The organism is Paracidovorax konjaci, assembly GCF_900112675.1.
GTDB classification, from domain to species: domain Bacteria; phylum Pseudomonadota; class Gammaproteobacteria; order Burkholderiales; family Burkholderiaceae_C; genus Paracidovorax; species Paracidovorax konjaci.
This window is the reverse complement of the sequence record NZ_FOMQ01000012.1, coordinates 1-112,221: the sequence shown is the minus strand read 5'-3', so window position 1 is coordinate 112,221 and position 112,221 is coordinate 1. Positions and strand designations below refer to the sequence as shown.

102 protein-coding genes and 1 tRNA gene (1 of these 103 only partly in view) are annotated in these 112,221 nt (G+C 67.9%); 61 read left to right on the top strand and 42 right to left on the bottom strand.

Annotated elements, in window-relative coordinates:
- Window positions 1–493: the 5' portion of an amino acid ABC transporter substrate-binding protein gene (locus BM144_RS17170; protein WP_092954929.1), read on the bottom strand. Its footprint begins 395 nt before the window's first position; the window shows 493 of its 888 coding nt (coding positions 1–493); it begins with the start codon at window positions 491–493; its stop codon lies off the left edge, out of view.
- 352 nt (window positions 494–845) lie between these two features.
- Here BM144_RS17170 and BM144_RS17165 point away from each other — a divergent pair, with 352 nt between their 5' ends.
- Window positions 846–2,111 carry a D-amino acid dehydrogenase gene (locus BM144_RS17165; protein ID WP_175526055.1) on the top strand — a complete coding sequence of 422 codons (1,266 nt, stop codon included), beginning with the start codon at window positions 846–848 and terminating at the stop codon, window positions 2,109–2,111.
- A gap of 11 nt (window positions 2,112–2,122) precedes the next feature.
- On the opposite strand, the gene BM144_RS17160 is transcribed toward BM144_RS17165, so the two are convergent.
- On the bottom strand, window positions 2,123–3,043 hold the full coding sequence (locus BM144_RS17160) for a LysR substrate-binding domain-containing protein (protein WP_092954926.1): 921 nt from the start codon (window positions 3,041–3,043) through the stop codon (window positions 2,123–2,125).
- 635 nt (window positions 3,044–3,678) lie between these two features.
- Between BM144_RS17160 and BM144_RS17155 the strand changes: the two genes are divergently transcribed.
- Complete coding sequence (locus BM144_RS17155) at window positions 3,679–4,377, top strand: hypothetical protein (protein WP_092954923.1); 699 nt, start codon at window positions 3,679–3,681, stop codon at window positions 4,375–4,377.
- A 28-nt stretch (window positions 4,378–4,405) separates the two neighbouring features.
- Here the strand turns inward: BM144_RS17155 and BM144_RS17150 are convergent, their stop codons facing one another.
- Both BM144_RS17150 and polA read right to left on the bottom strand, forming a co-directional pair.
- A complete protein-coding gene (locus BM144_RS17150; RefSeq protein WP_139225750.1) occupies window positions 4,406–4,891 on the bottom strand; it encodes a hypothetical protein in 486 nt (161 codons plus the stop codon).
- Window positions 4,892–4,937: 46 nt separating this feature from the next.
- Window positions 4,938–7,724 (bottom strand): DNA polymerase I, encoded by a 2,787-nt coding sequence (gene polA, locus BM144_RS17145; protein ID WP_092954917.1) that lies wholly within the window; start codon window positions 7,722–7,724, stop codon window positions 4,938–4,940.
- Window positions 7,725–7,783: 59 nt separating this feature from the next.
- Here polA and BM144_RS17140 point away from each other — a divergent pair, with 59 nt between their 5' ends.
- From BM144_RS17140 to BM144_RS17080, 13 genes are all read left to right on the top strand, one after another.
- The gene (locus BM144_RS17140; protein WP_092954914.1) at window positions 7,784–8,140 is read left to right on the top strand and encodes a hypothetical protein; all 357 of its coding nucleotides are present in this window, start codon (window positions 7,784–7,786) and stop codon (window positions 8,138–8,140) included.
- 106 nt (window positions 8,141–8,246) lie between these two features.
- Complete coding sequence (locus BM144_RS17135; RefSeq protein WP_092954911.1) at window positions 8,247–9,221, top strand: homoserine kinase; 975 nt, start codon at window positions 8,247–8,249, stop codon at window positions 9,219–9,221.
- A gap of 226 nt (window positions 9,222–9,447) precedes the next feature.
- Window positions 9,448–10,263 carry a BPSS1780 family membrane protein gene (locus BM144_RS17130; protein ID WP_092954908.1) on the top strand — a complete coding sequence of 272 codons (816 nt, stop codon included), beginning with the start codon at window positions 9,448–9,450 and terminating at the stop codon, window positions 10,261–10,263.
- Between the two features lie 262 nt (window positions 10,264–10,525).
- Window positions 10,526–12,475 (top strand): PhoX family protein, encoded by a 1,950-nt coding sequence (locus BM144_RS17125; RefSeq protein WP_092954905.1) that lies wholly within the window; start codon window positions 10,526–10,528, stop codon window positions 12,473–12,475.
- Between the two features lie 491 nt (window positions 12,476–12,966).
- Window positions 12,967–14,190: an imelysin family protein gene (locus BM144_RS17120; protein ID WP_092954902.1), complete on the top strand. Its 1,224-nt coding sequence runs from the start codon at window positions 12,967–12,969 to the stop codon at window positions 14,188–14,190.
- A 14-nt stretch (window positions 14,191–14,204) separates the two neighbouring features.
- Complete coding sequence (locus tag BM144_RS17115; RefSeq protein ID WP_092955060.1) at window positions 14,205–15,695, top strand: di-heme oxidoreductase family protein; 1,491 nt, start codon at window positions 14,205–14,207, stop codon at window positions 15,693–15,695.
- Window positions 15,692–16,825, top strand: coding sequence for an imelysin family protein (locus BM144_RS17110; protein ID WP_092954899.1), 1,134 nt, complete (start codon window positions 15,692–15,694; stop codon window positions 16,823–16,825). The genes BM144_RS17115 and BM144_RS17110 overlap by 4 nt, the downstream gene beginning before the upstream one ends.
- A gap of 4 nt (window positions 16,826–16,829) precedes the next feature.
- A complete protein-coding gene (locus BM144_RS17105) occupies window positions 16,830–18,023 on the top strand; it encodes a DUF1513 domain-containing protein (protein ID WP_092954896.1) in 1,194 nt (397 codons plus the stop codon).
- A 176-nt stretch (window positions 18,024–18,199) separates the two neighbouring features.
- Window positions 18,200–19,105, top strand: a complete 906-nt coding sequence (locus BM144_RS17100; RefSeq protein ID WP_092954893.1) for a hypothetical protein — start codon at window positions 18,200–18,202, stop codon at window positions 19,103–19,105.
- A 34-nt stretch (window positions 19,106–19,139) separates the two neighbouring features.
- Window positions 19,140–19,985 carry an aspartyl/asparaginyl beta-hydroxylase domain-containing protein gene (locus BM144_RS17095; RefSeq protein WP_092954890.1) on the top strand — a complete coding sequence of 282 codons (846 nt, stop codon included), beginning with the start codon at window positions 19,140–19,142 and terminating at the stop codon, window positions 19,983–19,985.
- The gene (locus tag BM144_RS17090) at window positions 19,973–21,022 is read left to right on the top strand and encodes a sulfotransferase family protein (RefSeq protein WP_092954886.1); all 1,050 of its coding nucleotides are present in this window, start codon (window positions 19,973–19,975) and stop codon (window positions 21,020–21,022) included. Before BM144_RS17095 ends, BM144_RS17090 begins: the two co-directional genes overlap by 13 nt.
- A 7-nt stretch (window positions 21,023–21,029) precedes the next feature.
- On the top strand, window positions 21,030–22,283 hold the full coding sequence (locus BM144_RS23325) for an ABC transporter substrate-binding protein (RefSeq protein ID WP_092954883.1): 1,254 nt from the start codon (window positions 21,030–21,032) through the stop codon (window positions 22,281–22,283).
- Between the two features lie 13 nt (window positions 22,284–22,296).
- Entirely contained in the window at window positions 22,297–22,827 is a 531-nt protein-coding gene (locus tag BM144_RS17080; RefSeq protein WP_092954881.1) for a phage tail protein, read from the top strand.
- Between the two features lie 47 nt (window positions 22,828–22,874).
- Here BM144_RS17080 and BM144_RS17075 read toward each other — a convergent pair whose 3' ends face one another.
- Complete coding sequence (locus BM144_RS17075; protein ID WP_092954878.1) at window positions 22,875–25,355, bottom strand: UvrD-helicase domain-containing protein; 2,481 nt, start codon at window positions 25,353–25,355, stop codon at window positions 22,875–22,877.
- Window positions 25,356–25,422: 67 nt separating this feature from the next.
- Window positions 25,423–26,292 carry a MurR/RpiR family transcriptional regulator gene (locus BM144_RS17070; RefSeq protein WP_092954875.1) on the bottom strand — a complete coding sequence of 290 codons (870 nt, stop codon included), beginning with the start codon at window positions 26,290–26,292 and terminating at the stop codon, window positions 25,423–25,425.
- 187 nt (window positions 26,293–26,479) lie between these two features.
- On the opposite strand from BM144_RS17070, the gene BM144_RS17065 reads away from it, so the two are divergent.
- From BM144_RS17065 to BM144_RS17045, 5 genes are all read left to right on the top strand, one after another.
- Entirely contained in the window at window positions 26,480–27,658 is a 1,179-nt protein-coding gene (locus BM144_RS17065) for a M20 family metallopeptidase (protein WP_092954872.1), read from the top strand.
- 55 nt (window positions 27,659–27,713) lie between these two features.
- Complete coding sequence (locus BM144_RS17060) at window positions 27,714–28,733, top strand: Bug family tripartite tricarboxylate transporter substrate binding protein (protein WP_092954869.1); 1,020 nt, start codon at window positions 27,714–27,716, stop codon at window positions 28,731–28,733.
- An 81-nt stretch (window positions 28,734–28,814) separates the two neighbouring features.
- Window positions 28,815–29,582: a hypothetical protein gene (locus tag BM144_RS17055; protein ID WP_245783702.1), complete on the top strand. Its 768-nt coding sequence runs from the start codon at window positions 28,815–28,817 to the stop codon at window positions 29,580–29,582.
- Window positions 29,583–29,780: 198 nt separating this feature from the next.
- Complete coding sequence (locus BM144_RS17050; RefSeq protein WP_092954866.1) at window positions 29,781–30,758, top strand: GMP reductase; 978 nt, start codon at window positions 29,781–29,783, stop codon at window positions 30,756–30,758.
- Between the two features lie 95 nt (window positions 30,759–30,853).
- A tRNA-Lys gene (locus BM144_RS17045) sits at window positions 30,854–30,929 on the top strand.
- A 237-nt stretch (window positions 30,930–31,166) separates the two neighbouring features.
- Here BM144_RS17045 and BM144_RS17040 read toward each other — a convergent pair.
- From BM144_RS17040 to BM144_RS17030, 3 genes are all read right to left on the bottom strand, one after another.
- Window positions 31,167–31,445: a KGG domain-containing protein gene (locus BM144_RS17040; protein WP_092954863.1), complete on the bottom strand. Its 279-nt coding sequence runs from the start codon at window positions 31,443–31,445 to the stop codon at window positions 31,167–31,169.
- Window positions 31,446–31,660: 215 nt separating this feature from the next.
- The gene (locus BM144_RS17035) at window positions 31,661–33,079 is read right to left on the bottom strand and encodes a sigma-54-dependent transcriptional regulator (protein ID WP_092954860.1); all 1,419 of its coding nucleotides are present in this window, start codon (window positions 33,077–33,079) and stop codon (window positions 31,661–31,663) included.
- An 85-nt stretch (window positions 33,080–33,164) separates the two neighbouring features.
- Window positions 33,165–36,089: a hybrid sensor histidine kinase/response regulator gene (locus BM144_RS17030; protein ID WP_245783706.1), complete on the bottom strand. Its 2,925-nt coding sequence runs from the start codon at window positions 36,087–36,089 to the stop codon at window positions 33,165–33,167.
- A gap of 402 nt (window positions 36,090–36,491) precedes the next feature.
- On the opposite strand from BM144_RS17030, the gene rpoN reads away from it, so the two are divergent.
- The 3 genes from rpoN (at window position 36,492) to BM144_RS17015 (ending at window position 40,327) form a co-directional block, all read left to right on the top strand.
- Window positions 36,492–37,901 (top strand): RNA polymerase factor sigma-54, encoded by a 1,410-nt coding sequence (rpoN, locus tag BM144_RS17025; protein ID WP_092954854.1) that lies wholly within the window; start codon window positions 36,492–36,494, stop codon window positions 37,899–37,901.
- A 552-nt stretch (window positions 37,902–38,453) separates the two neighbouring features.
- Window positions 38,454–38,954: a copper chaperone PCu(A)C gene (locus BM144_RS17020; RefSeq protein WP_092954851.1), complete on the top strand. Its 501-nt coding sequence runs from the start codon at window positions 38,454–38,456 to the stop codon at window positions 38,952–38,954.
- 140 nt (window positions 38,955–39,094) lie between these two features.
- Window positions 39,095–40,327: a multidrug effflux MFS transporter gene (locus tag BM144_RS17015; RefSeq protein WP_092954848.1), complete on the top strand. Its 1,233-nt coding sequence runs from the start codon at window positions 39,095–39,097 to the stop codon at window positions 40,325–40,327.
- A 129-nt stretch (window positions 40,328–40,456) separates the two neighbouring features.
- On the opposite strand, the gene BM144_RS17010 is transcribed toward BM144_RS17015, so the two are convergent.
- Together BM144_RS17010 and orn are read right to left on the bottom strand one after the other, a co-directional pair.
- Window positions 40,457–42,271, bottom strand: a complete 1,815-nt coding sequence (locus tag BM144_RS17010; RefSeq protein ID WP_092954845.1) for a DEAD/DEAH box helicase — start codon at window positions 42,269–42,271, stop codon at window positions 40,457–40,459.
- Window positions 42,272–42,576: 305 nt separating this feature from the next.
- Window positions 42,577–43,161 carry an oligoribonuclease gene (orn, locus tag BM144_RS17005; protein WP_092955054.1) on the bottom strand — a complete coding sequence of 195 codons (585 nt, stop codon included), beginning with the start codon at window positions 43,159–43,161 and terminating at the stop codon, window positions 42,577–42,579.
- Window positions 43,162–43,243: 82 nt separating this feature from the next.
- Between orn and BM144_RS17000 the strand changes: the two genes are divergently transcribed.
- From BM144_RS17000 to rsgA, 3 genes are read left to right on the top strand one after another with little or no spacing between them, the layout of a single operon-like run.
- Window positions 43,244–44,575: a M48 family metallopeptidase gene (locus BM144_RS17000; RefSeq protein ID WP_092954841.1), complete on the top strand. Its 1,332-nt coding sequence runs from the start codon at window positions 43,244–43,246 to the stop codon at window positions 44,573–44,575.
- Complete coding sequence (locus BM144_RS16995; RefSeq protein ID WP_092954838.1) at window positions 44,572–44,919, top strand: 4a-hydroxytetrahydrobiopterin dehydratase; 348 nt, start codon at window positions 44,572–44,574, stop codon at window positions 44,917–44,919. The genes BM144_RS17000 and BM144_RS16995 overlap by 4 nt, the downstream gene beginning before the upstream one ends.
- Window positions 44,920–44,936: 17 nt before the next feature.
- A complete protein-coding gene (rsgA, locus tag BM144_RS16990) occupies window positions 44,937–45,914 on the top strand; it encodes a ribosome small subunit-dependent GTPase A (RefSeq protein WP_092954835.1) in 978 nt (325 codons plus the stop codon).
- A gap of 44 nt (window positions 45,915–45,958) precedes the next feature.
- Here the strand turns inward: rsgA and BM144_RS16985 are convergent, their stop codons facing one another.
- The 6 genes from BM144_RS16985 to rpsP all read right to left on the bottom strand — a co-directional run bounded on the left by BM144_RS16985 (window position 45,959) and on the right by rpsP (window position 50,139).
- Window positions 45,959–46,951 (bottom strand): CobD/CbiB family protein, encoded by a 993-nt coding sequence (locus tag BM144_RS16985; RefSeq protein WP_092954832.1) that lies wholly within the window; start codon window positions 46,949–46,951, stop codon window positions 45,959–45,961.
- Window positions 46,952–47,065: 114 nt separating this feature from the next.
- A complete protein-coding gene (locus BM144_RS16980) occupies window positions 47,066–47,818 on the bottom strand; it encodes a CoA pyrophosphatase (RefSeq protein ID WP_092955051.1) in 753 nt (250 codons plus the stop codon).
- 100 nt (window positions 47,819–47,918) lie between these two features.
- Complete coding sequence (gene rplS / locus BM144_RS16975) at window positions 47,919–48,302, bottom strand: 50S ribosomal protein L19 (protein ID WP_092954829.1); 384 nt, start codon at window positions 48,300–48,302, stop codon at window positions 47,919–47,921.
- A gap of 131 nt (window positions 48,303–48,433) precedes the next feature.
- Window positions 48,434–49,201: a tRNA (guanosine(37)-N1)-methyltransferase TrmD gene (gene trmD / locus BM144_RS16970; protein ID WP_092954826.1), complete on the bottom strand. Its 768-nt coding sequence runs from the start codon at window positions 49,199–49,201 to the stop codon at window positions 48,434–48,436.
- A 13-nt stretch (window positions 49,202–49,214) separates the two neighbouring features.
- Window positions 49,215–49,787 (bottom strand): ribosome maturation factor RimM, encoded by a 573-nt coding sequence (rimM, locus tag BM144_RS16965; RefSeq protein WP_092954823.1) that lies wholly within the window; start codon window positions 49,785–49,787, stop codon window positions 49,215–49,217.
- Between the two features lie 97 nt (window positions 49,788–49,884).
- Window positions 49,885–50,139: a 30S ribosomal protein S16 gene (rpsP, locus tag BM144_RS16960; RefSeq protein ID WP_092954820.1), complete on the bottom strand. Its 255-nt coding sequence runs from the start codon at window positions 50,137–50,139 to the stop codon at window positions 49,885–49,887.
- 123 nt (window positions 50,140–50,262) lie between these two features.
- Between rpsP and BM144_RS16955 the strand changes: the two genes are divergently transcribed.
- Window positions 50,263–50,784 carry a GNAT family N-acetyltransferase gene (locus tag BM144_RS16955; protein WP_092954817.1) on the top strand — a complete coding sequence of 174 codons (522 nt, stop codon included), beginning with the start codon at window positions 50,263–50,265 and terminating at the stop codon, window positions 50,782–50,784.
- Complete coding sequence (locus tag BM144_RS16950) at window positions 50,781–51,254, top strand: TM2 domain-containing protein (protein WP_092954814.1); 474 nt, start codon at window positions 50,781–50,783, stop codon at window positions 51,252–51,254. Before BM144_RS16955 ends, BM144_RS16950 begins: the two co-directional genes overlap by 4 nt.
- Window positions 51,255–51,350: 96 nt before the next feature.
- Here the strand turns inward: BM144_RS16950 and BM144_RS16945 are convergent, their stop codons facing one another.
- Window positions 51,351–52,361: an inorganic phosphate transporter gene (locus BM144_RS16945; RefSeq protein ID WP_092954810.1), complete on the bottom strand. Its 1,011-nt coding sequence runs from the start codon at window positions 52,359–52,361 to the stop codon at window positions 51,351–51,353.
- Window positions 52,362–52,390: 29 nt separating this feature from the next.
- The gene (locus BM144_RS16940; protein WP_092954807.1) at window positions 52,391–53,038 is read right to left on the bottom strand and encodes a DUF47 domain-containing protein; all 648 of its coding nucleotides are present in this window, start codon (window positions 53,036–53,038) and stop codon (window positions 52,391–52,393) included.
- 326 nt (window positions 53,039–53,364) lie between these two features.
- On the opposite strand from BM144_RS16940, the gene BM144_RS16935 reads away from it, so the two are divergent.
- Window positions 53,365–53,964: an outer membrane beta-barrel protein gene (locus BM144_RS16935; RefSeq protein WP_092954804.1), complete on the top strand. Its 600-nt coding sequence runs from the start codon at window positions 53,365–53,367 to the stop codon at window positions 53,962–53,964.
- Between the two features lie 114 nt (window positions 53,965–54,078).
- Here BM144_RS16935 and BM144_RS16930 read toward each other — a convergent pair whose 3' ends face one another.
- The 5 genes from BM144_RS16930 to BM144_RS16910 all read right to left on the bottom strand — a co-directional run bounded on the left by BM144_RS16930 (window position 54,079) and on the right by BM144_RS16910 (window position 59,248).
- Window positions 54,079–54,807: an ABC transporter ATP-binding protein gene (locus tag BM144_RS16930; protein ID WP_092954801.1), complete on the bottom strand. Its 729-nt coding sequence runs from the start codon at window positions 54,805–54,807 to the stop codon at window positions 54,079–54,081.
- 2 nt (window positions 54,808–54,809) lie between these two features.
- A complete protein-coding gene (locus tag BM144_RS16925; RefSeq protein WP_092955048.1) occupies window positions 54,810–55,592 on the bottom strand; it encodes an ABC transporter ATP-binding protein in 783 nt (260 codons plus the stop codon).
- A gap of 24 nt (window positions 55,593–55,616) precedes the next feature.
- Window positions 55,617–56,693, bottom strand: coding sequence for an ABC transporter permease subunit (locus BM144_RS16920; protein ID WP_092954798.1), 1,077 nt, complete (start codon window positions 56,691–56,693; stop codon window positions 55,617–55,619).
- Window positions 56,694–56,705: 12 nt separating this feature from the next.
- A complete protein-coding gene (locus BM144_RS16915; protein ID WP_092954795.1) occupies window positions 56,706–57,635 on the bottom strand; it encodes a branched-chain amino acid ABC transporter permease in 930 nt (309 codons plus the stop codon).
- Between the two features lie 281 nt (window positions 57,636–57,916).
- Window positions 57,917–59,248 carry a replication-associated recombination protein A gene (locus BM144_RS16910; RefSeq protein WP_092954792.1) on the bottom strand — a complete coding sequence of 444 codons (1,332 nt, stop codon included), beginning with the start codon at window positions 59,246–59,248 and terminating at the stop codon, window positions 57,917–57,919.
- Window positions 59,249–59,450: 202 nt separating this feature from the next.
- Between BM144_RS16910 and BM144_RS16905 the strand changes: the two genes are divergently transcribed.
- Both BM144_RS16905 and BM144_RS16900 read left to right on the top strand, forming a co-directional pair.
- Entirely contained in the window at window positions 59,451–60,044 is a 594-nt protein-coding gene (locus tag BM144_RS16905; RefSeq protein ID WP_092954789.1) for a uracil-DNA glycosylase family protein, read from the top strand.
- 187 nt (window positions 60,045–60,231) lie between these two features.
- Window positions 60,232–60,594, top strand: coding sequence for a DUF1304 domain-containing protein (locus BM144_RS16900; protein WP_092954784.1), 363 nt, complete (start codon window positions 60,232–60,234; stop codon window positions 60,592–60,594).
- Between the two features lie 22 nt (window positions 60,595–60,616).
- Here the strand turns inward: BM144_RS16900 and lolA are convergent, their stop codons facing one another.
- Window positions 60,617–61,249 (bottom strand): outer membrane lipoprotein periplasmic chaperone LolA, encoded by a 633-nt coding sequence (lolA, locus tag BM144_RS16895; RefSeq protein WP_434802679.1) that lies wholly within the window; start codon window positions 61,247–61,249, stop codon window positions 60,617–60,619.
- Between the two features lie 37 nt (window positions 61,250–61,286).
- On the bottom strand, window positions 61,287–63,626 hold the full coding sequence (locus tag BM144_RS16890) for a DNA translocase FtsK (RefSeq protein WP_092954781.1): 2,340 nt from the start codon (window positions 63,624–63,626) through the stop codon (window positions 61,287–61,289).
- A 223-nt stretch (window positions 63,627–63,849) separates the two neighbouring features.
- Between BM144_RS16890 and trxB the strand changes: the two genes are divergently transcribed.
- The 3 genes from trxB (at window position 63,850) to rpmG (ending at window position 65,453) form a co-directional block, all read left to right on the top strand.
- Window positions 63,850–64,809 (top strand): thioredoxin-disulfide reductase, encoded by a 960-nt coding sequence (gene trxB, locus BM144_RS16885; protein ID WP_092954778.1) that lies wholly within the window; start codon window positions 63,850–63,852, stop codon window positions 64,807–64,809.
- Between the two features lie 228 nt (window positions 64,810–65,037).
- Window positions 65,038–65,271: a 50S ribosomal protein L28 gene (rpmB, locus tag BM144_RS16880; RefSeq protein WP_005797187.1), complete on the top strand. Its 234-nt coding sequence runs from the start codon at window positions 65,038–65,040 to the stop codon at window positions 65,269–65,271.
- A gap of 11 nt (window positions 65,272–65,282) precedes the next feature.
- On the top strand, window positions 65,283–65,453 hold the full coding sequence (rpmG, locus tag BM144_RS16875; protein WP_092954775.1) for a 50S ribosomal protein L33: 171 nt from the start codon (window positions 65,283–65,285) through the stop codon (window positions 65,451–65,453).
- Between the two features lie 233 nt (window positions 65,454–65,686).
- Here the strand turns inward: rpmG and BM144_RS16870 are convergent, their stop codons facing one another.
- Window positions 65,687–67,234 (bottom strand): aminotransferase-like domain-containing protein, encoded by a 1,548-nt coding sequence (locus BM144_RS16870; protein WP_092954772.1) that lies wholly within the window; start codon window positions 67,232–67,234, stop codon window positions 65,687–65,689.
- A gap of 243 nt (window positions 67,235–67,477) precedes the next feature.
- Here BM144_RS16870 and BM144_RS16865 point away from each other — a divergent pair, with 243 nt between their 5' ends.
- Complete coding sequence (locus tag BM144_RS16865; RefSeq protein WP_092954768.1) at window positions 67,478–67,957, top strand: hypothetical protein; 480 nt, start codon at window positions 67,478–67,480, stop codon at window positions 67,955–67,957.
- 75 nt (window positions 67,958–68,032) lie between these two features.
- Here BM144_RS16865 and BM144_RS16860 read toward each other — a convergent pair whose 3' ends face one another.
- Both BM144_RS16860 and BM144_RS16855 read right to left on the bottom strand, forming a co-directional pair.
- Entirely contained in the window at window positions 68,033–69,247 is a 1,215-nt protein-coding gene (locus tag BM144_RS16860) for a DesA family fatty acid desaturase (RefSeq protein WP_092954765.1), read from the bottom strand.
- 153 nt (window positions 69,248–69,400) lie between these two features.
- On the bottom strand, window positions 69,401–70,675 hold the full coding sequence (locus tag BM144_RS16855; protein ID WP_092954762.1) for an RsmB/NOP family class I SAM-dependent RNA methyltransferase: 1,275 nt from the start codon (window positions 70,673–70,675) through the stop codon (window positions 69,401–69,403).
- Between the two features lie 53 nt (window positions 70,676–70,728).
- On the opposite strand from BM144_RS16855, the gene BM144_RS16850 reads away from it, so the two are divergent.
- Complete coding sequence (locus BM144_RS16850; RefSeq protein WP_092954759.1) at window positions 70,729–70,992, top strand: DUF1653 domain-containing protein; 264 nt, start codon at window positions 70,729–70,731, stop codon at window positions 70,990–70,992.
- 94 nt (window positions 70,993–71,086) lie between these two features.
- Here BM144_RS16850 and BM144_RS16845 read toward each other — a convergent pair whose 3' ends face one another.
- Together BM144_RS16845 and BM144_RS16840 are read right to left on the bottom strand one after the other, a co-directional pair.
- Window positions 71,087–72,301, bottom strand: coding sequence for an ATP-binding protein (locus BM144_RS16845; RefSeq protein ID WP_092954756.1), 1,215 nt, complete (start codon window positions 72,299–72,301; stop codon window positions 71,087–71,089).
- A 3-nt stretch (window positions 72,302–72,304) separates the two neighbouring features.
- On the bottom strand, window positions 72,305–73,039 hold the full coding sequence (locus BM144_RS16840; protein ID WP_092954753.1) for a response regulator: 735 nt from the start codon (window positions 73,037–73,039) through the stop codon (window positions 72,305–72,307).
- 286 nt (window positions 73,040–73,325) lie between these two features.
- Between BM144_RS16840 and xopAW the strand changes: the two genes are divergently transcribed.
- Window positions 73,326–74,462: an EF-hand domain-containing protein gene (gene xopAW, locus BM144_RS16835; protein WP_092954750.1), complete on the top strand. Its 1,137-nt coding sequence runs from the start codon at window positions 73,326–73,328 to the stop codon at window positions 74,460–74,462.
- Between the two features lie 341 nt (window positions 74,463–74,803).
- Window positions 74,804–75,361: a hypothetical protein gene (locus BM144_RS16830; protein WP_092954747.1), complete on the top strand. Its 558-nt coding sequence runs from the start codon at window positions 74,804–74,806 to the stop codon at window positions 75,359–75,361.
- 63 nt (window positions 75,362–75,424) lie between these two features.
- Here the strand turns inward: BM144_RS16830 and purN are convergent, their stop codons facing one another.
- The gene (purN, locus tag BM144_RS16825; protein WP_092954744.1) at window positions 75,425–76,009 is read right to left on the bottom strand and encodes a phosphoribosylglycinamide formyltransferase; all 585 of its coding nucleotides are present in this window, start codon (window positions 76,007–76,009) and stop codon (window positions 75,425–75,427) included.
- Window positions 76,010–76,070: 61 nt separating this feature from the next.
- Here purN and BM144_RS16820 point away from each other — a divergent pair, with 61 nt between their 5' ends.
- The 3 genes from BM144_RS16820 to BM144_RS16810 all read left to right on the top strand — a co-directional run bounded on the left by BM144_RS16820 (window position 76,071) and on the right by BM144_RS16810 (window position 79,312).
- Window positions 76,071–76,772, top strand: a complete 702-nt coding sequence (locus BM144_RS16820; protein ID WP_092954741.1) for a YceH family protein — start codon at window positions 76,071–76,073, stop codon at window positions 76,770–76,772.
- Between the two features lie 84 nt (window positions 76,773–76,856).
- Window positions 76,857–78,062 (top strand): acyl-CoA dehydrogenase family protein, encoded by a 1,206-nt coding sequence (locus BM144_RS16815; protein ID WP_092954738.1) that lies wholly within the window; start codon window positions 76,857–76,859, stop codon window positions 78,060–78,062.
- Between the two features lie 134 nt (window positions 78,063–78,196).
- On the top strand, window positions 78,197–79,312 hold the full coding sequence (locus BM144_RS16810; RefSeq protein ID WP_092954735.1) for an acyl-CoA dehydrogenase family protein: 1,116 nt from the start codon (window positions 78,197–78,199) through the stop codon (window positions 79,310–79,312).
- Between the two features lie 289 nt (window positions 79,313–79,601).
- On the opposite strand, the gene BM144_RS16805 is transcribed toward BM144_RS16810, so the two are convergent.
- Window positions 79,602–80,735 (bottom strand): esterase-like activity of phytase family protein, encoded by a 1,134-nt coding sequence (locus BM144_RS16805; RefSeq protein WP_092954732.1) that lies wholly within the window; start codon window positions 80,733–80,735, stop codon window positions 79,602–79,604.
- A 281-nt stretch (window positions 80,736–81,016) separates the two neighbouring features.
- Here BM144_RS16805 and BM144_RS16800 point away from each other — a divergent pair, with 281 nt between their 5' ends.
- From BM144_RS16800 to BM144_RS16785, 4 genes are all read left to right on the top strand, one after another.
- Complete coding sequence (locus BM144_RS16800; RefSeq protein ID WP_092954729.1) at window positions 81,017–82,360, top strand: glycoside hydrolase family 18 protein; 1,344 nt, start codon at window positions 81,017–81,019, stop codon at window positions 82,358–82,360.
- A gap of 94 nt (window positions 82,361–82,454) precedes the next feature.
- The gene (locus tag BM144_RS16795; RefSeq protein WP_092954726.1) at window positions 82,455–83,771 is read left to right on the top strand and encodes a tetratricopeptide repeat protein; all 1,317 of its coding nucleotides are present in this window, start codon (window positions 82,455–82,457) and stop codon (window positions 83,769–83,771) included.
- Window positions 83,772–84,054: 283 nt separating this feature from the next.
- The gene (locus BM144_RS16790) at window positions 84,055–84,435 is read left to right on the top strand and encodes an aggregation-promoting factor C-terminal-like domain-containing protein (RefSeq protein ID WP_245783701.1); all 381 of its coding nucleotides are present in this window, start codon (window positions 84,055–84,057) and stop codon (window positions 84,433–84,435) included.
- Window positions 84,436–84,437: 2 nt separating this feature from the next.
- Window positions 84,438–84,902 (top strand): hypothetical protein, encoded by a 465-nt coding sequence (locus BM144_RS16785; protein WP_092954723.1) that lies wholly within the window; start codon window positions 84,438–84,440, stop codon window positions 84,900–84,902.
- A gap of 117 nt (window positions 84,903–85,019) precedes the next feature.
- Here the strand turns inward: BM144_RS16785 and BM144_RS16780 are convergent, their stop codons facing one another.
- From BM144_RS16780 to BM144_RS16755, 5 genes are all read right to left on the bottom strand, one after another.
- The gene (locus BM144_RS16780) at window positions 85,020–86,303 is read right to left on the bottom strand and encodes a TRAP transporter large permease (RefSeq protein ID WP_092954720.1); all 1,284 of its coding nucleotides are present in this window, start codon (window positions 86,301–86,303) and stop codon (window positions 85,020–85,022) included.
- A gap of 24 nt (window positions 86,304–86,327) precedes the next feature.
- Window positions 86,328–86,843: a TRAP transporter small permease gene (locus tag BM144_RS16775; RefSeq protein ID WP_092954717.1), complete on the bottom strand. Its 516-nt coding sequence runs from the start codon at window positions 86,841–86,843 to the stop codon at window positions 86,328–86,330.
- Window positions 86,844–86,969: 126 nt separating this feature from the next.
- Window positions 86,970–88,031, bottom strand: coding sequence for a TRAP transporter substrate-binding protein (locus BM144_RS16770; protein ID WP_092954714.1), 1,062 nt, complete (start codon window positions 88,029–88,031; stop codon window positions 86,970–86,972).
- Window positions 88,032–88,213: 182 nt separating this feature from the next.
- Window positions 88,214–89,212 (bottom strand): Bug family tripartite tricarboxylate transporter substrate binding protein, encoded by a 999-nt coding sequence (locus BM144_RS16760; RefSeq protein WP_092955039.1) that lies wholly within the window; start codon window positions 89,210–89,212, stop codon window positions 88,214–88,216.
- A gap of 223 nt (window positions 89,213–89,435) precedes the next feature.
- Window positions 89,436–90,524: a tartrate dehydrogenase gene (locus tag BM144_RS16755; protein ID WP_092954709.1), complete on the bottom strand. Its 1,089-nt coding sequence runs from the start codon at window positions 90,522–90,524 to the stop codon at window positions 89,436–89,438.
- 116 nt (window positions 90,525–90,640) lie between these two features.
- On the opposite strand from BM144_RS16755, the gene BM144_RS16750 reads away from it, so the two are divergent.
- On the top strand, window positions 90,641–91,597 hold the full coding sequence (locus tag BM144_RS16750; protein WP_092954706.1) for a LysR family transcriptional regulator: 957 nt from the start codon (window positions 90,641–90,643) through the stop codon (window positions 91,595–91,597).
- 73 nt (window positions 91,598–91,670) lie between these two features.
- Here the strand turns inward: BM144_RS16750 and BM144_RS16745 are convergent, their stop codons facing one another.
- The gene (locus tag BM144_RS16745; protein WP_092954703.1) at window positions 91,671–92,228 is read right to left on the bottom strand and encodes an HNH endonuclease; all 558 of its coding nucleotides are present in this window, start codon (window positions 92,226–92,228) and stop codon (window positions 91,671–91,673) included.
- A 155-nt stretch (window positions 92,229–92,383) separates the two neighbouring features.
- Here BM144_RS16745 and BM144_RS16740 point away from each other — a divergent pair, with 155 nt between their 5' ends.
- The 3 genes from BM144_RS16740 (at window position 92,384) to lspA (ending at window position 96,936) form a co-directional block, all read left to right on the top strand.
- Entirely contained in the window at window positions 92,384–93,433 is a 1,050-nt protein-coding gene (locus tag BM144_RS16740) for a bifunctional riboflavin kinase/FAD synthetase (RefSeq protein ID WP_092954700.1), read from the top strand.
- Between the two features lie 138 nt (window positions 93,434–93,571).
- Window positions 93,572–96,430, top strand: a complete 2,859-nt coding sequence (gene ileS / locus BM144_RS16735; RefSeq protein WP_092954697.1) for an isoleucine--tRNA ligase — start codon at window positions 93,572–93,574, stop codon at window positions 96,428–96,430.
- A complete protein-coding gene (lspA, locus tag BM144_RS16730; protein WP_092955036.1) occupies window positions 96,430–96,936 on the top strand; it encodes a signal peptidase II in 507 nt (168 codons plus the stop codon). The genes ileS and lspA overlap by 1 nt, the downstream gene beginning before the upstream one ends.
- 12 nt (window positions 96,937–96,948) lie before the next feature.
- On the opposite strand, the gene BM144_RS16725 is transcribed toward lspA, so the two are convergent.
- Complete coding sequence (locus BM144_RS16725; RefSeq protein ID WP_092954695.1) at window positions 96,949–98,076, bottom strand: hypothetical protein; 1,128 nt, start codon at window positions 98,074–98,076, stop codon at window positions 96,949–96,951.
- Window positions 98,077–98,358: 282 nt separating this feature from the next.
- On the opposite strand from BM144_RS16725, the gene BM144_RS16720 reads away from it, so the two are divergent.
- The 6 genes from BM144_RS16720 to BM144_RS16695 all read left to right on the top strand — a co-directional run bounded on the left by BM144_RS16720 (window position 98,359) and on the right by BM144_RS16695 (window position 104,072).
- Window positions 98,359–99,351 carry a LacI family DNA-binding transcriptional regulator gene (locus tag BM144_RS16720; protein WP_092954692.1) on the top strand — a complete coding sequence of 331 codons (993 nt, stop codon included), beginning with the start codon at window positions 98,359–98,361 and terminating at the stop codon, window positions 99,349–99,351.
- A gap of 80 nt (window positions 99,352–99,431) precedes the next feature.
- Entirely contained in the window at window positions 99,432–100,445 is a 1,014-nt protein-coding gene (locus BM144_RS16715) for an ABC transporter substrate-binding protein (protein WP_092954689.1), read from the top strand.
- A 40-nt stretch (window positions 100,446–100,485) separates the two neighbouring features.
- Window positions 100,486–101,301, top strand: coding sequence for an ABC transporter permease (locus tag BM144_RS16710; RefSeq protein ID WP_092954686.1), 816 nt, complete (start codon window positions 100,486–100,488; stop codon window positions 101,299–101,301).
- Between the two features lie 68 nt (window positions 101,302–101,369).
- Window positions 101,370–102,167 (top strand): ABC transporter permease, encoded by a 798-nt coding sequence (locus BM144_RS16705; RefSeq protein ID WP_092955033.1) that lies wholly within the window; start codon window positions 101,370–101,372, stop codon window positions 102,165–102,167.
- Window positions 102,157–103,224, top strand: coding sequence for an ABC transporter ATP-binding protein (locus BM144_RS16700; protein ID WP_092954683.1), 1,068 nt, complete (start codon window positions 102,157–102,159; stop codon window positions 103,222–103,224). The genes BM144_RS16705 and BM144_RS16700 overlap by 11 nt, the downstream gene beginning before the upstream one ends.
- Window positions 103,221–104,072, top strand: a complete 852-nt coding sequence (locus BM144_RS16695; RefSeq protein ID WP_092954680.1) for a phosphodiesterase — start codon at window positions 103,221–103,223, stop codon at window positions 104,070–104,072. Before BM144_RS16700 ends, BM144_RS16695 begins: the two co-directional genes overlap by 4 nt.
- 59 nt (window positions 104,073–104,131) lie before the next feature.
- Here the strand turns inward: BM144_RS16695 and BM144_RS16690 are convergent, their stop codons facing one another.
- Window positions 104,132–105,427 (bottom strand): hypothetical protein, encoded by a 1,296-nt coding sequence (locus BM144_RS16690; protein WP_139225749.1) that lies wholly within the window; start codon window positions 105,425–105,427, stop codon window positions 104,132–104,134.
- Window positions 105,428–105,680: 253 nt separating this feature from the next.
- Here BM144_RS16690 and BM144_RS16685 point away from each other — a divergent pair, with 253 nt between their 5' ends.
- Both BM144_RS16685 and BM144_RS16680 read left to right on the top strand, forming a co-directional pair.
- Complete coding sequence (locus BM144_RS16685) at window positions 105,681–107,351, top strand: Na/Pi cotransporter family protein (protein WP_092954674.1); 1,671 nt, start codon at window positions 105,681–105,683, stop codon at window positions 107,349–107,351.
- Between the two features lie 138 nt (window positions 107,352–107,489).
- The gene (locus BM144_RS16680) at window positions 107,490–107,675 is read left to right on the top strand and encodes a hypothetical protein (protein ID WP_092954671.1); all 186 of its coding nucleotides are present in this window, start codon (window positions 107,490–107,492) and stop codon (window positions 107,673–107,675) included.
- Between the two features lie 18 nt (window positions 107,676–107,693).
- Here BM144_RS16680 and BM144_RS16675 read toward each other — a convergent pair whose 3' ends face one another.
- On the bottom strand, window positions 107,694–108,578 hold the full coding sequence (locus BM144_RS16675) for a LysR family transcriptional regulator (protein ID WP_092954668.1): 885 nt from the start codon (window positions 108,576–108,578) through the stop codon (window positions 107,694–107,696).
- Between the two features lie 128 nt (window positions 108,579–108,706).
- Here BM144_RS16675 and BM144_RS16670 point away from each other — a divergent pair, with 128 nt between their 5' ends.
- The 4 genes from BM144_RS16670 to BM144_RS16655 all read left to right on the top strand — a co-directional run bounded on the left by BM144_RS16670 (window position 108,707) and on the right by BM144_RS16655 (window position 112,193).
- Window positions 108,707–109,105: a tautomerase family protein gene (locus BM144_RS16670; RefSeq protein WP_092954665.1), complete on the top strand. Its 399-nt coding sequence runs from the start codon at window positions 108,707–108,709 to the stop codon at window positions 109,103–109,105.
- A 124-nt stretch (window positions 109,106–109,229) separates the two neighbouring features.
- Entirely contained in the window at window positions 109,230–110,294 is a 1,065-nt protein-coding gene (locus tag BM144_RS16665) for an NAD(P)-dependent alcohol dehydrogenase (protein ID WP_092954662.1), read from the top strand.
- Window positions 110,295–110,497: 203 nt separating this feature from the next.
- Entirely contained in the window at window positions 110,498–110,854 is a 357-nt protein-coding gene (locus BM144_RS16660; protein ID WP_092954659.1) for a VOC family protein, read from the top strand.
- 478 nt (window positions 110,855–111,332) lie between these two features.
- Window positions 111,333–112,193 (top strand): hypothetical protein, encoded by an 861-nt coding sequence (locus BM144_RS16655; RefSeq protein WP_139225748.1) that lies wholly within the window; start codon window positions 111,333–111,335, stop codon window positions 112,191–112,193.
- Window positions 112,194–112,221 lie beyond the last annotated feature (28 nt).

The window sequence follows — 112,221 nt, the reverse complement described above, 5'->3', positions numbered from 1 at the left end:
TGTATTTGCGGATCACCTGGGCATTCGTGGTGCCCGTGGTGCTGGCCACGGTCTTCTTCGCGAGGTCCGCGTAGTTCTTGACGCCCGACGACTTCTTCACCAGCAGGCGGGTGCCCGTGTAGAAGTAGTTGATGGCGAACTGCACGTCCTTGGCGCGCGCGGTGTTGTTGGTGGTGGAGCCGCACTCCAGGTCCACGGTGCCGTTGGTGATGAGCGGGATGCGGTTCTGCGAGGTCACGGCCTGCAGTTCCACCTTGATGTCCGGCTTGTTCAGCTTCTTCTTCACCGCATCGACCACCGCGTTGGAGATGTCCACCGAGAAGCCGATCGGCGCGCCCGCGCCGGCGAGGTAGCTGAAGGGCACCGACGATTCGCGGTAGGCCAGCGTGATCTTGCCGCTGTCCGCGATCTTCTTGAGGGTGTCGGCCTGCGCGGCGGCGCCGGCCAGCATGCCGCAGGCCAGCAGCACGGCGGAGCAGAGGGTGGATTTCATGGGAATTCCTTCACGGTTGGGGGGATGGCGGAACCGGCACCGGCGCAGCGCGGCGGTGCAGGCACTGTAGGAAAACAGCCTCGGCTTGAACAATTCATTCCACGGACAATGCCATGCCGAAAAGTTATGCCATGGCCGGGTCTACCTTAAGCTTTAGCAAGAGATGCGCCAACCGTCGGCGCGCCAGTCCACGCTCCTGTGGTCCATCGCGGTGCATAACCTGGCGGCATGGGCGGGGAGGCGAACGGCATTGTTCAAGCGCCGAATGCGGTCCTACAGTGCCCGCTGGCCCGGCTCCACGGGCCGGCTCTCTTGGCTTTTTGCGGATGCCCGCACACGGATCGGAATCGATATGCATGCATGTGTCTTGGGTGCCGGCATCGTGGGCCTGGCCACGGCCTACGCGCTGCAGCGGCAGGGTTGGCGCGTCACGGTCATCGATCAAGGCCCGGTGGGCGGCGGCGCGAGCGGCGGCAACGGCGCGCAGCTGAGCTACAGCTACGTGCAGCCGCTGGCCGACGCATCGGTCTGGGCGCAGCTGCCCAAGCTGCTCTTCTCGCCGGATTCGCCGCTCAAGCTGCGGCCGCAGTGGAGCATTCACCAATGGCGCTGGGGCGCGGCTTTCCTGGCGGCCTGCAATGACGGCACCTCCCGGCGCACCACCGGCGCGCTGCTCGCGCTCGCGGCCCGCAGCCGGCTGGCGTTCGATGCGCTGCTGGAACGCGAGGGCCTGGCCTGCGACTTCACGCAGACCGGCAAGCTGGTGGTGTACCGGTCCCGCGCAGCCCTGGCCGCGGCGGAGCGCCAGATGGCGCTGCAGCGCGAATGGGGTTCCGAGCAGGAATCGGTGTCCGCCGCGCGCTGCGTGGAGCTGGAACCCGCGCTCGCGCACGATGCCTCCGGCATCGCGGGCGCCATCCACACGCCGAGCGAATGCGCGGCCGACTGCCGCAAGGTGTGCGAGGGCCTGCATGCCCTGCTGGCGGCGCGCGGCGTGCAGTTCGTCCTGGGTGCGCAAGTGAGCGGCTTCTCGCGCGATGCGCACGGCGCGATCTCCGCCGTGCGCGTGCGCCGCGGCGCGGGTACCGAAGCGCTGCCCGTGGAGGCCGACCACTTCGTGCTGGCTCTGGGCAGCGACAGCGCCGCGTGGGCCGCGCGTTTGGGCGTGCGGGTGCCCGTGTATCCGCTCAAGGGCTACAGCATCACGCTGGACGCCCCGGCCGGCGCCGCATGGGCACCGCACGTGAACGTGACCGATGCAGCGCGCAAGGTGGTGTTCGCGCGCATCGGCGACCGGCTGCGCGTGGCGGGCATGGCCGAACTCGTGGGCGACGACCGGAGCATTCCGCCGGACCGCATCGCGCGCCTTCGCGCCACGGTGGCCACCGTGTTCGGGCACGAACCGGGCGACGGCGCGGACCTGCGCCCCTGGACCGGCATGCGCCCGGCCACGCCCACGGGCCTGCCCATCGTCGGGCGGCAGCCCGGCGGGCCGGCCAATCTCTGGCTGCATACGGGCCATGGCGCGCTGGGCTTCACGCTCTCGTTCGGTACGGCGGAGCAGCTCGCCGATGCCCTGGCGCAGGAACTGCGTCCACACGGCGCGCTGGCGGGCTGAAGCGTCGCGGGTCAGCCTGCCGGCGCCCGGCCCTGCAGCGTCTGCAGAACCGCGTCGCGCATGCAGCGCGTCATCGCATCGGCCAGCAGCGAGGACGGTCGGTGCGGCATGCGCAGCGCCTTCACCGGCACCGCGATGCGCGGCATCAGCTCCAGTACGTCCACCTTGCCCGGGTCTGCGGAGGCGGCCGTGCAGGCATCCACGATCGCCACGGCCAGGCCATGGTGCGCCAGCGCCAGCGCGGCATGGTAGGTCTGCACCGTGAGCGTGGACTGCAGCCCCACCTCGGCTTCGCGGCACGCATGGTTCACCATGCTGCCGAGCGGATCGTTCACGCCCAGGCGCACCACGGGCACCTGCGCCAGATCGGCCAGATGCACCGCCCCCGAACGCACCAGCGCCGCATCGATCAGCCCGTGCGGTGCAACGCAGACCATGCGCCCCTCGGCCAGCGTCTCCTGCTCCAGCGAGGGGTGGGCCAGCGCGGTGAACACGAACCCCACGTCGGCCTCCTGCAGCACCAGGGCCGAGACGATCTGCGCCGAATGCAGCGCATCGATGGTGACCTGCACATCCGGATGCAGGGCGCGGAAGGCCCGCAGCGCACGCGGCAGCACCTCGTAGCTCAACGCCAGCACGCTCAGGATGTGCAACTCGCCCTCGCGCTGCTGTCCGCGCAGGCTGCTGGCCAGGCGCTGCACCTCGTCGAGCTGCGTGAACAGCCGCTCGATGTGCGGGTACAGCGTCTGGGCCTCGCGGGTGGGCACCAGCCGGCCCTTGTGGCGGTGGAACAAGGCAAAGCCCAGTTGCAGCTCCGCATGCGCGAGGATGCGGCTCACGGCAGGCTGCGTCACGTTGATGAGGCGCGCGGCGGCGCTCACGCTGCCCGTGAGCATCACGGCGTTGAAGACTTCGATATGGCGCAGGCGCATGGAAAAAGAGCGATATTCGGAAAAGGTGCTGTCACGCCCATGCTATTGCATCGAAACGTTTCCGAAGCCGCTCCATACCGGCAATTGGAAACAAACGCCACGGCGATGGCGCCTTGCACCGCTACAGTCCCCCAGCCGGGGCGCACCGGCCGTGTCGTGCCCTGTTGCTGGCCCGACTTCGACCTGCACGCCGGCCGCCGGCATGTCGAGCGCCCTTTTCTTCACACCAAAGGCTTACCGACGAAAGTTCATGCATGGCAGAGTTGAGCGGCAGCGCATGGGTGGCGAAATTCCCCACCAGCACCCAAACCAGCGACCTCACTTCAAGCTCAACGGCGAATCGCAAAGCGTCTTCAAGTGCGGTTCCTCCTCCTTCCCAGCCTTTTCGGGCAACGGCGGGCACACCGGCTCGCGCGGATCCACGGGGCCGGAAATGCCGAACAGGTGGCCGATCTGGAGAGTCTTCCGGGCCTGGCCCTGAGCATCCCCGTGGTGGCCTTGGCGACATCCCCGCCCACCTGTTGGCCCCACGAAAAAGCCGGAGATAACGTCCCATCGGCACACCCCCTGCCGATGAACGCAGAATTCCGGACCCCCAGCAACCCCAGGATCACAGCGACTTCATTCCCCCGACGATGGCCACAGAACAACGCAACCGCAACCGCAACCGCAACCGATCCCGCACCGCGACCTTCCTCCTGCTCGCAATGTGCCTGGTCCTCTCCGCAGGCGAGGCGCCCGCGAAACCCAAGACCACGAACAAACCAAAGGCGGCTGCAAAGGCCCGGAAAGCCACCAAGCCTGCGGCCCCCGTGGCAAAGCCTGCCAGCCCGGAAACGCTCCTGTCCACCCGCATCGGCGTGGTGGACGCCAGCGCTCCCGGCGCGGCCCTCGTCGCCATGGCGTCCGCGGGCCAGCCGGCGTCCGCGGAGGGATGGCACTACCTGCCGCTGTCCCCCGCCGCCAAGGCCCCGGATTGCTGCATCCGCCCCCAGGCCGCCGTGCCAGCCCGGGACATTGCCATCCTGCGATTCGACGGCGACGACGCGCAGCTCGCGGCCGAGCACTCCGCGCAGTTCACACGCGCGCCGGACGAGGCCTTCCTGGGGCTGGCACTGCAGGGCAAGGCCACGGTGACGCGGGCCACCGAGCAGCGGCTTTTCCTGCAATGGCCGGACCGCAAGGTCTCGGTGCGCGTGGACCACTGCTTCTCCGCCGAGGGGATGCACGTGCGCATCGCCGACAGCGCAGGCCCGGGCAAATGGCAGCCGGCGGCCTACTACTACCTGCCGCTGAAGGCCGAAGTGCAGCCCGACTGCCCGCTGGAGGAATGACAGGATCGCGCGCCGGGGCACGCCGCCCTCAGCGCGGATGCAGCACGGGCCGGGTGCGCGGCACCATCACGCCGGCATCGGTCTTCACCAGCACGGGCCACGCCGTGCCGGGCAGCCAGTACACCGTCGCGGCCACGGTGCCCGGGGCCGGAATCCAGCCCTGGGGCAGGAATTCCACGCGCCAGAGGCCCTCGGCGCACGGCACGAGCACATGGCAGGTGTCCTTGCCCGCGAGCCGGCCGGCCTCGATGCCGACCTCCACCACCTCGCGGCGCCCCGAGGCCTCCGCGCGCAGCGCTGCATCGAGGTGGCGCGCCGTCTGCCGCGCCACCACGGCCAGCAGCGCTGCGATGAACGCGCCCATGCCGTAGGCGCCCTGCCCCGTGCGCAGCGCCGCGACCACGAGCGCGACGGCCCCGACCGCCAGCACGACCTGCAGCCACATCGGCATGCGCCGCTGGGCCAGGGCGTGCAGCGCGCCGAGCTGCAGGTCTCCCGGTGTGATGTCGCTCATCGGGGCGTCCCCGTGCCGCTCCTCGCGGCCGGGCTCCATCCGGGGCTCAATGGGCCTTCTCCCAGTTCGGGCCCATGCCCACTTCGGCCAGCAGCGGCACCTTCAGGTCGGCCACGCCGGCCATGAGGCGCGGGATCTCGGTGCGCAGCCAGCCGGCTTCTTCCTCGGGCAGTTCGAACACCAGTTCGTCGTGCACCTGCATGACCATCAACACGCCGGGCTTCTCGGCATCCAGCACGGCCTGCACGGCCACCATCGCCTTCTTGATGAGGTCGGCGGCCGTTCCCTGCATGGGGGCGTTGATGGCCGCGCGCTCGGCTGCGCCGCGGCGCGGACCGTTAGGGGAGTTGATCTCGGGCAGGTAGAGCCTGCGGCCGAACACCGTCTCGACATAGCCGCGCGCCTTGGCGGAAGCCTTGGTCTCGTCCATGTATTCCTTCACGCCGGGGTAGCGCTGGAAGTAGCGGTCGATGTAGGCCGCCGCGGCCTTGTTGTCGATGCCCAGGTTGCGTGCGAGGCCGAAGCTGCTCATGCCGTAGATGAGGCCGAAGTTGATGACCTTGGCGTAGCGGCGCTGCTCGCTGCTCACCTGGTCCACCGACACGCCGAACACCTCCGCCGCGGTGGCGCGGTGCACGTCCAGCCCTTCGGTGAAGGCGCGCAGCAGCGCGTCGTCATCGCTCAGGTGGGCCATGATGCGCAGCTCGATCTGGCTGTAGTCGGCGCTGGCGATCAGGCGGCCCGGCGGCGCCACGAAGGCCTCGCGCACACGTCGGCCTTCGGCGGTGCGGATGGGGATGTTCTGCAGGTTGGGGTCGTTGCTGGACAGGCGCCCCGTCACCGCCACGGCCTGCGCGTAATGCGTGTGCACGCGGCCCGTGCGCGGATCGGCGAGCTGGCCGAGCTTGTCGGTGTAGGTGCCCTTGAGCTTCGAGAGGCTGCGGTGCTCCAGGATCTTGGCGGGCAGCGGATAGTCCTCGGCCAGTTTCTCCAGCACTTCTTCGTCGGTGCTGCGCGCGCCCGTGGCGGTTTTCTTCACGGCCGGCAGGCCGAGCTTGTCGAAGAAGATCTCCCCGAGCTGCTTGGGACTGCCGAGGTTGAACGGCTGCCCGGCGATGTCGTAGGCCTCCTGCTCCAGCTTGAGGATGCGCTGGCCCAGGTCGTGGCTCTGCTGCTGCAGCGTGGCCAGGTCGATCAGCACGCCATTGCGCTCGATGCGGAACAGCGCCTCGCTGCTGGCCATCTCCAGCGCGTAGATGCCGCTCAGTTTCTCGTCGGCCTCTATGAGCGGCCACAGCACGCGGTGCACGTCGAGCGTCTGGTCGGAGTCCTCGCACGAATAGGCCGCGGCCTGGTCGACGGGCACCTGGGCGAACGGAATCTGCTTGGCGCCCTTGCCGCACAGGTCTTCGTAGCTGATGCCGCTGCGGCCCGTGTGGCGCTCGGCCAGGCTCGCGAGGTTGTGCGGCTTGTGCACTTCGAGCACGTAGCTCTGCAGCATGGTGTCGTGCACGTAGCCGCGCACGTCGATGCCGTGGTTGGCGAACACATGGCGGTCGTATTTCACGTGCTGGCCGAGCTTCGGGGCCGAGGCGTCCTCCAGCCAGGGCTTCAGGCGCTCGAGCACGGCGTCCAGCGGCAGTTGCTCGGGCGCGTCGGGGCCCGCGTGGCGCAGCGGGACGTACGCGGCCGCGCCCGGCTCCACGCTGAAGCTCAGGCCCACGATCTCGGCGCGCAGTTCATCGAGCGAGGTGGTTTCGGTGTCGAGCGCCACCAGGTCGGCGGCCTGGATGCGGCCGAGCCAGCGGTCGAAATCCTCCCAGGCCAGCACGGTTTCGTAGGCCACGTCCCGGCCCTGCGCCGCCTCGGCCACGAAGGTCGGGCCGCTGTCGGCAAACAGGTCGCCGCTCGCCCCCGGGGGCAGCGCAGCGGGGGTCGGCGCAGGCGCGCCCTCCTGCAGGGCACGCGCCAGGCCCTTGAAGCCGAACTTGGTATAAAACTCGCGCAATGCCGCCGTATCCATTGGATTCATTGCTATTGAATCCATAGCAGGCAAGCCTTCCACGTGACCGGCCATGTCGCAGTCGGTGCGGATCGTGACCAGCTCGCGCCCCTTGGGCAGCCATTCGAGCGCGCCGCGCAGGTTCTCGCCGGCCACGCCCTTGATCTCGCCCGCGCGGGCGATCAACGCGTCGAGCGAGCCGTATTCGCCCAGCCACTTGGCGGCGGTCTTGGGGCCGACCTTGGGCACGCCGGGCACGTTGTCCACCGCATCTCCGACCAGCGTCTGGTAATCGACCATCAGCGCGGGCGGCACGCCGAACTCGGCCGTGACGCCGGCGATGTCGCGGCGCTTTCCGCTCATGGTGTCGATGATGGTGATGCGCTCGTCGACCAGCTGCGACAGGTCCTTGTCGCCGCTGGAGACGATCACCTCCACGCCCTGGCGCGACGCGCAGGCCGCGAGCGTGCCGATGACGTCGTCGGCCTCCACGCCGGGCACGCAGACCACGGGCCAGCCCAGCAGGCGCACCACCTCGTGGATGGGCTCGATCTGCGTGCGCAGGTCGTCGGGCATGGGCGCGCGGTGCGCCTTGTATTCCGGGTAGAGCGTGTCGCGGAAGGTGGGGCCGCTCGCATCGAACACGCAGGCGGCGTAGTCGGCGGGGTATTCCCTCTGCAGCGCCTGCAGCATGTTGATCATGCCGCGGATGGCTCCCGTGGCGGGGCTTTCCGGGTCGCCGGGAACGGCCCGCAGGTCGGGCATGGCGTGGAAGGCGCGGTAGAGGTAGCTGGAGCCGTCCACCAGCACCAGGGTCTTGGGTTTGCTCATGGCCCGGGATTGTGCCCGCCGCCGGGGGCCGGCGCCCGCCCGCGCCTACAATCCGCCCCATGCGCGCCGCCCACACCCTCCTCCTGCTGGCACTGGCTTCCAGCCCCACCTTCGCCCAGACTCCCGCCCCCGCTCCGCAGGCCGCGCCCGCCGCGGGCGAGCAGGCCCCTGCCGCGGATGCCCAACCGGGCCGCGGCAACCAGCGCGTCGAGCGCATCCGCATCGAGGACGAAGGCAGCCGGGTGGACGAATTGCGTGTCGGCGGGCAGACGCAGAGCATCACGGTGCAGCCCAAGACCGGCGAGATGCCCGAATACGAAGTGCAGCCCGCGGACGGCGTGCGCGCCCGCCCCGGCAGCCGCAACGGCGCGGAAACCATCACCGCCCCCCGCGTCTGGAACGTGATGAAGTTCTGAACCGGGTCCGGCCTCTCCCGGGTCGCACCGCACCGCCGGTACCCCGCCGGGATGATGCCGGCCCCGCCTCCTTTCCTCTCTCCCCGACCGTTTCCGTCGCCCAGCAATGGCCGTTTTCACTGAAGTCTCCAAGAAAGAGGCGCGCGATCTGCTGCGCCGTTTGCAGCTGGGTACGCTCGTGTCGCTGCGCGGCATCGAGGGCGGGATCGAGAACACCAACTATTTCCTCACCAGCGACCAGGGCGAATACGTGCTCACGCTGTTCGAGCGCCTCACCGCCGAGCAGTTGCCGTTCTACTTGCACCTGATGAAGCACCTGGCGCACGCGGGCATCCCCGTGCCCGACCCGCGCGGCGACCGCCATGGCGACATCCTGCACACGGTGGCCGGCAAGCCCGCTGCCGTGGTGAGCAAGCTGCAGGGCAGGAGCCAGCTCGCGCCCGAGGCGGTGCACTGCGCTGCCGTGGGCGACATGCTCGCGCGCATGCACCTGGCTGGCCGCGATTACGAGCGGCAGCAGCCCAACCTGCGCGGCCTGGCCTGGTGGAACGAGACCGTGCCGGTGGTTTTGCCCCACATCGGCGAAGCCCAGCGCACGCTGCTGCGCTCCGAGCTGGCCTACCAGAACCATGTGGCGGCGTCCGCCGGCTACGGCGCGCTGCCGCGCGGCCCGGTGCATGCCGACCTGTTCCGCGATAACGCGATGTTCGACGGCGAGACACTGACAGGCTTCTTCGACTTCTACTTCGCGGGCGTGGACACCTGGCTGTTCGACCTGTCGGTGTGCCTGAACGACTGGTGCATCGACTGGGCCACCGGCACCCACGCGCCGCTGCGCGCGGCCGCCATGCTGGACGCCTACCAGGCGGTGAGGCCCCTCACCGCCCAGGAGCGCGCGCTGCTGCCGGCCATGCTGCGTGCCGGTGCGCTGCGTTTCTGGATCTCGCGGCTCTGGGATTTCCACCTGCCGCGCGAGGCCAGCCTGCTCACGCCGCACGACCCCACCCATTTCGAGCGCGTGTTGCGCGGCCGCGTGGCCGAGCCGCTGCACGTGGGTGCGGCCGGCGGCTTCGCGCACTGAACCGGACCTGGCCGCCCGCCCGCCGCTGTGGCTGCGCCGCCACCATGAACCCCGCCTGCCCGCCGGAAATCGCGCGCCCGCACCGCCCTGGCCTGCCATCGGCGCGACAATGCCTGCGGCCTTGCGATCGGGGCATGCCGCTTGCCCGCTGCATGCCGACGCGATCGCTCCCTCTGCGAACCGCCCTGCTCCCGCCCCCCGGGCGAACCACGCACACTGCACCGCCATGAAACTGCACATCGTCCCCGCCCGCGCCGGCCTGGAATGGGTCCGCCTCGGCATCCGCGTGTTCTGGCGCCAGCCCATGGCGCTGGCTGCGCTCTTCTTCCTGACCATGGCGGCCATGTCCATCGCCACGCTGCTGCCCCTCGTCGGCCCGGCCGTGGCGCTGGCGCTGCTGCCGGCGGCCACGCTGGCCATGATGGTGGCCGCGGGCGATGCCACGCAGGGGCGCTTTCCCACGCCCGCGCTGCTGCTGGTCGCTTTCCGCACCGGCCGCCAGCGGCTCAATGCCATGCTGGTGCTGGGCGCGCTCTATGCGCTCGGTTTCCTGGCGGTGATGGGCATCTCGTCCCTCATGGACGGCGGGCAGTTCGCCCGGGTGTACCTGGGCGGCGAAGAGCTCACGCGCGAAGTGGCCGAGCTGCCGCAGTTCCAGGCGGCGATGTGGCTCTCGCTGGCGCTCTACCTGCCGCTGTCGCTGCTGTTCTGGCATGCGCCGGGCCTCGTGCACTGGCACGGCGTGCCGCCGCTGAAGGCGCTGTTCTTCAGCATCGTCGCCTGCCTGCGCAACTTCGGCGCCTTCGCCGTGTATGGCCTGGCCTGGACGGGCGTGTTCCTGGGCGCGGGCATCGCGGCCAGCGTGGCGGTGACGCTGCTGGCCTTCATGGGGCTGGGCGCCGCCTTCGCGGCGGGCATCATGGTGGGCACCGCCATGCTGCTGGCAGCCATGTTCTTCACCTCCGTGGTGTTCTCGTTCCGCGACTGCTTCGAGCCGCCCGAGCGCATGCCCACCCTGGAAGACAGCCACAGCGCGGCCTGAAGCGCCCCCGGCCGCCCGCGCTGCCCGGCCCCGCTGGCCGGCCCGCAGCGCAAGCGGCCGCCCCCGGTGCCGCTGCGCACCGTGCGGGCACCGTCACCGGACCGTCACGCAACGGTCAAATGCGTGTCATGGCGGATTCCTAGCATCCCGGACCGGAGGCAGGCCCGGGATTCCCGGCCGGCCCGATCGAAGAGGCCCGCGCCCGCCCGCATCCGCGGACCGGCAGCGGCCACACCGCAGACCGACCCATCCGGAATCCACGATGTCCCACACCCCGATGCCCTCCCGCCGCAAGGCCCTGCAATTCCTGGCCGGCGTGCCGCTGCTGCCCCTGGGCGCCAGCGCATCCGCCGCGTCCCTGCTGGCTGCCTGCGGCGGCGGCAGCGATGCGCCGAGCTTCGTCTCGGCCAGCTTCAGCCCGATGGCCGCGCCCTCGCTCGCCAACCCCGCGGCGATGGCCACCACCACCGTGGGCTCCACGCTGAACGTGAAGTTCAGCAACGACTCCGTGCAGAGCTACCAGCTCGCCTACCAGCCCTTCTTCATCACCGGCGACCGCGTGTCCAACGGCAACGGCGGCACCATCCTGGCCGGCGGCTACGTGGACATCAACAACCAGCCCATCACCGACACGACCGTGGCCGGCAAGGAGCGCCAGTTCTTCTCCGACTCGCCCGACGGCACGTCGCTGCTCACCGTGGCCAATGCCAAGGTGGACGGCGTCAAGGGCAACCCGGTGTTCGCCGTCGTGCAGTTCGAATACACCACCTGGGCCCAGGACGGCAAGACCGACATGTACGGCAAGCTGCCCTCGCCCATCGCCGTGCTCTCGCTCGACCAGGACCCCGCCACGGGCAAGCTGTCGCTCGTGAAGTACCACAACGTGGACACCTCCAAGGTGCACGGCCTGTGGATCACCTGCGGTGCGAGCCTCTCGCCCTGGGGCACCCACCTGTCCAGCGAAGAGTACGAGCCCGATGCCTTCACCGCCGCATCGAACGCACAGTTCAAGGCCTACAGCAAGAACCTCTACGGCAGCGAGACGGCGGCCAACCCCTACCACTACGGCCACATGCCCGAAGTGACGGTGAACCCCGACGGCACCGCCTCCATCAAGAAGCATTTCTGCATGGGCCGCATCTCGCACGAACTGGTGCAGGTGATGCCCGACCAGCGCACCGCGCTCATGGGCGACGACGCCACCAACAGCGGCTACTTCGTCTTCGTGGCCGACAAGGAGAAGGACCTGTCCTCCGGCACGCTGTACGCCGCCAAGGTGGGCTCGGGCTTCTCGATCGACCCGGCCGCCAACTCCGCCGCGGCGCTCACCTGGATCAAGCTCGGCTCGGCCACCAGCGCCGAGATCGAGAAGCTCGCCAACACGCTCAAGCCCACCGACATCATGACCGTGGCCAGCGCCGACCCCAAGGACGCGGCGTACACGAAGATCGTCGCCAACGGCAAGACCGAGTGGATCAAGATCAACGCCGGCATGGAAAAGGCCGCCGCATTCCTGGAGACGCACCGCTACGCCGCCTTCGTCGGCGCCAGCATGGGCTTCACCAAGATGGAAGGCACCACGGTCAACGCCCGCGACAAGATCGCCTACTCGGCGCTGCAGAACGTGCAGACCTCGATGGTGGCCGGCAATGCCGCCAACGTGCCGGGCAACGGCATCTCGGTGCCCAAGCAACTCGTCGCCGGCGTGGTGATGGCGCTCAACCTGCGCGGCGGCCTGAAGGACACCCAGGGCGGCACCATCAACAGCGACTGGATGCCCGTGGACACCAAGGCCCTGCTGGCCGGCGAGGACATCGCCTCGGACGCGCTGGGCAACACCGCCAACCCCAACAACATCGCCAACCCGGACAACCTGAAGTTCTCCGAGAAGCTGCGCACGCTGTTCATCGGCGAGGACAGCAGCCAGCACGTGAACAACTTCCTGTGGGCCTACAACGTCGACACCAAGCAGCTCTCGCGCGTGATGTCGGTGCCCGCCGGCGGCGAATCCACGGGCCTGCACGCGGTGGACGAGATCAACGGCTTCACCTACATCATGAGCAACTTCCAGCACGTGGGCGACTGGGGCAGCATCCACTCCAAGGTGAAGGACACGCTCGACCCGCTGGTGCGCGCCAACTACAAGGACAAGTTCGGCTCCGCCGTGGGCTATCTGACGGGCACGCCCCAGCAGATGAAGCTGCACGCCTGACACGGCAGGGCACGCCGCGCAGGGCCCCGCCAGGGGACTTTCGCGGCGGTGGCCGGATCATCCAGCGAGGCTTCATGCCTCGCTTTTTTATTGGGCCGGCGCAGCGGGCCCGCGGCAGGCCAGCAGGTATGGCAAAAATCCCTTCCATGCCGTTGTCCCTGCTGAATAATTTGCTATTTTTTCGATAGCAATAGAGCCAGAGCAGGCCCGTATTCCGAACGGGACCGGGGACGGCAGGCAGCCCCGGAACGGCCTGAGCGGAGATGATAATTAATCTCATTCTTATAATGCCTCGGCTCGTCGCGTCGCGCGGCGGTGCGGACCGGGAGGGGTCTGCTCCGCGCGGGACGCCGGGCGCGCCGGGGCACGCCATGCGCCCCGGACCTTCTGCACCGTCCGCCACGGCGCGCACCGCGCCGCCCCGGCCGCACGGATGGTGCGGGGAACCCGTTTCCCGCGCCGCTCTGTCCCCATTCATTTCAGGAGATGCCATGACCACCGCCTCGTTCAAGACCACCGTTCTCGCCGGATTGCTGGCCGCCGCCGCACTCGGCACCACGGGGGTGGTCCAGGCACAGGCTCCGCAGGGCGCGGGCGCATCCGCCGCCGCGCCCGCCTCCAGCGCCGCCGCGACGCCGGCCGCCGTGGCGGCGCAGTACGCCGTGCTGGCGCATGCGAACTACGAGGACACGCTGACCGCCGCGCGCACCATGCAGGCGGCCATCAAGGCCTTCACGGCCAAGCCGTCGGCCGAGGCGCTGGCCGAAGCCCGCAAGACCTGGCTGGCCGCGCGCGAGTTCTACGGCCAGACCGAGGCCTTCCGCTTCTACGGCGGCCCCATCGACGACGAGAAGGGCCCCGAAGGGCAGATCAACGCCTGGCCCATGGACGAGTCGTACGTCGACAGCGTGGAGGGCAAGCCCGATGCCGGCCTGGTCAACAACCGCAAGTTCGCCATCACCAAGAAGAACCTGGCTGCCCAGAACGAGCGTGGCGGCGAAGAGAACATCGCCACCGGCTGGCACGCCATCGAATTCTTCCTGTGGGGCCAGGACCTCTCCGAGACCGGCCCGGGCGACCGCAACTTCGAGGATTTCGTGGACGGCAAGGCGAAGAACGCCGACCGCCGCCGCCAGTACCTGAACGTGGTCACCGACCTGCTCATCGACGACCTGAGCTTCCTCGTGAAGGCCTGGGCGCCGAAATCGGCCAACAACTACCGCGCGAAGTTCGTGCGCGGCGGCACGGAATCGGTGCGCAAGATGCTGGTCGGCCTGGGCTCGCTTTCGCGCGGCGAACTCGCGGGCGAGCGGCTCGAGGTGGCGCTCAACAGCCAGGACCAGGAAGACGAGCACTCCTGCTTCTCCGACAACACCCACCGCGATGCGGTGACGAACGCGCAGGGCATCCAGAACGTCTGGCTCGGCGAGTACAAGCGCGCCGACGGCAGCACCGTCAAGGGGGCTTCGCTGCGCGACCTGGTCGCCGCCAAGGACGCCGCGCTGGCCGAGCGCACCACGCAGCAGATCGCCGCCTCCGTGAAGGCGGCCGAAGGCATCCAGGCGCCATTCGACCGCGAGATCATCGGCGGCAAGGATGCCCCGGGCCGCCAGCGCATCCAGAAGACCATCGACAGCCTCACGCAGCAGAGCAAGGATCTGGTGGAGGCCGCCAACGCCATCGGCATCACCAAGCTGACCCTCGTGCAACCGTGAAGGCCGCGCGCGACATGATCCGTTCGCAGACGACGCCGCGCCGGCGCGCGCTCTGGTCCGCCGCCGCGCTGGCCGGCACGGGCCTGGCCGCCGCCGGGGCGCTGCTCTCGGCCGGCGGCGCCACCGCCGCCGACCCGCCCGATCCGCAGGGCGAGAAGACCGGCGGCGCCACCACGGTGTACGCCACCGGCCGCAACGCCTTCTCGTTCCCGGCCGCCAACCTGGACGATGCCGAACGCACGCGCTTCGTGATCGGCAACTCGTTCTTCAAGCGCAACTGGGTGGAGGCCGGCGCGTCCACCAAGGCGCGCGACGGCCTGGGCCCGCATTTCATCGCGCGCTCGTGCGGCGGCTGCCACGTGCAGGACGGCCGCGGCGAGCCGCCGGAGATCTTCAACCGCCTCGGCGAAACGCGCGACCCGACCGTCGCGCTGCTCATCCGCCTGTCCATCCCCGGCGCCGACCCGCACGGCGGCCCGAACCCGGAGCCCATCTACGGCGACCAGCTCAACACCGCGGCCGTGCACGGCGTGAAGCCCGAGGGCACGGTCACGCTGCGCTACGACACGGTCAAGGGCCGCTTCGCCGACGGCACGCCCTACGCGCTGCTCAAGCCCCACTACGGCGTGCGCAACCTCGGCTACGGCCCGCTGCACGCCAAGACCATGCTGAGCCCGCGCATCGCGCCGCAGATCATCGGCGTGGGCCTGCTGGAGGCGATCGCCGAGGCCGACATCCTCGCCAACGCCGCCGACCAGGCCGCCACGCCCGGCCCGATCAAGGGCATTCCCAACCACGTGTGGGACGCGCCCTCGGGCCGCAAGATGCTCGGCCGTTTCGGCTGGAAGGCCAACGTGGCCACCATCTCGCACCAGACGGGCGGCGCCTTCATCGGCGACATGGGCATCACCTCGCGCGACTTCCCCAGCGAGAACTGCACCACCACGCAGGTGGACTGCGGCGAATCGCCCAGCGGCCGCAGCGCCGGCGCACGCGGGCAGGCGGGCGTGGAAATCGACGACAAGACCTTCGACGACGTGGTCTTCTACCAGGCCACGCTGGCCCCGCCCGCGCGCCGCGACGTGAACGACGCCGCCGTGCTGCGCGGCCAGGCGCTCTTCGCCCAGGCCCAGTGCGCGGCCTGCCACCGCCCGAGCTACGTGACCAAGGAAGGCCCCTTCCCGCACCTGACGAGCAAGGCGCTCTCGGGCCAGCGCATCTGGCCCTACACCGACATGCTGCTGCACGACATGGGCGAAGGCCTGGCCGACGGGCGCCCCGACTTCCTGGCCAGCGGCCGGCAGTGGAAGACGCCGCCGCTCTGGGGCATCGGCCTCATCAAGGACGTGAACGGCCATACGCGCCTGCTGCACGACGGCCGCGCGCGCGGCGTGCTCGAAGCCATCCTGTGGCACGGCGGCGAGGCGGAAGACGCCCGCCAGAACGTGCTCAAGATGGACAAGGCCGACCGGGAGGCCCTCGTGAAATTCGTGGAATCGCTATGACACACCGCACCCTCCTCGCGCGCCGCTCCGTGCTGGCCGCATCCCTGGTGCTCGCGCTCGCGGGCGGCACGGCCGCGCAGACACGCGCTGCCGCCCCCGCCACGCCGGCCTGGCAGCACGATGCCGTGCCGTTCTACGACACCACCCATGCGCTGCAGAGCCTGTACGCGCACTGGGCGCTGCCGCGTTCGCGCGAATTCGCCGCCGCGGCGCAGGCCCTGCCGGTCGCCCTGCGGTCGCTGTGCGAGGCGCCCGCCGCCGCCGGCGCGGGGGCGCCGCCCGCGCTGGAGCCCGCGCGCACCGCCTGGCGCACCGCGATGCTCGCGTGGGAGCGCCTGGGCGCCGTGGCCGTGGGCCCGGTGATCGCGCGGCGCACGCAGCGGCAGATCGATTTCGCCCCCACCCGGCCGCAGCTCATCGAGCGGGCCATCAAGGCACAACCGCAGGGCGCACAGGCCTTCGAGCGCATCGGCACGCCCGCCAAGGGCCTGCCCGCGCTCGAATGGCTGCTCTGGACCCAGCCCGCCGCACCGCGCAGCCCCGCCTGCGCCTATGCGGTCGAAGTGGCGCTGGACGTGGAGCGCGAGGCGGTGGCGCTGCAATCGGCCTTCGAGGGCGCCGCCGGCACCGACTGGGGCGCCGAGGAAGAACAGGAGCGATCCACCCAGGCCATGGGCGAATTCATCAACCAGTGGGTGGGTGGCATCGAACGCCTGCGCTGGGCCCACATGGAAAAGCCGCTGCGCGCCGCGCAGGGCACGCGTGCGCCCGACTACCCGCGCATGGCGAGCGGCCAGGCCGCCACCGCCTGGGCGGCCGAATGGGCGGCCCTGCGCGCGCTCACGGTACAGGCGACCGGCACGCCGCTGGCGGCCCCGGGCCAGGGCCTGGTGCCGCTGGAGACCTACCTGCGCGGCCGCGGGCTCAACCCCCTGGCCGACCAGTTGCGTGCCACCGCGCTGCGCATCGACGCCGCGATGGCGGCCGCCGAAAAGGCAGGCCCCGCCCAGGGCGGCCCGCAGGTGCTGCAGGCGGCCAGGGAACTGAGCGCGCTCAAGCGCCTGGCAGAAGCCGAGGTGGCGCCGGCGCTGCAGGTGAGCATCGGCTTCTCCGATGCCGACGGGGACTGACACCATGGCCGCAGAGCGCCTGGATGCAGGCACCCCGGCAGCGCGGCTGCGCCTCTCGCGCCGGCAGGTGCTGCGCCTCGGCGCAGGGTGGGGGCTGGCAGTGCCGCTGTCCGCCGCATGGGCCGGCGGACCGGCATCGCCTGCCGGCGCCCTGCGCCTGGCGGCCGCCTGGCAGCAGGAGGACGGCAGCTACCGCATCGGCGTGCTGGAGACCTCCGCGGGCCGCGACACGCCGCTGCGTGCGGTGCATGCGCTGGACATCCCCACGCGCGCGCACGGCCTCTGCCCCCTGCCCGACGGCAGCGTGGTCGCGGCCTCGCGCAGGCCCGGCGACTGGCTGGTGCGCTGGTGGCCGGGCACCGCACGCGCGCCCGTCTGGCAATGGTCGGACGGCAGCCGCTCCTTCAATGGCCACGTGATCGCCTCGCCCGACGGCAGCCGTCTCTACACCACCGAAACCGATGCCGACTCGGGCCGCAGCTTCGTGGTCCAGCGCGACCTGGAGCGCCTGAACACCGTGCGCGAGTGGTCCACGCAAGGCATCGACGCGCACGAGCTCATCTGGGACCGGCGCCACCCGGCCGATGGCATGCCCACGCTGCTGGTGGCCAACGGCGGCGTGCCCACCGCACCGGAAACCGGCCGGGTGAAGCGCGCGCTGGACACCATGGATTCGTCCATCGTGCGCCTGCATGGCCGCACCGGGGAAGTGATGGGCCAATGGCGCCTGGACGACCGCCGGCTCAGCCTGCGGCACCTGGCGTGGAACCCGCAGGGCACCGTGCTGGGCATCGCGCTGCAGGCGGAACACGCGGACCCGCAGGCGCGCGATGCCGCGCCCGTGCTGGCGCTGTTCGACGGCTCGGCGCTGCGGCCGGCTTCGCCCGCGCCCGACGCGCTGCCCGGCGGCCTGCGGGGGTACGGCGGCAGCATCGCCGCCACCCCGGCCGGCTGGGCCGTGAGCTGCCCACGCGCGCAGGGCCTCGCCACGTTCGGCGCGCAGGGCGAGTGGCGCGCCCTGGTGCCCCTGGCGGAGGTATGCGCGCTGGCCGTGAGAGAAAACGCACTCTGGGCCGCGGGGCTCGATCGCACGCTGGAAGATGCCCACGGCGCCGCGCCCCAGGCGCACCCGCACCGCGGAACGCTGGCCGGAGCGCGCATCGACAACCACTGGTACCCCGCGCCGCGCCGCGGCTAGCCGATGCCTCCGATGCGGGACCGCATGGAAACGCCAAGTCCCGACCGGCGTGCATTTCATAACGCACAGCCGGGTTACATCGAATCACAATCCAAAAAAAAGTAATACAAGACATTACAAGACGTGGGCTTTTGTGAGGCTTTTCCTTACACTCCGGCGATTCTTCCGGGGCCTCCATGTTTTTCCTTCCTCCGCAACGCAAACACCTGATCGCGGCCCTGTGCGCCGGCGCACTGCACTACCATGCCGTCCTTGCGGCGGACATCGTGCTGGCCCCGCCTCCCAACGGCGGCTTCTCGGTCACCAGCAGCGACAAGACGCAGATCCGGCTGCGCGTGGACGAAGCCTCGGGCGCGGTGACGGTCCCCGGCCTGGCATCGGCACCCCAGCAGGGCACGCCGGTGTGCCACGGCCCGGGCGGCGTGCTGGGCCACTGTGCGGCCGTGGTGGGTGCCACCGGCGCGACCGGTGCCACGGGGGCCACGGGTGCGACCGGTCCGGCCGGCGCCACGGGGGCCACCGGCAGCGCGGGTCCCACGGGAGCCACGGGCGTGGCCGGCCCGACAGGGGCCACGGGCCCGTCGGGCGCCACCGGGGCGACAGGCACCGCCGGCCCCACGGGTGCGACGGGCGTTGCGGGTCCCACGGGCGCCACCGGATCGACGGGCGTCCTCGGCCCCACGGGGGGAACCGGGGCCATGGGCCCCGCAGGCCCGACGGGCGCCACGGGGTCCACCGGCGCGACAGGCGCCACCGGCAGCACCGGCGCCACGGGCGCGACCGGCGCCGCGGGGTCCCTGAGCGCCGGCGTCACGGTCCGGGAAATCACGCAGTCGCCGGTGAACGCCCAGGTCTGTGCGGTCACTGCGTGCTGCAACGCGGGCGAGAAGGTGCTGGGCGGCGGCCACGCCGCGAGCACGGGCCAGGCCGACCCCGAAGATGCCGGCGTGTACCTGGGCGAAAGCCGTCCGGTGGCGAACTGCGGCGGCAACGCCGGCACATTCGGCTGGTCGGTGCGCGCCCTCAATTCGTATCGCTCGAACCTGCAGAGTTGCTCGGCCTACGCCATCTGCGCGCAGTGATGCCCGCCGCAGCCTGCCCACGGCTCCTCCTTCCATGACCGCCCCGCTCCCCACGGACACCGTGCCGCCCGTCGCGTTTCCGCACGCCCGGCGGCTGGCGCACGGCGTGGCCGGAACGGCGGCGGCGCTGCAGGAGGTGCTCGCGCTGCCGGACACCACCTGGGGCCCCCATTTCAATCTGGCGAAGCACAACGGCGGCTGGCACGTAGCGGCGCTGCGCAGCACGCCGCGTTCGCCGCTGCCCGCCGCACCGGGCGAGTTCGCGGCCGATCTGTTCCAGGACGAAGGCGCGATGGCGCAGTGCCCGGCCGTGCGGGCCCTGGTGGCCGGCATCGCGGGCGACGCGCCGCTCAAATCGGTGCGCGTGCTGCGCCTCGTGCCCGGCGGAGCCATCCGGGAACACACCGACGCGGGCGTGGGCCTGCGCGACGGCGAGGTCCGCCTGCACCTGCCGCTGCTGACGCACGGCGAAGTGTTCTTCCACGTGGATGGGCAGCGCGTGCCCATGCGCGCGGCCGAGTGGTGGTATGCGGATTTCTCCCTGCCGCACCGGGTGACCAACCAGGGCACCGCCGAGCGGCTGCACCTCGTGCTGGATTGCGAAGCCACGCCCCGGCTGCGCGCGGCCATCGCCGCGGGCGATGCGGGGCAGCCCTATCCGCACGCCCAGGACCCGCAATGGCGGTTCGCGCAGTTCCGCGAGCAGGTCTTCGGCGATCCGGCACTGCAGGACCAGCTGCTGGGCATCTACTCGCGCGAGGACTTCGCGCAGGCCTGCATCGCGCTCGGCGGCGCGCGGGGATGGGCCTTCACCGAGGCGGAGGTGGTCTCCGCCATGGCCTCCGGGCGCCAAGCGTGGATGCAGCAATGGGTGGTCTGAATTACGAGGGCTGGTCGCCCATCCGCGTCTATGCAGGGGCCGGCGGCGAACCGCTGGTGGACTGGATGCGCGCGCCCCCCGGAGTCACGCGCGCGCCGTTCTTCGCGGACGGCGTGCAGGACGCGCTGTTCCACCCGTTCCACCAGGCCTTCCGCCGCCAGACGCCGCTGTCCGACCTGCTGGACTGGGCCGAGGCCTCGCCGGGGCTCGCGCCATCGGGCATCGTCTTCCACGTCTCGCGCTGCGGCTCCACGCTGGTCGCCCAGGCCTTCGCGGCGATCGACGGCCACGTGGCGCTCTCGGAAGCACCGCTGCTGGACGACCTGCTGCGCGCGCAAGCGATGCTGCCCACGCTGGACGCGGCGCTGGCGATCCCCGCCGCGCGGGCGGTGGCCAGCGCCTGGGCGCAGCCGCCGCGGCCGGGGCAGCTCACCGGCGCCCGCCATCTGGTGGTCAAGTGCGACTGCTGGGCCACGGGGTATGCCGAACGCATCGCGCAGGCCTGGCCCGACGCACCCTGGCTTTTTCTCTACCGCGATCCGGTCGAGGTGCTGGTGTCGCAGCTCCAGCAGCGCGCGGCGTACCTCATCCCCGGCGGGCCGCTCGGCGTCGATCCGGCCGGCATCGCGTTCGACGACGCCCTGCGCATGGGACCCGAGGCCTACTGCGCACGCAGCCTGGGCGGCATCTACGAGGCCATGGTGCGGCAGTTCCGCCCGGAGCGGACGCTGCTGCTCGACTACCGGCAACTGCCCTCGGCCATCCTGTCCGCCGTCGCCCCGCATTTCGGCATGGTCCCCGGCCCGGAGGCCGCCCTGCAGATCGAATCCACGTTCGCGGTGCATGCCAAGCACCCGAACCACCCTTTCGCTCCCGACGCGCAGCGCAAGCGCCAGCAGGCATCGCCCCGCGTGCTGGAACTCGCGGCGCAATGGATCGCTCCCCATTACGACACGCTGGAAGCCCTGCGCGCAGCGACCGGCAACGCACCCGTGCACGCCACCGGTTCCCGTTCCGAGGCTTTTGAAGCCGGGTGACAACGCCATGACCTTTTCAACCTCCACCACCGTGCAACTCGGCCGGCGCGGCTTCCTGGGCACCTCGGTGTCCACGGCGGCCACCGTGGCCTGCACCGCCACGGTACCGGCGCTGGCAGCGCAGGTGCCGCAACGCAGCGCCGCGCGCACCGTCGGCGTCCTGCTGCCCGAATCGTCCCGCTACCCGGCCCTGGCGGCGGAATTCCTGGCCGGGCTGGACGCGGGCACCGAAGCCTCCGGCCTGCCTCCGCCGGCGTGGCTGCCGATGCCCTACGGGCGCAGCCCCCAGGCCGCGCTGCGGCAGGCGCGGGCCGCCGTGGAATCGGGCTCCGTGGGCGCGCTCGCCGGGTGGTTGCCGGTGCAGACCGCACGGGAACTGGTGCCGCTGCTGGAGTCGCGCCAGGTACCGTTCCTGGCGAGCGACACCGGTGCCGACCGGGTGCCGGAGCACCGCTTCACCCCGTCGCCCTGGCTCATCCCGCACACGCTAGAGCTGTGGCAGTCCTGTGCCGTGCTGGGGCGCGAAGCCCCGCGGCGCTGGGGCCACCGGGCCGTGCTGTGCATGGGTTTCCTGGAAAGTGGGTACGACTTTCCGCACGCATTCCGCCGCGCCTTCGAAGCGGCCGGCGGCACGGTGTCCGCCGTGCACGTATCGGGCCTGCCGGACGGCTCCGAAGAGTTCGCCGGCCTGCGCACGGCGTTGCATGGCGCGCGCGCGGACTTCGTGGTGGCCCTGTACTCGGGCCAGCAGGCCCTGCGCTTCCAGCGCCAGTGGAGCCGGTGGCAGCCGGCCGGCCGGCTTCCGCTGGCGGGATCGCTCTTCTCGCAGGGGCCTGCAGGCAGCGGCGCGCCACCGCCTCCCGGCTGGGCCAGCGTGGCCTCGTGGAATGCCGGCTCGGACGCATGCCGCTCGATCGCCGAGCGCTGCGCGCCGCGCGGCGCCGGCGCCGGCGCGGCACACGCGGACCTGAGCGGCCCCGCCCTGCTGGGCTTCGAGGCCGGCCAGCGCTTCGCGCGGTGGCACCACAGCGGCCCGGGCGCCGACCGGCTGGCCCTGCTGCACACCGACCCGGACAATGCCCCCCGCGGAGCACGGCACCGCGACCCGGCCAACGGCGAGCGCAACGGCACCCACTGGCTTCGCGGCAGCGCGCTACCGGCGGCCTCCAGCAACGGGCTGGCCCTGGCGCAGCCCGCCCCATCCTGCCTGCGGGGCACCTCCGGCTGCAGCGGCTGGAACACCCCTTATCTCGTGACTTAACTGGAAGACCCTCATGGCCGCAGATCCATTCATCGGTGAAATCTCCCTGTTCGCAGGCAACTACGCCCCCCGGAACTGGGCTTTCTGCTGGGGGCAGCAGCTCGCGATCTCCAGCAACACCGCGCTGTTTTCGATCCTGGGCACCACCTACGGCGGCAACGGTGTCTCCACCTTCGCCCTGCCCGATCTGCGCGGGCGCGTGCCGTTGGGAACGGGCCAGTTGCTGGGCGGAAGCTTCTACACCCAGGGGCAACTGGGCGGGCAGGAGAGCGTCACGCTCAACATCAGCAACATGCCGATGCACAACCACACCACGACAGTGCCGGTCAGCAGCACTGCCGGCAACTCCGGAACGCCCAACGGCAGGTACCTGGCCACATCCGACCGGCGCGACAACCAGTACACCAACCAGGCGCCCGACGGCAGCCTGGCCGGGGTCATGACGGGGCTGGCCGGGAGCAATGCTGCCCACGAGAACATGCAGCCCTACCTGAGCCTCAACTTCATCATCGCGCTGGTGGGAACCTTCCCGTCCCGCAACTGAGGCGTGCCGGAGCGGGCAGCGGCGCGGCGCCGCCACCCGCCCCCCTGTCAATCCACCACGGTGAGCTTGGCCACCGACAGTGCCAGCCATTTGGTGCCGTGCCGCGGGAAATTCACCTGGGCGCGCGCGTCGTCGCCCGCCCCTTCGAGCGCCAGCACCTTGCCCTCGCCGAACTTGGTGTGGAACACGGCCAGGCCCACGCGCAGGCCGTGCGCGGGCGGCGCCTTCTGCGGCGGCACGGGTGGGCTGGCAAAGCTCTCGGACTTGGAGCCAAAACCACCCCATGCCGCCGGATTCATTGAATTCTTTGCTCCTGAATTAGGAGCAAAACTACCAAATCCCTGGTTCCTGGGCGTGATCCACTTGAGCGCAGCCTCGGGCAGTTCCTCGAAGAACCGGCTCTTGATGTTGTAGCGGGTCTGGCCGTGCAGCAGGCGCGTCTGCGAATGGCTGAGGTACAGCCGCTTGCGGGCGCGCGTGATGGCCACGTACATCAGGCGCCGCTCTTCCTCCAGCCCCTCGCGGTCGCTCATGGCGTTCTCGTGCGGAAAGAGGCCCTCCTCCATGCCGCCGATGAACACGCCGTCGAACTCCAGCCCCTTGGACGCATGCACCGTCATGAGCTGGACGGCGTCCTGCCCGGCCTGGGCCTGGTTGTCGCCGGCCTCCAGCGCCGCGTGGGTGAGGAAGGCCACCAGCGGCGAGAGCGTCTCGCCCGTGTCGGCATCCACGTCGCCCGGCAGCGGGGCGAGGGGCTCGTCGATCACGGGGCTGCGGGTGTCGATACCCTGGCTCGCCGGGCTCTGGCGCAGGCTGGCCCCGTGCTCGTCCACGGGCAGCGCCACGGCATCGCGGCCGAAGCCCTCCTGCGTCACGAAGCTCTCGGCCGCGTTGACCAGCTCGTCCAGGTTCTCCAGCCGGTCGGCGCCCTCCTTCTCGGCACGGTAGTGCTCCACGAGGCCGCTGGCTTCGAGCATCTGCGAAATGATGCCGCGCAGCGTCTGGCCCTGCGTCTGCTCGCGCATCACGTCCACCAGGGCCACGAACGCGCCGAGGTTCGCACCCGCCTTGCCCGGCACGGCCGTCACGGCATCGTGCAGCGAACAGCCCGCGCTGCGGGCCGCATCCTGCAGCACCTCGACCGTGCGCGCCCCGATGCCGCGCGGCGGGAAATTCACCACGCGCAGGAAGCTCGTGTCGTCGTTCGGGTTCTCCAGCAGGCGCAAGTAGGCGAGCGCATGCTTGACCTCGGCCCGCTCGAAGAACCGCAGGCCGCCATACACGCGGTAGGGCACGGCGGCGTTGAACAGCGCCGACTCGATCACCCGGCTCTGCGCGTTGCTGCGGTAGAGCACGGCGATCTCGCGGCGCTCGAAGCCGTCGTTGCGCACCAGTTGGCGGATCTCGTCCACCATCCACTGGGCCTCGGCCAGGTCGGTGGGCGCCTCGTACACGCGCACCGGCTCGCCGGGGCCCTGCGTGGTGCGCAGGTTCTTGCCCAGCCGGCGGCTGTTGTGGCTGATGAGGGCGTTGGCCGAATCGAGGATGTTGCTGAAACTGCGGTAGTTCTGCTCCAGCTTGATCTGGTGGCGCACATCGAACTCGCGCACGAAATCCTGCATGTTGCCCACGCGCGCACCGCGGAAGGCGTAGATGCTCTGGTCGTCGTCGCCCACCGCCAGCACGCTGCCCTGCGTGACGAGGCGCCCGCCCTCCATGTCGCCCGCGAGCTGCTTGAGCCAGGCGTACTGCAGCTTGTTGGTGTCCTGGAACTCGTCCACCAGGATGTGCTGGAAGCGCCGCTGGTAGTGCGCCCGGATCGGATCGTTGTCGCGCAGGACCTCGTAGCTGCGCAGCATCAGCTCGCCGAAGTCCACCACGCCTTCGCGCTGGCACTGCTCTTCATAGAGCTGGTAGAGCTCGACCTTCTTGCGCCCGTCGGCATCGCGCGCGTCCACGTCGCCGGGGCGCAGCCCCTCTTCCTTGCAGCCGCTGATGAAGTAGGCCATCTGCTTGGGCGGGAAGCGCTCCTCGTCGATGTTGAACTGCTTGCACAGCCGCTTCACGGCCGAGAGCTGGTCCTGCGTGTCGAGGATCTGGAAGGTGGACGGCAGGCCCGCCAGCTTGTGGTGCGCGCGCAGCAGCCGGTTGCACAGGCCGTGGAACGTGCCGATCCACATGCCGCGCACATTCACCGGCAGCATGGCCGAGAGCCGCGCCGTCATCTCCTTGGCCGCCTTGTTGGTGAAGGTGACGGCCAGGATGCCGCCCGGCGTGGCATAGCCGTTCTGCAGCAGCCAGGCGATGCGGGTGGTGAGCACACGGGTCTTGCCGGAGCCGGCCCCCGCCAGGATCAGGGCATGGCCGGCCGGCAACGTGACCGCCGCCAGTTGCTCATGGTTGAGGTTCTGCAGCAGCGGGGACTGCGCGGCGTCGTGCGGAGTGCGTTGCGGTCCGGCATCGCCGGCACCGAAGGGGCCAGCACCGGCAGGCGCTGGCGCGCCGGAAAACAGGTCTTGGGGAAGCATGGCGCCATTGTAGGAAGCCCGCCTTTGCGCAGCCGGCGCCTCCGGTCTTTCAGGAGTGCGCGCGGGGTCAGAGACGCAGGCCGTCGAGCGCGTCGGACTCGAAGCGCTTCCACAGCGCATCGCGGCGTTCGAGCGCCTGCCCCACCTCGCTGCGGCGCAGTTGGGCCACCGCGGACACCAGCGCATTGTCCAGGAAGAACGCCGCGGTGTAGGAGTCGAAGGGCGAGGCATTCGCGGTGTGCACCACCAGGCTGTGGTGCGCATGCGGCACGATGGGAGCGACTGGGCTGTCGGTCACGGCCAGCACCGTCGCACCGCGTTCCCGGAAATGCCGCGCCGCCAGCAGCGCGCCGTTCGAATAGCGCCGGACCGTGAAGACCAGCAGCACGTCGGCGGGCTCGATCCACAGCATGCGGTCCACCGCGAAGGGCGCGCCGCTGCCCAGCTCGTGCACCTGCGGGCGGCACATGTTGAGGTGGATCGCGAGATAGCCGGACACCGGCATGCTGTTCTTCTCGGCCATGACGAAGACCCGCCCCGGGCTCTCCGCCAGCACCCGGGCCACGGCCTCGAAGGTGGGCATGTCGAGCCCCCGCCGCGTGGCGGCGAGGTTGTGCTGGTCGTGCAGCAAGGCGTCCTCCAGGCACTCCTCCAGGCTGCGCGTGCCGCCGAGGGTGGCCGGTGCGCGCTGCGCCGCCGTCTGCAAGCGCGAGGTGACGACCGACCGCGCCTCCCGGCGCACCTCCGCCAGGCTGCCGTACCCCAGCTTGGCGAACATCCGCACCACCGTGGAAGCGCTGGTGCCCGTGCGCGCGGCAATGGCACTTGCGGAGTCGAGCAACCCGTCGGGATAGTGGCGCAGCAGGTCATCGGCCAGGGCCCGCTCGCTGGCGGTGAGCGTGGAGGCCTGGGCGGCGAGCCGTTCGGTCAGGAGCATGGGGAATCCGTTGATTCAAGAAAAAGCGCGCGGTGGGTGGCCCGCAGGCGCAACGCCGGCCCGTTCCGCCGGGCCTGCAGCATAGACGGGTGTGGGCCATGGGCCGCCGCATCCCGGCGCAGCGCGTCGCCGGATTGCAATGTACGTTTCATAACCATATGATTATTGAAATTTTCATTTCATTCCCATGCACACCTCTCCTTCTTCCCTCGCGCCGGCGGACGGCACCCGCCCGATGCTGGACTGGCTGGCATCGCAACAGGACGCGATGGCCGATCTCCTGCGGCAGGTGGTGAACACCGACAGCGGCAGCGGGCACGCCGAGGGCGTGGTCCGCGTGGCCGCACTGCTGCGTGCACGCCTCGAATCGGCAGGCATCGCGGTGGAGACCCGGCCCGAGCCCGGCTGGGGTGAATGCCTGTTCGCGCGCATTCCCGGCCAGGGCACGGCGACCGGTGGGCATCTGCAGCTAATGGGCCACATGGACACCGTCTTCCCCCTGGGAACGGCGGCCGAGCGCCCGTGGCGCGTGGAAGGGGGCAAGGCCTACGGCCCCGGTGTGGCCGACATGAAATCCGGCCTGGTGATGAACGTGTTCGTGGCCGAGGCCCTGGCGCGTTTCGGCGGCAACGCCTCGCCCGTGCACCTGTTCTTCACCTGCGACGAAGAGGTGGGCTCACCCGCCTGCCGCACGGCGATCCGCGAGATCTCGCAGGGCGCGCGCGCCGTGCTCAACGCCGAGCCCGGCCGCATCAGCGGCAACGTGGTCACCGAACGCAAGGGTTCCTACCGCATCGACTTCGAGGTCCAGGGCGTGGCGGCGCATGCCGGAATCAACCCTGCACAGGGCGCCAGCGCCATCGAAGCCCTGGCGCACAAGGTGCTGGCGCTGCATGCGCTGAACGGCACCGAGCCCGGCGTCACGGTCAATGTCGGCTTCATCCAGGGCGGCATGGCATCGAACGTGGTGGCCCCGCTCGCCAAGGCCCACGTGGACCTGCGCTACACCGCACAGAACGACCTGCAGGCCCTGCTGGCCCGCATCCATGCCATCGTCGCGCAAGAGTCCGTGCCCCGCACCAGCGGCCGCGTCACGGCCCAGACCGGCACCCTGCCGATGGCGCCCACGCCACCGGACCTGCTCGCGGCCTACCAGCACAGCGCGGCCCAGGTGGGCTTCGCGGTCGAAGGCGAATTCACGGGCGGCGCTGCGGACAGCGGCATCACCTCGTCCATGGGCATCCCCACGCTGTGCGCGCTGGGCCCCGTGGGCGGCTATGCACACAGCGAGCGCGAATTCTGCGACCTCGCCACCTTCGTGCCCCGCGCGCAGGCGCTCGCCCTCACTCTGGTCGCGCTGGGCTGAACCGCCTCAGCCCGACCGTCCACGCGTCTCCATCCATCCTTTCCCGACTCCTGCCATGCAATCTTCCGACCCTTCCGCCCCCGCTTCCAGCCTGAACCGCCGCCAGCTCCTTGCCGCGGGCGCGGCCGCCGGCCTGGGCCTTGCGGGCCTGCCCGCCATGGCTGCCGCAGAAAAATACCCGTCCCGACCGATCACCCTCGTGGTGCCGTTCCCGCCCGGCGGCTCGGTGGACGTGATGGCGCGCCAGTATTCGGACGCGCTGGCACGCACGCTCGGCGCCACGCTGGTGATCGACAACAAGCCCGGCGCGGGCGGCTCCATCGGCGCACAGTTCGTGGCCCGCTCCAAGGCCGACGGCTACACCCTGGTGGCCTCATCGCAGAGCAGCCACCTCGCCAATCCGCTGGTGCAGCCCAACCTGGGCTACGACCCCGTGAAGGACTTCGACAACATCGCGATCCTCGGCCGCCAGCCGAACGTCCTGGTCACGCACCCCAGCGTGCCCGCGACCACCTTCGCGCAATTCGTGGACTATGTGAAAGCCCGGCCGGGCGAGCTCAACTTCTGCAGCGCGGGGTCGGGCAGCATGGGCCAGCTCAATGTCGAGATGATGCAGATGGTCGTGGGCACCAAGGCCGTCCACGTCCCCTACCGCGGCGGCTCCCCGCTCATCACGGCGGTGCTGGGCAACGAGGTGCAGTTCACGCTCGACAACCTGGTGATCTTCCTGCCCCACATCCAGGCCGGCAAGCTGCGGGCCCTGGCGGTCGCCTCCCCCACCCGCCTGCCGCAACTGCCCGACGTTCCGACCTTCGCGGAATTGGGCTACCCGCAGCTCAACCAGACCTCCTGGACGGGCATCGCCGCGCCGGCGGGCACGCCGCCGGCCGTCGTCGCCACGCTCCACCAGGCCATCCGCAAGGTGGCCACATCCCCCGCCATGGTGGAAAACCTGAAGGCGCGCGGCGTGATTCCCCCCGAGGACATGACACCTGCCGCCTTCGAGAAAATGATGGGCGAGCGCCTCGTCACCTATGCCGAGGTCGTGCGCCGCGCCAACATCAAGCCCGAGTAACGGGGTTTCCCCGCGCTCAGCACCTGCCCACGTCGCAGGAGATGTGGGAACATGGCCTGTCATCCGTACGGACCTCCCGCCATGTTCTTTGCCCGCCCGCGCCGCAGCGCCCTTCAGCCCCGATCCGCCCGGCACGCCGTCCCTGCGGCGTGCTGGATCGCCGGCATCCTCCTGGGCTCCGCCGCGGGTGCGGCCCTGGCGCAGAGCAGTTGCAGCAGCGACGGCACGCCCGTGCCCCCGGTGCTGTACGAACGCTTCCTGAACGCCGACTGCGAGGCCTGCTGGGCCGGTGCGCCACGCCATGCTCCGTCGCCCTCTGCACTCGTTCTGGACTGGATCACCCCAGGCAGCCGGGGTGATGAGGCGCCGCTGTCCGCGGCCGCCATTCCGGAAGCGCTGGAGCGCCTGCGGCAGCTCGGCCGCCCGGCTCCGCAAGGCTCCGACACGCATGTGGCCGAGCTGGCGCCGAACGCTGCCGGCAGCCGCGCGCGGGGCCTGCGCGTGGCCCATGGGCTGCCGCTGAACGACTACATCGGCGTATCGCTGTCGCTGCGCAAAAACCCTTCGCTGCCGGCCGGCCCCTACCGGTACACGCTGGTGCTCGCCGAGACCCTCCCCTCAGGCACCGAGCGGTCGCCCGTCGAGCGCTCGGTGGTCCGCGGCATGCTGCAGGGGACCTGGGAAGCCCCTGCCAACCGCTCGGCATCCGCCCAGCCTTTGCAGGAATTGCGGTCGATGCGCCTGCCCGAGGGCGCGCAAGCCGAACGGTTGTTCGTCGCCGCCTGGGTCGAAGATGCGTCGGGGCGCATCGCCCTGGCCGCGCGATCGCAGTGCGGATCCTTGCCGTGAAGAGGGATATTCCCACTGACCGGTAAAATCAGACACCGGGCCCAAGTTTTTTGTCGCCCGGTTTTTTGCGCCTGCGCACTGCAGGGTTCGGAGCCGCCCACGCGACGTGCGGCGTCTCCCGCAAGGCCGGCAGGGCAAGCCAAGCGCCCACCGCGTCGGAAATCCTTCCGTCGCGTCCCTCGATGGAGCTTGGAACTCATGGAAATCTTCGATTACGACAACGTCCTGCTGCTGCCGCGCAAATGCCGCGTGGAAAGCCGGTCCGAATGCGACACCAGCGTCACCCTCGGCGAGCGGAGCTTCCGCCTGCCCGCAGTGCCGGCCAACATGAAGACCGTGGTGGACGAGAAGATCTGCCGCTGGCTTGCCGGCAACGGATATTTCTACGTCATGCACCGCTTCGACCTGGACAACGTGCAGTTCGTCCGCGACATGCATGCCGCCGGCTGCTTCGCATCCATCTCCCTGGGCGTGAAGCGCAGCGACTACGACACCGTCGACCGGCTGGTGGCGGAAGGCCTTGCGCCCGAGTACATCACCATCGATATCGCCCATGGCCACGCAGACACCGTGAAGGCCATGATTGCCTACCTGAAGGAACATTTGCCGCAATCCTTCGTGATCGCAGGCAACGTCGGTACGCCCGAGGCGGTCATCGACCTCGAGAACTGGGGCGCGGACGCGACCAAGGTCGGCATCGGCCCCGGCAAGGTGTGCATCACCAAACTGAAAACGGGCTTCGGCACGGGCGGATGGCAACTCTCGGCGCTCAAGTGGTGTGCGCGCGTGGCCACCAAACCCATCATTGCGGACGGCGGCATCCGGGACCATGGCGACATCGCCAAGAGCGTCCGCTTCGGCGCCACCATGGTGATGATCGGCTCACTGTTTGCAGGCCATGAGGAATCGCCCGGCCAGACGGTGGAGGTGGACGGCCAATTGTTCAAGGAGTACTACGGTTCCGCGAGCGACTTCAACAAGGGCGAATACCGCCACGTGGAAGGCAAGCGGATCCTCGAACCGATCAAGGGCCGCCTTGCCGACACGCTGGTCGAGATGGAGCAGGACGTTCAAAGCTCCGTCAGCTACGCCGGCGGCAGGAAACTCATGGACATCCGCAAGGTGAACTACGTGATCCTGGGCGGAGACAACGCCGGCGAGCACCTGTTGATGTGATCGGCAGAGATTTTTCTCTGCCAGTCTTGCAGACAACAGAAAAGCTGGTGCATAATTCGAGGCTCTGCTGCAACGCAGACACAGTTTAAAGCTGTGGGTTCTTAGCTCAGTTGGTAGAGCAGCGGACTCTTAATCCGTAGGTCGAGTGTTCGAGTCACTCAGGACCCACCACCATTGAAAGCGCTACAGTCGATCGGCTGTAGCGCTTTTTCTTTTGTCCAGCCACCGTTGAACAAGGGCCGCGATCTTTTCAATGGGCTCTCAGGTCGCGAGCGATTTTTACCGCAAGAATTCCCAACGGTCAGTCGGTCAGTCCCGTGCACTCAGCGCCGAATACCTCCCAGCCCGGCCCACCCGTCACCCCATAAAAAAGGCCCGCCAAAGGCGGGCCTGGATTGCGACACCTCTTCAGGGATTCGCGCTGGCAGCGGCATTGTCTGCGGACGCGGCCGACTTGCGGTGGCTTTTTCGCCCCGCTTCCCTCGCCTCTTCAGACGTGAATTGGTGGGCGTTGCCGCTGGCATGTGCCGCCCTGCCGCCCAAGGATGCAATCTCGCGCTGACGCGCCGGATCCATGCCAGCGAATCCCCGCCGAGCAGGTCCAGTCCGGCGAGCCCCTGATTTCAATGCATCGTCTGCCCGTACATCCTTGCCCGTATCGCGTTCGTTCGTTGGGGTGTTGGCCATGTGCCGCTCCTCTCAAGAAATAGGAAATGGATGGAAAAATGCAGCCCGGCCTTTTGCCGGGGCCACGCTTGAGTTAGGGCAAACGGCGTGCCCGGCCTCCCGGCAAAAAAAACCCGCTGCGAAGCGGGTTTAAAAGGGGAATGCCTGGCGGGGCTGCCAGGCACCATCGACAGTGCAAACGGTATGCCGCGGGCACGCGGCAACCCCTGCCCGCATCAGCGAGGCGATGAATCGGTCGCGGCCGTACTCTCGTAAGCCTTGAGTTTGTTGTAGAGCGTCTTGAGGCTGACACCGAGCGCGGCTGCCGCCCGCTCCTTGTGGTTATCGAAATGGCGAAGCGTGCGCAGGATGAGCTGCTGCTCCACATCTGCGATCGACGTACCGACATCCACGCGCAGCTGAGATGGCGAGTCGGTGCCCCCCTCCTCCTGCGGCGAACGACCCGTGCGGGGATCCTGGGCAGAGGTAGCGTTTTCGACCCCATTGGTCGGCAGCCACTGCGCCGTGATAGTGTCGCCCTCGGCCATCACATAGGCCCGCTGGAGCACATTGCGCAATTCACGCACATTGCCGGGCCAGCGATACCGCTCCAATCGCTCGATCGCCTGAGGCTCCATGCGCTTTGCCCGCCCCTCCTTCTGGCCAATGGCAGCAAGAAAGTGGGCGCTGAGCAGAGAGATGTCTTCGGAACGCTCTCTCAACGGCGGAAGTTCGATCGGGAAAACATTCAGGCGGTAGAAAAGATCTTCACGCAAGGCCCCTCCTGCCACCGCAGACAGCGGGTCCCGGTTGGTCGCCGCGACGATCCGCACATCCGTCGCACGCTCCACCGTCGAGCCGACGCGCATGAAAGTACCGGTCTCCAGCACCCTCAGCAGCTTGACCTGCAGTTCCATCGGCATTTCGGTGACTTCATCGAGGAACAGCGTGCCTCCGTGGGCACGCTCGAAAAATCCCTGGTGCTGGCGCTCCGCGCCGGTGAAGCTGCCCTTTTCGTGGCCGAATATCTCGCTCTCCATGAGATGGGGCGAAATGGCACCGCAATTGATCGCTAGAAACGGTTGCGACCGTCTCCGGCTCAGATCGTGCACCGTACGGGCCACCAGTTCCTTGCCGGTCCCACTATCCCCCGTCACAAACACGGTCACGGACGTACCGGCCACTCGCGCAATCTGTTCATAAACCTGCCGCATGCCCGCGGAACGCCCCACCAGATGGCCGAACCGCCCGGTTTCATCCACCGTCTTGCGCCAGGACTCGATTTCCGCAGCGATGACCGAAGGCGGCATGACGCGGGACAGCACGCCGCGCAACTGCGACAGACTGACCGGCTTCACCAAATAGTCGGCCGCGCCCAGCCGCAGGGCCTGGATCGATGTTTCGAGGGTGGCGTGTCCTGTCACGAGAACCACCTGCGTGTTGGAACGCAGCGACTGCTCGCTCATGAACGACAAACCGTTTCCGTCAGGCAAATGCAGATCCAGCAGCACCACGTCGGGAGGTTGCAGGACCATCTTCTTGCGCGCTTCTTCCAGGGTGTGCGCCGTGGCTGCATGGTAGCCCTCGGCACTGCACAATGCCGCCAGCATGTCTGCTGCATCGGCATCGTCATCCACGATCAAAGCCAACCCCATGGGACCTCCGAAATGCACCGCCGCAACGTGGCTGTTGGATTAACCGACTCCGCCTTGCGGCGCGGGCACGAGTGAATAAACATTTTCAAGGTGTTCTGTCCATTGCAGCCTGCAATTGCTCCATCGTGATGGGTTTGACCAGGTAATCGTCAAATCCGGTCTTGTAGGCCTTGGCGATGTCCTCTGCCTGTCCATACCCCGACACGGCCACCATCCGCCCGGCATAGCCCGCGGTTCTTGCCCGCAAAGCGATTTCATACCCATCGACCCCTGGGAGGCCGATATCGACGATCGCGACATCGGGCCGCTCCGCAATGATCAGGACCAAGCCGTCGAGCCCGTTCTCGGCGGTGTGCACCGCATGGCCCTTGCCCGTGAGATAGGCCCCCACGGAGCGGAGCATGTCTGCATTGTCTTCCACGACGACGATGCGGCGCGAAGGGCCCCGCGGTCGCGCTTGTAGCTCGACCGCAGACGCAATGTCGACCGGCGCCACACGCGGCCAGCGTACGGTAAAGGCCGTTCCGGCGTCCGAGGTCGCCACATTGATCGTGCCTCCGTGCTGCTCCACGAGATGCTGGACCAATGTGAGTCCGACCCCCAGACCGCCATCCTGGCGATCGAGCATCCGCTCACCCTGCATGAACAGATCAAAGATATGCGGGAGCAACGCCGCATCGATGCCATCGCCGGCGTCCGCCACGCAAAGGATTGCCGCGTCGTCCGAGCAGGACACCGTCACGTCGATTTTTCGACCCTCCGGAGTGTATTTGATAGCGTTCTGCAGCAGGTTCACGACGATCTGCTCGATGCGTGTCGCATCCCCACTGATCCATGCCGGCTGCAAATCGAACGACCATGCATGCCTGCGCATCTCGCCACCCACGGAAAGCGATTCACGCACGCTGCGGACCCGCTCCGACAGATCGGTGGGCCTGCGCGAAAGCACCGCATTTCCCCGCAGCACCCGGCCTACATCCAGCAGGTCGCGCATCATGCTGGCCAGATGTTGCGTCTGGCGCTGGATGATGACGAGCGCTTGATCTGCCGTGTCGGGGCCGCCGGAGCCCGACGAGAGCACATCCGAGGCTGCGGCAATGGCCGCCAGAGGATTGCGCAGTTCATGACTCAACATCGTGAGGAACTCATCCTTGGCGCGGTTGGCAGCCTCGGCCTGCTGCCGGGCCGCCTGCTCCTGCTGAGATTGCAGCGCTCTGCGCTGCTCCGCATTTTTCTGCTCCGTGACGTCGACGGTGATTCCTACCAGCCGCTCGGGTTTGCCTCGCACCCCATAGCGCAGCAGGAGCCTGCTGGACAACCACCTGGGGGCATCCGAGGGTGCCGCTGCGACGCGATATTCCAGATGGACCCGGGGCTGCCGCGCACGAAGCGAGCGAGCGAGCACCTGGCGCAGCGCTGCCCGATCGTCCTCGTGTACCAGCGAAATCCAGGCGTTCAAGCCGCGCGGCGCTCGCACATCACCCGAGCCACTCACGAGATCGCGGCCAAACAACCCCTCCTGCCCGGCGGTCCAGACCATCTCGGAGGGGCTGAACCTGTACTCGAAGAAACCGACATATCCCTCCTGGCAAGCGAGATCGATGAGGCTCTGCTTTTCTTGGCGTTTCCGATCCGCGGCCAGCCACAGCGCCATCACTTGCAACAGTTCCGTGATGTCGGTCACGGCACTGATCGCACCGCGCGGTCTTCCACCTTCATCCAGCAGGGGGACCGCGCTGGCAACCACAGAGAGCGGCGGACGGCCCGGCACGCGGATCTCCAACTCCATCGGGCCGACGGCTTGCGCCAACCGGCAAGCGCGTTGCAGCGGTTGCTCTTCTGCGGACAGCAACTTTCCGCCACGAAAGATCTGCGCGGGAACGTCCCGGCAGTCCTCCTCATCGGCAACACCCAACAACCCACGCATCACAGGGTTGTAGACCACCTGTCCGCAATCGGCTCCATCAGCAAATGCGAGGCCGATGGGGGTGTTTTCGAACAAGGCCTCGAATTCCGCCGCCTTGGCATGCAGACGCTGGTGCGCCGTGGCATCGCGCCGCTGAGCCGCCCAGAGAGCATCCCGCAAAAGCGCGATCTCGCGCACGGGAATACGTTGGGAAGGCGGCAACCGCTGGGCCCGAGCCAACAACTGCAGAGGTTGCGCGATGCGGCCAGCCACCAGCAACGCCAATGTCACTCCCACGAGCAGGCAGGTACCCATCGTGGCAAGCGCAGACAACACCGCATGGCGCTCTGCCGCCTCGATAGGCGCCGCCGGCATGCCCGCACTAATGTGCCAGTCGGAGTTGGCGACCGGCCGCCATGCTGCGATGGCGGGCTCAGCCATGCTGGCGTCGCCCATGCGCGCGAGGGCACGCCCCGCACCGGTAGGAAGGAGTTGCCGACCCTGCGACAGACCACCAGAGGCTGCCAGAACATTCTGGCGTGCATCGATCAGAGCGATGAACCCTCCGTCAGGAGGCGACGCGGTCGTCAAAAGACGCTGCCACACACCCGCCTCCAACCTCGCACCCAGCACATACCCTTCCTTGCCGCCCACCTTGATGGGAACTGCGATGCCTGTCATGGCCTGCTCCCCCGCCAACCAGACGGCTTCGGACACCACGGCATGGCCGGCACCGAGCGCCTTTCGCGCCAATACGGCGGCATACTCATCCGGCTTTGCCTTGGCGTCGGGGTCCTGCGCCGTATCGAACACGAGGTGACCATCGATGCCCACAAGGAACACGCTGCGCCATTGAGGCCGAATGAGTGGCCGCTGATGCAGCCAGCGCTCGAGCCATGCGACCTGTCCGCTCCGAAGGGCGTCTGTGTTGGCCAGAGCGAACAACGAATCGACGGTGGAACCCATTTCAACGCCCACTGCCTGGGCTGAACTGGACGCGCTGTGAGCCAGCGCAGAATCAAGGCGATGGCGAGAAACCATCAGCTCTGCAGCAACTTTGTAAGTCAGCAACAGACCGATGGGCAACGTGGCCACCAGGATCATCACGACCAGATAAGTCCGCAGGGAAGCAGACGGCCACGCCCTTCCGAACCACTGACCGAATCGAGAGCTCCGCCCTTCGCGCACCCGTTCCATCGCTCCGCCACTTGGGTTGGAGGCGTGATCGGTGTGAGAAGCTGGGTCGCCCATGCAATAGTTTCCGCAATTAATTCAGGGTGCCGTCCCGTTTCCCGATCTGCTGGCAGTTCTGTATCCAGCTCGAACGTGGATCTGGCAATCCAGCCTCCCAGCGAAACGCGGCCACTGCAACGCCTTGGCACTACCGCGGGCGATCAATTGTTGCAAAAGTATCCACCCGTTCACTGTCGGACAAACACGGCACAGTGATTGCAACCTTGGAAGCCAGTCCACGCATTGTGGTCTCCACCAGGAGCACTCCAACCCATGTCATCACTCGCCCTTGGAGTCCGGCAGGTCCAGACCAACCACCTCTCTCCCCGCCTGCAGAAAGCCGTGCAATTACTGCAGATGCCTACCGCAGAGTTCATCCAGAACGTGATGAATGCGATGGATGAAAATCCCTTCCTTGAAGAGGACGAAGCCGCAATTCAGCCAGGCTCCATGGTTCCAGGCGACCTTCCGGCCTGGCCTGCGGGCCCTGGCACCAAGTCACTGCACGACGCCGCGGGTGATGGCATCTCCATGCTCGAGAAGGAGCCTGCCACGACAACACTGCATGCCCATCTGCATGCGCAATTGCGCATGCTGCGCTTGCCGGATCGTGTCTTTCTGCTGTGCAGCCTGATCGTTGAGGAATTGACTGAAGACGGCTATTTAGACTGTGCCATCGAGTCGATTTGCCAAGACTACGGCATCGAGCCCGAAGCCACACCGGAAGAGTTGCAGACAGCTTTGCTCCACGTTCAATCGCTGGAGCCCGCTGGGGTTGGGGCGAGAAACCTCCAGGAATGCTTACGCTTGCAATTGCCGGCTGTCGACTGCCCGCTGCAGCGCGCCTTGTGTGAGGCCGTTCTTGAAAAAGCAGCCCAAGGCGCTGCCCCTCAAGCCATGCGGCAACTATCGACTCGCCTGGACGTTCCTGCCCATGCGGTGCGCGAAGCCCTGGAACGATTGCGGCACCTCGACCCCCATCCCGGCTGGCGCTATGGCTCTCAGCCTGTGCAGTACATCGTCCCCGACGTTATCGTGCACAAGACACGCGGCGGTTGGACCACCTCTCTGAATGAGGCGATCATTCCTCGCGTTCGCGTCAATAGACAGTACCAGCAGCTCATGCAGCCGAAACAAGGCCCATCGACAGCTACGGAAAGTATTGCGGCTGATGAAGTTCCCGGAGAACCATCGCGCGCACTGGCAACGCAGCTGGCCGAGGCTCGGTGGACCGTTCGGAACGTACAGCAACGTTTTTCGACTGTTCTGGATGTCGCGCGTGCCATCCTGCGGCGCCAACCGCATTTCTTGGAGTACGGGCCGGTTGGAATGCGGCCTTTGGCTTTGAAGGACGTTGCCGAAGACGTTGGAGTGCATGTTTCGACGGTTTCGCGCGTGACGAACAACAAATACCTGCAGACGCCATTCGGTCTGTTCGAGCTGAAGTACTTTTTCTCGAGGGCAATGACCACCCCGGCAGGCCACGACAGCTCACCGACCGCAATCCGTGGATTGGTTCAGGAAATTCTGGCGGCAGACAACGGGTTGCAGCCGCTCTCCGATGTGGATATCGCAAGGCAGCTGGAACGGCAAGGAATCCGCATTGCGCGACGTACGGTGACCAAATACCGGCAGCAGTTGCGCATCCCACCCGCGGAGCAGCGGGCTGCATTGCGATCCTGACTGCGGCACGTCGCGTGCAACCGGAGGGTTTGATGGAACCAGCGAGGGTCTTTGGCGCCAGGGCCATAATCAAGGCCGCACACCATGCCGTTCCTGCGCCGCGCCACTGCACTTCACCGTCTCGTGCTCGCATGCTTCATGTGGGCGCTTGCTGCATCCGTGCTGGCGCCGGTTGCAGGTGCGGCACCTTCTTTCGAACAGGTCTGTACTGCAGAAGGCCGATCGCAATGGGTTCTGCGTGAGTCGCCAGAGCGTGGCACGGATTCAGATGGACACCACGCGCTGGACTGTCCGGCCTGCTTACCGGCGGGCCTGCTGCCTGACGACACCCGCCCCAGCCACTACACCCCTCCAGTCACCCGGCGAGCGCAGGCACTAGGGCGGGAAAATATCCTCCCCATCCCATCATTCGAGGCTCATCTTCCCGCGAGAGGTCCCCCGGCAGATCAGCTCTGACGAAGATCGCCCTGCATGCATGCATGCATGCGGGCGGCCGACTTTTCACTGACCCTCGATTTCGAGGGTTAGCGCTCATCTTTCGGATTGACCCTCATGAACAAACTGCTCACCACTTCCGCCTTTTTCCTTTCAAGTCTTATTTCCATCGCCGCACAGAGCCAGACCGCTTCGGCACAAGACGCTTGGATCCGTGCCACTGTTCCCCAACAGAAAGCGACAGGTGCATTCATGAAACTCACGGCAGATCAGCCCATGCGGCTCATTGGCGTCACTTCGCCCGTTGCCCCTGTAGCGGAAATCCACGAAATGCGGCTTCAGGACAATGTCATGAAAATGAGACGGGTCACCGGGATCGATCTGCCAGCCGGGCAGACTGTCGAATTGAAGCCCGGCGGCTACCATGTCATGCTCATGGACTTGCAGCAGCCGATGAAGGCTGGAGATTCCGTGCCCCTCCAGCTTGTGCTTGAAACAGCGGCAGGCCAACGCCGTACGCTGGACATCCAGGTACCTGTACGAAGCCTCAACACACCTGCAGGCCCATCCAATCCAGCCCCTGGACCACACATGGGACACGGCACCTCCCACCACTGAGCGCAGCCGGTTACACGCACCGGTCCTGGAAAAGACCGGTGCGGCACACCCATAGGCACACCCATAATGAGACGGTTCTCCCGCAGCCCATCTACGAGCGCCGGGCCTGGCAACAGGGCGCCTCATCCCATACTTCCTCCATGAATCCAGATGCCCACCACCTCTGGCGCGCACCGCGCTGGGCCCTCGCCGTCCTGTTGGCGGTTTTGGGCATGCTCGGACCGTTCTCCATAGATACCTACATACCTGCGTTTGCGGGCATCGCTTCCGCACTGGGCGCTACGCCCGTTCAGATGCAGCAGACGCTTTCAGCGTATCTGTTCGGGTTTGCTTTCATGACGCTTTTTCATGGCGCACTTTCCGACAGCATTGGCCGCAGGCCGGTTGTCCTGTGGGGCATTGCCGTGTTCACCGTCGCCTCTGCCGGATGCGCCCTTGCGCAAAGCATCGGGCAACTCGTTTTTTTCAGAGCACTTCAAGGCCTCTCCGCCGGGGCTGGGATCGTGGTTTCACGTGCAGTGATCCGCGACATGTTCCCTCCCGCACAGGCACAGCAGGTGATGAGCCAGGTCACCATCTATTTTGGCGTTGCACCGGCCGTCGCCCCGATTGTGGGCGGGTGGCTGTTCGTTCACGCCGGCTGGCACAGCGTGTTCTGGTTTCTTACGGCCGTCGGTGCCGTTCTGTGGATCGCGAACTACCGACTGCTGCCCGAGACGCTGCATGCGCAATATCGCCAGCCATTCAACGCACGCCATCTGCTGCAGGGATATTGGGAATTGGGATCCAGTCCGCGCTTCTTGCTGCTGGCGCTTGCAAGCGGAGTGCCATTCAACGGCATGTTCCTCTATGTTTTGTCCGCGCCCGCGTTCCTGGGTGACCATCTGCACTTGGCTCCCACGCAGTTTTTCTGGTTCTTCATCTTCACCATCTCCGGAATCATGGGGGGTGCATGGCTGAGTGGCCGGCTCGCAGGACGGATTGCTCCGAAGCGGCAGATACGACATGGCTTCGTGATCATGTTCCTCATGTCTGTGGTCAACGTCGTAGCCAACAGCCTATTTACTGCCCACGTCTCCTGGGCTCTGGCACCGATCGCCGTTTTTGCTTTCGGATGGGCTCTGATGGTGCCTGTCGTCACTTTGCTAGTACTCGACCTGCACCCGGAGCGCAGGGGCATGGCGTCCTCCCTCCAGGCTTTCGTTGGCTCCACGGCCAACGGCATCGTTGCGGGCATCGTTGCGCCGCTGGTCATGCACTCCACCGTGCTTCTTGCCTGCGCATCGCTGGCAATGATGTTGGTCGGCACGCTTTCCTGGATCTATCTGCACCACCGATGGCCAGACATTGGCCGCACGGTCAGCCTGGACTAACCACCGGGGCGCAGAAACGCCCAATGTCTTCATCAGGCCCCACGTACGGATCAGACCACACGTCTAAATTTTTTGCTTCAGCAAAAACAAAGGCCCGCATTGCGGGCCTTTGTCATCTATGTGTGCAGATTACCGTGGCGCACGCGCCGGACGCTTCCTTGGATCGTGGGGCGTGAATGGCTTCGGACCGAAACCACTGCCGCTCGGCTTCGAGAAAGAACCGCCACGGCGATCCCCTTGAACTCCGCGAGGGGCTCCACCGGCGCCGGCTCCACCACGGGGCCCACCCATCGACGGATCACGCCCTGCGTCACCAAAACCAGGCTTGCGGCCATAACCGTCCGAATCCCGTTGCCCACCGAAGGCATTGCCGCGATCGGCCCTCATGCCACCTGCATGGTGCGCCGCATCACGACCGCCGCCGAACCCGCCGCGTGCAGGACGGTCGCCGAAACCACCGCGGCCCCCTCCATTACCACCCTTGCGATCGCGCGAGAAGCCTTCGCTTCGGCCACCACGCCCGGGGCTGAAATCGGCACGTGCTTGCGGGAAGCGCTGCTGCGGCTCCAAACCCGGAATCACATCCGCTTTGAAGGGCTGCTTGCTGTAGCCTTCGATATCGAAGATCTTGCGGCGATCGCGGAATTCCGCAAACGTCACGGCCAATCCGTCACGCCCGGCGCGTCCGGTACGCCCGATCCGGTGCGTGTAATCCTCGGCCTTCATCGGCAGACCGAAGTTGAACACGTGGGTGATCGTGGGCACATCGATGCCTCGGGCCGCAACATCGGTCGCCACCAGAATCTGCACCTGCCCATTGCGCAACGCCATCAGCCGGCGGTTGCGCAGGCCCTGGCTCAAGGCACCATGCAAAGCCACCGCAGAGAAACCCTCCTGCTGCAGATCATTGGCCAAGCCATCGCATTCCACTTGCGTACTGGCAAACACAACTGCCTGGTTGATGGAGGTGTCGCGCAACCAGTGGTCCAGCATCTTCCGCTTGTGCTGCGCGTTGTCTGCCCAGAACAGCATCTGCTTGATGTTTGCGTGCTTTTCCTGGGGAGAATCGATCTGCACCTTCTTCACCGAAGCGCCACCATCGTGCATCACGCGCATGGCCAGTTGCTGAATGCGTGGAGCGAAGGTAGCGCTGAACATCATCGTCTGCTTGCGCTGACTCGTGAGTTCGTTGATTTCAGCCAGATCATCGGAGAACCCGAGATCCAGCATCCGATCGGCTTCGTCCACCACCAGAAATTGCACCTGGTCGAGCTTGATTTGCATGGAACGTTGCAGATCCAGAAGGCGGCCTGGCGTCGCCACGACCAAATTTGCATTCTGCAATTTGGCGATCTGAATCTGATAGGGCATGCCGCCCACCACGTTGGCAACACGCAGACCGCGGCAGTGGCGCACGAGTTCGATGGCGTCGTGCGCGACTTGCTGGGCCAATTCCCGCGTGGGGCACAGAATCAAGGCACCTGGCGTAGCGGCTTTGAAATGCCGGGGATTGGTAGGGTCCTTGCGCTTGGCGCGCTTTGGCAACGGCTCGCCGCGTGCAGCGGCTTCTGCAGCAGCAGCATCGTGCTCAGCGCGTGCAGCAGCTTCCTGCTCAGCCTGCTGCTGGATCAGCGTGTGCAGCACAGGCAGCAAGAAAGCAGCCGTTTTTCCGCTGCCCGTCTGGCTGGAAACCATCAGGTCAATGAACTTGCCAGCGCCATCACCTGCACCCATGGCCAGGGGAATGGCACGTTCCTGCACACCGGTAGGCTGGGTGTAGCCCAGGTCAGCCACGGCCTGGACGAGTTCCGGGGCCAGCCCCAGTTGCACGAACCCATTGGGCGTTGCAGTGGTGGAGATCGCAGCTTCGGCGATGTCGGTCACGGCCACGAAAGAAGAATCTGCAGGCGCGCAATCGCCCTGCACTTGCAAAGTGTCGGTCATGTCTATCTATGTTTCTCACACAAAGACGCACGCAGGCGGGAGCCTGCGAGGGCTTCGTGAATGGTTAAAAAACATCAACCATTCAGCGAAACCAGCGCCCGCGGTAGCGGGGCAGGTGGGCATTGGTGCGGAAAGTCCATGCTGCGCTCATCGCAGCAGTCCGCGGCCCGGTGTGAAGGGGAGATGTGCAACTGCGCGGACAAGCTGCCGAGGATCGGACAACAAAATTTTCCGCGCAAGCCGGCGATTGTCGCACGACTGGGGTTTTCCCGCAATGCCCGATGAAAACAGGGCACCAACCCGGCTCAGAGTGCCAGCAGATGCTTCCGGTAATGCGCCAGTTCGTCGATGGACTCATGCACATCCGCCATGGCGGTGTGTTTTTGCGCTTTCTTGAAGCTGGTATACACCTCTGGCTTCCACCGCTTGGACAATTCCTTCAGCGTGCTCACATCCACATTGCGGTAGTGGAAAAAAGCCTCCAGCCGCGGCATGTATCTGACCAGGAATCGACGGTCCTGCCCGATGCTGTTGCCGCACAAAGGCGCTACGCCCTTGCGCACATAACGCGCCAAGAACTCCAGAATGGCTTGTTCCGCCTCTGCCTCCGTCACGGTGGAGGTTCGCACTTTCTCGATGAGTCCGCTCCGTCCATGGGTGCCTTTGTTCCAGGCATCCATCCCGTTCAGCAATGCATCCGATTGGTGGATGGCGAAGACAGGGCCCTCGACGCGAGGCTCCAGGTCCGGGCCTGTCACCACCACGGCAATTTCAAGCAATCGATCCGTCTCGGGATTGAGCCCGGTCATTTCGCAGTCGAGCCAGACAAAATTCTGGTCGGATTTGGCCAGGACAGGGCCGGGAGAGGCAATAACGGAAATTTCAGACATGGAGGGATTGTCTCCGAAGGGCCAGCGCACGCGCAGGGCCCCAGACCACGTGCGCACACCCATTGCCCTAAACTCCCCGCACATGCTTCAGCCTCCTGCTCCCGCTTCTTATTTCGAAACGCCCCCCGGCTTTTTTACCGCCGCATTCGCTGCATTGCTGATCGGGGGATTGCTGGTCCGCTTTTGGCTGGCCTCCCGGCAAATCAAGTATGTGGCACGCCACCGGGATGCCGTGCCGGCGCCGTTCGCGACACGCATTTCGCTCTCTGCACATCAGAAAGCAGCGGACTACACCATCGCCAAGAGCCGGCTGGGTTTGCTTGAAACGGCACTGGCAGCCGCTGTGCTTCTGGGCTGGACACTTCTGGGCGGCTTGAACGCGCTCAACCAGGCATTGTTATCACTTCTGGGAGGAGGCATGGCCCAGCAATTGGCGTTGATCGGCGGATTCGCGCTGATCAGCGGGTTGATCGATCTGCCGATGGCTCTCTACCAGACATTCGTCCTTGAAGAGCGTTTCGGATTCAACAAGACGACGCTGCGCCTGTGGCTCGGTGACCTTGCCAGATCCACGGCCATGTCGACTGCCATCGGCTTGCCGCTGGTCGCTTTGATCCTCTGGTTGATGGGTGTTGCCGGGTCGCTCTGGTGGTTATGGGCCTGGGGCGCCTGGGTCGCATTCAGCCTCGTGCTGATGGTTGTCTATCCGCTGTTCATAGCCCCGCTCTACAACCGGTTCCAGCCTCTGGAAGATGAAACGCTCAAGGAACGGGTCACATCGCTCATACAGCGCTGCGGCTTTGCGTCCAAGGGATTGTTCGTCATGGATGGAAGCCGACGCAGCGCGCATGCGAATGCCTATTTCACCGGCTTCGGCTCAGCCAAGCGGGTGGTGTTCTACGACACCCTGCTGCGACAACTCAAGCCGAACGAAGTCGAGGCAGTACTGGCGCATGAGCTGGGGCATTTCAAGCACCGGCACATCGCAAAGCGCATGGTGGGCGTCTTTTCCCTGGCCTTGCTGGGGTTCGCCCTGCTGGGCTGGCTGTCGGGCGAGGCATGGTTCTACACGGGCCTGGGCGTGCAACCCAACCTTTCGCTTTCGGGCGTGCAAGGCAGCGCGCCCAATGATGCCCTGGCATTGCTGTTGTTTCTGATGACCGTGCCGCTGTTCACTTTTTTCGTTTCTCCCGTTTTTGCGCAACTGTCACGCCGCGATGAATTCGAGGCAGATGCGTATGCCATGGCACAAGCGGAAGGAAGTGCTCTGGCATCTGCGCTGCTCAAGCTCTACGAGGACAATGCGTCCACGCTGACCCCTGACCCGGTTTACGCCAGGTTCTACTACTCCCATCCGCCGGCCAGCGAACGGCTGGCCCGCATGCCCCTGCCAACGCCAACGCCCTCCACATGACCTCCTCCATGCTCACCAAGAAAGACTGGTCCACCGCCACCCGCCGCGCGCTCAATCCGACGGAGATCGTCACGCGCCTCGCAGAACTGCAGGGCTGGTCTATGAGCGGCGACGGATCCTCTGTCGCCATCAAGAAAACGTACCGGTTTGCGAACTACTACGAAACCATGTCGTTCGTGAATGCGGTGGCGTTCATCGCCAACGCGCAGGACCACCATCCCGATCTGTCGGTGCACTACGATCGCTGCGTGGTCAGCCTGAACACCCATGATGTACAGGGCATCTCCACGACGGACTTCGAATGCGCGTTGCGGTTCGATGCGCTGCTGACGGCTTCCGAGTGAAAGGCGACAGGCGCGGCATGGCTGAACGCATTGCACCCAGCGAAGGCCTGGTGGTTGCCAGCCATGGGCGGCATTGCCTGGTGGAAAGCCCCGATGGAAGCCGGCGCATCTGTCATCCCCGGGGCAAGAAAAGCCAGGCCGTTGTCGGTGACCGCGTCCTGTGGCAATCCCCTCCTGCGGGCCAGGGCGACGAAGGCACCATCGAGAAGGTGCAGCAGCGCCGCAATCTCTTCTACCGACAGGACGAGATTCGCACGAAGTCGTTTGCCGCGAACCTGGACCAGGTACTGATCCTCATTGCCGCGGAACCCGTGTTCTCCGAAAGCCAATTGGCCCGCGCCCTGATCGCAGCGGAAGCGGAGGGGATCACGCCACTCATAGCGCTCAACAAGAGCGATCTGGTCGAACCCTTCGAGCGGGCCTGGGAGAGGTTATGGCCTTACCGGCACATGTGCGGGGAAGGCGAAGAGCGACACCACTACCGGGTGCTGCCGTTGTCGCTTACCCATTCCGGGGAGGTGGACAAGTCGGAACTGTGGGAGCACTTGCGCGGCAAAACGACCTTGGTCCTCGGCCCCTCCGGATCAGGGAAAAGCACGCTCATCAACCTGCTGGTTCCCCATGCGTCTGCCGTGACGGGCGAAATATCCCAGGCGCTCAATTCAGGCAAGCACACGACAACCACGACCACGTGGTACTGGGTGGATCCTGCAGAGCGCACGACCGCACTCATCGACTCTCCGGGATTCCAGGAATTCGGGCTTCACCATATTGCCGCGACAGACTTGCCCAGACTCATGCCCGACATCGGGCAATACGCGGACCAATGCAAGTTCTACAACTGCACCCATCTGCATGAACCGGGCTGTGCGGTGATGGCGCATGTGCAGGAATCTCCTGCGCAAACCAGCGCATGCCGCGATGTAATCTACGCAAATCGCTATCAAATTTATAGCAATCTATTTGCCGAACTGAGCGAGCACCGCCACTGGTGAAAAACGGGTCCGGGCATGCTCCCGGATGGTTTGTGCGCGCCGGATCAGCCCAGCAGCCGTGCGAGGGTCAATAGCGCCAGCAGCAGCATCCATACGACCACCGACCGCCAGACCAGGCCCACCACGCTGCGCAGATGGGCGACGTCCGGCTCACGGCCTGGAGTGCTGTCCCCGCCAAGTTCCTGCACATCCGGATGCAGCGCGCCTTCGGCAAGGAGATCGGACCGCGTCTGCAGCACCTCACCACCCAGGCGCACGTTGATGGCTCCTGCGGTGGCAGCCAGGATCACCCCGTCGTTGTCGTTGGGGAAGTGCTGCGCGTGGAACCGCCAGCCGTCGATGGCTTCTTCGAAGCTGCCTACCACGGCGAAGCTGAGGGCCGTGAGGCGTGCGGGCAACCAATCCACCACGGTCCAGGCCTGTGCGGATGCCCGCTGCAACGGCAGGCTTCCAGGGTGGGCCACACTCGCGCCGCGCCCTCCCATCTTCCAATAACGCGACACGAATTCGGAAAGGCGGTAGAAGACGGCCCCTGCGGGACCGAGCCCCAACGCAGCCAGCACGGAAAACCAGGCCAGCACACCGAACACGTGCCGGTGCGCCGCGATCACCGAGTACTCGATCACATGCCGCACGATCTCGCTTCTGGGCAGCAATCCGACATCGACCTGCTGCCACGCGGCCAGCCGCGCCCGGGCCGCATCTTCGTCACGCTCTTCAAGCGCGTCGCGGATGTTGGTGAAATGGTGGCTGAATTGCCGGAAGCCCAGGGTGACATACAGCACCGCGATCCCCCACACCACGGCTGCCGGCCATCCGATGGTGACCATGAGCAGCCAGTGCACGCCCAGCACGGCCAGCGAAGGCACGCAGACGGCCAATATCCAGGCCACCCAGCCGTGGTGCGGCTTGCCCGCGTCGAAGTTGCGGCTCACGGAGAGGGCCCATGCGCGCACGCCGGCGTGGATCGGGTTGCTGCGCGCCAGCGGTCGGGCCTGCTCGATCAGCAACGCCATCAGGATGGCAAAGAAACTCATGCAGCAATCATACTGGGCTGTATTGCAGGGATGAAGGCACGGCGGCCGCTGCTTGCGCAGGCTTCACCACCCGCGACAAGGCCGTTGAATGCAGGTGCATGTGCACATGCCCCCTCACGCCAGCATGAATCGGTAGAGGTTTCTCAGCATGCCGGCCGTCGCGCCCCAGATGAAGTGCGACGCCCCCGTTTGGGGATCGACGTAGGGAATGGACAGCCATTCCCTACGCACCCCGCCCAGTTCGAATGCGTGGTGCCGATGGTTGGCGGGATCCAGCAGGAAGGCCAGGGGCACTTCGAACATCGCAGCCACCTCGTAGGGATTGGGCTTGAGCTCTCCTTGCGGGTCTATCAGCGCCACGACCGGCGTGACCATGAATGCCGTCCCTGTCGCATAGACGGGCAGAACGCCCAACACCTCCACACGCCGGCTTTCGAGCCCGACCTCTTCCCACGCTTCCCTCAATGCGGCGGCAACCGCATCGGCATCTTCCGGATCGATTCGCCCCCCTGGAAACGCCACCTGCCCCGAGTGCGTGGACAAGTGGGCCGTACGCTCCGTCAACAGCACGGTGGGCTCGCTGCGCAACATGATGGGCACCAGAACGGCCGCATCCCGCGGGGCTTTTTCGGTCAGTGATTTTTCACGCAGCACCTCGGGAGTCCATGGTGGAGGGGCGGCAAACCGCCGTCTCAGCGCTTCCGGGGTCTGGGCCTGCCGCGGCACCGGGGGCAGGTGGTCATCCACGGCCAGCACCGGTGCCTGCCGTGGGTTGAAGCCCGGCAGTGCCGTCAACGGTCCGCTGGTTGGAGCGCTCCCTTCCTGGGAAAGCGATGGTCCGGAGGCGGCAGATGAAGAGGATGGCATGGTCACAGTGACAATCTCGGCTTGGCGGCACCGCCGAAACCATGAAAAAAGCCGCTACAGGACTCTGTAGCGGCTTTGGAAGCCAGGGCGATGGAAAGCCTCAAGCTGCAGGCGTTGCCACCTTCACGCGCGAAGGCAGCTTTTCCTTGATACGTGCCGACTTGCCCGAACGGTCGCGCAGGTAGTACAGCTTGGCGCGGCGAACATCACCACGGCGCTTCACTTCGATGTTGGCGATCAGCGGGCTGTAGGTCTGGAAGGTACGCTCCACGCCTTCGCCGCTGGAGATCTTGCGCACCGTGAAGCCGCTGTTGAGGCCGCGGTTGCGCTTGGCGATCACCACGCCTTCGTAAGCCTGCACACGCTTGCGGGTGCCTTCGACGACGTTCACGCTGACGATGACCGTGTCGCCAGGAGCGAACTGGGGAATGGTCTTGTTCAAGCGGGCGATTTCTTCCTGCTCGAGGATCTGGATCAGATTCATTTGATGTATCCAACGATCATGACCGCGCCAGGATTGGCAGGCGTCGGGATTGACGCGTGGTGCTGGGGCAGCCCCCAGGAATGGAAGCCATGGCCCTGCAGCGGCCGGACAGAGGATCGAAAAGCCCGCGATTATAGCAAGCCTGGCGACTTGGCCAAAACAGCTTCGTCGGCACGATCCAGGCAGCCGGAAAGGCGCGCCGCATCGATCAGGTCAGGTCGGTGCCGCGCCGTCACCAGCAGGCGCTGGTCACGCCGCCAGCGCTCGATCTGCGCATGGTGTCCCGTCAGCAAAGGTGCGGGGACCGCCTGGCCCTTCCATTCCTCGGGCCGTGTGTAGTGCGGGCAATCCAGCAGCCCGTCCAGCGCCGCATTGAAGCTGTCGGCCTGGTGGCTTCCTTCGTCATTCAATACACCGGGTTGCAGCCGTGCCACCGCATCCAGCAGCGCCATGGCGGGGATCTCCCCTCCCGACAGGACGAAGTCGCCCAGGCTCAACTGGACATCGACATGCGCATCGATGAAACGCTGGTCCACGCCTTCGTAGCGACCACAAAGAAGAATGGCCCCCGTGCCTCCTGCCCATCCCACCACCTGGGCATGGTCGATCCTCCGCCCGATCGGGGAAAACATCACCAAGGGTGCCGCTGTGCCCGGCAACTCGCCGCGCTCCGCACGAATGGCCGCAAGGCAGCGTTCGAGCGGCTCGGCCATCATGACCATGCCGGGGCCGCCGCCGAAGGGCCGGTCGTCCACGCGCCGGTAATTCCCTTCTGCATGGTCCCGCAGATTCCAGAGACGCACATCCACCAGCCTGGAGGCGTAGGCCCGCCGGGTGACGCCACTGGTCAGGAAGGGAGCAAACAGCTCCGGAAACAGGGTGATGACGTCAAAGCGCATGGAAAGACCGCGCTCAGTAATCGGGCTGCCAGTCCACCACGATGCGGCGCGCTTCCATGTCCACCCGGTCCACGAAAGCCGACACGAACGGAATCATGCGTTCCTGCAGCTTGCCATCGCGCATCTCGGACAACACCAGCGTCGTCTGCGGGCCTGTCGCGAACAATTCACGCACTGTGCCGAGAGACAGCCCTTCGCGATTGACCACATCGAGACCGATCAGGTCCACCCAGTAGTACTCGTCTTCCGCCGCCGTGGGAAAGCTCGACCGGGGAACGAAAATGCGCGCGCCCTTCAAGGCTTCGGCGGCATCGCGATCGTCCACGCCCTGGGCCTGCGCCACGATGGAGTCCGAATGCTCCTTTGCCTGCCGGATCGGCAAGAGAACCGTGCCGGTGAAAAAGCTCTTGGCACCCTTTTCGCTGGGCTGCAGGTACCAGCGCTTGGAGGAGAAAAGCGCTTCGGGGTCGGCGCTGTACGGCAGCACCTTGAACCAGCCCTTCACACCCCAGGCATCCGCGATGCGCCCCACCTCCACCGCATCGGGAGGCAGTTCGGCAGGATCGAGCAGGGGCAGGCTGGGCATGGTCAAAAATTCTTCTTGCAATGAAAAACGGGCTCCGTACGCATTGCAACGGAGCCCGCCTTGTTCCGGGCGCGAAGTCCCGGGTCCATCCAGCGAATCAGGCAGCAGCCTTCTTGGCGGCTTGCTTGATCAGACGGTCAACGGTTTCGGACGTCTGGGCGCCAACGCCCTTCCAGTACGTCAGGCGATCCTGGGCGATGCGCAGGCCTTCTTCGCCTTCCTTGGCCGTGGGGTTGTAGAAACCCAGGCGCTCAATGAAACGACCATCGCGGCGAACGCGCTTGTCGGCCACGACGATGTTGAAGAACGGACGACCTTTGGAGCCGCCGCGGGAGAGTCGAATGACGACCATAATGAATCCTTCGGGTGGGACAGCAAAACGCTGCCGAGGTTTTGCGGCGTTTGAGACACGCGACTTGGCCACCCGGCCAGCGACACGCTGCAAAGCCCGCGATTATAGCCACATCCCCTACTTATGCCGACCATCCGCCCCAGCCGCGACGAAGACATTCCTGCCATCACTGCGATTTACGCCCACCACGTGCTGCACGGCACGGGCACTTTCGAGATCGATCCCCCCAGCGCCACGGACATGGCCAGCCGCCGCGCCGACGTCCTGGCGCGCAACCTCCCCTACCTCGTGGCCGAGGAGCAGGGCGAAGTGCTGGGGTTCGCCTACGCCAACTGGTTCAAGCCCCGGCCGGCCTACCGGTTCTCAGCCGAAGACTCGATCTACATGGCGGATGCCGCACGCGGCAAAGGGCTGGGCCGGCAGCTGCTGGATGCCTTGTGCGACGCCGCGCAAGCGTCAGGGGTGCGCAAGCTGCTGGCGGTCATCGGGGATTCGGCCAATGCAGGCTCCATCGGCGTGCACCGCGCTGCCGGCTTCACGGAAATCGGCGTGATGCGCTCGGTCGGGTGGAAATTCGGCGCATGGCGCGACATCGTGCTGATGGAAAAGCCGCTGGGTGCCGCAGACTCCACGGCCCCGGAATGACCCGCCCCACAGCCATGGCCCGCAGCAGGAACAAGACGGTGGCCGCCTGGCTCGCCTTTCTGGGCGGCCCCCTCGGACTGCACCGTTTCTACCTGCACGGGTTCGGGGACCTGCTCGGCTGGATGCTGCCGATTCCGACGGCGCTGGGCGTGCACGGCATCCTGCGCGTACAACAGTGGGGACAGGATGACCACCTCAGCTGGATCCTGATTCCACTGCTGGGCTTCACCATCGCAGGGTGCGCCTTGCGGGCCATCCTCTACGGCCTGATGACCCCGGAGCGCTGGAACGCCCGCTTCAATCCCGCAGCGGCACCCGACGCACCGGCAGGGCGCACCCATTGGTTCACCGTCTTCGCCATTGCACTGTCGCTCATGCTCGGGACGGCGGTGCTCATGGCCAGCCTGGCGTTCAGCTTCCAGCGGTACTTCGAATACCAGATCGAAGAAGCCAGGAAGATTTCTCAATAATGGTCAAAACACCTTCATGCCGCCGTATCCATTGGATTTATTGCTCCTAATGTAGGAGCAATAAATCCAAAAACAGGGCACCGCCATGCCAGCGCCTCAATACAGCTGCAGGCTGATCCAGTAGGCGATGGATGCCACGAACGCGCTGGCGGGAATGGTCAGGATCCAGGCCCACACGATGTTGCCCGCCACGCCCCAACGCACGGCGCTCGCGCGCTGGGTGGACCCGACCCCGACGATGGCGCCGGTGATCGTGTGCGTGGTGGACACCGGAATGCCCAGCGCCGTGGCCAGGAACAGCGTCATCGCGCCGCCCGTTTCCGCGCAGAAGCCGCCTACGGGCTTGAGCTTGGTGATCTTCTGCCCCATCGTCTTCACGATGCGCCAGCCGCCAAACATCGTGCCCAGGCCGATGGCGAGGTAACAGGCGACGATGGACCAGGTCGGAGGCGCCGTATCGGTGCTCGACGCGTAGCCGGTGGCGATGAGCAGCAGCCAGATGATGCCGATGGTCTTCTGCGCATCGTTGCCTCCGTGCCCGAGGCTGTACGCCCCTGCGGAAACCAGCTGCAGCCGGCGGAACCACTTGTCCACCTTGCTGGGCCGCGCGCGGCGGAAGATCCAGGCCACGGCCACCATCATCAGCGAGCCGAGCAGGAAACCCAGCAGCGGCGATATGAAGATGAACGCCACGGTCTTCAGGATGCCCGACGAAATGAGCGCGCCCGCGCCCGCCTTGGCGATCACCGCACCGACGATGCCGCCGATCAAGGCATGCGAGGAGCTGCTGGGGATGCCGTAGTACCAGGTGATGACGTTCCAGGTGATGGCGCCGACGAGAGCGCCGAAGATCACGTGGGTATCGACCACACCCGGCTGCACGATCCCCTTGCCGATCGTCGCGGCGACGCTCAGATGGAAGACGAAGATGGCCACGAAGTTGAAGAACGCGGCGAAGACGACGGCCTGCGTGGGCTTGAGCACCCCGGTGGAGACGACGGTCGCGATGGAATTGGCGGCGTCGTGGAACCCGTTCATGAAATCGAACAGGATGGCCAGCGCGACCAGGAGAACGACGACCCACAGGGCGGTTTGTACGGTTTCCATGCTTTTTCGAGCTTGCGTCCGCCGGCGGATCAGGAGTTCTCGAGGATGATGCCCTCGATGTGGTTGGCCACGTCTTCGCACTTGTCGGTGATGGTTTCCAACAGCTCGTAGATGGCCTTGAGCTTGAGCACCTCGCGCACATCCGGCTCTTCACGGAAGAGCTTGCTCATGGCGCTGCGCATCACGCGGTCGGCATCCCCTTCCAGCCGATCGATTTCCTCGCAGGTCTTGATGGCGGCCTCGGCCACGGCCGGGTCGGCGATCTTGTCGAGCATCTTGATGGCGTCGCGCACACGCTCGCAGCACTTGAGGCTGAGGTCCGTCAGGCGCGAGATCTCGTCCGTCATGTGGCGCACGTCGTAGAGCGCCATCGTTTCGGCCGAATCCTGGATGAGGTCCGCCACGTCATCCATGGTGTTGATCAGCGAATGGATCTGTTCGCGGTCGATCGGGGTGATGAATGTCTTGTGCAACGCGCGGTTCACGTCGTGGGTGACGCGGTCGGCAGCGCGCTCGGCGTTGTCGACGTCCTGGTTGTACTTGTCACGCAGATGGGGATCGTTGTAGTTGGCCACCAGCTGAGAGAAAGCGCGGGCCGCCTCCACGATGCGGTCCGCGTGCTGGTTGAACATCTCGAAAAAATTGCCCTCGCGGGGCAACAGCTTTCCAAACAACATGGGGGAGACTCCTGGTCTGCTGACAGGCATGCGCCACAAACGGCACTGCCGGGTTTGTGACGAAAAGATGACGGTTTCAAGAAAGGCGCGAGTTTAACCGCGCCGATGCAGGCAGCGCCCGATCCCTCGACATGCCTGCAGATCCCGCACATTGAAGGAGGCCGGCCCCACTCCTGTCGGAAAAATCCCACAGGCAACGGATGCGAGCCCCCACAAACCCCGGCAACCTCGCGGCTTCCAATGGAATGGCACGGCGCTGACGGGCCGACGCCCCACCCCAGTGACTTCTTCGACATCGCAAGGCCTGACATCCCAAAGGATCTTCCATGCACACATCTACACGCTCCCTCCGGCTTTTCTCCTGCGCCATCGCGCTGGCCTGCGGCTCCATGGCAGTGCAGGCCCAGACGGCCCGGCAGGGCAACTCGTTCATTCCCAGCACCCAGCAGGGGTACATCGGCTTGAGCGGCGGGCAATCCAAGTACGACCTGCGCAGCGGCACCGGCAACTTCAATTTCGATGACAACGACACCGCCTGGAAACTCTCCACGGGGGGTTATTTCAACCCCAATTTCGGCGTCGAATTCAGCTACCTCAACTTCGGCAATGCCAGCCGCATCGGGGGAGAAACCAAGGCCCAGGGCCTGAACCTCAGTTTGGTGGGGCGCGCTCCGCTGGGCGAGCAGTTCGACGTCTTCGGCAAGGTCGGTACGACCTATGGCCGCACGCGGACGTCGGGCAACCCCGGCTTCGGGGTGGCCACCGGCAAGGACAACGGTTTCGGCCTGTCCTACGGCGGCGGCGTGCGGTGGGCGTTCAATCCGCAGTGGGCCGCGGTGCTGGAGTGGGAGCGCCATCGCCTGCACTTCGCCGACGGCAAGTCGGATGCGGACATGACCACGGTGGGCCTGCAATACCGCTACTGAGCCCGGGCACGGCGCGCTCCCGACAGGCCGCGCCTCGAAAGCACAAAGGCCCCTCGAGAGGGGCCTTTGTCTTGGCGTTCGGTCAGCGGGCTTTCGAAAAGACCGCCCCGCCGGTCATTCGCCCAGGTAGGCGGCCCGCACACGCGGGTCGTTCAGCAGTTGCGATCCCGGCCCCGTCATGGTGATGAGGCCGGACTCCATCACATAGCCACGGTCTGCGAGCGCCAGGGCCCGGCTGGCGTTCTGCTCCACCAGGACGACGGTCACGCCCAGCGCATAGACATCGCGCACGACCTCGAAGATCTTGTCCACCATGATGGGCGACAGACCCATGGACGGCTCGTCCAGCAGCAGCACCTTGGGCTGGCTCATGAGCGCGCGGCCCATCGCGAGCATCTGCTGCTCCCCGCCGGACATGGTGCCCGCGAGCTGGTCCTTGCGTTCGCGCAGGCGCGGGAAAATGTTGAACATCTTCTCGACGTCGGCATCGATTCCCGCCTTGTCGTTGCGCGTATAGGCGCCCATCAGCAGGTTCTCGGTGATGGTCATGCGCGCGAACACGCCCCGGCCTTCGGGCACCATCACCAGCCCCTTCTTCACGAGGTCCCAGGCGCCCTTGCCCCGGATGCTCTCGCCCAGGTATTCGATGTCGCCGTCGTTCATCGCCAGCGTGCCGGTGATGGCCTTCATCGTCGTGGTCTTGCCGGCGCCGTTGGAGCCGATGAGCGAGACCAGCTCGCCCTCTCGCACTTCGAAGTCCACGCCCTTCACGGCCTGGATGCCGCCGTAGGCCACTTTCAGGCCCTTGACGGACAGCAGTACGTTGTTGGATTTCTCGGCCATGCTCAGTGTCCTCCGGTGCCCAGGTAGGCCTCAATCACTTTTTCATTTCTCTGCACATCGGCAGGCGTGCCTTCGGCGATCTGCTTGCCGTAGTCGAGCACGGTCACGCGGTCGCACAGGCCCATCACCAGCTTCACATCGTGCTCGATGAGCAGGATGGTGCGGTTGTCCTTGCGGATGCGGTCGATCAGTTCGCGCAGCTGCACTTTCTCGGTCGCGTTCATGCCGGCGGCCGGCTCGTCGAGCGCGATCAGCTGCGGATCGGTGGCCAGGGCACGGGCGATCTCCAGGCGGCGCTGGTCGCCGTAGGACAGCGTGCGCGCCTTGAAATCGGCATATTTGCCGATGCCGACGTAGTCCAGCAGTTCCTGGGCCCGCTTGGCGATCGCAGCCTCTTCCTCCTTGAAGCCCTTGGTGCGGAACACCGCGCCGACCAGGCCGGACTTGGTGCGGATGTGGCGCCCCACCATCACGTTCTCGATCGCCGTCATTTCGGCGAAGAGGCGGATGTTCTGGAAAGTGCGGGCGATCCCGGCCTTGGCGACCTCGTGCACCGCCGTGGGTTCATAAGGCCGGCCGGCCAGCTCGAAGGTCCCGCTGTCGGGGGTATAGAGCCCCGTGATGACGTTGAAGAAAGTGGTCTTGCCGGCGCCATTGGGCCCGATCAGGCCGTACACCTGGCCGCGGCCGATGGTGATGCCGACATCGGAGAGGGCTTGCAGCCCCCCGAAACGCTTGGAAATTCCGGCGACCTTCAGCACCACTTCGTTGGTTGTTTCTGCCATGTTCATTGCTCTCGAAGGGTGTTCTCAGGACTTCTGCACCAAGCTCTTGCCGTGTTCAGGCGAAGGCCAGAGGCCCCGCGGGCGCAGCAGCATGATGATGATCATGGCCAGCGCGATCAGCAGCTGGCGCAGGATGGCGGAGTCCAGGCGGCCATCCGTCATGGCCTGCAGCGGACCCGCCACGTAGCGCAGCACTTCCGGCAGGGCGGACAGCAGCACGGCACCCAGGATCACGCCAGGGATGTGGCCGATGCCGCCCAGCACCACCATCGCGACGATCATCACCGACTCCATCAGGCTGAACGATTCGGGCGACACGAAGCCCTGGAATGCGCCGAACATGGCACCGGACACGCCGCCGAAGGAAGCGCCCATGCCGAAGGCCAGCAGCTTCAGGTTGCGGGTGTTGATGCCCATGGCCTTGGCGGCGATTTCGTCTTCGCGGATGGCCATCCAGGCGCGGCCGATGCGAGAGTCCTGCAGGCGGTAGCAGATGATGACGCTCAGGATGACCAGCACCAGGAACAGGTAGTAGTAGAGCGTGACGGAGTTGATGTCGTAGCCGAACACCTCCAGGCGCCGGCCGAGGTCGAGGCCGAACACCTTGACCGAGTCGATCTGGCCGATGCCCTTGGGGCCGTTGGTCAGGTTGACGGGGTGGTCGAGGTTGTTCAGGAAGATGCGGATGATCTCGCCGAAGCCCAGCGTCACGATGGCGAGGTAGTCACCGCGCAGCTTCAGGGTGGGAGCCCCCAGCAACGCGCCGAAGATCGCGGCGACCAGCGCGGCCAGCGGTATCACGAGCCACAGCGAGGTATGCAGGCCGTTGGGGAACATGGCCGCGAAGCTCGCGAAGGTGTCGGACAGGTGGGGCGATGCCATGAGGCCGAACAGATAGGCGCCCACGGCGTAGAAGGCCACGTACCCCAGGTCCAGCAGGCCGGCATAGCCGACCACGATGTTCAGCCCGAGGGCCAGCATCACATAGAGCAGTGCGAGGTCGGCGATGCGCACCCAGGCGTTGCCGAAGAATTGCAGGATCAGCGGCAGCACCAGCAGCGCGATGGCGCCGACGATCCATTGGGCTTTGTTGTTCTTCATGATGTGCTCTCCTCAGGCACGGTCCGCCACACGCTCGCCCAGCAGGCCCGAGGGGCGCAGCGTCAGGACAATGATGAGCACGATGAAAGCGAAGATGTCGGTGTAGTGGCTGCCCAGCAGGCCCCCCGTGAGGGTGCCGATGTAGCCGGAGCCGATGGCTTCGATGAGGCCAAGCAGGATGCCGCCCACCACCGCGCCGGCCAGGTTGCCGATGCCGCCGAAGACGGCCGCCGTGAAAGCCTTGAGCCCCGGCAGGAAGCCCATGGTGTGCTGGGCGGTGCCGTAGTTGGACGCATACATGATGCCGGCGATGGCGGCCAGTACCGCGCCGATGATGAACGTGGCGGAAATCACCATGTCGGGCTTCACGCCCATCAGCGCGGCGACGCGCGGGTTTTCCGCGGTGGCGCGCATGGCGCGGCCCAGTTTCGTGTAGTTGACCAGGTAGACCAGCGAGGCCAGCGCGATGGCCGTGACGGCCAGGATCAGCACTTGCGTGGACGTGATCACCGCGCCGCCGAGTTGGAAGGGCGTGGTGGGCAGCAGCGTGGGATACGGCTTGTAGTTGGGCTTCCAGATGATCATCGCCAGCGTCTGCAGCAGGATGGACATGCCGATGGCGGTGATCAGGGGCGCCAGGCGAGGGCTGCTGCGCAGCGGCCGGTAGGCCACTTTCTCGATGACGAAGTTGAGCGCGGCGGCGACCACGCAGGCAATGACGGTGGCCAGCAAAAGGATCAACCAGCCCGGCGCCCCGGGCATGGCCTCTTGCATCAGGCCGATGCAGCTCCAACTGGTGAGAGCGCCGATCATCAGCACTTCCCCGTGGGCGAAATTGATCAGTTGAATGATGCCGTACACCATCGTATAGCCCAGGGCTATCAAGGCGTACATGCTGCCGAGGACCAGACCGTTGATGATCTGCTGCAGCAAAATGTCCATAAAAAAAGTCCTTCGTTTGTGACGTCCCACCCGTACCGGGCCGGGAATCGGTTCAGCCTTATGGGCCCGATTGCCATGTAGCAAAAAACCCGCCAGGACGGGTGCCACGCGGGTTTGGTGCGGGATTGTAGCCAGATGCATTGCGCCCGCCTTACCATGGCCCGACGGGGTTTTCCCGAGGATTTCGTTGCCATCAGCAGCGCATGGGCGCCATTAGGAAGACTGATCCGATGCGGCTGCGGCATGGCCATTGCAGCGGCCGGATGCCCGGGGAATGCCGGTCAGTCGTCAGCGGACAGCGGATCGCTGCCGTCACCGTGCGCCGCAGCGTCCAGCCGCCGAAGGTGGGCGAGCTTTTCGGCGATTTTGGCTTCGAGCCCGCGCGGCACGGGCGCATACCAGCCAGGTTCGGCCATCCCTTCGGGCAGGTAGGTTTCGCCCGCCGCGTAACCCTCTGGCTCGTCATGGGCGTAACGGTAGGCCTTCCCATGACCCAGTTCCTTCATGAGCCGGGTCGGTGCATTGCGCAGATGCACTGGCACTTCCCGGGATTTGTCTTTCTTGATATGGGCCTTGGCCTGGTTGTAGGCCATGTATCCGGCATTGCTCTTGGGTGCGGCGGCCAGGTAGATCACCGCCTGCGCCAGGGCGAGCTCTCCTTCCGGCGATCCCAGCCGCTCGTACGTGGAAGCCGCATCGTTGGCGATCTGCAAGGCGCGGGGGTCGGCCAGCCCGATGTCTTCCCAGGCCATGCGGACGATGCGGCGCGAAAGGTACTTGGCATCTGCACCGCCGTCGAGCATGCGGCAGAGCCAATAGAGTGCCGCATCGGGATGGGAGCCGCGCACGGATTTGTGCAGCGCAGAGATCTGGTCGTAGAAATGGTCGCCCCCCTTGTCGAACCGCCGTGCATTGAGCGTGAGCGCGCTTTGCAGGAATGCGGCGTCGACCTTCGCCACCCCGGCCGCCTGCGCTGCCGTGTCGGTCTGCTCCACCAGGTTGAGCAGCCGGCGCGCATCGCCGTCGGCATAGCCCACCAGGGTGCTCACGGCCGCGGCATCCAGCTCCAGGTGCGTGAGCACCTTGGTTTGCGCGCGCTCCACGAGCTGCCGCAGTTCGTCCTCGTCCAGCGCTTGCAGCACGTAGACCTGCGCACGGGAAAGCAACGCGGAATTGACCTCGAAGGACGGATTCTCCGTCGTGGCCCCGACAAAGGTCACGAGCCCGGACTCCACGAAGGGCAACAACCCATCCTGCTGGCTCTTGTTGAAACGGTGGATCTCGTCCACGAACAGAATGGTCTTTTTTCCGAGCGCCAGGTTGTGCTCGGCCTGTTCCATCGAAGCGCGGATTTCCTTCACGCCCGAGAAAACCGCCGACAGAGCGATGAACTCGTAGCCGAAAGCACGTGCGGTGAGCCGCGCCAGCGTGGTCTTGCCCACCCCCGGCGGCCCCCAGAGAATCATCGAATGCGGCTTGCCGGACTCGAAGGCGAGCCGCAGTGGCTTTCCGGGTCCGATGAGGTGCGACTGCCCGATCACCTCATCCAGGCTGGCCGGACGCAAGGCTTCGGCCAGAGGAGCAGCGGGGGATGCGGAGAACAGATCGGCCATGGGCAGCAGTGTGAGAAGGTGGGAGTGGAGGTGTACAGCAGTGAAACCCGGGCCGCGGACCCGGCCCGGCCAGACCACCGTGCAGGGAACAAGGCAGCTAGCTGTCCATTATTCCTGCCGCCGTTATCCTGCACCAAACCGGGGCATCCTCCACGCCCGGCCCTGCACGAAGCTTCCAGACTTTTCCGTTCTCGCCCCTCCGATGTCTGATCTGCCCATCCTGCTCGACCGCATCCGGCATTGCACGCTCTGCGCGCCCTCTCTGCCCCTCGGACCCCGTCCCGTGCTCCAGGCCGCGGCCGGCGCGCGGATCCTCGTGGCGGGGCAGGCACCGGGGCGGAAGGTGCACGCCAGCGGCATTCCTTTCGACGACGCCAGCGGCGAACGGCTGCGCGAATGGATGGGCGTGGACCGGGCCACGTTCTACGACGCCGAGCGCATCGCGATCGTGCCCATGGGCTTCTGCTACCCCGGCACGGGGCGCTCGGGCGATCTGCCACCCCGCCCCGAATGCGCGGTCACCTGGCGGGCCCCGCTGCTGGAGAATCTGCCGGGCATCGAACTCACCATCGTGCTGGGGGCCCATGCCGCAGCCTGGCACCGACCCGGGACGCCGGCACTCTCCCTGACGGATGGCGTACGGCACTGGCGCCGGAACGCCCCGCGGTTCTGGCTGCTGCCGCACCCCAGCCCGCGGAACAACGGGTGGCTGAAGCGCAATCCGTGGTTTGCCGAAGAAGTGCTTCCCGCGTTGCGCCAGCAGGTGGCCTCGACGCTGGCCCGGCGGGTGACCTGAGACAGCGCCGAAGCAGGCGATCCGCGCCGCGGTGCCTTTGCCCGGCAGACCAGCCCCCTTCCCCCCGGCCCCGGGCCTGTCCGCCATGTGTCGCGCCGCTGCGGTCGAGTCGCGCACAATGCGCGGCGGCCAGCGACCGGCCGCAACCCATCCAACAATCCATCGGTCTGCCTGGAGGAACCCGCCCATGTCTTTTGCCGCCCAAGCCGTCGTCGCTTTGATCGCCGTGCTGCACGTCTACATCCTCGTGCTGGAAATGTTCCTCTGGGAGAAGCCCGCCGGCCTGCGGGCCTTCCGGCAGACCCCGGAGCGGGCAGCAGCCACCAAGGTACTGGCCGCAAACCAGGGCCTCTACAACGGATTCCTGGCCGCAGGGCTTTTCTGGGGCCTGTGGCTCGGCGGCCCGCATGGCCGCGCGGTCATGACCTTCTTCCTGCTGTGCGTCCTGGTGGCCGGGCTCTATGGGGCCGCCACCGCAGCCCGCAAGATCCTGTTCATCCAGTCCGTGCCGGCGGTCGTCGGCCTGGCGCTGCTGTGGCTCGCCCGGTAAGGCGGGCACTTCACGGCACAGGCTACTGCCGCACCACGTCCGCGCCCGGTGGCGGCTTGAATTCGAAGGTGGAGGCCGGGAGCGAAGCGCTGGCCTGCAGGTTGTTGAACCGGATCACCGAGCGCTGGCCAAAGCTGTCGAGGATGTCCAGCGCTGCCAGTTGATCCCCCTGGAAGCCCACGCGCACGCTCTTGAGCTGGCCATCCTTGGCGCGGGGCGTGGCCTGCACCCACTGCAGCCCCTCCTGATCGGGGGCGGATTCGAGCGTGAAATCCTTGCGCAGCGCCTGCAGATCGGGCGAGGACGCCAGCAGGGCCGCTGGCGTGGTGCCCAAGGCCTGCGACTGCGCACGCTGCGTGACCTGGTTCAGGTCCGCATCGTAGAGCCACAGCGTCTTGCCGTCCGCCACGATCGTCTGCTCGAACGGCTTCACGTAGGCAAACCTGAAGCGCCCGGGCCGGTGGAATTCGAAGGTGCCGCTGGAGGTCTTGGTGCGTGCGGCCTGCCCCTCCTTGGGTGGCGAAGTCACCGTCTGGGTGAAATCCGCGCGCCCGGCCTGGGCGCCCTTCATGAAGGATTCCAGGCTCTTCATGCCGTCTGCCGCTGCATTCTGGACGCCCGCAGCTATCAAAACAATAGCAAACCAGTGTTTCATCATTCCATCCTTGTCGTCGGGGACCGGCGCACCGCGGTCATTCGCCGCGGTGCGGAACCAGCACTTCGCGCTGGCCGCTGGCCGTGAGCGCACTCACGAGGCCCGCCGTTTCCATGTCTTCCAGCAGGCGGGCGGACCGGTTGTAGCCGATGCGCAGCTTGCGCTGCACATACGAGATGCTGGCCTTGCGGTCCTTGAGCACCACTTCCACCGCCTGGTCGTACATGGGGTCCTTTTCGCCGCCTTCACCCCCCCCTCCCTCGCCGAGCGGCCCATCGTCGCCATCGACCGTCCCGCCTTCGAGCACGCCCTCGATGTAGTCGGGCTCGCCCTGGGACTTCAGATAGCTCACCACGCGGTGGACCTCTTCATCGGAGACGAAAGCACCATGCACGCGGATGGGCAGTCCGGTGCCGCTGGCCATGTAGAGCATGTCGCCCATGCCCAGCAGCGCCTCGGCGCCCATCTGGTCCAGGATGGTGCGGCTGTCGATCTTGGAGCCGACCGAAAAGGCGATCCGGGTCGGGATGTTGGCCTTGATCAGGCCGGTGATCACGTCCACGCTCGGCCGCTGCGTGGCCAGGATGAGGTGGATACCTGCGGCGCGCGCCTTCTGGGCCAGCCGGGCGATCAGCTCTTCGATCTTCTTGCCCACCACCATCATGAGGTCGGCCAGTTCGTCGATGATCACGACGATGTGCGGCAGCCGCTGCAGAGGCTCGGGCTCTTCCGGCGTCAGGCTGAACGGGTTGTAGATGAATTCCTCGCGCGCCTTGGCGTCGTCGATCTTTACGTTGTAGCCCGCGAGATTGCGCACGCCCAGCTTGGACATGAGCTTGTAGCGGCGCTCCATCTCGGCCACGCACCAGTTGAGGCCGTGCGCAGCCTGCTTCATATCGGTGACCACCGGCGCCAGCAGATGCGGGATACCTTCGTAGACCGACATTTCCAGCATCTTGGGGTCGATCATCAGCAGGCGCACGTCGCGCGCCTCGGCCTTGTAGAGCAGCGAGAGGATCATCGCGTTGATCCCCACCGACTTGCCCGAACCCGTGGTTCCCGCCACCAGCACATGGGGCATCTTGGCGAGGTCCGCCACCACCGGATTGCCCACGATGTCCTTGCCCAGGCCCATGGTGAGCATGCTCTTGGCATCGTGGTAGATCTGGGAGCCGAGGATCTCCGACAGCCGGATCGACTGGCGCTTGGCGTTGGGCAACTCCAGCGCCATGTAGTTCTTGCCCGGGATGGTCTCGATCACGCGGATGGAGACGAGCGAGAGCGAGCGCGCCAGGTCCTTGGCGAGATTGACCACCTGCGAGCCCTTCACCCCCGTGGCGGGTTCGATCTCGTAGCGGGTGATCACCGGCCCCGGCATGGCGGCGACGACACGCACTTCCACGCCGAAGTCCTTGAGCTTCTTCTCGATGAGCCGGCTGGTCATCTCGAGCGTCTCGGGAGCCACCGTCTCCTGCCGCGCCTGGGCACCGTCGAGCAGGTCGACCTGCGGCAGGCGGCTGTCGGGCATCTCCGTGAACAGCGGCTTCTGCCGCTCCTTCACCACGCGGGCGCTGGGCGGCGCATCGGCGGCCAGCACCGGCTCGATGATCTGCACGGGCTGCGGGTGGTGCTCCTGGATCTCATGGCGCTCTTCCTGCACCACTTCTTCACGCTCACGGGCCGCACGCTTGCCCGCAGCCAGATCACGCGCCTTCTCGCGCCGGGCGCGGCCGCCCTGCACCAGCGCGTCGATGCGGCCACCCAGCCGTTCGGCCAACTGGCCCCAGGAAAAGCGGAATACGAGTGCAGCCCCGGCCACGACAGCGATGATCGCCACCAGGCCGGAGCCGGTGAACCCCAGCCACTTCACGCCCGCAGGTCCCGTAAGGTAGCCGAGCACGCCGCCCGCATGGCCCGGCAGCAGCGGCTCCAGGCGGTAGAGGCGCGACCATTCCAGTGCGGTGCTGGCGCACAGCAGCAATGCCAGGCCGAACCAGAACATGAGGCGGCGCGCCAGCACGCTCTGCCCCGGCGTGGCGGCCTCGCCGCCGCGCATCCAGCGCGCGAGTGATGCGATCCAGGCGCGCACACCGGCCGCCACGCACCACCAGACGGAAAAGCCGAGTGCGAAATAACTGCTGTCGGCCAGCCAGGCGCCCAGGCGCCCCGCCCAGTTGGCCATCAGCCGCCCTTCGTGGGCACCCGAAGTGGACCAGGCGGCATCCTGCGCCGAGTAGCTTGCCAGGGCCAGCAGCCAGAAGATGAGCGCCAGCAGTCCGAGCACCAGGCCGATTTCATGGCCGAAGCGTGCCGCCATGCTGCGCGGCGCCGATTTGCCCCCGGCAGAAGCATTGAGGGTATTGAGGGAGTACGTCATAGGTCGAAGAGCGCGGCAAGCTTACCCCATGCACCACGCTGCGCATGGTGGACCCGCCCCCGCCCGGTGTCCCCGCAACCCGCCGGTTTCTGGTGGCTTCTTACAATCGGCGCGATTGAAAACCCCGCACCCGCGTGGCGCGGCCCCGGATGGATACTCGCCGGGCTGCCCGCATCTGCGGAGTGCGCCTGCCGCGCCGCGGCACAAACTCTTACCTTTCACCATGTCCACTACGCAACACGCCAAAGTCCTGATCCTGGGTTCCGGCCCCGCCGGTTATACGGCCGCCGTGTACGCCGCGCGCGCTAACCTGAATCCCGTCCTGATCACGGGCATTGCCCAGGGCGGCCAGTTGATGACGACGACCGAGGTGGACAACTGGCCCGCAGACGTGCACGGCGTGCAGGGCCCGGACCTGATGCAGCGCTTCCTGGAACATGCCGAACGCTTCAAGACGCAGGTGGTGTTCGACCACATCAACCAGGTGGACCTGTCCAAGCGCCCCTTCACGCTCACGGGCGACAGCGGCACCTACACCTGCGATGCACTCATCATCGCCACCGGCGCCTCGGCCAAGTACCTGGGCCTGCCCTCCGAGGAGGCCTTCATGGGCCGCGGAGTCTCGGGCTGCGCGACCTGCGACGGCTTCTTCTACCGCGAGCAGGACGTGTGCGTGGTGGGCGGCGGCAACACCGCCGTGGAAGAGGCGCTGTACCTGTCCAACATCGCCCGCAAGGTGACCCTCGTGCACCGGCGTGACAAGTTCAAGGCCGAGCCCATCCTCGTGGACAAGCTCAACGACAAGGTCGCTTCGGGCAAGATCGAACTCAAGGTGTTCCATACGCTCGACGAAGTGCTGGGCAACGACGGCGGCGTGACGGGCATCCGCATCAAGAGCACCCAGGACGGCAGCACCGAAGAGATCGCCCTGCAGGGGTGTTTCATCGCCATCGGCCATTCGCCCAACACCGGCATCTTCGAAGGGCAGCTCGCCACCGAGAACGGCTACATCGTGACGCAGGGCGGGCTCAAGGGCTTCGCCACGCAGACCAGCGTGCCTGGAGTGTTCGCCGCCGGCGACGTGCAGGACCATGTGTACCGCCAGGCCATCACCAGCGCAGGCACGGGCTGCATGGCCGCCCTGGACGCGCAGCGCTTCCTGGAGCAGGAAAGCGTGATCTGATCACGAAGGGGCTGGACGCATTCCCGGGCCGGGCTATAATGCGCGGCTTTGCTGCACCTTGCACCCCGGTTTTTTCCGGAGTGCGCCGCCCCCAAAGGGCTCACCAGGGCAGCAGATACCCCCGGGCTACCGCCACCCTATCTGGCGAGGTGAGGCCGCAGGGCAGGCTCCGCAATCACGCGGAGCGTGCATGTCCAGCGGCTGTAATTGAAAAATCGGAGTGTCCTCATGGCACGCGTCTGCGACGTAACGGGCAAGAAGCCCATGGTCGGGAACAACGTTTCCCACGCCAACAACAAAACCAAGCGCCGGTTCCTCCCGAACCTGCAATACCGCCGTTTCTGGGTCGAGAGCGAAAACCGCTGGGTGCGCCTGCGTGTTTCCAGCGCTGCCCTGCGTCTGATCGACAAGAACGGTATCGATTCCGTGCTCGCCGACCTGCGTGCACGCGGCCAAGCTTAAGGAGTAGCACCATGGCAACCAAAGGCGGACGCGACAAGATCAAGCTGGAATCCACCGCAGGAACCGGCCACTTCTACACCACGACCAAGAACAAGAAGACGATGCCTGAAAAGATGTTGATCATCAAGTTCGACCCCAAGGCTCGCAAGCACGTCGAGTACAAGGAAATGAAGCTGAAGTAAGGCCTGCGCCCCTTCCGCGAATTCCCCGAAGAAGCCGCCCCACCGAGGGCGGCTTTTTCATGCCCGCACGGCAGACGCTTCAGGTGCGCCGGCGCGGCAATTCCACGGCAGAAGCCAAAGAATCGGGCACGGCTGCCGGCACTCGCCCACCCGGGGTGACGGCATGCGCCCCAGGCCATAGGCCAATGCGCGGGTCTTCTTCCGGTGCAAAGGGCGCGTGGGCCGCCTGGACCTCAGGCCGCGGCGCGCAGGCACCCGGGCGCCGCACGCGCGCCATCGCGCTGGCGCGCGAGAAGCTCGCCGAGCATGCGGTAGCCCTCCTCCACGGCCGGCGTGAACGGCATGCCGCAGCTCAGCCGCAGGAAATGCTCGTAGCGCCCGGTGTTCGAGAACATGGGGCCGGGAGCGACACGGATTCCCTGCGCCAGCGCCTCGTCGTACAGGCGCGTGGACGACAGGCCCGCCGGCAGTTCGAGCCAGAGGCTGATGCCCCCGGGCGGCAGGCTCAGCCGCGTTCCCATGGGGAAATGCCTCGCCACCGCACGGGCCGATTGCTCGCGCTGCTCCTTCAGATGGCCGCGCATGCGGCGCAGGTGGCGCTCGTAGGCGGGAGAGCCGACGGTCCGGGCCGCCAGCAGTTGCGACCAGGTCTGCATGTTGCGCGTGCGGGCGAACTTGAGCATCTGCACGCGCGCATGCCAGCGGCCCGCGCTCATCCAGCCCTGGCGCAACCCGGGCGCGAAGCTCTTGCTGAGCGAGGCGCAGTAGATCACCTGCCCCGCGTCGCCGGGCCGATCCCAGGCCTTGGCGGGCCGCAGCGGCTGGGGCGACTCGACAAACTCCCGGTAGATGTCGTCCTCGATGAGGGCCAGGCCGTATTCCACGCAGAGGGCGACGAGCCGTTCCTTGTGTGCGTCGGGCATCACGCTGCCCTGGGGCATCTGCAGGTGGGGCACCACCACCACGGCCTTGAGCCGGGGCTCGTTGCGGGCGGCCAGTTCCAGTGCCTCGAGCGACAGGCCCGTGTGCGGGCTGCAGGGTATCTCCAGAGCGCGCAGGCCGCGCACTTCGATGGCCTGCAGTATGCCGAAGAAGGTGGGGGACTCCACGGCGATCACGTCGCCCGGTTCCGCCACCGCATCGAGGGCCAGGTTCACCGCCTCGGAATTGCCGTGCGTGGCACCGATGTCGTCCGGAGCCAGGCTGAGGCCGAAGCTCAGCGCATGGTGCGCCATGGCCCGCTGGAACTCGGGATGGGTGGAAGGCGCCGAAGGTCCGTACACCAGGATGTCGGGCTGCTCTCGCAGCAGCCGGATGGCGAGCCGGTTGAGCGCGTCGGCATCGAACAACGCAGGCGCCGGCATGGCACTGCCGAGATCCAGCACCAGGGGCCCGGCGCGGCGGGCCTTTTCCAGAAAGAGCGAGATGCGTTCGTTGATACCGGCGAACAGTTGGGGATCGGGCGAGAGCGGTTCGTGCAGTTCCGGCTCGCGTGCGGCCGGCAGCGAGGCGATGCGGCCCGGCACCGCGGCAAAGTACCCCACCCGTTCGCGGGCCTGTGCGAATCCCTGGGCTTCCAGGTGCCGCAATACCTGCAGCGCGGTGGTGAGGCTCACGCCGTGCCGCTGGCACAGCTCGCGCACGGAAGGCAGGCGCATGCCCGGCTGCAGGCTGCCCGCGGCGATGGCCTGCTCGTACAGGCCCGCCAGTTGGCGATAACGCGGCTGGCCCCCGGGGGGCGCGCCGGGCACGGCAGAGGGTTCGGCAACGGAATCGGACATGGCGGAACACCGGGATGCGGCGAAAACGAAGAAGGGCAGCGGCAACGCTCCGAGCGAGCGCGAACCATCATGCCCGAGGCAAAAACGCCCGGACAGATACAGGCAGCGCCGTGCTGGACCATAACAGAGGCATGGAAATCTGCACTGTTCCACTCACAGCACGGGGCCCCTGTGTCTGCCCTGTCATCAGGGTTCTCCCTAACCTTGGAGGCCTGTTCTGCTCCACTTGCCTGAGGAAACACCATGCCCTCCAACACCCACCTGCACGATGCCCGGACCGGGCACCCTGGCACGCCCACGGCGTCGCACCTGTCGCTGCGCCCTGGAGAGAAGGTTCTGTTCTGCCTGCCGCCCGGGGGCTCGCTGACGGTCGAGCGCGGCCGCCTCGCACTGCGCGGCGGCCCGACGGTGTGGGGCCAGGTGATGGTGTCCCAGGCCGAACTGGGTTCGCTGGGCGCAGGACAGTGCCGCGTCGGCCTCGAAGGCGCTCCGGCCGAATGGATCGAGCTGTGCAACCCTGGCACCGAAACGGCACATGCCGTGCTGCTGGAGCCCGTGCCGGTGCTGTCGCAGTTGGGCGTGCGCGTGGCCGAATTCCTGCACACCCTGGCGGACGCGGGACGGATCCTCTCGGGTGCAGCGCGTGTGCTGCTCCAGATGGCACGCCTGCGTGCGGCGGCCCGGCACTCGGTGCACGGCCCGGAGACCACGACGGCCCCCTGAGCAGCACCGGGCGGCGGCCGTCCCCGGTCGCGGCCGTGCGCGCGCCACGAGAGCGCGCGCAGCCCATCACGGATTTCAGGCCTGCGCGGCCCGCAGCCTGAGCGAGAACTCGCGCAGCGCCGCCACGCCGCTCTCCTCGGCCCGGCGGCACCAGGCCTGCAGGTCGGCGGTGAGCTGCTCGCGCGATTGGGAAGTGTTCATCCAGAGCTGGCGCAGTTCCTCGCGCATGGTGACCATCTTGTCGAGCACCGGATGGGCCTCGCGCGCGCGGGCCAGCTGCGCCTGGGCACGTGCGGGCACTTTCTCGGCATCGCGGTGCAGCCAGCGGCGGGCGGTGCGCAGCACGGACACATCGGCATTGCGGGCCTTGAGCGCGGCGATCTCGTCGCGGCAGGCGCGCCGCACGCCCCGCGCGTAGCCGGCCATGACCTCGTAGCGGTTGGCGATGAGCGCCTCCAGCGTGGCTTCGTCCGCCACCGGCCTGACGGCACCCAGGCGCAGCTTGGGCGGCATTTTCTTGACCGTGGCCCAGCCCAGCCGGCGCATCGCGCTGATGTAGAGCCAGCCCACGTCGAATTCATAGGGCTTGACGGAGAACTTGGCCGAGGTCGGGTAGGTGTGGTGGTTGTTGTGCAGTTCCTCGCCCCCGATCACCAGGCCCCAGGGCACGAGGTTGGTGCTGGCGTCCTGCGCCTCGAAGTTGCGGTAGCCCCAGAAGTGGCCGATGCCGTTGACCACGCCGGCCGCCCAGAACGGGATCCAGAGCATCTGCACGGCCCACACGGTGGCGCCCAGCGCACCGAAGAGCAGCACATTGAGGATGAGCATCAGCCCCACGCCCTGCCAGGCGAAGCGGCTGTAGACGTTGCGCTCGACCCAGTCGTCCGGCGTGCCGTGGCCGAACTTGGCGACCGTCTCGGCGTTGCCGGCCTCGCTGCGGTACAGCTCGGCGCCGCGCCACATCACGGTGTCCAGGCCGCGGGTCTGCGGGCTGTGCGGATCGTCGGGAGTTTCGCACTTCGCGTGGTGCTTGCGGTGCACCGCCACCCATTCCCTGGTGACCATGCCGGTGCCGATCCAGAGCCAGAAACGGAAGAAATGCGAGGGCACGGCGCCCAGGTCCACCGAGCGGTGGGCCTGCGAGCGGTGCAGGAAGATGGTCACGGCCGCGATGGTGATGTGCGTGGTCGCGAGCGTGTAGAGGACGATCTGCCACCAGGACAGGTCCAGCAGGCCGTTGGCCAGCCAGTCGAGGGCGGCATCGAGAACGGGCCAGTCGGGAAAGTACATGGGGAAGCCTTTGGCAGAAAGCGGAGGGAAACGAGGGGCCGCCCGCACCCCGGGCCGCTCCACGGATTCTAGGAGGCGCAACGCGCCGGAAGGGCCCCATAACCGCGCCCCGCGCGGTGTCTTGGCGGTGCGCGGCGCGGCGGGCCTGCGGAATCAGTCCTTGCGGGTCCAGACGGCCGCGAAGAAGCCGTCCGTACGGTGCAGATGGGGCCAGAGGCGCAGATAGCCAGTGCCGCTGGCGCCGCCGCTGCACAGATGCTGGGGGTTCTCCACCTTGAGCTGGGCCAGCAGGCCGCCCACGTCCTCGGCGATGAAGTCCGGGTGTGCGGCGCTGAAGGCCTCGGCGATGCCCTCGTTTTCCTCGGGCAGGATGCTGCAGGTGGCATACACCAGCCGGCCGCCCGGCTTGAGCAGGCGCGCCGCGCTCTCCAGGATGGCGGTCTGCTTGGCGACCAGCTCTTGCACGCCCTGGGGCGACTGGCGCCATTTCAGGTCGGGGTTGCGGCGCAGGGTGCCCAGGCCCGAGCACGGCGCATCGACCAGCACGCGGTCGATCTTGCCGGCCAGGCGCTTGATGCGCTCGTCGCGCTCGTGCGCGATGGCGGCGGGGTGCACGTTGGAGAGGCCGCTGCGCGCCAGGCGCGGCTTGAGCGCATCGAGGCGGTGGGCCGACACGTCGAACGCGTAGAGCCGCCCGGTGCTGCGCATGGCGGCCCCGATGGCCAGCGTCTTGCCGCCCGCGCCCGCGCAGAAATCCACCACCATCTCGCCGCGCCGGGCCTGCAGCAGCAGCGCGAGGAGCTGGGAGCCTTCGTCCTGCACCTCGATGGCGCCGCGCACGAAGGCGTCCAGCTTGGTGAGCGCCGGCTTCCCTTCCACGCGCAGGCCCCAGGGCGAGTACGGCGTGGGAACCGCAGGGATGCCGGCCTTGGCCAGTTCCTTCTGCACGTCGGCGCGCTTGGCGTTCAGGTCGTTCACGCGCAGGTCGAGCGGCGCGGCCTGCGACAGGCTGTCGGCCAGGGCCCAGAAGCCCTGCCCCACCTGCTGCTTGAGCGGCTGCACGAGCCATTCGGGCAGGTTGTGGCGGTGCGGCTCCAGGAGGTCGGCCGGGGCGACCGAATCGCACTGGTCGAGCCAGCTCTTCTCGGTGTCGTTGAGTGCGCTCTTGAGGAAATCGCGCGGGCCGTGGAAGCCGAGGATGGCGAGACGCCGCTCCCGGGGGCCGGAGCCCGAGCGTGCGAGCTGCTCGAAGAGCAGCTTCTTGCGCAGCACGGTGTAGGCCGTCTCGGCCAGCGTGGCCCGCTCGCGCGGGCCGAAGGAGCGGTGGTCGCGGAAAAAGCGCGAGACCACGCCATCGGCGGGATGTTCGAAGTTGAGTGTGAGCCTGACGAGTTCGGCGCAGGCGTCCAGAAGGGCTTTCGGGTGCATGGGCGGATTGTCCCATCCCCGCCGCCGCACCGGCCCGCCCGCACAATGCGCGCATGCACTCTCCCCAGCACCCCGATGGCGATCTGCCGCCCGTGCCCGAAACGCCGGCGGGCCTGTACCGGCACTACAAAGGCATGCTCTACGAGGTGGTCGGCACCGCGCGGCACAGCGAAACGCTGGAGCCGATGACCGTGTACCGGGCGCTCTACGGCGAGCACGGGCTGTGGGTGCGCCCCGCGGCCATGTTCGCCGAAACGGTGGCGATCGACGGGCGAGAGCGCCCGCGCTTCGAATTCATCGGCACCGACAGGGCTTGAGAAGAAAAGCGGCCCATGCCGTGATATCCATTCGATTTTCAGCTATCAATTAGATAGCAAACAAGGCACTACACCCAACGCCGGGGGCCGCCGCTCATGCGCCCCGGGCGCCTTCGTCCGGCGTGCGCGGCAGCACCAGCGTGGCCCGCAGGCCGCCGCCGGGCGCGTTGTCCAGCGCCAGGGTTCCGCCGTGCCGCTGGGCGATGTCGTTCGCGATGGACAGGCCCAGCCCCACGCCGCCGGAATGGCGGTTGCGCGATGCCTCCACGCGGTAGAAGGGTTCGACCACGCGGCCGAGTTCCGCCGCGGGCAGGCCGGGCCCGTGGTCGCGCACGTGGATGCGCACCGCGTCGGGCCCGTCCTCCAGCGTGATCTCCGCGCCGCCGCCGTAGCGCACGGCGTTGCCCACGAGGTTGTCCAGGCAGCGGCGCAGCGCGCCGGCTCGGGCCGGCAACGGGCGGCAGTCGCCGGTGCTCGCCACGTCGTGGCCGCAGGCCTGCTCGTCGTCCACCAGGCTGTCGATCAGGGCGCGCAGGTCCAGCGGCGCGAGCGGCTCGGCCCCGGCCACGCCGCGCAGGTGGTCCAGCGTGGCGGTGATCATGGCGTCCATCTCGGCGATGTCGCGCGCGAAGGCGGTGCGGTCGGCCTCGGCCTCCAGGCATTCCGCGCGCAGCCGCAGGCGCGTGAGCGGCGTGCGCAGATCGTGGGAGACGGCCGCCACGAAGCGGTCGCGCTCGGAGAGCTGGCGCCGGATGCGCGCCTGCATCTGGTTGAAGACGCGGCTGGCTTCGCGGCATTCCGCCGTGCCGTCCTCGGGCAGCGGCGGGCGCTGGATGTCCGCGCCGAGCTGGCGCGCGGCGGTGGCCAGGCGGCCCAGCGGCTGGGCCAGCCAGCGCGCGCCCCACCAGGCGGCCAGCATCAGCGCGGCCAGGCGCACGCCGATGTCCAGCAGCAGGCCCGGGTGCCACCAGCCGCCCCCGTGCGGCGGGCGTGGCGGCGGCGGGTTCCAGATGGCCGCGCTCTCAGGCCCCTGGAATGCCGGAGGGCCCATGCCCATGCCCGCGCCGGGGCCCGCTGCCATGGCCGGCCCCGGGCCGGGCGGCGGGCCCGGGCGCAGCTCGAACATCAGCGTGAGCGCCAGCACGTGGCTCGACAGCACCGCCACGAACAGCAGCAGCGCAAGGCGGCCGAAGAGGGAGTCGGGCAGGCAGCGCGCGAGGATGGCGCGCCAGCGCGGGCCCGCGGGCGGCGCAGGGGCCGCGCCCTCGGGGCCGCCCTCCGGCGGCAGCGGTACGGGCACGGCGCGCATGCCCTAGGCGCGGGCCCCGAGGCCCTGCACGGTCTGGATGTTGAAGAGGTAGCCCGAGCCGCGCACGGTCTTGATGAGCGACGGCGCGCGCGGATCGTCGGAGAGCTTGTGGCGCAGGCGCGAGACCAGCAGGTCGATGCTGCGCTCGAAGGATTCCATCGACCGGCCGCGCGCGTGCTCCATGAGCTGGTCGCGGCTGCACACGCGGCGCGGCATGCGCAGGAAGGTGCACAGCAGGCGGTATTCGGCGTTGGAGAGCGGCACGGTCACGCCGTCCGGCGTGACGAGGTGGCGCTCCACGCTGTGCAGCGACCAGCCGTCGAACCGCACCACGTCGGCCGCGCCGCCGGGCACGGGCGGCGCGGTGCGCACCGGCGCGGCGGCACGGCGCAGCACGCTGTGGATGCGCGCCACCAGCTCGCGCGGCTCGAAGGGCTTGGTCATGTAGTCGTCGGCGCCCAGTTCCAGGCCCAGCACGCGGTCGTAGGCGTCGGCGCGGGCGGTGAGCATGATGATGGGCACGGCGGAGCGGGTGCGCAGCTCGCGCGCCAGGGCCATGCCGTCGGTGCCGGGCAGCATGAGGTCCAGCACCACGAGGTCCATGGAGCGCTCCGCCATGCGGGCGCGCATCGCGGCACCGTCGCGCGCGGCGTGGGCAGCGTAGCCGAAACGGCCCAGGTACTGGGTCAGCAGGTCGGTGATGTCGTCGTCGTCGTCGACCACGAGGATGTTTTGCATGGCGCGGACGCAGGTGCGGGCTGGAGCGGAAGGGATGGCCGAGGGGCCGCTGCCGGAGTGTAGGCAGCGCCCGCCCCCCTGGTCCGGCCGAACAGGGCGGTTTTCGCCCGGCTGTTCCGCCCTTGGACCGGCCGCTTGTACCAGCGCCGGTACAAACGGGACAAAACGCCGTTACCCGCGCCCCCAAGAATGCACCGCAGGCCGCAGCACCCGGCCACCGCGCCCGCAGGGGCCCGGCGCGGGGTTGCCGGGGCCGCCAACCCAACAGGAATCGAAAGGAACGACGATGACGACCATCAGTAGTGTCGGCAGCAGCGCATGGTCCTCCGCGGCGGCCATGCAGCGCACGCAGCCCCAGCGCCGCGGCCCCTCCCCGGAGGAACTGCTGTCCAAGCTCGACAGCGACGGCAGCGGCGGCGTGAGCGGCACCGAATTGCAGGGCCTGCTCGACAAGGTGGCGAAGAAGGGCGGGGCCGACGGCACCGCCCAGAGCGCCACCGACCTCGTGACGCAGTACGACAGCGATGGCGACGGCAACCTGAACGCGCAGGAGCTGGGCAAGACGCTCGAATCGCTCATGCCGCAGCGCTCGACCATGGACTTCGCACAGGCCCGGGGCACGGGCTCCGCGAGCGGGGCCACCGGCCAGGCGGGCGACGACCTGTTCGGCAAGGTGGACGAGGACGGCGACGGCAGCGTGAGCCAGACCGAGCTGCAGTCGCTGCTGGAGAAGATGTCCGGCGGCGCGGCCAGCGCCACGGGCACGAGCAGCGACGAGCTGTTCGGCCAGCTCGACAGCGACGGCGACGGCAAGCTCTCGCAGGCCGAGTTCGATGCGGGCCGGCCTTCGGACGGCGCGCAGGGCGAGTCGGCCGGCGGGGCCGGCGGCATGCGCATGGCGGGCGGGATGCCGCCGCCACCGCCGGGTGGCCCCGGTGGGCCCGGCGGCGCGGGTGGCGCGCAGGGTGCGAACGCCTCGGCGTCTTCCGGCAACAGCACCAGCTACGACCCGCTGGACACCAACGAGGACGGCACGGTGTCGGCCGCCGAGCGCGCGGCCGGGGCCATCGCCGCAGCCAGCGGCGGCACCAGCGGCAGCAGCGAAACCGACGCCGTCACCGCCCTCTTCAATGCCATCGACTCCGATGGCGACAAGAAGGTGAGCGACAGCGAGGCGCAGAGCTTCATCGCGCAACTGACGAGCCAGTACGCCGCGGCGACCTCGGCCAGCGGCGCGTCGGCAGCGTCTGCGTCCTCGTCGTCTTCCTCGTCCGGCACCGAGGGCGGAACCGGCCGGCAGGGCAGCGGGCGGCTCGATCTCGCGCAGCTCGCCGGCTTCGCGCGCCGGCAGTACGAGTCCGCCGCCAGCGGCTGGGCGGACACCCGCAGCAGCCATAGCGGCGCCGTCAGCGCCCTCGCCTGACGCGCGGGCTGCCTCGCCCGGTCGCGCTGGCCGGGCGGGGCGCACCGGTTGCCAGACCTCCGCAGTGCTGCGAAGCCCGTCAGTGGACGAGCTGCGGAGGCCGGCGCCTTCGGGTCCCCTGCCTCGATTCCGGCGCTCCGCGCCTGCGGTTTCCTGCCCGCATGCAGGGCGCGTGCTTCGGCGCCCCGCGGCATGCGTCCTACAGCCCGCGAACGGCCCCGGACCTACCTTGTGGACATCCGCAGCGCCGGCGCAGCGGCCGCCGTTTCCCCGGCCGCCGCACCGCCCGGCGCCTGCGCCTTCGCCCCCTCCGGGGCCGAACCCGACACAAGGAGCTTGACGTGGACCATCTGATGCAGGGAATGTTCGGCGAGAGATCGCTCACCAAGGTGGCCGGCATCTACACGGAGCGGGACCAGGCCGAGGCCATGGTCGGCCGCGCGCTGCGGCTGCCCGGCATGCAGCGCACGCAGGTGCGGCTGCTCGGCCCGCAGGACGCGCGCGCCTCGCGGCGCGACCTGTTCGGCCGCCAGCTGGAGCCCGAGCAGGCGGGCATCTGGCGCACCATCGTCCGCTCGCACGTGGTGACCGGGCTGGCCGGCGCGGTCGCGGGGGTGCTGTTCCATGCCTGGCTGCTGCGCGGCGGCCAGCCGATGGTGGCCAGCAGCCCGCTGCTGGCGTTCATCGCCATCGTGGGCTTCGCGACCACCTTCGGGCTGCTGTTCGGCGGGCTGGTGTCGCTGCGGCCGGACCACATCCGGCTGATCTCGCACGTGCGCTCGGCGCTGCGGGCCGGGCACTGGGCCGTGGTGGTGCACCCGACCGATTCGCACCAGGCCCTGGTGTCGCAGGACCTGCTGGAAGGCAGCGGGGCCGCGCAGGTGGTCTCCACCCTGTGAATCCGCTGCCCGCGCATTCAGAGCCAAACCCCCTCCATGCCGCCGGATCCATTCGATAGTTTGCTATTTATTCGATAGCAACCACTGCTGCACCGCCGCAGGGTAGATGGCGTGCTCCTGTGCCAGCACGCGCGCGGAGAGGTCCGCCGCCGTGTCGCCCGGCAGCACGGGCACCACGCCCTGGGCGAGGATCGGGCCCGAGTCCAGTTCGGGGGTGACGAGGTGCACCGTGGCGCCCGCCACCTTGCAGCCCGCATCGATGGCGCGCTGGTGGGTGTGCAGCCCGGGGAAGGCCGGCAGCAGCGAAGGGTGGATGTTCACCAAGCGCCCCGCGTAGTGCGCCACGAAGCCGGGCGTGAGGATGCGCATGAAGCCCGCCAGCACCACCAGGGCGGGGGCGTGCGTGTCGATCTGCTGCGCCAGCGCCTCGTCGAACGCCTCGCGCGAGGGGTAGGCCTTGTGGTCGAGCGCGCCGGTGGCGATGCCCTGCTGCCGCGCCCAGGCCAGGCCCGCCGCGTCGGCCCTGTTGCTCAGCACGGCCGCCACCTGCGCGCCGTGGCGGCCGGCCCAGTCCTGCGCACGGGCCGCCCGGACGATGGCCGCCATGTTGGAGCCGCCGCCCGAGATCAAAATCACGATGTTCTTCATGGGGCGCGGATTATCGCCGCGTCCTCCCCGCCCTCCCGCCCGACAGCCCCCCGAGCCCGCCATGCCCTTCGATCCCCGACTGACCCCCCTCTCCCCCGCCGAAGCCCGCGTGCTCGGCACCCTGATGGAAAAGGCCCGCACCGTGCCCGACAGCTACCCGCTCACGCTCAATGCCGTGGTCACGGGCTGCAACCAGAAGTCGAGCCGCGACCCGGTGATGGCCCTCGTGGACGCACAGGCCCAGGAAGCGCTGGACAGCCTGCGCCACCGCGCCATGGTGGTGGAGATCGGCGGCCAGCGCGCCACGCGCTGGGAGCACAACTTCCCGCGCGCGGCCGGCGTGCCCGACCAATCCGCCGCCCTGCTGGGCCTGCTCATGCTGCGCGGCCCGCAGACGGCCGGCGAGCTGCGCATCAACGCCGAGCGCTGGCACCGCTTCGCCGACATCTCCTCGGTCGAGGCCTTCCTGGACGAGCTGCAATCGCGCAGCGACGAGAAAGGGGGCCCGCTCGTCGCGTTGCTGCCGCGCGCCCCGGGCGCCCGCGAATCCCGCTGGACGCACCTGCTCTGCGGCCCGCTCTCGGCCGACGAGCTGGCCGCGCAGGCGGCCCAGGCCGCGGCGCCCTCGCCCGCCGCGGCGCGCTCGGCCGACCCGGCCCTGGCCGAACGCGTGGCCGCGCTGGAGTCCGAAGTGGCCGCGCTGCGCCAGTCGCTGGCCTCGCTGTGCGCGCAGCTCGGGGTGTCGCTCCCCGGACAGGAATAAAAAGCACGACCGTGCTACAACCGGCGGACCGCATGGCGCGCCACCGGCCGGCCGCCCCGCACGCCCCTATTACGGAGACACCGCATGGACCTTGCATTCACCCCCGAAGAGCAGGCCTTCCGCGAAGAGATTCGCGCATGGGTCCGCAGCCACCTGCCCCCCGAGACCGCGCACAAGGTGCACAACGCGCTGCGCCTGTCCCGTGACGATCTGCAGGGCTGGGCGAAGATCCTGGGCAAGAAGGGCTGGCTGGGCTTCGGCTGGCCCCAGGAATTCGGCGGCCCGGGCTGGACCGCCGTGCAGAAGCACCTGTTCGAGGAGGAATGCGCCCTGGCCGGCGCACCGCGCATCGTGCCCTTCGGCCCGGTGATGGTGGCGCCCGTCATCATGGCCTTCGGCTCGCCCGAGCAGCACCGGCGCTTCCTGCCGGGCATCGCGAGCGGCGAGGTCTGGTGGAGCCAGGGCTACAGCGAACCGGGCTCGGGCTCGGACCTGGCCAGCCTCAAGACGCGCGCCGAGCGCCGGGGCGACAAATACATCGTCAACGGCCAGAAGACCTGGACCACCCTCGGCCAGTACGGCGACTGGATGTTCAACCTCGTGCGCACCAGCACCGAGGGCAAGCCCCAGACCGGCATCTCGTTCCTGCTGCTGGACATGAAGTCGCCCGGCGTCACCGTGCGGCCCATCAAGCTGCTGGACGGCGAATGCGAGGTCAACGAGGTCTTCTTCGACAACGTGGAAGTGCCCGCCGAGAACCTCATCGGCGAGGAGAACAAGGGCTGGACCTACGCCAAGCACCTGCTCTCCCACGAGCGCACCAACATCGCCGACGTGAACCGCAGCAAGCGCGAGCTGGAGCGCCTGAAGCGCATCGCCAAGGCCGAGGGCGTGTGGGACGACCTGCGCTTTCGCGACCAGATCGCGCTGCTGGAGGTGGACATCGTCGCGCTGGAGATGCTGGTGCTGCGCGTGCTCTCGGCCGAGAAGTCGGGCAAGAACTCGCTGGACATCGCGGGCCTGCTCAAGATCCGCGGCAGCGAGATCCAGCAGCGCTATGCCGAACTGATGATGCTCGCGGCCGGCCCCTACGCGCTGCCCTTCATCGAGGAGGCCATGGAGGCGGGCTGGCAGGGCGATGCGGCCCTGGGCGCGCTCGGCGGCTTCCCGGGCGGCACGGCGGCCAACGCGCCGCTGGCGTCCACGTACTTCAACCTGCGCAAGACCACGATCTACGGCGGCAGCAACGAAGTGCAGCGGAACATCGTCGCGCAGACCGTGCTGGGCTGACGCCCTGCACGGTCCGCGCGATGCGCGACAGGACTGCTCCCCCCGGCCCCCTCCGCGAGGGGGTTCCGGCATGAGCTTCGCTGATCTTTGAGGGGTGGCGCGAGCGCCCTGCCCATCGGCTTTTGGAGACGACCATGGATTTCGATTTTTCCGACGACCAGCAATCCCTGCGCGACGCGGTGCGGCGCTGGGTGGACAAGGGCTACACGTTCGAGCGGCGCCGCGGCATCGTGGCGGCGGGCGGGTTCGACCGCGCCGCGTACGGCGAGCTGGCGGAGCTGGGCCTCGCGGCGCTCACCGTGCCCGAGGCGCAGGGCGGCCTGGGCCAGGGCGCCGTCGATGCGATGGTGGCCATGGAGGAGCTGGGCCGCGGCATCGTGCTGGAGCCGCTCGCGCAGACCTTCATCGCCACCGGCGTGCTGTCGCAGTGCGCACCCGAGGCCGTGCAGGCCGAATGGCTGCCGCGCATCGCGAGCGGCGAGGCGCTGGTGGTGCTGGCCCACCAGGAGCGCAAGGCGCGCTACCGCCTGGATGTCTGCGAGGCAAAAGCATCCGATGCCGCCGGAAACATTACGATCTCTGCTATCAAAAGCATAGTACCCGCGGGCGACCGGGCCGATGCCTTCCTGGTGCCGGCGCAGTGGCAGGGCCGCATCGCGCTCTTCCTGGTCGAGCGCACCGCGCAGGGCGTGGCCACGCGCGGCTACCTCACGCAGGACGGCAGCCGCGCGGCGGAGGTGCAGCTCACCGATGCGCCTGCCACGCTGGTGGCCGAAGACGGCCTCGCCGCGCTGGAGCTGGCCGTGGACATCGGCATCGCCGCGGCCTGCGCCGAGGCCGTGGGCGTGATGGAGCAGACCGTCGCGCTAACCGTCGATTACATGAACCAGCGCAAGCAGTTCGGCGTGCCGATCGCGAGCTTCCAGGCGCTGCGCCACCGCGTGGCCGACATGAAGATGCAGCTGGAGCTGGCCCGCTCGATGAGCTACTACGCCAGCCTCAAGCTCGGTGCCCCGGCCGATGAGCGCCGCCGAGCCCTGGCTCGCGCCAAGGTGCAGCTCGGGCAGTCGATGCGCTTCGTGGGCCAGCAATCGGTGCAACTGCACGGCGGCATCGGCGTGACCGACGAATACATCGGCAGCCACTACTTCAAGAAGCTCACGCAGCTGGAGATGGCCTGGGGCGACACCCTGCACCACCTGGGCGAGGTGTCGGCGCACATGCAGGACACGGCGGGCGTGTTCGCCTGAACGGAAGCGACAACCCCCTGTGGCGCTTCGCGCCTTCCCCCTTCCCTCACAGCGCTGCGCGCTGTGGAAGGAGGACAACGCCGGTGGCCGGGCAAAGCCCGCTCCACGGCGTTTGCTGGCATGGCCTGCTCCGCGGCCTTCAGACGGGTGGCGCAGGGCCAGTGGCGGGTGCCACAGTCAAAGCGCGACACGGTGAGGAAGCGAGGAGGCGGCCCATGGATCGCGAGCGGTGCAGTGCCTCGATGAAATGGAGCAACGGAAGCGCCCCTGCCGCGCGGTGAACGGGCGCCTATTCCGACACCACCTCGAACGCCAGGAACTGGGTGACCTGGGTGTCGCTGAAGTTGTTGTCGGACACCAGCACGAGGCTGCGGCGGCCGTTGGCGAGGCGGGGGCCCCAGGCCATGCCTTCGATGTTGTCCACGGTGGGCAGGCCCAGGCGGTTGAGGTGGGCCACGAGGCGCTTGCGCACCGGCGTGAACGGGGCCGACGCGAGCGACGCGATGCCGGCCACGTCGCTCGCGCCGCGCGTGTCCACCTCATAGAGGCGGATGTCCATGCGGTAGCGGTCGTCGCTGCCCTGCACCCCCGAGCGCTCCAGCACGAGGAAGCGGTCACCGTCCACGGCCAGCATTTCCGAGAGGCCGTTGTCCCCGTTCTTGCCTGGCGCCGGCGTGCCCTGGATGGGGTCGAGCGGGTAGGCCAGTTGCCGCAGCACGGCCCCGGAGCGGCTGTACTGCAGCAGGCGCGCGGTGGCGCCGGCCGTGGGGGTGGGCAGCGGGCCGTCCTGGTAGAGCGGCGCCTCCATGCCGGCCCAGAGGGTTTCGCCGTCGGCCGACAGCGTGAGCCCCTCGAAAGCGGCGTTGTTGCGCGTGCCGGTCTGCGCGGTGGGCGACACCTTGAAAGCCGGCGGCAGGGGCAGCGCCGCGATGGCGCGGCCGCCCGCGTCCGCATGCATCACGAAGGGGTCCAGGCCCAGGTTGCGGTCGCCCTCGCTGGTCCACCACAGGCTGCCGTCGCGCGGATCGACGCGCACGGCTTCCGGGTCCGGCACCGTCTGGCCGGCGGCGGCGGTGGAACGGCCGGGGTAGGTGCCGCCATCGGCCTGCCGCAGCGCGGTGCCGCGCACGAACTCCACAGGCCCGAAGGACGACAGGTCGTATTGCAGGCGGGCGGTATAGAAGCGCGCCGGGTTCTTGTCGGAGCGGTCGTCGCTCAGCAACACCCAGGTGTTGGCGCGGGGATCGAAGTCGATGCCCGAGAGACCGCCCACCAGGGTGCCGTCCACCTGCAGGGTGTTGGCCACCCGCTGCTCCCCGATGAGGCGCACCTGGATGTCGCGGGTGCCGCCATCGCTGCCGCCGCAGGCGGGCAGCAGCAGGGCCAGGGCAAGTGCGCCGATGGCGCCGAGATGTCGGAACATGGTGGGTCTGGTGGATGGAGCGGGAGGCCGACCTTAAATCGGCCGTGTGACACTTCCGCTGCAGCCAACCCGCGGTGCCCTGCCCTGCAGCGTGCATTCCCCCGGGCCGCCATGCGCCCCTGCGCACATCCCCCGCACTGCCGCATCGCCTGCAAGCGGGACGGCGGCCGGGCGGCTCACCAAACCGCCACCCTCACCATTGCATGCATGGCGCTGCATTGACGCGGCGGTGCCCCCCGCCGAGAGTGCGATGCCCTACACACCGAAGAGGAGCACCGCACATGACGTCCCCCTGGACCCGCACACTGGGCATCGCCTGCCTGGCCTTCATGGCCACCCCTGCCTGGAGCGAGGCGGCCGCGCCGCACGCCCGGCAGCGCCCGGCCTCCGCGGCCGCAGCCCATGCCGCCGGCACGCTTCCCGCGCGCGAGGTGGTGGGGTACTTCACGTCCTGGGGCATCTACGCGCGCGGCTACACCGCCAAGAGCCTGGCCACCCAGGGCGCGCTGCCCTACCTCACCACGCTGAACTACGCCTTCGGCAACGTGCAGCCCGCGCAGGCGGACGGCACCGGCCCCATCGGCTGCCAGCTCGGCGATGCCTGGGCGGACGTGCAGCGCCCCTGGACCGCCGCGGAGAGCGTGGACGGCGCGGAGGTGGACGGCACGCAGGCGCTGCGCGGCAACTTCCAGCAATTGCGCGTGCTCAAGCGCCAGCACCCGCAGCTCAAGGTGCTGGTGTCGCTGGGCGGCTGGAACGGGTCGAAGTGGTTCTCCGACGCGGCCCTCACGGCCGCATCGCGCAGCGCGCTCGCGAAATCGTGCATCGATCTCTTCATCCGCGGCCGCATCGGCGGCGAGACGGAAGGCAACGGCGCGGGCGCCGGGGTGTTCGACGGCTTCGACATCGACTGGGAATACCCGGCCGCAGAAGGTGCGCCCGGCAACACCGTGCGGCCCGAGGACACCGCGAACTTCACGCTGCTGCTGCAGGAATTCCGCCGCCAGCTCGATGCGGTCAACCCCGCGCTGCGGCTGACCATCGCCGCGCCCGCGGGGCCGCAGAAGAGCGCGAAGCTCGACCTCGCCGCGGTGGCGAAGACGGTGGATTTCATCAACCTCATGGCCTACGACCTGCACGGATCCTGGGAGAGCCGCACCAACCACCAGGCCGCGCTCGCGCCCAGCCCGCGCGACCCCGACCGCGCGCAGGAACTCTCGGTGGCCGAGGCGGTGGCCCGCTACCTGCAGGCCGGCGTGCCGCCTCGCAAGATCGTGGTGGGCGCACCGCTCTACTCGCGCGGCTGGAGCGGCGTGGGCACGGCGGGCGACGGCCTCTACCAGGCGGCCACGGGCCTGCCCGCCGGCACGTTCGAAGCCGGCATCGAAGACTTCAAGACCGTGCGCGCCAAGCCCGGCTTCACGCGCCACTGGGACGCCTGGGCCCGCTCGGCCTGGCTCTTCGACGGCAGCACGTTCTGGACCTTCGACGACGAACCGGTGGTGCGCGAGAAGGCACGCGCCGTGCGGCTCACGGGGCTGCGCGGCCTGATGTTCTGGGAACTGTCGGGCGACGGGGGCGAGCTGGTGCGCGCGGCTGGCGACGAACTGTCACGTTCGCGCTGAGGCCGGCCCCGGGCGGCCGGGGCGAATCCGGGATAATCCCGCGATATCCCAGCCGCCGGGCCCCGTGCCCGGCGCTCCACTTTCTGCACGAGACATGAGCGCCACCGCCACCTCCACCGACCCCAATCGCCAACACCTCGAAACCGCGCGCGAGCAGATCTCGCGCGGTGACCTCCAGCAGGCCGCGCTCACCTTGAACAAGGCGCAGAAGGCCCTTCCGAACGACCCGCGCGTGTTCCTGCTGGCCGGCCTCATGGCCGAGAAGGCCTCCAACATTCCCAAGGCCTTCGAGGCGCTGAACCGCGCCGTGACCCTCGCCCCGGACTGGGGCCCGGCACAGCTCGAACTGGCCCTGCTGCACGCCCGCCAGAACCAGTTGCACGAGGCCGTGCAACTGGCCGAGAAAGTGGCCCTGCGCGAGCCGCGCAACCTCATCGTGCTGGCCGGCGTGGTCGACATCGCGCACCGCTCGGGCAACCTCGAGATGGCCGTGCGCCACCTGCGCCGCGGCCTGGAGATGGTGCCCGGCGACGTGCAGCTGCGCCGCCTGCTCGCACGCGACCTGAGCGACCAGGGCAACCACGCCGAGGCGCTGCAGACCTGGGGTGCGCTCATCGACGAGAACCCGCAGGACACCGAAGCCCGCCTGGGCCGCGTGAAGACCTACATCGCCGCCGGCACCCCGGCGCGCGCCGTGGCCGACACCACCGCCCTGCTGGAGATCGTGCCCGGCGACTCCGTGGTGGCCTACTACACGGCGATCGCCCACGGCGTGACGCCGCCGCACCAGCCGCCGGAGCTGCAGCGCGGCCTCTTCGACAGCCTGGCGAGCCTCTACGACCGCCACATGGTCGCGGGCCTCAAGTACAAGCTGCCGAAGATCGCGGGCGAGAAGATCCTGGCGCGCTTCCCCGACAAGCACCTCAACCTGCTCGACCTGGGCTGCGGCACCGGGCTGCTGGGCGTGTGCCTGGGCCGCATCGACGGCTTCCTCATCGGCGTGGACATCTCGCTGAAGATGATCGAGCAGGCCGCGCGCCACAACGTGTACGACCGCTTCCACCACGCGAACCTGCTCGATGCGCTGCGCGACACGCCCGCCAACACCTACGACGTGGTGGCCGCGCTCGACGTGTTCATCTACGCGGGCGACTTGGCCGACACCGTGCCCGATGCGCACCGCCTGCTGGTGGCGCACGGCGATTTCATGTTCTCGTGCGAGACCGCGCCCGAAGACGGCCCCGACCTGGTGCTGCAGGCCAGCGGTCGCTACGCGCACAAGCGCAGCCATGCCAAGGCCGTCTGCCAGGCCGCGGGTTTCAAGACCATCGAAATCGAAGACCTCGTGCTGCGCTACGAGAACAACGAGCCCGTGCAGGGCTTCCTGGTGACGGCACGCAAGAGCGCCTGAGACGCAGGCCAGTCATTGGTCGCCGCCAGTCTGCGCATGAGCGAACGGCGGGCTCAGAGGCACAGGGCAGCGCCCTCCTGGAGCGCCTGCCGGGAAGGCGCAGACCGCGGTCGGGCGCGGATGAAGAAGCGAAATGCACTGATTAACCATCACTGCATTCGCAGAAAGATGGGTGGGCCCTACGATGCAGCCGCTCGCCGCGTCCACAGGGCTTCATGGTGAAGGTTCTGGCAGTTTCGCTCCCTGTGGGCCGAAGCAATCACAACGTCCTGCTTCACGCCACATGACCACGAAACACAGCCGCAGGCCCACCCGGCATTCCCGGCACCGGCAGTCCGCCCACCCCACTGGCATCGTTCCCGCCAGCGTCCAGGAGGCCTTGAAAGAGGCGATGCGCGCAGAAAAAGTCCCCGAGGGGGACTTCGACGATCTGTTGTGGATCATGGCGCAGGAGTCCAGCGGCGTCGTCGGCACGCGCAATCCGAAATCCACAGCCCGCGGACTCTTCCAGCTCCTGCAAGCACAGTACGGCTTGAACCCGAACGGAGAGCGGTCCTTCGGCAACGCCGTCGAGGAATGCCAAGGAGGCATCCGCTATATCTACGGGCGCTACCACTCTGCCAAGCGCGCCCGGATCTTCTGGGAAAAGCACCACTGGTATTGACCATGAGAAAAGCATTTGCGCTGTTCGTCATCGCGATGGCCCCCGTCGCCATGCCCTGGGCCGCAGATACCAGCACGCCGGCGTTCGCGGATTGCCCCGTGGCCGTTTCCCCGCCTGCACGGCGCGCGCCGGTGGATCTGGCCAACGCCGAGAGCCGCGCCTATGCCACCCAGCTCAGACGTGCCGCCAAGGAGCCCGTGAACTTCGCAGGGCACTACGTACTGGCCTCCTGGGGCTGCGGCGCAGGCTGCGTCACGGGAGGCGTCATCGATGCCCGCACCGGCAGCGTCACCCTTCTGCCCTTCACGGTGTCCGACTGGCCCCTCGACGTGACCGAGCCCCTGGCCTTCCGCAAGAACAGTTGCATCCTGGTGGTTCAAGGCAGCAGGAACGAAACGGGCGGCGGCACGCATTTCTACGCCTTTCGCCAGGGCGAATTCCAATGGCTGAAATCCCTTCCGCGGTAATCGGAAACCCCGGGGCCGCCTGCCACGTGCGGCCGCCGGTGCGCCCCGTCCACCGGCTCGCCATGGCCCGCCGCCGCGGGCACTGCTGAGCCCCGCCCCACCCTTCGTCACCGGCGCTCAGAAACCCAGCGCGTGCGGCAGCCAGGTGGAGATCGCGGGCACGAAGGTGAGCAGTGCCAGCACGATCAGGTGCGCCGCCAGGAACGGCGGCAGTTCGCGCGTGAGCGCGGCCAGCGGCACCTTGGTGGCGACCGAGGTCACGAAGAGCAGGCCGCCCACGGGCGGGGTGATCATGCCCAGCGTGAGGTTGACGATCACCACCATCGCGAAGTGGATCGGGTCGATGCCGAGCGCACTCGCGATGGGCGCGAGAATGGGCACGAGGATCATCACGCCCGGCAGCGGTTCCATGAAGATGCCGAAGAGCAGCAGCAGGATGTTGACCGCGATGAGGAAGGTGACGGGCGAGAGGTCCCAGCCCACGATCGTCTGCGCGAGCTGCTGCGGAATGCCCTCGATGGTGAGCACCCAGGCAAAGGCGGCCGACGCCGCCACGACCAGCAGCACCGAGGCCGTGAGCAGGGCCGAGCGCGCCGCGATGTGCGGCAGCGCCTTCCACTCCAGCGTGCGGTAGATCCACTTGCCGCACACGAGCGCGTAGAAGACCGCCACCACCGAGGCCTCGGTGGGCGTGAAGATGCCGAAACGGATGCCCACGAGGATCAGCACCACCAGCATGAGCGCGGGAATGGCGCGCACGCTGTTGGAGAGCATCTCGCGGCCCGTGGGGCGGGGCTCGCGCGAGCGGTAATCGCGGCGCACGCAGACGCGCCAGTTGACCACCGCCATGGCCAGCGCGATGAGGATGCCGGGCGCGAAGCCCGCGATGAAGAGCGCGCCCACCGAGACCTGCTCGTCCTGCAGCGCGTAGATGATCATGATGATCGAGGGCGGGATGATCGGCCCCACGATGGCCGTGCTGGCCGTGAGCGCGGCCGCGTAGGCGCGCGAGTAGCCCGCCTTGTCCATCATCTTCACCATCATCGAGCCCGGGCCGGCCGCATCGGCCAGGGCCGATCCGGAGATGCCCGAGAACAGCGTGAGCGAGAGGATGTTGGCGTGCCCGAGGCCGCCGCGCAGGTGGCCCACGAACTGTGCCGCGAAACGCAGCAGCACCACGGTGAGCGCTCCGCCCGACATGATCTCGGCCGCGAGGATGAAGAACGGCACGGCCATGAGCGGAAAGCTGTCGATGCCCGTGAACATCTCCTTGAAGACGATCAGCTGCGGATAGCGCCCGCCCACGAAGACGGCGATGGATGCCGACATCGCCAGCGCGAAGGCGACGGGAAAGCCCAGCGCCATCAGCACGATGGCGGAAACGAAAAGGGTGATGGCCATGGTGTCAGGTCCTTGTGCCGGCCATCAGAGCGAGGCCGCCGATTCGGCGTCCATCTCGTCGGATTCCACGTAGCGTCCGTCCCGCACATAGCCGCGGGCCATGAACACCAAGTGCACGAAGAGCAGCAGGAAGCCCGCGGGCATGGCCGAGTAGATCCAGGCGAACGGAATATCGGTGGCCGGCGTGGTCTGGAAGCGCGTGGCCCAGACGTACTGCACCGAGAACCATGCCATGGCGAGGAAGAACACGCCCAGCGCCGCCACGATGAGGCCACGCAGCACGCGCGCACCGCGCTCGCCCAGCACGTGGTGCAGGTTGTCGATCGCCACATGCCCGCCGAAGCGCAGCACCAGCCCCGCGCCGAGGAAGGTGCCCCAGATCATCAGGTGCCGTGCCACCTCTTCGGCCCAGACGATGGAGTCTCCCGTGGTGTAGCGCAGCACCACGTTGGCGAAGACGATGCAGGCCATGGCCAGCAGCAGGAAGATCAGCAGCCAGCGGTTGCAGGCCACCAGTGCGCGCTCGAAGCGTCGGAACATGGATGTGTGGTGCGAAGGGAAAAGGTGCGGTGCATCGGGAAGCGGCGATGCCCGGGCGGGCCGGGCATCGATCGCATCGGCCCTGCGGCGCCGCACTGCGCGGCGGCCGCGGGGCCGTGGCCGGGCTTACTTGGCGCCGGTGATCTGGTCCAGCGTCTTCTGGCCGAACTTGGCGGCGTACTGCTTGTAGGCGGGCTCCAGCGCCTTCTGGAACGCGGCCTTGTCCACCGATTCCACCACCTGCATGCCGGCGGCGTTGACCTCGGCAAGGCCCTTCTGCTCGACGTCGTCCACGAACTTGCGCGACGCCTGCGCGCCGGCCTTGGCGCCCTGCGTGAAGGCGGCCTTCTGCGCGTCGTTCAGGCCCGACCAGAAGTTGGGCGAGACGATGAGCGCCATCGGCGCGTAGACGTGGCCGGTGAGCGAGAGGTACTTCTGCACCTGGGGCAGCTTGGCGGAGACGATCACCGACATCGGGTTCTCCTGGCCGTCGATCGTGCCCTGCTGCAGCGCACCGATCACCTCGGGCCACGACATCGGCGTGGGCGATGCGCCCAGCGTGCGGAAGGCGGTGATGTGCACGGGGTTTTCCGTCACGCGGATCTTGAGCCCCTTCAAGTCGGCCGGGGCCTTCACCGGGTGCTTGTTGTTCGTGAGGTGGCGAAAGCCCTGTTCACCCCAGGCCAGCGCGATCAGCCCGCGCGCCTTGAACTTGCCCAGCAGTTCCTGGCCGAAAGCGCCGTCGAGCACGCCGCGCGCATGGGCCGTGTCGCGGAACAGGAAGGGAATGTCCACCACGCCCACGTCGGGCACGAAGTTGCTCAGGGCGCCCGTGGAGACGATCACGGCCTCCACCGTGCCGAGCTGCAGGCCTTCGATGAGCTCGCGCTCGCCGCCCAGCGCGCTGGAGGGGAACTGCTTGAACTTGAAGGCACCGTTCGTGCCCTTCTCCACTGTGTCCGCCCAGGCCTGGGCTGCCGCGCCATAGTGCGAATTCACAGCCAGGGCATAGCCGAGCTTCACTTCCTTGGCCTGCTGTGCATGGGCTGCGCCCGCCGGCAAGCCTGCCAGGGCAGCGACCGCCGCAGCGGCCACCAGGCAGTGCCGGCGGCGGGTACCCGGGGCAACAGCCACCGGCAGGGAGCAAGACACGGAAGGGGCGAGAGCGGATTCGGCAGCGATGCGCATGGTGCAGTCCGGTGAAGAAAGGGTGAGGGCCCGGGGCGGGCGAGAAGGCATGGAGCGCCCGGAGGCGGCCGGCGATTATGGCCACCGCAGCACCTTCGCCGAAAGCGGGAATGCCCTGAATGCGCCCTTTCCGCACAGGCCGCACCGCATCGTGGGACGCAGCGAGGCCGGCCGCCGCCCCCTCAATCCATACTGACCTTCGCTTCTTTCACCAATGCGGCGAACCGCGCCGTTTCCGCACGGATCTTCTGTGCCAGTTGCTCGCTGCTGCCCGGCGTGGGCTCGGCGCCGACGTCCTCCATGCGCTTGCGGAAGTCGGCCGACTGGATGATCCGGACCATCTCGGTGTTGAGCCGCGCCACCACGTCGGCGGGCGTGCCGGCCGGTGCCAGCACGCCGAACCAGGTGCCGATGTCAAAGCCCTTCAGCCCCGCCTCGTCCAGCGTGGGCACATCCGGCAGCGCGGTGGAGCGCTGCGCCGTGGTGACCGCCAGCGCGCGCAGCTTGCCCGCGCGGATGTGCTGCAGCACGGGCGTGACGGTGTCGAATGACAGGGTGATCTGCCCGCTCAGCAGGTCCACCGCCATCGGGCCGCTGCCTTTGTAGGGCACGTGCGTCATCGACGTGCCGGTGAGGTGGGAGAACTGCGTGCCGATGAGGTGCTGGGCCGTGCCGTTGCCGTTCGAGCCGTAGGTGAGCTTGCCGGGCTGGGCCTTCATCAGCGCCACCAGCTCGGTCACGCTGGTGGCCGGCACCGCGGGATGGACCACCAGCACGTTGGGCACGGTGGCGATGGCGCCCACCGCCACCAGGTCGCGCTGGAAGTCGTAGGGCAGCTTGCGGTAGACGCTGCCCGCGATGGTGTGGTGCACGGCGCCGATCAGCAGCGTATGGCCATCGGGCCGGGCCTTGGCCACGTAGTCGGCGCCGAGCGTGGCCCCGGCGCCCGGTTTGTTCTCGACGATGACCGCCTGGCCCAGCACCTGCGACAGCCGGTCGCCGAGCGCGCGGGCCAGCACGTCCGTGGTGCCGCCGGCCGGGAACGGCACGATCAGGCTGACGGGGCGGGACGGCCAGGACTGCGCCGCGGCGGTGCCCGGCAGGGCCTGCGTGCAGGCCAGGGCTGCCAGGATTGCCAGGGCCGGGCGGCGCCGGAGCGGGAGTGCGGGAAGGTGGGCCATGCGTGTCTCCTTGGGGTCGTTGTCGTTGCTTCGTCTGCGGCCGCATGCCTGGCGGGCCGATTCCCATCGCTGCATCGCTGCATCGCCCGGCCGCTCAGGAGCGTGCAGCGGGGTGCGATGCGCAAGGCCGGCCCAGGCCCCGCCGCGGCATCGCGCAGCCAGCGCCTGGGCTGTCGCGCCCCGCGCGCCGCGGCTTGGCCTGGCATGGCCTGGGGGGAGGTGCTCAGGCCGCGCGGCGCAGCGCTCCGGCCCGCAGCCGTTCGCACACGGCGGCCGTCACCTGCGCGGTGGTGGCGCTGCCGCCCAGGTCGCGCGTGTGCAGGGAGGGGTCGGCCGTCACCTGCTCCACGGCGGCCATGAGCCGCGCGGCCGCTGCGGCTTCGCCCAGGTGCTCCAGCAGCATCACGCAGGACCAGAACGTGCCGACCGGGTTGGCCAGCCCCTGCCCCATGATGTCGAAGGCCGAGCCGTGGATGGGCTCGAACATCGAGGGGTAGCGCCGCTCCGGGTCGATGTTGCCCGTGGGCGCGATGCCCAGGCTGCCCGCCAGCGCCGCGGCCAAGTCGCTCAGGATGTCGGCGTGCAGGTTCGTGGCCACGATAGTGTCGAGCGTGCTCGGGCGGTTGACCATGCGGGCGGTGGCGGCATCCACGAGTTCCTTGTCCCACGACACCTCGGGGAACTCGCGCGAGACCTCCTGGGCGATCTCGTCCCACATCACCATGGCGTGGCGCTGTGCATTGCTCTTGGTGACCACGGTGAGCTGCCGGCGGGGCCGCGACCGGGCGAGCTGGAAGGCAAAGCGCATGATGCGCTCCACGCCCGCGCGGGTCATCATCGAGACATCGGTGGCCGCTTCGAGCGGATGGCCCTGGTGCACGCGCCCGCCCACGCCGGCGTACTCGCCCTCGGAATTCTCGCGAACGATCACCCAGTCCAGGTCGGCGGGCCCGCAGCGCTTGAGCGGCGCGTCGATGCCCGGCAGGATGCGCGTGGGCCGCACGTTGGCGTACTGGTCGAACCCCTGGCAGATCTTGAGGCGCAGCCCCCAGAGCGTGACGTGGTCGGGGATGTGCGGATCGCCCGCCGACCCGAAAAGGATCGCGTCCTGCCCCTTCAGCGCCGCGAGCCCGTCGGCGGGCATCATCTCGCCATGGGCGCGGTACCAGTCGCCGCCCCAGCCGAAATCCTCGAACGCGAAGCGGAACGCTTCGCCGGAAGCGGCCAGCGCCTCCAGCACCTGCCGGCCCGCGGGCACGACCTCCTTGCCGATGCCGTCTCCGGGAATGGTGGCGATTCTGTAGGTTTTCATGCGGGGCTCCGGCTCCAGTGCAATGCGAATGCGGTGTGCGATGGAGCGCACTCTATGGCGCCCGGCGCTCCGCCTTCCGGTGCGAAACTCAAGCCATTGTTGAATACAGGTTAACGATGAAAACCACTGGCGCCACCGGCATCCAGCCCGCAGAACTGGGCTTTTTCTCGACCCTCGCGGGCAGCGGATCGCTCAGCGCGGCGGCGCGTGAACTGGGCATCTCCACGGCCGCCGTGAGCAAGCGGCTGTCGCAGATGGAAGCCCGCACGGGCGTCGCGCTGGTCAGCCGCAGCACGCGGCGCATGGGCCTCACCCCCGAGGGCGAGGTGTTCCTGGAGCACGCGCGCCGCATCCTCGCGGACATCGACGGGCTCAACGAACTGCTGGGCCAGGCGCGCAGCAGCCCGCGCGGACTGCTGCGCGTGAACGCGACGCTGGGTTTCGGCCGCATGCACATCGCGCCGCTGATCTCCCGCTTCGCGCGCCGGCATCCCGGCGTGGAGATCCAGCTGCAGCTTTCGGTGCATCCGCCCGCGCTCACCGAGGATGCCTACGACGTCTGCATCCGCTTCGGCGAGCCGCCCGAGGCGCGCGTGATCGCACGCCGCCTGGCGGTCAACCGGCGCATCCTCTGCGCGGCGCCGGCCTACCTGCGGCAGCACGGCACGCCCCGCACCCCGCGCGATCTGGAACAGCACCAATGCATCGGCATCCGGCAGGGCGACGAAGCCTACGGCCTGTGGCGCCTGAGCACGGGCCGCGGCGCGCGCCTGCGCACCGAAGCCGTGAAGACCCACGGCCCGCTCGCCACCAACGACGGCGAGATCGCCGTGCGCTGGGCACTGGACGGGCACGGCATCCTGCTGCGCGCCGAGTGGGACGTGAACCGCTACCTGCACAGCGGCCGCCTCGTGCAGGTGCTGCCGCAGTACGACACCCCGGCGGCCGACATCTACGCGGTCTATCCGCAGCGCCACCGGCTCTCCAGCCGCGTGCGCACCTTCGTGGACCACCTGGCCGATGCCTTCGGGCAGGCAGGGGACGCACTGCGCGCCCCGGCGGGCGCCGGCTGAGGCGAGGGTGCCAGGCGCGTCCACGCCGCCCTGCCGCACCCTGCCTGCACGGCCGGGCCGGGCACGCCGCGGTTCAGCTCACCAGCCGCGACGACTTCGGCACGTGGGCGATGAGGAACTCCATCTGGTCGGCCAGGATGCGCCGGTTGCGCAGGATGAAGTCTTCCCAGAGGCTGGGCACGTAGGGCGTGTAGAGCAGCGGCATGTGCGCCTGCTCGGGGGTGCGCGGGCCCTTGCGGTGGTTGCAGGCGCGGCAGGCAGTGACCACGTTCATCCAGTGGTCCACGCCGTTGCGCGCGAACGGCACGATGTGCTCGCGCGTGAGGTCTTCTTCGTGAAAGTGCCCGCCGCAGTAGGCACAGACGTTGCGGTCGCGTGCGAAGAGCTTGCTGTTGGTGAGCGCGGGCTTCAGCTCGAAGGGGTTGATATTGGGAACGCCCTTGGTGCCGACGATGCTGTTGACCTCGATCACCGACTGCTCGCCCGTGAGCGCGTTGTGGCCGCCGCGGAATACGGCGATGGGCGCACCGGACTCCCAGCGCACCTCGCCCGCTGCATAGTGGGTGACCGCCTGTTCGAGCGAAATCCAGGATTGCGGCAGCCCTTGGGCCGACAGCTTCAAGACCTTCACAACATCCTCCTGCAACGCGACAAGATTCGGAACGCTGATGTCTCGCGGGCGGCTGGGGGCCTCCCGTGCCGCACAATATACTCCCATTTCATGACAGATTGGCGTCCAGCGCTTGATGCACCTGCGCTGCGCGCTATCAAAAAAATAGCAATCCGATGAAGATCTTCCGAGGCCTCCACCACCCCGGCATCGCTGCGGCCTGCGCGGTCACCATCGGCAACTTCGACGGGGTGCACCGCGGGCACCAGGCCATGCTGGCCCTGCTGCGCAGTGAAGCCGCGCACCGCGGCGTGGAGAGCTGCGTGCTCACCTTCGAGCCGCATCCGCGCGACTATTTCGCCGGCGCGCTGCGGCGCCCCGAACTCGCGCCCGCGCGCATCGGCACGCTGCGCGACAAGCTGGAAGAGCTGGCCCGCTGCGGTGTGCAGCAGACGGTGGTGCTGCCGTTCAACGAGCGGCTCGCGCGCCAGGCGCCGCAGGCCTTCATCGACGATGTGCTGGTGGGGGGCCTGAACGCCCGCTACGTGCTGGTGGGCGACGACTTCCGTTTCGGTGCGCAGCGCGCGGGCGACTACGCCATGCTCGATGCCGCGGGCCGCACGCGGGGCTTCGACGTCGCACGCATGAACAGCTATGAAGTCCATGGCCTGCGCGTTTCCAGCTCGGCCGTGCGCGAAGCCCTCGCCCGGGGCGACATGGGCGGCGCGGCCGCCCTGCTGGGCCGGCCCTACGCCATCAGCGGGCATGTGGTGCACGGGCGCAAGCTCGGCCGTGCGCTGGGCGCGAGCGCCGATGGCGCGGGCGACGGCTTCCGCACGCTCAATCTGCGCTTCGCGCACTGGAAACCCGCTGCCAGCGGCATCTTCGCCGTGCACGTGCACGGCCTGTCGCAGCAGCCCCTGCCGGGCGTGGCCAACCTGGGCGTGCGCCCCTCGCTCGACCCTTCCGACGTGAACGGCGGCCGTGTTCTGCTGGAGACGCACTGCCTGGAGTGGCCCGTCCACCTGGGGGCCGAAGGGGCCTACGGTAAAATCGTCCGCGTGGAACTCCTGCACAAACTGCACGACGAGCTGAAATACGACAGCCTCGACGCCCTCACCGCCGGCATCGCCAGGGATTGCGACGACGCGCGGGCATTCTTCGCGTCCACCCCGGCCGCCAGCTACACGGAAACCCGTCGCCAGACCACGCGCGACCGAATTTGACGCGGCGCGGGCCCGGCGCCCGCACTGGCCGCCGTCCCTCCCCACCGCTCCGCGCGCCGCCCGGCGCAGCCCCGTTCCCACCCATCCCGTCCTGGCGGCCCCGGCCCCTCGCCGGCAGCCCTGTACCCTAGCCCAGCCATGTCCGACACCACGAATTCCGCCACCGAATCCAGCCCAGGCACCGACTACCGCGCCACGCTCAACCTGCCCGACACCCCCTTCCCCATGCGCGGCGACCTGCCCAAGCGCGAGCCGGGCTGGGTGAAGGAATGGGAAGACAAGGGCCTGTACAAGCGCCTGCGCGACGCACGCTGCGGCGCGCCGAAGTTCATCCTGCACGACGGCCCGCCCTACGCCAACGGCCAGATCCACATGGGCCATGCGGTGAACAAGATCCTGAAGGACATGATCACCAAGGCACGGCAGCTCGAAGGCTTCGACGCGCTCTACGTGCCGGGCTGGGACTGCCACGGCCTGCCGATCGAGAACGCCATCGAGAAGAAGCACGGCCGCAGCCTCTCGCGCGACGACATGCAGGCCAGGAGCCGCGCCTACGCCACGGAGCAGATCGCGCAGCAGATGGGCGACTTCCAGCGCCTGGGCGTGCTCGGCGAATGGGACAACCCCTACAAGACGATGAACTTCGCCAACGAGGCGGGCGAGATCCGCGCGTTCAAGCAGGTGATCGAGCGCGGCTTCGTGTACCGCGGCCTCAAGCCCGTGTACTGGTGCTTCGACTGCGGCTCGTCGCTGGCCGAGTTCGAGATCGAGTACCAGGACAAGAAGAGCACCACGCTGGACGTGGCCTTCAAGGCCCACGACCCGGCGGCGCTGGCCGCCGCCTTCGGCCTGCCGGCGCTGGCGCGCGATGCCTTCGTGGTGATCTGGACCACCACGGCCTGGACCATCCCCGCCAACCAGGCGCTGAACCTGAACCCCGCAATCCGCTTCGCGCTGGTGGAGACCGAGCGTGGCCTGCTGGTGCTGGCCGAGCCGCTGGTCGAGGCGTGCCTGCAGCGCTGGGGCCTGGAAGGCCGCGTGCTCGCCACCACGCCCGGAGAAAAGCTGGGCGGGCTGGAGTTCGAGCATCCCCTCCACAACGTGCATGAAGGCTACCGACGCCTCTCGCCCGTGTTCCTGGCCGACTACGCCACGGCGGACGACGGCACCGGCATCGTGCACTCCTCCCCTGCCTACGGGCTGGAGGATTTCAACTCCTGCCGCGCCAACGGCATGGCGTTGGACGACATCCTGAACCCGGTGCAGGGCAACGGCACCTATGCGGCCGACTTCCCGCTCTTCGGCGGCCAGCACATCTGGAAGGCCGTGCCGGTCATCATCGAGGCGCTGCGGGATGCCGGCCGCCTGATGGCCACGAAGGACATCGTCCACAGCTATCCGCACTGCTGGCGCCACAAGACGCCCGTGATCTACCGCGCGGCCGCGCAGTGGTTCATCCGCATGGACGAGGGCGAAGGCGTGTTCACCAAGGACAAGGCGCCCAAGACGCTCCGGCAGACGGCGCTGGAGGCCATCGAGCACACGGGCTTCTACCCCGAGAACGGCAAGGCGCGCCTGCACGACATGATCGCCAACCGGCCCGACTGGTGCATCTCGCGCCAGCGCAGCTGGGGCGTGCCAATACCGTTCTTCCTGCACAAGGACTCGGGCGAACTGCACCCGCGCACGATGGAGATCCTCGACCAGGCCGCGGACATCGTCGAGCGCGGCGGCATCGAGGCCTGGAGCCGCGTGACGCCCGAGGAGATCCTCGGCGCCGAGGACGCTGCCTGCTACACCAAGAGCACCGATATCCTGGAGGTGTGGTTCGACTCCGGCTCCACCTTCTTCCACGTGCTGCGCGGCACCCACTCCGGCGTGCACCACGACAGCGGCCCCGAGGCCGACCTCTACCTCGAAGGCCACGACCAGCACCGCGGCTGGTTCCATTCGTCGCTGCTGCTGGCCTGCGCGCTCTACGGCCGCGCACCGTACAAGGGCCTGCTCACGCACGGCTTCACGGTGGACAGCCAGGGCCGCAAGATGAGCAAGTCGCTCGGCAATGGCATCGATCCGCAGGAGATCAACAAGAAGCTGGGCGCCGAGATCATCCGCCTGTGGGTGGCCGCCAGCGACTACTCGGGCGACATCGCGGGCGACGACAAGATCCTGGCCCGCGTGGTCGATGCCTACCGCCGCATCCGCAACACGCTGCGCTTCCTGCTGGCCAATGTGAGCGACTTCGACCCCGCCCGCGATGCCGTGCCGTTCGACCAGATGCTGGAGATCGACCGCTACGCCCTCACGCGCGCCGCGCAGTTCCAGGCCGAGGTGCTCGCCCACTACCAGGTCTACGAATTCCACCCGGTGGTGGCCAAGCTGCAGCTCTACTGCTCGGAAGACCTGGGCGGCTTCTACCTCGACGTGCTCAAGGACCGGCTCTACACCACCGCTCCCAAGAGCCTCGCGCGGCGCAGCGCGCAGACCGCGCTGCACCAGATCACGCACGCCATGCTGCGCTGGATGGCGCCGTTCCTCTCGTTCACCGCCGAAGAGGCGTGGAAGGTCTTCGGCGCGTCCGAGAGCATCTTCCTGGAAACCTACGCCACGATCCCGAGTGGCGACGAGGGCCTGGGCGCCAAGTGGGCGCGCATCCGCGAACTGCGCGATGCCGTCAACAAGGAGATCGAAACCCTGCGTGCGGCGGGCCAGGTGGGCTCGTCGCTGCAGGCGGTCGTCACGCTGACGGTGCCGCCCGAGGACCACGCGCTGCTGGCGAGCCTGGGTGACGACCTGAAGTTCGTCTTCATCACATCCGCTATCGAATTAGTAGCAGGAAATTCAATGGATATCGCGGCAAGGCCCAGTTCCGACACCAAATGCGAGCGCTGCTGGCATTACCGCGCGGACGTCGGCCACGATGCGGCGCATCCCACGCTGTGCGGCCGCTGCACCAGCAACCTGTTCGGTACCGGCGAGCACCGGGAGCACGCATGATGGCGGCGCGCGGCAACAGCCTGTCGTCCCGCGGCGGCGCTCTCTGGCCGTGGCTGGCCTGGGCCCTGCTGATCCTGGTGGCCGACCAGTTCACCAAGACGCTGATCCTGGGCTACTACCGGCTGGGCGATGCGACCTACGTCACCAGCTTCTTCAACATCGTGCGCGCCCACAACACCGGTGCCGCGTTCTCGTTCCTGGCGGATGCGGGCGGCTGGCAGCGCTGGGTGTTCACGGGCATCGGCGTGGCGGCCGCGCTTTTCATCGTGTGGCAACTGCGGGCGCACCCCGGGCAGCGGCTCTTCTGCTTCTCGCTCTCCAGCATCCTGGGCGGCGCGATCGGCAACGTGGTCGACCGCATGATGCACGGCTACGTGGTGGACTTCCTCGACTTCCATGCCCGGGGCTGGCACTTCCCGGCCTTCAACCTGGCGGATTCGGCGATCACCATCGGGGCGGTGTGCCTGATCCTCGACGAGCTGCTGCGGGTGCGCAAAACCTCCTGAGTGCCGGGGCGCTCAGCCCACGGAACGCAGGGCACTCGCCTCCGCCACGGTGCGCTTCGCCTGCCGGGCCCGCTCGCGGATGCCGGCAGGCGGGCCCAGTTCGGCCACCACGCCCATCGCCAGCACCTCGTTGAGCAGCCGCCGCTGGCGCAGCATGGCCTGGGGCGTGGCGATCCACGCCGTCTCGGGAGAGCGCTGCAACCGGGCCGCATCCACGGGCTGCGCCATTTTTTCCTGGACCCGGCGCTCGAATTTCCGGCTCACGACGGACATGGGCCGGTAGAGAGATTCCGGCGCGGCCCTGAACGTGTCCGGAATTCCCCGCCGGGCTGTTTGGAATTCCTCGGCGAGGGCCGCACCGCTTTCGAGCAGCAGGCCATCGAGCGCATCGCGCTGCACCGGGCCGGAGATGCCGTCGAGAGACAGCCGGGTCCTCACGAGCCTGGGCTGGTCCGACATCTGTCCGTCCACCGCGAAGACGACCGGCCCCCGCAGCCAGGAGTCGATGACCACGGCGTGCTTCGGCCCGCGGCCATCGCGCAGTTCGGTCCACGCATGGCTGATGACTTCGGTCGTCACCAGGCTCAGCGACTCGCCCGCCTTCAGGCGATCGGCATGCAGCATCTGCCCGACCGCCGACTGCTCCCCGCAGTTTCCGGCGCCGGCCATCAGGGCGCTGGCGCCGTACGCACAGCTCCACGGCCACTTCGCCTGGCTCAAGCCGTCCGCAAGCACCCTGGCGGCTTCCACGAGGCGCGTGCTTTCTCCCCCTGTGCGCTGCACGTCCGGCAGGACATTGCCCTTGCCGTCGGGGAGCAGGCTGGCGGTCTGCTCGCGGGTAAAGCCCGCCCTGCGCAACCGGAGCAGGTCCGGGCCCGTCGCAGGCCGGCCATCCACGGCAAGGGCCAGGAGATAGCCGCGCAGTTTGGCGTCGGCCAGGCGCTGCAGGTCCTGCCGCGGCGGAAGGCCTCCCTGCGTGGGGTGCGCCTGTTTTCTCGCCGCCGCCCGCGAGACCAGGCCGCTGGAGGGCATCGGCACGGATTCGGGCGGCGGGCCGGCAGGCTGCGCCATCGGCTCCGACGTCGCGGCGGCGCCGCGCGGGGCGGCGGTGGCACGGAGACTCGAAAGGGGCGGGTTCATGGCAAGCCTCCGGCGTAAGGGGTCAGGGATGGCGCCCGGCCGACCGGGGCCGCCCGCATCCGGGCGTGGTCGGTCGATGTTCGGGCCGCAGGGAGCGGTCCGTGCGAAGGCTAGCCACGGCCCCGCTCCTTGAGCCGTGTGTGGCGAAGCCGGTCCGGCGAATCCGAAGCCTGAAGCCCGCACACCACCGCAGACCGCGGCTGCGGGTTGTCATCGCCCCGTCACGCCGCTCGGCTCCAATGCCATGAAATCGATTACATGGCACACCGCGCTCCCCCCACCATGACCATCCAGGACGTCGCCCGCGAAGCCGGGGTTTCGGTCGCCACCGTCTCCCGGGCCTTCAACCTGCCGGACAAGGTGATGCCCGCCACGCGTGCCCTGGTGGCCGAGGCCGCCGACCGGCTGGGCTATGCGCCCAATGCCAGCGCGCGGACGCTGCGCACGCAACGCAGCCGCGTGATCGGCGTAGTGCTGCCCACGCTGCTCAACCCGGTGTTCGCGGAATGCCTGGAGGGCATCGCACGGGCCGCGGCGATGGCGGGCTACGCGATCCTGCCGTTCACCACCGACTACGCGCTGGCACAGGAAGAGCGCGCGGTGCACCTGCTGCTGGCAGGCAATGTGGACGGAATGATCCTGGTCGTCTCCCAGCCCGAATCCTCCGCGGCGCTCGCGCGGCTCGCCTCCGCGGGTCTTCCGTATGTGCTGGCCTACAACCGGCATGCCGCCCACCCCTGCGTGTCGGTGGACAGCGAAGGCGCGGTGGCCGATCTGGTGGTGCGCCTCGCGGGGCTCGGGCACCGGCGCATCGCCATGGTGAGCGGGCAGCTCGCGGCCTCCGACCGCGCGCAGCAGCGCTGCCGGGGCTTTCGCCGCGGCATGGCCGGCGCGGGCCTCGATCCGGCGCCGGTGGTGGAAGTGCCGTTCGTCGAGACCGCCGTCGAGGAAGTGGCGCGGCTGCTGCGCGGGGCCCTGCGGCCGACTGCGCTGGTGTGCTCCAACGACCTCATCGCCATCCGCTGCCTGCGCGCAGCGCACCGGACCGGCCTGGCCGTGCCGCGCGATCTCAGCGTGGTGGGCTTCGACGGCATCGCGCTGGGGCGGGACCTCACGCCCGTGCTGGGCACCGTGGCCCAGCCCAATGCAGACATCGGCCGCTGCAGCGTGGAACTGCTGGTGCAGGCCATGGCCGCGGGCGCGCCGCTCTCGCCCCAGGCCAGCCTCACCCTGCCCCACGACTTCCGCGCCGGGGAGTCATGCGCAGGCATCTGAGCCCGCGCTGCCCTTGCGTGCCCAACCCGTTGTCCCATTCCACCGTTTCCCCTTCCCACCCTTTCGCCACAGGAGTCTCCATGCGATCCGCCTTCCAGAAAATCGCCCGTGCCGCCGCCGTCGCCATCGGCCTGGCTGCCACCGGCAGCGCCTTCGCGCAGGCCGCCATCTGCTACAACTGCCCGCCCGAATGGGCCGACTGGGGCAGCCAGATCCGCGCCATCAAGGCACGCACCGGCGTGGCCGTGCCGCCGGACAACAAGAACTCCGGCCAGTCGCTCGCGCAGCTGGTGGCCGAGCGGGCCCGCCCGGTGGCCGACGTGACCTACCTGGGCGTCACCTTCGCCATCCAGGCGCAGAAGGACGGCGTGGTCGCGCCCTACCAGCCCGCCGGCTGGAAAGACATCCCCGACGGCCTGAAGGACCCGGCCGGCCACTGGTTCACGATCCACTCCGGCACGCTGGGCTTCATGGTCAACGTGGATGCGCTCAAGGGCAAGCCCGTGCCCACGTCCTGGGCCGATCTGCTCAAGCCCGACTACAAGGGCCTGATCGGCTACCTGGACCCGGCCTCGGCCTTCGTGGGCTACGTGGGTGCGGTGGCGGCCAACCAGGCGCGCGGCGGCTCGCTGGACGACTTCGGCCCCGGCATCGACTACTTCAAGGCACTGCAGAAGAACGAGCCCATCGTGCCCAAGCAGACCGCCTACGCACGCGTGCTGTCGGGCGAGATCGCGATCCTGCTCGACTACGACTTCAACGCCTACCGCGCCCGCTACAAGGACCAGGCCAACGTGCGCTTCGTGATCCCTGCCGAAGGCACGGTGGTGGTGCCCTACGTCATGAGCCTCGTGGCTGGCGCGCCGCACGCCGCCGAGGCGAAGAAGGTGCTGGATTTCGTGCTCTCCGACGAGGGCCAGGCGATCTGGGCCAACGCCTACCTGCGGCCGGTGCGCGCCGCGGCCATGCCGGCCGAGGTGCAGGCCCGCTTCCTGCCCGCGAGCGACTATGCCCGCGCGAAGACGGTGGACTATGCGCGCATGGCTGCCGTGCAGAAGGCGTTCTCCGACCGCTACGTGAAGGACGTGCGGTAAGCCGCGCCGTCCCATCCGCACCGACGACCGACCCACCGCCATGGCTTCCGGCTTCGCTCCTTCCCGCGCCCTGCTGCTGGCCTGCGCCGCACCGGCAGCGGCGTTCTTCGCCGCGTTCTGGCTGCTGCCCGTGGCGCAACTGCTCGTGCTGCCGGCCCGCAGCGGCTGGGAGACCTATTTCGTCGTGCTCACCGATGCGCGCTACCTGCGCAGCCTGCTGCAGACGCTGGGACTCTCGCTCGCCGTCACGCTGGCCACGCTGGCGCTGGGTGCGCTCGTCGGCATCACGCTGGCCCGGCAGCGCTTCCCGGGGCGGCGGCTGCTGCTGTCGCTGCTCACGCTGCCCCTGTCGTTCCCGGGCGTGATCGTGGGCTTCTTCATGATCCTGCTGGGCGGTCGCCAGGGCGTCGTGGCCGATCTGACCGATGCCCTGGGCCTGGGCCGCGCCACCTTCGCGTACGGCCTCACGGGGCTGTTCCTCGCCTACCTGTACTTCTCGCTGCCGCGCGCCATCGCGGCCTACACGGCGGCCGCCAGCGCGATGGACCCGCAACGCGAAGAAGCCGCGCGTTCGCTGGGCGCCGCGCGCTGGCGCGTGGCGTGCGACGTGTGGGCCCCCGAGCTGGCCCCGGCCACGCTGGCCTGCGGCTCGGTGGTGTTCGCCACCGCCATGGGCGCTTTTGGCACCGCGTTCACGCTCTCGGCGAAATACGAAGTGCTGCCCATCACCATCTACAACGAATTCACCAACTACGCCAACTTCGCGCTGGCCGCGAGCCTGTCGATCGCGCTCGGGCTCATCACGGGGCTCGTGCTCTGGGGAGCGCGCCGATGGGGCGGCCCCGCGGCGCTTTGATGATGCCCACGGACCCGCGCCACCGCGCAGTGGAAGACAAGAACAGAAAGAAGGAAAGGAAGCACGCAATGCGCAATGCACGCCAGGCCCCGCTGCCGCTGGTGGCCCTCACCGCGCTGGTGTCGGTCTTCATGCTGGCCCCGATCGCGCTCTCCGTCGCCGCGGGCCTCGTGGGCAACTATGCGGTGGGCCTTCAAAGCGGCTTCACCACCCGCTGGCTGTCCGAAGTGTGGGAACTGTACGGAGGCACCGTCGGCGCGTCGCTGCTGATCGGATTGCTGTGCGTTGCCGGCAATGTGCTGCTGGGCGTTCCGTGCGCCTATGCGCTGGCACGCAGCCGGTCGCGCGCGGCCGGCGGCTTCGAAGAACTGTTGACCCTGCCCGTGGCCGTGCCGGGCCTGGCGAGCGCGCTGGCGCTGATCCTGGCCTACGGCACGCTTTCGGGCTTCCGCCAGAGCTTCGCGTTCATCCTCGTGGGGCACATGGTGTTCACGCTGCCCTTCATGGTGCGCACCGTGGCAGCGGCGCTGCGCCGCGATGAACTGCGCTCGCTCGAAGAAGCCGCGCGCTCGCTGGGCGCGTCGTTCCTGCAGCGCTTCCTCGGCGTGCTGGTGCCTGCCGTGCTCCCGGCCATCGTGGCCGGCAGCCTGATGGTGTTCACGCTGTCGGTGGGCGAATTCAACCTCACCTGGATGCTGCACACGCCGCTCACGCGCACGCTGCCCGTGGGGCTGGCCGACAGCTACGCGTCGATGCGCATCGCAATCGGATCGGCCTACACCCTCGTCTTCCTGATCGTCATCCTGCCGGTGCTGTGGGGCCTGCAGGCCCTGGGCGGCCTCATCGAGAAACACCATGGAACTTGAACGCACGCGCGTGGATATCGTCCAGTGCGCAAAAACCTATGCAGACGGCACCCGCGGCCTGCAGCCCACCGACCTGGCCGTGGAGCCGGGCGAAGTGCTGGCGCTGCTGGGCCCTTCGGGCTGCGGCAAGACGACGCTGCTGCGCCTGATCGCCGGGCTGGAGTCGGCCGATGCGGGCGGCCGCATCGCCTTCGGCGGCACCGACGTGACCCGCATGCCGATCGAGCGGCGCGGCATCGGCATGGTCTTCCAGCACTACGCGCTCTTCCCGCAGATGACGGTGGAAGCCAACATCGGCTACGGCCTGCGGATCCGCGGCGTGGCCGAGGCCGAGCGCCGCCGTGCGGTGGGAGAGCTGATCGACCTGGTGCGCCTGGGCGGCCTGGAGAAGAAGCGCCCCGCCGAACTCTCGGGTGGCCAGCGCCAGCGCGTGGCCCTGGCCCGCGCGGTGGCGTCCCGGCCGCGCGTGCTGCTGCTCGACGAGCCGCTCACCGCGCTCGACGCCAAGCTCAAGGAATCGCTGCGCGACGAACTGGCCGAGCTGCTGCGCCGCCTGCACATCACCGCCATCCACGTCACGCACGACCAGCAGGAAGCCCTGGCCATCGCCGACCGGCTGGCGGTGATGCAGGCCGGGCGCATCGTGCAGGTGGGCGATGGCGAAACGCTCTACCGTGCCCCCGTCCACCCGTTCGTGGCCACGTTCCTGGGCCGCGTGAACCGTGTATCGCCGGGCATGGATCTGCAGGCCGCGCGGCAGCAGGCCTACCTCACCGCGCTGTCGCCGCAAGCCCCGCCGGCCCGCGGTGCGCAGGAACCGCTGTTCGTGCGGCCCGAAGACGTCGAAGTGGGCCCCGCCGGGGCCGGCTGGTGCGCTGCCGACGTGGCGCGCCGCAGCTTCCTGGGCGAGCGCGTGCAACTCACGCTGGCCGTCCCCGGTCACGCGCCGATCGTGGCGGACGTGCACCGCGACCACCCTGCGCGCGAAGGCGAGCGGGTGGGCTTCCGCATCGCCACCGGCCGCCTGATGGCCGTCTCAGAGAGCGCCCCCGCATGACCTCCCGAACGACCACGCAAACGACCACCCTGCTCCTGCAGCTCTCGGACCTGCACATCCGCGAACCCGGCCGGCTCGCCTATGGGCGGCTGGACACCGCCCCCTACCTGCGGCAGGCCGTGGACACCGTGCTGCGCATGCCCCAGCGCCCCGACGCCATCGTGGTCACGGGCGACCTGACCGACTTCGGCCGGCCGGCCGAATATGCCCACCTGCGCGAGCTGCTCGCGCCGCTCGGGGCCCTGCCGCTCTACCTGCTGCCCGGCAACCACGACGACCGCGGCGCACTGCGTGCGGGCTTTCCGGAACACACCTACCTGGGTCGGGAGGGATTCGTGCAATACAGCGTGGCCGTGGGCGCGCTGCAGCTCATCGCGCTCGATACGGTGGTGCCGGGCGCCAGCGACGGCGGCCTGTGCGCCGAGCGGCTGGACTGGCTCGCACACCAGCTGGAGATGCACCGCGAGCGGCCCGTGGTGATCGCCATGCACCACCCGCCCTTCCGCACCCTCATCGGGCACATGGACGCCATCGGGCTGCGGGCAGGCGCCGGCCCGCTGGAGGCCCTCGTGGCGCGGCACCCCAACGTGGAGCGCGTGATCTGCGGCCACCTGCACCGCAGCATCCAGGTGCGCTTCGGCGGCACCATCGCCGCCACGGTCCCCTCGCCCGCGCACCAGATGTGCCTGGACCTGGCGCCCGATGCCGCATCGGCCTGGACGCTGGAGCCGCCCGGCTTCGCGGTGCACGCGCTGCCGGCCGGCGGGCGGCTGGTGAGCCACCTGGCGGCCAGCGGGCGGTACGAGGGGCCGTATCCGTTCCACGACGGGGGGCAGCTCATCGATTGAGGAGTTCATCGGCCGGCGCTTCCTCGTTGGAAGGCCGCCTGCCGGTGCGGCTGCGCTCGTCAATATTTCTTGAAGATCTCAGCCTTCCTGTAGCCCTCTTTCCAGACCAGATGTTCCACACCCCGGTTCATGCTGGCCTGGATGTCGCGGATCGACGCCGCCAGCTCATCGAACTTTTTCTCGGGCCTCATTTCTGCCGCCGCCCGCCACCGCTTGAACTGCGGCCACTCCAGCCGGGCTGGCAGATCGGGGTCGGCCAGTTGCTTCTTGAGATCGGCATGGCCCTGCAGCATCTCTTCCTTTTGCGCGAGCAACTCCTTCAAGTCTTCGATGCGCCTGTCCATCGCGCGCACGTTTCCGAGGAGGTCTCGCGCTCCACTGATGAAAAAGCCCATGTTCATGGTGTTGAGCTGCAGGAGATCGCGGGCCATGCCATCGCGCAGGGCATTCTGGGCGCTCTCGGAAAGCTTCGGGGTCGACTCGGTCGCGGCAGGGCCGGCGGCGTGGTCGCTGGAGACCCCAGTGGCGTCCACCGAGGCGTCCTGATCCGCGGGCGGGGTCGGAGTGTCCGTTTCGCCGGCACGGGGGCGGGCCGCTGCCTCCGGTGGCCCGGACCGGACCTGCACAGCATCCGTATCCTTGTCCGTGTCCGCAGCGAACTCATCCAGCGCGTCCACGAACACCTCCGGCTCGGAGCCATGCAGCTCGGCCTCCGCGCTGGCCTTCTGGAACACGGTCTCCAGATCCACCGATGCCGCCTGGGCCCACTTCCCGTAGCGCGCCGGTTCGGAGTGCCCATCCACCCCATTCATCTGCTGGCGGAGTTCCGCCTGGAACTGGAAAACGTCCGGTTTGAGGTCCTGCATCCCCTGCAGATGCCGGATCCGCTGCTCCAGCGACATGGTGCTGTCGGCCACCGGCTGGCCTGCCCCCCCGACAAACCCATGCATCTTCAGGATGACGTGGGCCGCCCAGTCGCGCCATTCGGGGGTGTTCGCCTCGGGCTGCCGCGCAGGTCCTGCAGGGCGCGCAGGTGCGGCCCCGGCCTTTGCCTTTGCCTTGCCGGCCTGCACATCGGAGCGTGGCGTGGCCGCCTTCGGCGGCTCTCCCATGCCGGACGCGGAGGACTTGGCACGCGGCAGGGTTTTCGACCGGGGCGGGCTCAAGCGCGGCGCCGGACGGGTAGGCTGAGCCCCGGAATCCTCGGGGTTCGTCTGCAGCGTGACGGACCTGCCTTCCAGCGTAATCGTCGTCCCGGGCTTGGCACTCGACGCGCGCGCCTGTACCTGTTGCTGGGGTTCCGGAGCAGAACGGGCGGCCTGCCTGCGAGACCCGTTATTGACTTGACCGATCATGGCTTCTCCCCTGGCTTCGATGCATGAGTTGAAAAGCCGAGCGTAGGAAGGGACATTTACCGGCGCGCCGCCACAACCGAAGCCGCTGTGCGGAATGCGAACCGGCGCGGCGCCGCCCGGTGCGCCCATGCAACCCGGCAGCGCTCGCGGTTGCTGCCGGACTGCTATGGATTCAGGAGTATGCTGTCACCCCCGGAAGGCGGCGCGGGCCACAGCGCAGCCCCTGTCCGGCGAGACACCCGACGAACCTTCCATGAAGCACCTGTTGAATCTGCTGGCCGCCGTGGCCCTGCTGGTCTGGGGTACGCACCTCGTGCGTACCGGGGTGCTGCGCGTGTTCGGCGCCAACCTGCGCACGCTGCTGGCCCGCAGCATGGGCAACCGCTTCTCCGCGGCGCTCTCGGGCATCGGGGTCACGGCGCTGGTGCAGTCGAGCACGGCCACCTCGCTCATGACTTCCTCGTTCGTGGGCCAGGGGCTCATCACGCTGCCGGCCGCGCTCGCGGTGATGCGGGGGGCCGATATCGGCACCGCGCTCATGTCGGTGCTGTTCTCCACCGACCTGTCCTGGCTTTCGCCGCTCTTCATCTTCGTGGGCGTGGTGCTGTTCATTTCGCGGCAGGCCAGCACGGCCGGGCGCGTGGGGCGCGTGCTCATCGGCCTGGGCCTGATGCTGCTCGCGCTGGAGATGGTCGTGCAGGCGAGCGGCCCCATGCTGGCCTCGCCCGTCATCCGCGCCATGCTCGGCTCGCTCAACAGCGACCTCGTGCTGGAGGTGGTCATGGGCGCGGTGCTGGCGGTGATCGCCTATTCCAGCCTGGCCATCGTGCTGCTGATCTCGGCCATGGCGGCGTCCCACGTGGTGCCGCTGGACGTGGCGCTCGGCCTGGTGCTGGGCGCCAACCTCGGCAGCGGCCTGCTGGCCGTGCTCACCACCGCCAAGTCGGCCGTGGAGGTGCGGCAGGTCACCGTGGGCAACCTGATGTTCAAGCTGATGGGCGTGGCACTGGTGGCTCCCTTCACGGGCCTGTGGCTGCAGCACGTGCAGCCCCACATGCCGGGCGCGGCCCAGGGGGTGGTGCTGTTCCACCTGGCCTTCAATGTGCTCATCAGCCTGGGCTTCATCGCGTTCACGCAGTGGGTGGCCGTGGCCGTCACGCGTTTGCTGCCCAAGCCCGAAGGCCCGCAGAGCCGCAGGCCGCAGCACCTCGACCCCTCCGCCCTCTCCACGCCGTCGCTAGCCATCTCCTGCGCGGCACGCGAAGCGCTCTACCAGGCGGACGTGGTGGAAACCATGCTGCTGGGCGTGCTCGACGTGATCCGCAAGAACGACCTGCAGCTGGCCGAGCGCCTGCGCAAGATGGACGACGAGGTGGACGAGCTGTATTCGTCCATCAAGTACTACCTCACCAAGATCTCCCGCGAGGCGCTGGGCGAGGAAGAGAGCCGGCGCTGGACCGACATCATCAGCTTCACGATCAACATGGAGCAGGTGGGCGACATCATCGAGCGCGTGCTCACCGACATCGAGGACAAGAAGATCAAGAAGGGCCGGCAGTTCTCCGAAGCCGGCATGGCCGAGATCGCCGAACTGCACGGCCGGCTCGTCAACAACCTGCGCCTGGGCATGAGCGTGTTCCTGAACGGCAACGTGCGCGATGCGCAGCGCCTGCTGGAAGAAAAGGCACGCTTCCGCGACCTGGAGCGCGCGTACGCGGCCACCCACCTGGTGCGCCTGTCCGACAAGACCGTGCAGAGCATGGAGACCAGCTCGCTGCACATCGACCTCATCAGCGACCTGAAGCGCGTCAACTCGCACATCTGCTCCATCGCCTACCCCATCCTCGACTCGGCAGGCGCGCTGGCCCCGAGCCGGCTGCGCAGCGCGCAAGAGGTCCCGGGCGGCGAGGCCGGCCGGAGCTGACCGGCATCGGCGGCGGCCATGCAGCCCGATAGCGCCGGCCCGTAAGCCCCCGGGTTTGCCATGCCGGCGCCAAGCCCCTACCCTGGCGGACCCGATGGCCTTCCTGCCATCCCTCTCACCCACCGACGAGGAGCGCCCATGCCCAGCACACCACGCAAGCCCGCCAGCGACGAACCGGAAGTCACCCAGGAAAACGACGTACCGCTGGACGGCACCGATCCGGACGGCGAGGCGATGATGAAGGAAGTCCGCAACGACCGCCTGGAGGTGCCACCCGGCGAGGAAGAAAAAGACGAAGGCAAAAAGCAGCAGCAACAGCAGTAGAAGCAGCAGCAAAGGCGTTCAGCCGAAGTCCGCCACGAGCATCTGGCGGGCGCTCTGCACGAACGCAGATTCGCCCGGGCGCGGCGGCAGCACCATGAAGCGTGCCTGCGGCAGGGCGGGCAGCCCCCGCGCGGCGGGCACCACCTGCACGCCGTCGCACAGGGCCGATGCGTTCAGGCACGCCACGCCCAGCCCGGCAGCCAGCGCGGACTGCAGCCCGGCAACCCCCGACGCGGCCAGCACGACGGCAAACGGAATGCGGCGGCGCCGCAGCAGCGCCACGGTGAACTGGTGCAGCGCGCAGGTGTCCGGCAAGGCCAACAGGCGCAGGGGTGCATCGCCGGCAGGCGGCGGCGCCTGCGGCAGCGCGGCAGCGCCCATCCACTGCAGCGGCTCGCGCCGCAGCACGTGGCCACGGGCCGCCGCGCCGCGGCCCCCGCCGGTGCCGGAAGGCAGGCGCATCGTCAGGCCGACGTCGAACTCGCCGCGGGCATAGCCGGCTTCGATGTCGCCGCTCTTTTGCACCGCCACCTGCAGGCGCACGCCCGGGTGGCGGGCCTGCATGCGGGCCAGCAGGCCCGCCACCTCCGCTGGCCGGAAATAGTCGGTCACCCCCAGCCGCAACGTGCCCTGCAGCGCCGCGCCGCGCAGGTCCAGCCAGGCCGCCTCGCTCAGCGCCAGCAGTTGCCGCGCATGCTGCAACAGGCGCAGCCCGGCCACCGTGGGTGCCACGCCCGCCTTGGATCGCACCAGCAGCGCCTGGCCGGCGTGCTGCTCCAGCTTGCGCAACTGCTCGCTCACGGCGGATTGCGACAGGAAGACCTGCGGCGCACCCGCCGCCAGGCTGCCCGCATCGGCCACCGCGACGAAGGTCCTGAGCTGCTCCAGGTTGAAAGGGCGCATGGCTTTTTATCCAACGGTTTCATCGATGCATGACTGCCGATCATCCTGCTTTTCCGATGGCATGGAAAGCCGAAGAATCAGCGCATCGCTTTTTCTTGCCCCTTCTCTTTCTTCCTCAGGAGACCGCCATGCCCCACACCGTGATCCACCTCAGCGGCGAACCCGATGCGCTGCTGGCCCGCCGCGCGGCCGATACCGTCGCGGAACTCACCCAGCGCGTGCTGGGCAAGCAATTGCCCGTGATCGCCACCACCGTGCAGTTCATCCCGGCCGCGCAGTGGTTCGTGGGCGGCGCATCGCTGGCGGAACTGGGCCAGAGCGCCTTCCACCTCGACATCAGCATCACCGACGAGACCAACACCAAGGCCGAGAAAGCGCTCTACGTGCGCGAGGTCCATGCCGCCTTCTCCGCCCTGCTGGAGCGGCTGCACCCCGTGAGCTACATCCACCTCATCGACGCACGCGCGGCCGCCTACGGCTACGGCGGGCGCACGCAGGAGTGGCGCCACCAGCAGGCGGGCGTGTAAGGGGAGGAAAAAACACGCCAGAGAAGACCGGGTGCGGCCGGTGGTCGAACGCGGCATGGCCGGCAGTTCCGCCGGCCATCCGCTATGGTCTGGGGTCTTCCCACTCCCTCTGTCCCCTCACGCCATGACCACCACCGTCCTCGCCTACGGCGCACAGTCCGCCACCACCCCGCTCGCACCGCTCACCATCGAGCGGCGCACCCCGGGCGACCTCGACGTCGCCATCGACATCCTGTATTGCGGCGTCTGCCATTCCGACCTGCACACCGCGCGCGGCGAATGGGCGGGCACCCGCTTCCCCAGCGTGCCGGGCCACGAGATCGTGGGCCGCGTGACCGCCGTGGGCCCGCTGGTGAGCAAGTTCCGCGCGGGCGACCTCGTCGGCGTGGGCTGCATGGTGGACAGCTGCCAGCACTGCGCACCCTGCGCGGAAGGCCTGGAGCAGTACTGCGACAACGGCTTCACCGGCACCTACAACGGCCCCGAGCAGGGCACCGGCGCCAACACCTTCGGCGGCTATTCGGCCCAGGTCGTCGTGCGCGAGAACTTCGTGCTCAAGATCACGCACGCCGCAGACTCCCTGGCCGCCGTGGCGCCGCTGCTGTGCGCGGGCATCACCACCTACTCGCCGCTGCGCCAGTGGAATGCCGGCCCGGGCAAGAAGGTGGGCATCGTCGGCCTGGGCGGGCTGGGCCACATGGGCGTGAAGATCGCCGCCGCCATGGGCGCGCACGTGGTGCTGTTCACCACCTCCGACTCCAAGCGCGACGATGCGAAGCGCCTGGGCGCGCACGAAGTGGTGGTATCGAAGAACGCCGGTGAAATGGCCGCCCACGCCAACAGCTTCGACCTCATCGTGAACACCGTCGCGGCCCCGCACGACCTGGAAGCCTTCCTAGGCCTGCTCAAGCTGGACGGCACCATGGCCCTCGTGGGCGCGCCCGCCAGCCCGCACCCCTCGCCCAACGTGTTCAGCCTCATCATGAAGCGCCGCCGCCTGGCAGGATCGCTCATCGGCGGCATCCGCGAAACCCAGGAAATGCTCGACTTCTGCGCCGAGCACGGCATCGTCTCGGACATCGAGACCATCCGCATGGACGAGATCAACGAAGCCTACGACCGCATGCTCAAGAGCGACGTGCGCTACCGCTTCGTGATCGACATGGGCACGCTGCAAGCGGCCGCCTGAGCCGGCTTTCTTGCGGCACTTCGGCGCCCCGGCACCGGGGCGGCCTGCGGCAGGCACGGAGTGCGGCGCCTGCGACCGCGGCAGGCGCTGCCCCGTGCCGGGCCTCTTTGCTGGCATCGGCTGCAGGCAGCGCACATCGCCGAACGCACCGCACGGACGAAGCAAGCAAGCGAATGAATGAATCAATGAATGAATAGACGACCATGGAACTCGGCACCGTCATCCTCTACGCGAAGGACATGCAACGCACCGCCCGCTTCTACAGCGAACATTTCGGCTACGAAACCAGCGGCGAAGTGCATGAAGGACTCATCGAACTCCGCCCGGCCGCGGGAGGGGCCGAGATCCTGATCCACCAGGCGGCCAAGAGCCTGAAGCCGGGATCTGCCGCCATCAAGCTGTCGTTCTCGGTGCGCGACGTGCCGCAGTTCGTGGAAGCGGCGAGGGAACGTGGACTCGTTTTCGGTGTTTTGCACCAGGCGAATGGATATGCCTTCGCCAATACCAAAGACCCGGATGGGAATTCCGTCAGTGTTTCTAGTCGGAGGTTTCGTGGGTGATGTATTGGGGCTCAACGCAAATGCTGGACTTGCTCTTACGCATGTCTGGTCAAGGCTGAAGGCCGAAGTTCACTGACGGCTGCTTCGCAACACCTCAGCCATGGGCGATGAGTCAAACGGGCTGAGAACCGCGTCGCGACCCATCCGTAGTACGGGGCCCATCGCACCTGTGCCTCGGGCGACACACATCTCTCAAAGGCCCATGGACCGGCTTTTAGCGAGCTGTTGCCGTGGCCAAAAGCGGCTAGGCCCGGCTGAGTTCGGAAACTTCCTACTAGACATCCAATTCGACGCGCTATGGAAGCACGGCGCCAACACGTGAGCGTCGCGCTGGCACACGTCTAGTTCCGTTCTCTGGGTAATCCGCAGAGCTATATGTGTGTCGTATGGCTATGATTCCTGCATCGGTAGAACCTGTAGACCCAGGACATGGGCATCAGACGCCCATGATTGGTTGAGGGGAAGCAAGGGGGACCAAGTGTCAAAAAATACAGACAAGTACGCCGCGGGCGAGCAGGGCCTAGGCTATGTCTATCAAATTCGCTTTGCGCTTGCTCACCTTATGAAGCAGGACGAGAGCGAAGCACTGCTCATCGAGGCAGACGACGACGTCGAACTGCGCGACGTTGACGGCAAGAAGACGCTGATTTCGTTGAAGCATAAGCAGGTTGGCGAGACCGTCGGCACGCTGTCGACCGACTTCTGGAAGTCCGTCCGCATTTGGCTCGACCGATACATCCGGGATGGCAACCTCGCCTGCGACCACTCGTACTGTATGGCAACGACGGCGCGCGTCGGTCCCTCCTCTCTGCTTCGGTTCTTCCTCGACGGTGCCGACGCTAAGCCTGCCGGCTTCGCCAAACAGCTAGTGGTCGAGCTCAAGCGCTCGAAGTCTGCGCTGAGTGCACAAATTGAGACCACGTTCAGCACCCTGGCCGCGACCCAACAGGATGACTTCCTGGCTCGCATCGTGATTGCCGACAGTTCGCTGCGCATCAAGGAGCTAGACGCGGCCTTCGCCCCGCTGTTGCGGTCGGTAGCGTCGAAATTTCGCATCGATGTTCGCGAACGAATGGAAGGTTGGTGGCTCAGGGAAGCCATTGAGCTTATCCAGGGCGAGCGAAAGCCCATCACTGGCGCTGAGGTCTGGGCGAAGTTCGCGCAGGTCAACAGCGAGTACTACGACGAGCGTCTGCCAATCACCTTCGACGAGGCGTACCCCGACGACGAAATCGACGCGATGAAGGACACGCGGCAGTTCGTCGAGCAGCTGCGATTAAAAGCGGCTAACAAAACCATGTCATCGCAAATCGAGCGAAGAGCGTTTGGTGATGCATGAGTCGAAACAAGAAAAAAGAGATAAGCGC

What these genes read in the sequence shown, in the direction of transcription:
- trmD (WP_092954826.1), bottom strand. Translation starts at nt 49,201, where the DNA reads ATGCGCTTTGACGTCATCACCCTGTTTCCGGAGCTGTTTGCTCCCTTC.
- BM144_RS16920 (WP_092954798.1), bottom strand. Translation starts at nt 56,693, where the DNA reads ATGAAGAACAACAAAGCCCAATGGATCGTCGGCGCCATCGCGCTGCTG.
- lolA (WP_434802679.1), bottom strand. Translation starts at nt 61,249, where the DNA reads ATGAAACACTGGTTTGCTATTGTTTTGATAGCTGCGGGCGTCCAGAAT.
- BM144_RS17020 (WP_092954851.1), top strand. Translation starts at nt 38,454, where the DNA reads ATGAACAAACTGCTCACCACTTCCGCCTTTTTCCTTTCAAGTCTTATT.
- trxB (WP_092954778.1), top strand. Translation starts at nt 63,850, where the DNA reads ATGTCCACTACGCAACACGCCAAAGTCCTGATCCTGGGTTCCGGCCCC.
- BM144_RS17140 (WP_092954914.1), top strand. Translation starts at nt 7,784, where the DNA reads ATGCGCGCCGCCCACACCCTCCTCCTGCTGGCACTGGCTTCCAGCCCC.
- rimM (WP_092954823.1), bottom strand. Translation starts at nt 49,787, where the DNA reads ATGCCCAGCCTGCCCCTGCTCGATCCTGCCGAACTGCCTCCCGATGCG.
- BM144_RS16670 (WP_092954665.1), top strand. Translation starts at nt 108,707, where the DNA reads ATGCCCCACACCGTGATCCACCTCAGCGGCGAACCCGATGCGCTGCTG.
- BM144_RS16795 (WP_092954726.1), top strand. Translation starts at nt 82,455, where the DNA reads ATGAGCGCCACCGCCACCTCCACCGACCCCAATCGCCAACACCTCGAA.
- BM144_RS17130 (WP_092954908.1), top strand. Translation starts at nt 9,448, where the DNA reads ATGAAACTGCACATCGTCCCCGCCCGCGCCGGCCTGGAATGGGTCCGC.
- BM144_RS17155 (WP_092954923.1), top strand. Translation starts at nt 3,679, where the DNA reads ATGGCCACAGAACAACGCAACCGCAACCGCAACCGCAACCGATCCCGC.
- polA (WP_092954917.1), bottom strand. Translation starts at nt 7,724, where the DNA reads ATGAGCAAACCCAAGACCCTGGTGCTGGTGGACGGCTCCAGCTACCTC.
- BM144_RS16935 (WP_092954804.1), top strand. Translation starts at nt 53,365, where the DNA reads ATGCACACATCTACACGCTCCCTCCGGCTTTTCTCCTGCGCCATCGCG.
- BM144_RS16985 (WP_092954832.1), bottom strand. Translation starts at nt 46,951, where the DNA reads ATGAGTTTCTTTGCCATCCTGATGGCGTTGCTGATCGAGCAGGCCCGA.
- BM144_RS17090 (WP_092954886.1), top strand. Translation starts at nt 19,973, where the DNA reads ATGGGTGGTCTGAATTACGAGGGCTGGTCGCCCATCCGCGTCTATGCA.
- BM144_RS17065 (WP_092954872.1), top strand. Translation starts at nt 26,480, where the DNA reads ATGCACACCTCTCCTTCTTCCCTCGCGCCGGCGGACGGCACCCGCCCG.
- BM144_RS16950 (WP_092954814.1), top strand. Translation starts at nt 50,781, where the DNA reads ATGACCCGCCCCACAGCCATGGCCCGCAGCAGGAACAAGACGGTGGCC.
- BM144_RS17060 (WP_092954869.1), top strand. Translation starts at nt 27,714, where the DNA reads ATGCAATCTTCCGACCCTTCCGCCCCCGCTTCCAGCCTGAACCGCCGC.
- BM144_RS16680 (WP_092954671.1), top strand. Translation starts at nt 107,490, where the DNA reads ATGCCCAGCACACCACGCAAGCCCGCCAGCGACGAACCGGAAGTCACC.
- BM144_RS16980 (WP_092955051.1), bottom strand. Translation starts at nt 47,818, where the DNA reads ATGCCATCCTCTTCATCTGCCGCCTCCGGACCATCGCTTTCCCAGGAA.
- BM144_RS17160 (WP_092954926.1), bottom strand. Translation starts at nt 3,043, where the DNA reads ATGCGCCTGCGCCATATCGAAGTCTTCAACGCCGTGATGCTCACGGGC.
- BM144_RS16845 (WP_092954756.1), bottom strand. Translation starts at nt 72,301, where the DNA reads ATGCGCGCCGTGCCCGTACCGCTGCCGCCGGAGGGCGGCCCCGAGGGC.
- rpmB (WP_005797187.1), top strand. Translation starts at nt 65,038, where the DNA reads ATGGCACGCGTCTGCGACGTAACGGGCAAGAAGCCCATGGTCGGGAAC.
- BM144_RS17050 (WP_092954866.1), top strand. Translation starts at nt 29,781, where the DNA reads ATGGAAATCTTCGATTACGACAACGTCCTGCTGCTGCCGCGCAAATGC.
- BM144_RS16725 (WP_092954695.1), bottom strand. Translation starts at nt 98,076, where the DNA reads ATGAACCCGCCCCTTTCGAGTCTCCGTGCCACCGCCGCCCCGCGCGGC.
- BM144_RS17055 (WP_245783702.1), top strand. Translation starts at nt 28,815, where the DNA reads ATGTTCTTTGCCCGCCCGCGCCGCAGCGCCCTTCAGCCCCGATCCGCC.
- BM144_RS16805 (WP_092954732.1), bottom strand. Translation starts at nt 80,735, where the DNA reads ATGTTCCGACATCTCGGCGCCATCGGCGCACTTGCCCTGGCCCTGCTG.
- BM144_RS16690 (WP_139225749.1), bottom strand. Translation starts at nt 105,427, where the DNA reads ATGATCGGTCAAGTCAATAACGGGTCTCGCAGGCAGGCCGCCCGTTCT.
- BM144_RS16800 (WP_092954729.1), top strand. Translation starts at nt 81,017, where the DNA reads ATGACGTCCCCCTGGACCCGCACACTGGGCATCGCCTGCCTGGCCTTC.
- BM144_RS16790 (WP_245783701.1), top strand. Translation starts at nt 84,055, where the DNA reads ATGACCACGAAACACAGCCGCAGGCCCACCCGGCATTCCCGGCACCGG.
- BM144_RS16785 (WP_092954723.1), top strand. Translation starts at nt 84,438, where the DNA reads ATGAGAAAAGCATTTGCGCTGTTCGTCATCGCGATGGCCCCCGTCGCC.
- BM144_RS16675 (WP_092954668.1), bottom strand. Translation starts at nt 108,578, where the DNA reads ATGCGCCCTTTCAACCTGGAGCAGCTCAGGACCTTCGTCGCGGTGGCC.
- BM144_RS16720 (WP_092954692.1), top strand. Translation starts at nt 98,359, where the DNA reads ATGACCATCCAGGACGTCGCCCGCGAAGCCGGGGTTTCGGTCGCCACC.
- BM144_RS16890 (WP_092954781.1), bottom strand. Translation starts at nt 63,626, where the DNA reads ATGACGTACTCCCTCAATACCCTCAATGCTTCTGCCGGGGGCAAATCG.
- BM144_RS16780 (WP_092954720.1), bottom strand. Translation starts at nt 86,303, where the DNA reads ATGGCCATCACCCTTTTCGTTTCCGCCATCGTGCTGATGGCGCTGGGC.
- BM144_RS17110 (WP_092954899.1), top strand. Translation starts at nt 15,692, where the DNA reads ATGACACACCGCACCCTCCTCGCGCGCCGCTCCGTGCTGGCCGCATCC.
- xopAW (WP_092954750.1), top strand. Translation starts at nt 73,326, where the DNA reads ATGACGACCATCAGTAGTGTCGGCAGCAGCGCATGGTCCTCCGCGGCG.
- BM144_RS16710 (WP_092954686.1), top strand. Translation starts at nt 100,486, where the DNA reads ATGGCTTCCGGCTTCGCTCCTTCCCGCGCCCTGCTGCTGGCCTGCGCC.
- BM144_RS16940 (WP_092954807.1), bottom strand. Translation starts at nt 53,038, where the DNA reads ATGTTGTTTGGAAAGCTGTTGCCCCGCGAGGGCAATTTTTTCGAGATG.
- BM144_RS23325 (WP_092954883.1), top strand. Translation starts at nt 21,030, where the DNA reads ATGACCTTTTCAACCTCCACCACCGTGCAACTCGGCCGGCGCGGCTTC.
- BM144_RS17150 (WP_139225750.1), bottom strand. Translation starts at nt 4,891, where the DNA reads ATGAGCGACATCACACCGGGAGACCTGCAGCTCGGCGCGCTGCACGCC.
- purN (WP_092954744.1), bottom strand. Translation starts at nt 76,009, where the DNA reads ATGAAGAACATCGTGATTTTGATCTCGGGCGGCGGCTCCAACATGGCG.
- BM144_RS16930 (WP_092954801.1), bottom strand. Translation starts at nt 54,807, where the DNA reads ATGGCCGAGAAATCCAACAACGTACTGCTGTCCGTCAAGGGCCTGAAA.
- BM144_RS16665 (WP_092954662.1), top strand. Translation starts at nt 109,230, where the DNA reads ATGACCACCACCGTCCTCGCCTACGGCGCACAGTCCGCCACCACCCCG.
- BM144_RS17010 (WP_092954845.1), bottom strand. Translation starts at nt 42,271, where the DNA reads ATGACCGACACTTTGCAAGTGCAGGGCGATTGCGCGCCTGCAGATTCT.
- BM144_RS16915 (WP_092954795.1), bottom strand. Translation starts at nt 57,635, where the DNA reads ATGGACATTTTGCTGCAGCAGATCATCAACGGTCTGGTCCTCGGCAGC.
- BM144_RS17080 (WP_092954881.1), top strand. Translation starts at nt 22,297, where the DNA reads ATGGCCGCAGATCCATTCATCGGTGAAATCTCCCTGTTCGCAGGCAAC.
- BM144_RS16905 (WP_092954789.1), top strand. Translation starts at nt 59,451, where the DNA reads ATGTCTGATCTGCCCATCCTGCTCGACCGCATCCGGCATTGCACGCTC.
- BM144_RS16715 (WP_092954689.1), top strand. Translation starts at nt 99,432, where the DNA reads ATGCGATCCGCCTTCCAGAAAATCGCCCGTGCCGCCGCCGTCGCCATC.
- rplS (WP_092954829.1), bottom strand. Translation starts at nt 48,302, where the DNA reads ATGAATCTGATCCAGATCCTCGAGCAGGAAGAAATCGCCCGCTTGAAC.
- orn (WP_092955054.1), bottom strand. Translation starts at nt 43,161, where the DNA reads ATGTCTGAAATTTCCGTTATTGCCTCTCCCGGCCCTGTCCTGGCCAAA.
- BM144_RS17135 (WP_092954911.1), top strand. Translation starts at nt 8,247, where the DNA reads ATGGCCGTTTTCACTGAAGTCTCCAAGAAAGAGGCGCGCGATCTGCTG.
- BM144_RS17070 (WP_092954875.1), bottom strand. Translation starts at nt 26,292, where the DNA reads ATGCTCCTGACCGAACGGCTCGCCGCCCAGGCCTCCACGCTCACCGCC.
- rpsP (WP_092954820.1), bottom strand. Translation starts at nt 50,139, where the DNA reads ATGGTCGTCATTCGACTCTCCCGCGGCGGCTCCAAAGGTCGTCCGTTC.
- BM144_RS16900 (WP_092954784.1), top strand. Translation starts at nt 60,232, where the DNA reads ATGTCTTTTGCCGCCCAAGCCGTCGTCGCTTTGATCGCCGTGCTGCAC.
- BM144_RS16955 (WP_092954817.1), top strand. Translation starts at nt 50,263, where the DNA reads ATGCCGACCATCCGCCCCAGCCGCGACGAAGACATTCCTGCCATCACT.
- BM144_RS16695 (WP_092954680.1), top strand. Translation starts at nt 103,221, where the DNA reads ATGACCTCCCGAACGACCACGCAAACGACCACCCTGCTCCTGCAGCTC.
- BM144_RS17030 (WP_245783706.1), bottom strand. Translation starts at nt 36,089, where the DNA reads ATGATCCTGGTGGCCACGTTGCCCATCGGTCTGTTGCTGACTTACAAA.
- BM144_RS17100 (WP_092954893.1), top strand. Translation starts at nt 18,200, where the DNA reads ATGTTTTTCCTTCCTCCGCAACGCAAACACCTGATCGCGGCCCTGTGC.
- BM144_RS16770 (WP_092954714.1), bottom strand. Translation starts at nt 88,031, where the DNA reads ATGCGCATCGCTGCCGAATCCGCTCTCGCCCCTTCCGTGTCTTGCTCC.
- BM144_RS16850 (WP_092954759.1), top strand. Translation starts at nt 70,729, where the DNA reads ATGCACTCTCCCCAGCACCCCGATGGCGATCTGCCGCCCGTGCCCGAA.
- rsgA (WP_092954835.1), top strand. Translation starts at nt 44,937, where the DNA reads ATGGCTGAACGCATTGCACCCAGCGAAGGCCTGGTGGTTGCCAGCCAT.
- BM144_RS16775 (WP_092954717.1), bottom strand. Translation starts at nt 86,843, where the DNA reads ATGTTCCGACGCTTCGAGCGCGCACTGGTGGCCTGCAACCGCTGGCTG.
- BM144_RS16700 (WP_092954683.1), top strand. Translation starts at nt 102,157, where the DNA reads ATGGAACTTGAACGCACGCGCGTGGATATCGTCCAGTGCGCAAAAACC.
- ileS (WP_092954697.1), top strand. Translation starts at nt 93,572, where the DNA reads ATGTCCGACACCACGAATTCCGCCACCGAATCCAGCCCAGGCACCGAC.
- BM144_RS17040 (WP_092954863.1), bottom strand. Translation starts at nt 31,445, where the DNA reads ATGGCCAACACCCCAACGAACGAACGCGATACGGGCAAGGATGTACGG.
- BM144_RS17165 (WP_175526055.1), top strand. Translation starts at nt 846, where the DNA reads ATGCATGCATGTGTCTTGGGTGCCGGCATCGTGGGCCTGGCCACGGCC.
- BM144_RS16660 (WP_092954659.1), top strand. Translation starts at nt 110,498, where the DNA reads ATGGAACTCGGCACCGTCATCCTCTACGCGAAGGACATGCAACGCACC.
- rpmG (WP_092954775.1), top strand. Translation starts at nt 65,283, where the DNA reads ATGGCAACCAAAGGCGGACGCGACAAGATCAAGCTGGAATCCACCGCA.
- BM144_RS16755 (WP_092954709.1), bottom strand. Translation starts at nt 90,524, where the DNA reads ATGAAAACCTACAGAATCGCCACCATTCCCGGAGACGGCATCGGCAAG.
- lspA (WP_092955036.1), top strand. Translation starts at nt 96,430, where the DNA reads ATGGCGGCGCGCGGCAACAGCCTGTCGTCCCGCGGCGGCGCTCTCTGG.
- BM144_RS17115 (WP_092955060.1), top strand. Translation starts at nt 14,205, where the DNA reads ATGATCCGTTCGCAGACGACGCCGCGCCGGCGCGCGCTCTGGTCCGCC.
- BM144_RS17105 (WP_092954896.1), top strand. Translation starts at nt 16,830, where the DNA reads ATGGCCGCAGAGCGCCTGGATGCAGGCACCCCGGCAGCGCGGCTGCGC.
- BM144_RS17035 (WP_092954860.1), bottom strand. Translation starts at nt 33,079, where the DNA reads ATGGGGTTGGCTTTGATCGTGGATGACGATGCCGATGCAGCAGACATG.
- BM144_RS17000 (WP_092954841.1), top strand. Translation starts at nt 43,244, where the DNA reads ATGCTTCAGCCTCCTGCTCCCGCTTCTTATTTCGAAACGCCCCCCGGC.
- BM144_RS16995 (WP_092954838.1), top strand. Translation starts at nt 44,572, where the DNA reads ATGACCTCCTCCATGCTCACCAAGAAAGACTGGTCCACCGCCACCCGC.
- BM144_RS16865 (WP_092954768.1), top strand. Translation starts at nt 67,478, where the DNA reads ATGCCCTCCAACACCCACCTGCACGATGCCCGGACCGGGCACCCTGGC.
- BM144_RS16740 (WP_092954700.1), top strand. Translation starts at nt 92,384, where the DNA reads ATGAAGATCTTCCGAGGCCTCCACCACCCCGGCATCGCTGCGGCCTGC.
- BM144_RS16870 (WP_092954772.1), bottom strand. Translation starts at nt 67,234, where the DNA reads ATGTCCGATTCCGTTGCCGAACCCTCTGCCGTGCCCGGCGCGCCCCCC.
- BM144_RS17125 (WP_092954905.1), top strand. Translation starts at nt 10,526, where the DNA reads ATGTCCCACACCCCGATGCCCTCCCGCCGCAAGGCCCTGCAATTCCTG.
- BM144_RS16910 (WP_092954792.1), bottom strand. Translation starts at nt 59,248, where the DNA reads ATGGCCGATCTGTTCTCCGCATCCCCCGCTGCTCCTCTGGCCGAAGCC.
- BM144_RS17120 (WP_092954902.1), top strand. Translation starts at nt 12,967, where the DNA reads ATGACCACCGCCTCGTTCAAGACCACCGTTCTCGCCGGATTGCTGGCC.
- BM144_RS16855 (WP_092954762.1), bottom strand. Translation starts at nt 70,675, where the DNA reads ATGCACCCGAAAGCCCTTCTGGACGCCTGCGCCGAACTCGTCAGGCTC.
- BM144_RS16925 (WP_092955048.1), bottom strand. Translation starts at nt 55,592, where the DNA reads ATGGCAGAAACAACCAACGAAGTGGTGCTGAAGGTCGCCGGAATTTCC.
- BM144_RS16760 (WP_092955039.1), bottom strand. Translation starts at nt 89,212, where the DNA reads ATGGCCCACCTTCCCGCACTCCCGCTCCGGCGCCGCCCGGCCCTGGCA.
- BM144_RS16810 (WP_092954735.1), top strand. Translation starts at nt 78,197, where the DNA reads ATGGATTTCGATTTTTCCGACGACCAGCAATCCCTGCGCGACGCGGTG.
- BM144_RS16705 (WP_092955033.1), top strand. Translation starts at nt 101,370, where the DNA reads ATGCGCAATGCACGCCAGGCCCCGCTGCCGCTGGTGGCCCTCACCGCG.
- BM144_RS16750 (WP_092954706.1), top strand. Translation starts at nt 90,641, where the DNA reads ATGAAAACCACTGGCGCCACCGGCATCCAGCCCGCAGAACTGGGCTTT.
- BM144_RS16685 (WP_092954674.1), top strand. Translation starts at nt 105,681, where the DNA reads ATGAAGCACCTGTTGAATCTGCTGGCCGCCGTGGCCCTGCTGGTCTGG.
- BM144_RS17095 (WP_092954890.1), top strand. Translation starts at nt 19,140, where the DNA reads ATGACCGCCCCGCTCCCCACGGACACCGTGCCGCCCGTCGCGTTTCCG.
- BM144_RS16860 (WP_092954765.1), bottom strand. Translation starts at nt 69,247, where the DNA reads ATGTACTTTCCCGACTGGCCCGTTCTCGATGCCGCCCTCGACTGGCTG.
- BM144_RS16815 (WP_092954738.1), top strand. Translation starts at nt 76,857, where the DNA reads ATGGACCTTGCATTCACCCCCGAAGAGCAGGCCTTCCGCGAAGAGATT.
- BM144_RS17075 (WP_092954878.1), bottom strand. Translation starts at nt 25,355, where the DNA reads ATGCTTCCCCAAGACCTGTTTTCCGGCGCGCCAGCGCCTGCCGGTGCT.
- BM144_RS16820 (WP_092954741.1), top strand. Translation starts at nt 76,071, where the DNA reads ATGCCCTTCGATCCCCGACTGACCCCCCTCTCCCCCGCCGAAGCCCGC.
- rpoN (WP_092954854.1), top strand. Translation starts at nt 36,492, where the DNA reads ATGTCATCACTCGCCCTTGGAGTCCGGCAGGTCCAGACCAACCACCTC.
- BM144_RS17015 (WP_092954848.1), top strand. Translation starts at nt 39,095, where the DNA reads ATGAATCCAGATGCCCACCACCTCTGGCGCGCACCGCGCTGGGCCCTC.
- BM144_RS16945 (WP_092954810.1), bottom strand. Translation starts at nt 52,361, where the DNA reads ATGGAAACCGTACAAACCGCCCTGTGGGTCGTCGTTCTCCTGGTCGCG.
- BM144_RS16840 (WP_092954753.1), bottom strand. Translation starts at nt 73,039, where the DNA reads ATGCAAAACATCCTCGTGGTCGACGACGACGACGACATCACCGACCTG.